Annotated in this window: 91 protein-coding genes and 10 pseudogenes (2 of these 101 cut by a window edge); 44 read left to right on the top strand and 57 right to left on the bottom strand. The window is 69.1% G+C overall.

Annotation, left to right across the window (positions count from 1 at the left end):
* Window positions 1–526, bottom strand: the 5' portion of a protein-coding gene (locus ACN26Y_RS28760) for a hypothetical protein (protein WP_422733915.1). The gene continues 17 nt to the left of window position 1, outside the view; only the first 526 of its 543 coding nucleotides appear in the window; the start codon lies at window positions 524–526; its stop codon lies beyond the left edge, outside the window.
* A gap of 221 nt (window positions 527–747) precedes the next feature.
* On the opposite strand from ACN26Y_RS28760, the gene ACN26Y_RS28755 reads away from it, so the two are divergent.
* The 4 genes from ACN26Y_RS28755 (at window position 748) to ACN26Y_RS28740 (ending at window position 3,083) form a co-directional block, all read left to right on the top strand.
* Entirely contained in the window at window positions 748–957 is a 210-nt protein-coding gene (locus ACN26Y_RS28755) for a hypothetical protein (protein ID WP_422733914.1), read from the top strand.
* 68 nt (window positions 958–1,025) lie between these two features.
* Window positions 1,026–1,982, top strand: a complete 957-nt coding sequence (locus tag ACN26Y_RS28750; protein ID WP_422733913.1) for a hypothetical protein — start codon at window positions 1,026–1,028, stop codon at window positions 1,980–1,982.
* 3 nt (window positions 1,983–1,985) lie between these two features.
* Window positions 1,986–2,726 carry a hypothetical protein gene (locus ACN26Y_RS28745; protein WP_422733912.1) on the top strand — a complete coding sequence of 247 codons (741 nt, stop codon included), beginning with the start codon at window positions 1,986–1,988 and terminating at the stop codon, window positions 2,724–2,726.
* A 51-nt stretch (window positions 2,727–2,777) separates the two neighbouring features.
* On the top strand, window positions 2,778–3,083 hold the full coding sequence (locus ACN26Y_RS28740) for a hypothetical protein (RefSeq protein WP_422734982.1): 306 nt from the start codon (window positions 2,778–2,780) through the stop codon (window positions 3,081–3,083).
* A gap of 82 nt (window positions 3,084–3,165) precedes the next feature.
* Here the strand turns inward: ACN26Y_RS28740 and ACN26Y_RS28735 are convergent, their stop codons facing one another.
* On the bottom strand, window positions 3,166–3,363 hold the full coding sequence (locus ACN26Y_RS28735; protein ID WP_422733911.1) for a hypothetical protein: 198 nt from the start codon (window positions 3,361–3,363) through the stop codon (window positions 3,166–3,168).
* A 403-nt stretch (window positions 3,364–3,766) separates the two neighbouring features.
* On the opposite strand from ACN26Y_RS28735, the gene ACN26Y_RS28730 reads away from it, so the two are divergent.
* The 4 genes and pseudogenes from ACN26Y_RS28730 to ACN26Y_RS28715 all read left to right on the top strand — a co-directional run.
* The gene (locus ACN26Y_RS28730; protein ID WP_422733910.1) at window positions 3,767–3,952 is read left to right on the top strand and encodes a hypothetical protein; all 186 of its coding nucleotides are present in this window, start codon (window positions 3,767–3,769) and stop codon (window positions 3,950–3,952) included.
* Window positions 3,953–4,462: 510 nt separating this feature from the next.
* Window positions 4,463–4,762, top strand: a complete 300-nt coding sequence (locus ACN26Y_RS28725; protein WP_422733909.1) for a hypothetical protein — start codon at window positions 4,463–4,465, stop codon at window positions 4,760–4,762.
* A 187-nt stretch (window positions 4,763–4,949) separates the two neighbouring features.
* Window positions 4,950–7,619, top strand: a complete 2,670-nt coding sequence (locus ACN26Y_RS28720) for a restriction endonuclease (RefSeq protein ID WP_422733908.1) — start codon at window positions 4,950–4,952, stop codon at window positions 7,617–7,619.
* A 127-nt stretch (window positions 7,620–7,746) separates the two neighbouring features.
* A pseudogene (locus ACN26Y_RS28715) lies at window positions 7,747–8,004 on the top strand (DNA topoisomerase IV); the annotation flags it as partial.
* Between the two features lie 124 nt (window positions 8,005–8,128).
* Here the strand turns inward: ACN26Y_RS28715 and ACN26Y_RS28710 are convergent.
* The 3 genes from ACN26Y_RS28710 to ACN26Y_RS28700 all read right to left on the bottom strand — a co-directional run bounded on the left by ACN26Y_RS28710 (window position 8,129) and on the right by ACN26Y_RS28700 (window position 11,283).
* Complete coding sequence (locus tag ACN26Y_RS28710; RefSeq protein WP_422733907.1) at window positions 8,129–9,751, bottom strand: hypothetical protein; 1,623 nt, start codon at window positions 9,749–9,751, stop codon at window positions 8,129–8,131.
* Entirely contained in the window at window positions 9,748–10,632 is an 885-nt protein-coding gene (locus tag ACN26Y_RS28705; RefSeq protein WP_422733906.1) for a hypothetical protein, read from the bottom strand. Before ACN26Y_RS28705 ends, ACN26Y_RS28710 begins: the two co-directional genes overlap by 4 nt.
* Window positions 10,633–11,052: 420 nt before the next feature.
* On the bottom strand, window positions 11,053–11,283 hold the full coding sequence (locus ACN26Y_RS28700; protein WP_422733905.1) for a hypothetical protein: 231 nt from the start codon (window positions 11,281–11,283) through the stop codon (window positions 11,053–11,055).
* A gap of 438 nt (window positions 11,284–11,721) precedes the next feature.
* Here ACN26Y_RS28700 and ACN26Y_RS28695 point away from each other — a divergent pair, with 438 nt between their 5' ends.
* From ACN26Y_RS28695 to ACN26Y_RS28660, 8 genes and pseudogenes are all read left to right on the top strand, one after another.
* Window positions 11,722–12,069: a hypothetical protein gene (locus ACN26Y_RS28695; protein WP_422733904.1), complete on the top strand. Its 348-nt coding sequence runs from the start codon at window positions 11,722–11,724 to the stop codon at window positions 12,067–12,069.
* A 105-nt stretch (window positions 12,070–12,174) separates the two neighbouring features.
* On the top strand, window positions 12,175–14,031 hold the full coding sequence (locus ACN26Y_RS28690) for an Hsp70 family protein (RefSeq protein ID WP_422733903.1): 1,857 nt from the start codon (window positions 12,175–12,177) through the stop codon (window positions 14,029–14,031).
* A gap of 21 nt (window positions 14,032–14,052) precedes the next feature.
* On the top strand, window positions 14,053–16,116 hold the full coding sequence (locus ACN26Y_RS28685) for an AfsR/SARP family transcriptional regulator (RefSeq protein WP_422733902.1): 2,064 nt from the start codon (window positions 14,053–14,055) through the stop codon (window positions 16,114–16,116).
* A 605-nt stretch (window positions 16,117–16,721) separates the two neighbouring features.
* Window positions 16,722–17,210: a hypothetical protein gene (locus ACN26Y_RS28680; protein ID WP_422733901.1), complete on the top strand. Its 489-nt coding sequence runs from the start codon at window positions 16,722–16,724 to the stop codon at window positions 17,208–17,210.
* A 4-nt stretch (window positions 17,211–17,214) separates the two neighbouring features.
* The gene (locus ACN26Y_RS28675; RefSeq protein WP_422733900.1) at window positions 17,215–19,146 is read left to right on the top strand and encodes a hypothetical protein; all 1,932 of its coding nucleotides are present in this window, start codon (window positions 17,215–17,217) and stop codon (window positions 19,144–19,146) included.
* Between the two features lie 437 nt (window positions 19,147–19,583).
* Window positions 19,584–22,562 (top strand): CHAT domain-containing protein, encoded by a 2,979-nt coding sequence (locus tag ACN26Y_RS28670; RefSeq protein ID WP_422733899.1) that lies wholly within the window; start codon window positions 19,584–19,586, stop codon window positions 22,560–22,562.
* 14 nt (window positions 22,563–22,576) lie between these two features.
* A complete protein-coding gene (locus ACN26Y_RS28665; protein ID WP_422733898.1) occupies window positions 22,577–22,906 on the top strand; it encodes a hypothetical protein in 330 nt (109 codons plus the stop codon).
* A 188-nt stretch (window positions 22,907–23,094) separates the two neighbouring features.
* Window positions 23,095–23,329: pseudogene (locus ACN26Y_RS28660) on the top strand (50S ribosomal protein L9); the annotation flags it as partial.
* Window positions 23,330–23,869: 540 nt separating this feature from the next.
* Here the strand turns inward: ACN26Y_RS28660 and ACN26Y_RS28655 are convergent.
* The 5 genes from ACN26Y_RS28655 to ACN26Y_RS28635 form a co-directional block, all read right to left on the bottom strand.
* Window positions 23,870–24,451: a DUF6368 family protein gene (locus tag ACN26Y_RS28655; protein ID WP_422733897.1), complete on the bottom strand. Its 582-nt coding sequence runs from the start codon at window positions 24,449–24,451 to the stop codon at window positions 23,870–23,872.
* 37 nt (window positions 24,452–24,488) lie between these two features.
* Window positions 24,489–24,824, bottom strand: coding sequence for an immunity protein YezG family protein (locus ACN26Y_RS28650; RefSeq protein WP_422733896.1), 336 nt, complete (start codon window positions 24,822–24,824; stop codon window positions 24,489–24,491).
* 11 nt (window positions 24,825–24,835) lie between these two features.
* Complete coding sequence (locus ACN26Y_RS28645) at window positions 24,836–25,303, bottom strand: DNA/RNA non-specific endonuclease (protein WP_422733895.1); 468 nt, start codon at window positions 25,301–25,303, stop codon at window positions 24,836–24,838.
* Window positions 25,304–25,454: 151 nt separating this feature from the next.
* Window positions 25,455–25,949: a hypothetical protein gene (locus tag ACN26Y_RS28640; RefSeq protein ID WP_422733894.1), complete on the bottom strand. Its 495-nt coding sequence runs from the start codon at window positions 25,947–25,949 to the stop codon at window positions 25,455–25,457.
* 5 nt (window positions 25,950–25,954) lie between these two features.
* Entirely contained in the window at window positions 25,955–26,278 is a 324-nt protein-coding gene (locus ACN26Y_RS28635) for a PE domain-containing protein (RefSeq protein ID WP_155331494.1), read from the bottom strand.
* A gap of 193 nt (window positions 26,279–26,471) precedes the next feature.
* Here ACN26Y_RS28635 and ACN26Y_RS28630 point away from each other — a divergent pair, with 193 nt between their 5' ends.
* Both ACN26Y_RS28630 and ACN26Y_RS28625 read left to right on the top strand, forming a co-directional pair.
* On the top strand, window positions 26,472–26,852 hold the full coding sequence (locus tag ACN26Y_RS28630) for a YbaB/EbfC family DNA-binding protein (protein WP_422733893.1): 381 nt from the start codon (window positions 26,472–26,474) through the stop codon (window positions 26,850–26,852).
* Between the two features lie 346 nt (window positions 26,853–27,198).
* Entirely contained in the window at window positions 27,199–27,570 is a 372-nt protein-coding gene (locus ACN26Y_RS28625; protein ID WP_422733892.1) for a hypothetical protein, read from the top strand.
* A gap of 186 nt (window positions 27,571–27,756) precedes the next feature.
* Here the strand turns inward: ACN26Y_RS28625 and ACN26Y_RS28620 are convergent, their stop codons facing one another.
* From ACN26Y_RS28620 to ACN26Y_RS28610, 3 genes are all read right to left on the bottom strand, one after another.
* Window positions 27,757–28,020 (bottom strand): hypothetical protein, encoded by a 264-nt coding sequence (locus ACN26Y_RS28620; RefSeq protein ID WP_422733891.1) that lies wholly within the window; start codon window positions 28,018–28,020, stop codon window positions 27,757–27,759.
* 282 nt (window positions 28,021–28,302) lie between these two features.
* Window positions 28,303–28,731: an NUDIX hydrolase gene (locus ACN26Y_RS28615; RefSeq protein ID WP_422733890.1), complete on the bottom strand. Its 429-nt coding sequence runs from the start codon at window positions 28,729–28,731 to the stop codon at window positions 28,303–28,305.
* Between the two features lie 209 nt (window positions 28,732–28,940).
* On the bottom strand, window positions 28,941–29,168 hold the full coding sequence (locus ACN26Y_RS28610) for a hypothetical protein (protein ID WP_422733889.1): 228 nt from the start codon (window positions 29,166–29,168) through the stop codon (window positions 28,941–28,943).
* Window positions 29,169–29,967: 799 nt separating this feature from the next.
* On the opposite strand from ACN26Y_RS28610, the gene ACN26Y_RS28605 reads away from it, so the two are divergent.
* Together ACN26Y_RS28605 and ACN26Y_RS28600 are read left to right on the top strand one after the other, a co-directional pair.
* Window positions 29,968–32,952 (top strand): BTAD domain-containing putative transcriptional regulator, encoded by a 2,985-nt coding sequence (locus tag ACN26Y_RS28605; RefSeq protein WP_422733888.1) that lies wholly within the window; start codon window positions 29,968–29,970, stop codon window positions 32,950–32,952.
* Complete coding sequence (locus ACN26Y_RS28600; RefSeq protein WP_422733887.1) at window positions 32,949–33,995, top strand: DUF2637 domain-containing protein; 1,047 nt, start codon at window positions 32,949–32,951, stop codon at window positions 33,993–33,995. The genes ACN26Y_RS28605 and ACN26Y_RS28600 overlap by 4 nt, the downstream gene beginning before the upstream one ends.
* A 376-nt stretch (window positions 33,996–34,371) precedes the next feature.
* Here the strand turns inward: ACN26Y_RS28600 and ACN26Y_RS28595 are convergent, their stop codons facing one another.
* Window positions 34,372–34,575 (bottom strand): tyrosine-type recombinase/integrase, encoded by a 204-nt coding sequence (locus ACN26Y_RS28595; protein ID WP_422733885.1) that lies wholly within the window; start codon window positions 34,573–34,575, stop codon window positions 34,372–34,374.
* Window positions 34,576–34,942: 367 nt separating this feature from the next.
* On the opposite strand from ACN26Y_RS28595, the gene ACN26Y_RS28590 reads away from it, so the two are divergent.
* A complete protein-coding gene (locus ACN26Y_RS28590) occupies window positions 34,943–35,515 on the top strand; it encodes an RNA polymerase sigma factor (RefSeq protein WP_422733884.1) in 573 nt (190 codons plus the stop codon).
* A complete protein-coding gene (locus tag ACN26Y_RS28585; protein ID WP_422733883.1) occupies window positions 35,512–36,555 on the top strand; it encodes a hypothetical protein in 1,044 nt (347 codons plus the stop codon). The genes ACN26Y_RS28590 and ACN26Y_RS28585 overlap by 4 nt, the downstream gene beginning before the upstream one ends.
* A gap of 737 nt (window positions 36,556–37,292) precedes the next feature.
* Here ACN26Y_RS28585 and ACN26Y_RS28580 read toward each other — a convergent pair.
* A pseudogene (locus tag ACN26Y_RS28580) lies at window positions 37,293–38,206 on the bottom strand (IS5 family transposase).
* Between the two features lie 439 nt (window positions 38,207–38,645).
* Between ACN26Y_RS28580 and ACN26Y_RS28575 the strand changes: the two are divergent.
* On the top strand, window positions 38,646–39,275 hold the full coding sequence (locus ACN26Y_RS28575) for a hypothetical protein (RefSeq protein ID WP_422733882.1): 630 nt from the start codon (window positions 38,646–38,648) through the stop codon (window positions 39,273–39,275).
* Between the two features lie 81 nt (window positions 39,276–39,356).
* Here the strand turns inward: ACN26Y_RS28575 and ACN26Y_RS28570 are convergent, their stop codons facing one another.
* From ACN26Y_RS28570 to ACN26Y_RS28540, 7 genes are all read right to left on the bottom strand, one after another.
* Window positions 39,357–39,866, bottom strand: coding sequence for an HAD domain-containing protein (locus tag ACN26Y_RS28570; protein ID WP_422733881.1), 510 nt, complete (start codon window positions 39,864–39,866; stop codon window positions 39,357–39,359).
* 166 nt (window positions 39,867–40,032) lie between these two features.
* A complete protein-coding gene (locus tag ACN26Y_RS28565; RefSeq protein ID WP_422733880.1) occupies window positions 40,033–40,407 on the bottom strand; it encodes a hypothetical protein in 375 nt (124 codons plus the stop codon).
* Between the two features lie 376 nt (window positions 40,408–40,783).
* Entirely contained in the window at window positions 40,784–41,302 is a 519-nt protein-coding gene (locus ACN26Y_RS28560) for a hypothetical protein (RefSeq protein WP_422733878.1), read from the bottom strand.
* A 21-nt stretch (window positions 41,303–41,323) separates the two neighbouring features.
* Window positions 41,324–42,307 (bottom strand): DUF4192 domain-containing protein, encoded by a 984-nt coding sequence (locus ACN26Y_RS28555; protein ID WP_422733877.1) that lies wholly within the window; start codon window positions 42,305–42,307, stop codon window positions 41,324–41,326.
* A gap of 437 nt (window positions 42,308–42,744) precedes the next feature.
* Window positions 42,745–44,343, bottom strand: a complete 1,599-nt coding sequence (locus ACN26Y_RS28550; RefSeq protein WP_422733875.1) for a vWA domain-containing protein — start codon at window positions 44,341–44,343, stop codon at window positions 42,745–42,747.
* A 12-nt stretch (window positions 44,344–44,355) separates the two neighbouring features.
* Complete coding sequence (locus ACN26Y_RS28545; RefSeq protein WP_422733874.1) at window positions 44,356–45,474, bottom strand: AAA family ATPase; 1,119 nt, start codon at window positions 45,472–45,474, stop codon at window positions 44,356–44,358.
* 253 nt (window positions 45,475–45,727) lie between these two features.
* Window positions 45,728–46,030 carry a hypothetical protein gene (locus ACN26Y_RS28540; protein WP_422733873.1) on the bottom strand — a complete coding sequence of 101 codons (303 nt, stop codon included), beginning with the start codon at window positions 46,028–46,030 and terminating at the stop codon, window positions 45,728–45,730.
* A gap of 528 nt (window positions 46,031–46,558) precedes the next feature.
* Here ACN26Y_RS28540 and ACN26Y_RS28535 point away from each other — a divergent pair.
* Window positions 46,559–47,209 carry a hypothetical protein gene (locus tag ACN26Y_RS28535; protein WP_422733872.1) on the top strand — a complete coding sequence of 217 codons (651 nt, stop codon included), beginning with the start codon at window positions 46,559–46,561 and terminating at the stop codon, window positions 47,207–47,209.
* A gap of 30 nt (window positions 47,210–47,239) precedes the next feature.
* Here ACN26Y_RS28535 and ACN26Y_RS28530 read toward each other — a convergent pair whose 3' ends face one another.
* Window positions 47,240–48,316, bottom strand: coding sequence for a DUF4314 domain-containing protein (locus ACN26Y_RS28530; RefSeq protein ID WP_422733871.1), 1,077 nt, complete (start codon window positions 48,314–48,316; stop codon window positions 47,240–47,242).
* A gap of 769 nt (window positions 48,317–49,085) precedes the next feature.
* On the opposite strand from ACN26Y_RS28530, the gene ACN26Y_RS28525 reads away from it, so the two are divergent.
* Window positions 49,086–51,677 (top strand): NACHT domain-containing protein, encoded by a 2,592-nt coding sequence (locus ACN26Y_RS28525; protein ID WP_422733870.1) that lies wholly within the window; start codon window positions 49,086–49,088, stop codon window positions 51,675–51,677.
* Window positions 51,678–51,822: 145 nt separating this feature from the next.
* Complete coding sequence (locus ACN26Y_RS28520; RefSeq protein ID WP_422733869.1) at window positions 51,823–52,161, top strand: WD40 repeat domain-containing protein; 339 nt, start codon at window positions 51,823–51,825, stop codon at window positions 52,159–52,161.
* A 141-nt stretch (window positions 52,162–52,302) separates the two neighbouring features.
* Here ACN26Y_RS28520 and ACN26Y_RS28515 read toward each other — a convergent pair whose 3' ends face one another.
* From ACN26Y_RS28515 to ACN26Y_RS28480, 8 genes are all read right to left on the bottom strand, one after another.
* Window positions 52,303–52,920, bottom strand: a complete 618-nt coding sequence (locus ACN26Y_RS28515; RefSeq protein WP_422733868.1) for a hypothetical protein — start codon at window positions 52,918–52,920, stop codon at window positions 52,303–52,305.
* Window positions 52,921–53,021: 101 nt separating this feature from the next.
* Complete coding sequence (locus ACN26Y_RS28510; protein ID WP_422733867.1) at window positions 53,022–54,290, bottom strand: NucA/NucB deoxyribonuclease domain-containing protein; 1,269 nt, start codon at window positions 54,288–54,290, stop codon at window positions 53,022–53,024.
* A gap of 240 nt (window positions 54,291–54,530) precedes the next feature.
* Window positions 54,531–55,598 (bottom strand): C40 family peptidase, encoded by a 1,068-nt coding sequence (locus tag ACN26Y_RS28505; RefSeq protein WP_422734981.1) that lies wholly within the window; start codon window positions 55,596–55,598, stop codon window positions 54,531–54,533.
* A 35-nt stretch (window positions 55,599–55,633) separates the two neighbouring features.
* Entirely contained in the window at window positions 55,634–56,158 is a 525-nt protein-coding gene (locus tag ACN26Y_RS28500; protein WP_422733866.1) for a hypothetical protein, read from the bottom strand.
* 221 nt (window positions 56,159–56,379) lie between these two features.
* Window positions 56,380–56,646: a hypothetical protein gene (locus tag ACN26Y_RS28495; protein ID WP_422733865.1), complete on the bottom strand. Its 267-nt coding sequence runs from the start codon at window positions 56,644–56,646 to the stop codon at window positions 56,380–56,382.
* Window positions 56,643–57,203, bottom strand: coding sequence for a hypothetical protein (locus tag ACN26Y_RS28490; RefSeq protein WP_422733864.1), 561 nt, complete (start codon window positions 57,201–57,203; stop codon window positions 56,643–56,645). The genes ACN26Y_RS28495 and ACN26Y_RS28490 overlap by 4 nt, the downstream gene beginning before the upstream one ends.
* An 83-nt stretch (window positions 57,204–57,286) precedes the next feature.
* Window positions 57,287–57,925, bottom strand: coding sequence for a diguanylate cyclase domain-containing protein (locus ACN26Y_RS28485; protein WP_422733863.1), 639 nt, complete (start codon window positions 57,923–57,925; stop codon window positions 57,287–57,289).
* 88 nt (window positions 57,926–58,013) lie between these two features.
* The gene (locus ACN26Y_RS28480) at window positions 58,014–58,805 is read right to left on the bottom strand and encodes a MarR family transcriptional regulator (protein WP_422733862.1); all 792 of its coding nucleotides are present in this window, start codon (window positions 58,803–58,805) and stop codon (window positions 58,014–58,016) included.
* 336 nt (window positions 58,806–59,141) lie between these two features.
* Between ACN26Y_RS28480 and ACN26Y_RS28475 the strand changes: the two genes are divergently transcribed.
* On the top strand, window positions 59,142–59,399 hold the full coding sequence (locus ACN26Y_RS28475; protein WP_422733861.1) for a DUF7662 domain-containing protein: 258 nt from the start codon (window positions 59,142–59,144) through the stop codon (window positions 59,397–59,399).
* 30 nt (window positions 59,400–59,429) lie between these two features.
* Here ACN26Y_RS28475 and ACN26Y_RS28470 read toward each other — a convergent pair whose 3' ends face one another.
* The 3 genes from ACN26Y_RS28470 to ACN26Y_RS28460 form a co-directional block, all read right to left on the bottom strand.
* Entirely contained in the window at window positions 59,430–60,248 is an 819-nt protein-coding gene (locus ACN26Y_RS28470; RefSeq protein WP_422733859.1) for a hypothetical protein, read from the bottom strand.
* A 408-nt stretch (window positions 60,249–60,656) separates the two neighbouring features.
* The gene (locus tag ACN26Y_RS28465) at window positions 60,657–61,469 is read right to left on the bottom strand and encodes a hypothetical protein (RefSeq protein ID WP_422733858.1); all 813 of its coding nucleotides are present in this window, start codon (window positions 61,467–61,469) and stop codon (window positions 60,657–60,659) included.
* Between the two features lie 439 nt (window positions 61,470–61,908).
* The gene (locus ACN26Y_RS28460; protein WP_422733857.1) at window positions 61,909–62,826 is read right to left on the bottom strand and encodes a replication-relaxation family protein; all 918 of its coding nucleotides are present in this window, start codon (window positions 62,824–62,826) and stop codon (window positions 61,909–61,911) included.
* 634 nt (window positions 62,827–63,460) lie between these two features.
* On the opposite strand from ACN26Y_RS28460, the gene ACN26Y_RS28455 reads away from it, so the two are divergent.
* Entirely contained in the window at window positions 63,461–64,852 is a 1,392-nt protein-coding gene (locus tag ACN26Y_RS28455) for an NF041680 family putative transposase (RefSeq protein ID WP_155333921.1), read from the top strand.
* 306 nt (window positions 64,853–65,158) lie between these two features.
* Entirely contained in the window at window positions 65,159–65,707 is a 549-nt protein-coding gene (locus ACN26Y_RS28450; RefSeq protein ID WP_422734980.1) for a nucleotidyltransferase family protein, read from the top strand.
* 242 nt (window positions 65,708–65,949) lie between these two features.
* Here ACN26Y_RS28450 and ACN26Y_RS28445 read toward each other — a convergent pair whose 3' ends face one another.
* From ACN26Y_RS28445 to ACN26Y_RS28390, 12 genes are all read right to left on the bottom strand, one after another.
* The gene (locus ACN26Y_RS28445; protein ID WP_422733856.1) at window positions 65,950–66,411 is read right to left on the bottom strand and encodes a hypothetical protein; all 462 of its coding nucleotides are present in this window, start codon (window positions 66,409–66,411) and stop codon (window positions 65,950–65,952) included.
* A complete protein-coding gene (locus ACN26Y_RS28440; protein WP_422733855.1) occupies window positions 66,408–66,806 on the bottom strand; it encodes a hypothetical protein in 399 nt (132 codons plus the stop codon). The genes ACN26Y_RS28445 and ACN26Y_RS28440 overlap by 4 nt, the downstream gene beginning before the upstream one ends.
* Window positions 66,807–66,831: 25 nt before the next feature.
* A complete protein-coding gene (locus tag ACN26Y_RS28435) occupies window positions 66,832–67,950 on the bottom strand; it encodes a hypothetical protein (protein WP_422733854.1) in 1,119 nt (372 codons plus the stop codon).
* 117 nt (window positions 67,951–68,067) lie between these two features.
* The gene (locus ACN26Y_RS28430) at window positions 68,068–68,352 is read right to left on the bottom strand and encodes a hypothetical protein (RefSeq protein WP_422733852.1); all 285 of its coding nucleotides are present in this window, start codon (window positions 68,350–68,352) and stop codon (window positions 68,068–68,070) included.
* Window positions 68,349–68,552, bottom strand: coding sequence for a DUF397 domain-containing protein (locus ACN26Y_RS28425; protein WP_422733851.1), 204 nt, complete (start codon window positions 68,550–68,552; stop codon window positions 68,349–68,351). Before ACN26Y_RS28425 ends, ACN26Y_RS28430 begins: the two co-directional genes overlap by 4 nt.
* A gap of 612 nt (window positions 68,553–69,164) precedes the next feature.
* Window positions 69,165–71,633, bottom strand: coding sequence for a helicase HerA domain-containing protein (locus ACN26Y_RS28420; protein WP_422734979.1), 2,469 nt, complete (start codon window positions 71,631–71,633; stop codon window positions 69,165–69,167).
* Window positions 71,634–71,638: 5 nt separating this feature from the next.
* Complete coding sequence (locus tag ACN26Y_RS28415) at window positions 71,639–73,429, bottom strand: VirB4 family type IV secretion system protein (protein WP_422733850.1); 1,791 nt, start codon at window positions 73,427–73,429, stop codon at window positions 71,639–71,641.
* Window positions 73,426–74,379 carry a PrgI family protein gene (locus tag ACN26Y_RS28410; protein ID WP_422733849.1) on the bottom strand — a complete coding sequence of 318 codons (954 nt, stop codon included), beginning with the start codon at window positions 74,377–74,379 and terminating at the stop codon, window positions 73,426–73,428. The genes ACN26Y_RS28415 and ACN26Y_RS28410 overlap by 4 nt, the downstream gene beginning before the upstream one ends.
* Entirely contained in the window at window positions 74,376–75,296 is a 921-nt protein-coding gene (locus tag ACN26Y_RS28405; protein ID WP_422733848.1) for a hypothetical protein, read from the bottom strand. The genes ACN26Y_RS28410 and ACN26Y_RS28405 overlap by 4 nt, the downstream gene beginning before the upstream one ends.
* Window positions 75,297–75,298: 2 nt before the next feature.
* Window positions 75,299–75,676: a pilin gene (locus ACN26Y_RS28400; RefSeq protein ID WP_422733847.1), complete on the bottom strand. Its 378-nt coding sequence runs from the start codon at window positions 75,674–75,676 to the stop codon at window positions 75,299–75,301.
* Window positions 75,677–76,313: 637 nt separating this feature from the next.
* Window positions 76,314–76,805: a DUF1877 family protein gene (locus ACN26Y_RS28395; protein WP_422733846.1), complete on the bottom strand. Its 492-nt coding sequence runs from the start codon at window positions 76,803–76,805 to the stop codon at window positions 76,314–76,316.
* 50 nt (window positions 76,806–76,855) lie between these two features.
* Entirely contained in the window at window positions 76,856–77,722 is an 867-nt protein-coding gene (locus tag ACN26Y_RS28390; protein WP_422733845.1) for a hypothetical protein, read from the bottom strand.
* 476 nt (window positions 77,723–78,198) lie between these two features.
* Between ACN26Y_RS28390 and ACN26Y_RS28385 the strand changes: the two genes are divergently transcribed.
* The 5 genes and pseudogenes from ACN26Y_RS28385 (at window position 78,199) to ACN26Y_RS28365 (ending at window position 82,873) form a co-directional block, all read left to right on the top strand.
* Window positions 78,199–79,077 (top strand): hypothetical protein, encoded by an 879-nt coding sequence (locus ACN26Y_RS28385; protein WP_422733844.1) that lies wholly within the window; start codon window positions 78,199–78,201, stop codon window positions 79,075–79,077.
* Window positions 79,061–80,086 (top strand): TRM11 family SAM-dependent methyltransferase, encoded by a 1,026-nt coding sequence (locus ACN26Y_RS28380; RefSeq protein ID WP_422733843.1) that lies wholly within the window; start codon window positions 79,061–79,063, stop codon window positions 80,084–80,086. The genes ACN26Y_RS28385 and ACN26Y_RS28380 overlap by 17 nt, the downstream gene beginning before the upstream one ends.
* Window positions 80,083–80,624, top strand: a pseudogene (locus ACN26Y_RS28375) (DNA cytosine methyltransferase). The gene ACN26Y_RS28380 and the pseudogene ACN26Y_RS28375 overlap by 4 nt, the downstream one beginning before the upstream one ends.
* Window positions 80,625–81,122: 498 nt before the next feature.
* On the top strand, window positions 81,123–81,734 hold the full coding sequence (locus ACN26Y_RS28370; RefSeq protein ID WP_422733842.1) for a helix-turn-helix domain-containing protein: 612 nt from the start codon (window positions 81,123–81,125) through the stop codon (window positions 81,732–81,734).
* Window positions 81,735–81,736: 2 nt separating this feature from the next.
* Entirely contained in the window at window positions 81,737–82,873 is a 1,137-nt protein-coding gene (locus tag ACN26Y_RS28365; RefSeq protein ID WP_422733841.1) for a tyrosine-type recombinase/integrase, read from the top strand.
* 441 nt (window positions 82,874–83,314) lie between these two features.
* On the opposite strand, the pseudogene ACN26Y_RS28360 reads toward ACN26Y_RS28365, so the two are convergent.
* Window positions 83,315–84,178, bottom strand: a pseudogene (locus tag ACN26Y_RS28360) (IS256 family transposase); the annotation flags it as partial.
* 182 nt (window positions 84,179–84,360) lie between these two features.
* Between ACN26Y_RS28360 and ACN26Y_RS28355 the strand changes: the two are divergent.
* From ACN26Y_RS28355 to ACN26Y_RS28345, 3 genes and pseudogenes are all read left to right on the top strand, one after another.
* Window positions 84,361–84,498: pseudogene (locus ACN26Y_RS28355) on the top strand (IS701 family transposase); the annotation flags it as partial.
* On the top strand, window positions 84,459–84,821 hold the full coding sequence (locus tag ACN26Y_RS28350; protein WP_422735005.1) for a hypothetical protein: 363 nt from the start codon (window positions 84,459–84,461) through the stop codon (window positions 84,819–84,821). The pseudogene ACN26Y_RS28355 and the gene ACN26Y_RS28350, both read left to right, overlap by 40 nt.
* Window positions 84,822–84,854: 33 nt before the next feature.
* Window positions 84,855–86,309, top strand: coding sequence for a polysaccharide deacetylase family protein (locus ACN26Y_RS28345; protein ID WP_422733840.1), 1,455 nt, complete (start codon window positions 84,855–84,857; stop codon window positions 86,307–86,309).
* 60 nt (window positions 86,310–86,369) lie between these two features.
* On the opposite strand, the gene ACN26Y_RS28340 is transcribed toward ACN26Y_RS28345, so the two are convergent.
* From ACN26Y_RS28340 to ACN26Y_RS28330, 3 genes are all read right to left on the bottom strand, one after another.
* Entirely contained in the window at window positions 86,370–87,362 is a 993-nt protein-coding gene (locus ACN26Y_RS28340; protein ID WP_422733839.1) for an IS481 family transposase, read from the bottom strand.
* A 110-nt stretch (window positions 87,363–87,472) separates the two neighbouring features.
* A complete protein-coding gene (locus tag ACN26Y_RS28335; protein WP_422733838.1) occupies window positions 87,473–88,414 on the bottom strand; it encodes an aldo/keto reductase in 942 nt (313 codons plus the stop codon).
* A gap of 92 nt (window positions 88,415–88,506) precedes the next feature.
* Window positions 88,507–89,085 (bottom strand): hypothetical protein, encoded by a 579-nt coding sequence (locus ACN26Y_RS28330; RefSeq protein WP_422733837.1) that lies wholly within the window; start codon window positions 89,083–89,085, stop codon window positions 88,507–88,509.
* A gap of 146 nt (window positions 89,086–89,231) precedes the next feature.
* Here ACN26Y_RS28330 and ACN26Y_RS28325 point away from each other — a divergent pair, with 146 nt between their 5' ends.
* Together ACN26Y_RS28325 and ACN26Y_RS28320 are read left to right on the top strand one after the other, a co-directional pair.
* Window positions 89,232–100,670: a LamG-like jellyroll fold domain-containing protein gene (locus ACN26Y_RS28325; protein WP_422733836.1), complete on the top strand. Its 11,439-nt coding sequence runs from the start codon at window positions 89,232–89,234 to the stop codon at window positions 100,668–100,670.
* A gap of 9 nt (window positions 100,671–100,679) precedes the next feature.
* Window positions 100,680–101,000: a hypothetical protein gene (locus ACN26Y_RS28320; protein WP_422733835.1), complete on the top strand. Its 321-nt coding sequence runs from the start codon at window positions 100,680–100,682 to the stop codon at window positions 100,998–101,000.
* Window positions 101,001–101,265: 265 nt separating this feature from the next.
* Here the strand turns inward: ACN26Y_RS28320 and ACN26Y_RS28315 are convergent, their stop codons facing one another.
* Together ACN26Y_RS28315 and ACN26Y_RS28310 are read right to left on the bottom strand one after the other, a co-directional pair.
* Window positions 101,266–102,198, bottom strand: coding sequence for a CU044_5270 family protein (locus ACN26Y_RS28315; protein WP_422733834.1), 933 nt, complete (start codon window positions 102,196–102,198; stop codon window positions 101,266–101,268).
* A complete protein-coding gene (locus ACN26Y_RS28310) occupies window positions 102,195–102,779 on the bottom strand; it encodes an RNA polymerase sigma factor (RefSeq protein WP_422733833.1) in 585 nt (194 codons plus the stop codon). Before ACN26Y_RS28310 ends, ACN26Y_RS28315 begins: the two co-directional genes overlap by 4 nt.
* A 160-nt stretch (window positions 102,780–102,939) precedes the next feature.
* Here ACN26Y_RS28310 and ACN26Y_RS28305 point away from each other — a divergent pair, with 160 nt between their 5' ends.
* The 3 genes and pseudogenes from ACN26Y_RS28305 to ACN26Y_RS28295 form a co-directional block, all read left to right on the top strand.
* Entirely contained in the window at window positions 102,940–103,227 is a 288-nt protein-coding gene (locus tag ACN26Y_RS28305) for a transposase (protein WP_422733832.1), read from the top strand.
* Window positions 103,228–103,414: 187 nt separating this feature from the next.
* A pseudogene (locus ACN26Y_RS28300) lies at window positions 103,415–104,107 on the top strand (IS3 family transposase); the annotation flags it as partial.
* Window positions 104,108–104,149: 42 nt separating this feature from the next.
* Window positions 104,150–104,926, top strand: a pseudogene (locus ACN26Y_RS28295) (tyrosine-type recombinase/integrase); the annotation flags it as partial.
* On the opposite strand, the gene ACN26Y_RS28290 reads toward ACN26Y_RS28295, so the two are convergent.
* The 3 genes and pseudogenes from ACN26Y_RS28290 to ACN26Y_RS28280 form a co-directional block, all read right to left on the bottom strand.
* Window positions 104,913–105,212, bottom strand: coding sequence for a flavin reductase (locus ACN26Y_RS28290; protein ID WP_422734978.1), 300 nt, complete (start codon window positions 105,210–105,212; stop codon window positions 104,913–104,915). The pseudogene ACN26Y_RS28295 and the gene ACN26Y_RS28290 overlap by 14 nt on opposite strands.
* Window positions 105,213–106,194: 982 nt before the next feature.
* Window positions 106,195–106,687 (bottom strand): annotated as a pseudogene (locus ACN26Y_RS28285) (transposase); the annotation flags it as partial.
* Window positions 106,688–106,809: 122 nt separating this feature from the next.
* Window positions 106,810–107,172 (bottom strand): annotated as a pseudogene (locus ACN26Y_RS28280) (ArsR/SmtB family transcription factor); the annotation flags it as partial.
* 811 nt (window positions 107,173–107,983) lie between these two features.
* Here ACN26Y_RS28280 and ACN26Y_RS28275 point away from each other — a divergent pair.
* Window positions 107,984–109,426, top strand: coding sequence for a polysaccharide deacetylase family protein (locus ACN26Y_RS28275; protein ID WP_422733831.1), 1,443 nt, complete (start codon window positions 107,984–107,986; stop codon window positions 109,424–109,426).
* 928 nt (window positions 109,427–110,354) lie between these two features.
* The gene (locus tag ACN26Y_RS28270) at window positions 110,355–113,771 is read left to right on the top strand and encodes a hypothetical protein (protein WP_422733830.1); all 3,417 of its coding nucleotides are present in this window, start codon (window positions 110,355–110,357) and stop codon (window positions 113,769–113,771) included.
* A gap of 8 nt (window positions 113,772–113,779) precedes the next feature.
* Here ACN26Y_RS28270 and ACN26Y_RS28265 read toward each other — a convergent pair whose 3' ends face one another.
* Both ACN26Y_RS28265 and ACN26Y_RS28260 read right to left on the bottom strand, forming a co-directional pair.
* On the bottom strand, window positions 113,780–114,844 hold the full coding sequence (locus ACN26Y_RS28265) for a DUF1611 domain-containing protein (RefSeq protein WP_422733829.1): 1,065 nt from the start codon (window positions 114,842–114,844) through the stop codon (window positions 113,780–113,782).
* An 11-nt stretch (window positions 114,845–114,855) separates the two neighbouring features.
* A protein-coding gene (locus tag ACN26Y_RS28260; protein WP_422733827.1) for an enolase C-terminal domain-like protein crosses the window boundary here: on the bottom strand, window positions 114,856–115,343 show its end. 580 nt of this gene lie beyond the right edge of the window; the window shows 488 of its 1,068 coding nt (coding positions 581–1,068); the start codon falls outside the window, past its right edge; its stop codon occupies window positions 114,856–114,858.

Here is a 115,343-nt window from a genome sequence, read left to right as displayed (position 1 = left end):
AGAGCGCTAGATCCACCTCCCGAGCTGAGTGACTTTCAGCCCGCAGCTCGAGGAGTTCGGCGCGGCACTGCTCTATACGCTCCATGTAGCGCCCGTATCGGCCGGGGCCGTCGCTCAGGGGAAGACCGACCTTGTTCAGTCCCTTGCGGGCGCGCCTGTCGTATACGGCCATGCGATCGGGCGCGGCCGCCAGGAGCAGCGTCGACGGGAGGGCGTCACCGGTTCTCATCCCAGGCAGCGGGGAGAGGGCGGTCCTTGCGGCTGCCGCCGCCTCGGGCGTTGGCAAGTCCTCGTCACGAGCCGCTCGAACGGCAGCGCTGGTGACGGCTCGCACCTCGACTTCCGACATCCTGAGGAGCTTCAGGCCCCAGTTCCCCCGTGGGATGCGCTTCCATAGGTAGAGCGCTCCGATGTCGAGCTTGCCCAGGTTGCCGTCCCGCTCAACCCGCTCGATGACTTCATATAGCGGTTCGTCGTAGCAGTCAGGGACGGCGGATCGGTATCCCAATAGTGCAGTGAGGATCATCTCGCACCGTTGCGCTGGCGCCATAGGGCATGGCTGGTTCGGGTGGTCCGGCGTGTCTGTGGCAGTCATTGCGGTCACCGTACGGACGGTTTGCCAGCGAGGCCTCCCCCTGTTGGTCGAGTACAACGGGACCGGCGGCCAAGCTTTGCTTCACCTGCGCTCGGGCTGTGGAGGATTGAGTGCGGGTCGGCTACCCTGCCATTACCCGGAGGGGGCCATACGTGGAAGTGAAGCTCAAGCTCGACGACGTTTCCATCACGCTCGGGAACAAGGGCATAGTTTTGAAGATCGCCGACAATCAGGGTAAGCATGTCGGCGATCTACGGATTGGAAAGGCAACCGTCGAGTGGATGAAGGGGCGCACTCGTGATGGTAATGGAGTGAAGATCAGACCCGATGACTTGATCAGCCTTATCGAAGACTGCGAGTGAGCTGCACGGTAGCTCTATAGGCGGACGCGGCCGGCTGAAGTGGCTCAAGATGGCGTGGAGGGAGTGAAATGAGTCTCGAGGGACACCCCGGTTTTCTTGGGCTTACCTCCAGAGGTGTCGTGCTGATCCATGCAGATTGGCCGGCATACCCGCTAGAACACGGCTGGGAGATTGCCGTGATCAGCCTTGGCAGCTTTCCGCCCGGTACCGATTTCAAGCGCGTTGACGACATCGACCAATGTTCACTGCTGCTAGCGGAGGGATATGGAGACTATCGGGACCCTTTCGACGAACGAGCCTTTCATGTAGCGATTTGGCATGAGGACCTGCTCGAGGCGTGCGACCTTGGCTTAGTGGAGGGCGTGGAGCGACTTACACACCGCCAATACGAGACACGAAAGCGCGAGGAGTTGAGAACGAGGATCCTGCGAGACATCGAGCGGAGGGGCGGGGAGGCGCCCCCAGGTGACATCCTCGAATCTCTCTACGCGGAGATCGACGGCCAGAGGGTTTCCCTGGGACTTCCATCGATCGACGACTATGACGACGGCGAGGACGATACTACTCCCTATCGACCTTGGTTGGGTATCGACGGCCTGGGAGTGGTGCGTCTAACCACTCAAGGCTGGAATCGGCTGGACGAATTATGGGCCGATGCCCTAGACATCCCCCAAAGCGCCCGTTCCCGAGTCGACCCCCTAGTTCAAAGCGGATTGTACGATTCCGCGCTACGCGAACTCGGCGTTCTCATCGAATCCCGAGTGCGGGAGTTGGCCTCGTCCCAGCTCCACGGGTCCAAACTCATCGATCTATTCATAAGACGTCTTGCCGACTCGAACCGTTTCCATAACGCAGGTTTGAAGATCCTACGAAGCGAGCTTAGGACGGCCTTCAAATTTGTGCGGAACGAGTTTGCCCACAATGTTGTAGACCTTCCAAGGCCTCGAGCCTATGCGCTGCTGGGCCGCATGAGTCACGTGCTGATGGAGGTTGAGGGGATCGGTGCAGAGCTGCATCCTCGATGAATCGTGAAGACGAATGCATCGATGCGCGCGCATGACACTATCGCCGAACTCATTAAGCACCGCTGGCTGGGGCCGACCTGGAGTACCGGCAATCCGCCTCGCGAGGAGAGCGACCAGGCCCTAGGTGTCGGCAACGCGACAGAATGCCGGGCGGTGGGCGGGCAGCGGGTAGACGGCGGTGGACAGCATGATCTGCGAATGCGTACCCAGTTCAGCCTCATTATCTGCGCCATCGCAGCTGCCCTCGGCTTGACCGCCTGCGCCACCGGCACTGACACCGGTGGCACAACGCCAACGGCTCCTGGCGCTGCGGCCAGCAACACCGCCGTTCAACGTCCGCAGCCAGCGGCCGCCGCGAAGCTTGACGCCAAGGCAGTGCTCGCGAAGCTGACCGCCGCGAAAATCGGACTCACGCACGGCGCCGTTCAGGACGAAGACACCGACCCGAACAACCTGCTCGGACGGCCCAACGGCTACACCTCACGGGCATCAGCCGACCTACCCGGCGGCGACAACACCAGCGACAAGTACAGCATCAACCGCGGCCTCGTGATCGAGGTCTTCCCCTCCGCAGACGACGCAGATCGGCGCGCCACGTACATCCAGGGACTGCTCAAGAACGCCCCAATCCTCGGCACCGAATACCACTACCGGACCGGTGACGGCACTGTGTTGGTCCGAGTCACAGGTCAGGTGAAGCCGACAGCTGCCAAAAAGATTGAGCAAGCGGTCAACCAACTATGATGCCGCCGGCCGGAGACCAACCCCCGGGACGAGTCTCAGAGGATGAGGAACATGGTGCATGTACCGTCGCTGCCCCAATGGCGGCGGATCAAGCTGGCCGAGCTGTCCGGGGTGGCTGGCCGGTACGGCATCGGCGCCAGCAGGGACCGCCCGCAGGAAGAGGCGATCGCGGCCGTCCGCGCGGTGACGACCGACCCGCAGCTGCTCGGCATCCAGGCCGGCGTCGCACTCTCGGACCCGCACGGCATCAGCGGGCCCATCGTTCGATTGCTGGAGGCTTCCGGCGCTGACATGACGGTCGCCGAGCTGCACGCGGCCGAGGTGCGCGCGAGGCTCGAGGGCGGCAGGGTCTATTGACCTTGTTCCGCATCTGCTGGCTGGTACGCGGGGCCACCCACCGCCGTTACCGATGCAAGCACGAGTTCCCGCGCTCGGCGGGTCATTCGCAGCGGTCTTCGGCGCCTCGCCCGCACGGCTCGCAGCAGTCCGGGCGGTGCCGGTAGATCCGCAAGTCACGGCCGTGCCGGTGGCGGTACTCCGGCGTGATCTCGTACAGGCAGGCCTGCCATACGACGGTTTCCCCGCCGCTGGGCACCACCTTCCCGTCACCCGGCCCGCCGCGCAGCAGCACCTCCACGCTCCGACGGTACGTGCACCCTGAGTGCGCGACGCTGGGTACGAGACGCTGCCGCCCAAGCGGGTGGCGCTGCGGGCCGGAGGCCGTCTCCCCGGCCGGATGCATCGCCCAGAGGACCGCCCACCGGTAGCTGCGGCCGAACGCTCTCCACCTGCACGCGGCGCCCGGCCTAGCGTTAACCGTGCTACGACCGTCCGCTGGCGCATTTGTTGTCGCGGATCTTCGCCCGAGGCGGCCCGGGTCTCTCCCACGATGACGTGGGGGTGGGCGGAGGATGAGCGGCACGTGCGGGCGGCATGGTGAGGACTGGACGTGACTCCCGCCCGGGCACGGGCGAGTGCCGCAGCGGAACCGGTGCTGCGTCGGCCGGTCGCGCCGATGCTCGCGGCGCCGGTTTGACGTGGTGCCCGAGGGCCCGGATCTGGTGCACGAGCCCAAGTGGGACGGGTGGCGGGCGATCGCCGTCCGCGAGACCGACGGGGTGTACGTGCAGTCGCGGGCTGGCCGGAACCTGACCACCTACTTCCCGGACATCACGCGGGCGATTGGGCAGCCACCCCGCCCGGGATGGTGGTCGACGGTGAGCTGATCGTCTGGGAGCGAGGCCGCACCAAACTTCGCGTTGCTGCAGCCCCGTATCGCCGCCGGCCGCGCCCTCCTGCGCGTGGCGCGGGAGTGCCCCGCCTATGACGTGCTGTTCGACCTGCTCGCGGACGCCGCCGGCCAGGTGGTCCTGGACCTGCCGCTGGGGGCAGCGGCGCGCCCGACTGGAGCAGTTGCTTGCCGGTGCGCCGTCGCAGCTCACCGTGACACCGCAGACGGCTGACTTGCGGCAGGTGGGGGAATGGTTGATCCACTGGACTGTCGCGGCGGGTATCGAAGGCGTGGTGAGTAGGCGCTTGGCCGGCCGGTACGAGCCTGGGCGGCGCGGCTGGTCGGAGTTCCGAACCCGGATCACCACGTAGGCCATCGTCGGCGGGGTCACCGGCAGCCTCAGCCGACTGGAGACAGTGCTGCTGGGCCCTTTCGATCGAAAGGGGCGCCTGCGGTACACCGGCCGCTCCCACCCCTGACGTCCGACCAAGCGGGGGAACTCGCCGTGCTGCTCGCGCCGCCGCGGCTGCCACGCCACGGCACCGTGGCCCACCCGTGGCCGCAACCACTGCCCGCGTTATGGTCCGGTCAGCTGGACCGACCCGAGCCGCTGCCGTACGTACAGGTGGAGCCGACCGTCGTGGCGGAGATCGACGCCGACGTGGCGTTCGAGCACCAGCGGTGGCGCCACCGGGTGCGACACGTCAGGGTGCGAGCGGAATTGTCGGTCTATGACGTGCCGCTGTTGCTCGTTGAGGAGGAGGGCTACTTCGGCGACCCGGGGCGAGCGTTGATGGACGGCTGATGGGACGCAGGTGCTCGCCGGATCCGCTGCAGGCCCGCCTGGCCCCGCAGCAGGCGCACCCGCTCCCACGTCGCCCACCAGCAGCTCGGCTGACATTGTCAGGAGCCGGGTCATACCCGCGGTTCTGGACGTCACCTTGGCGGGGGATCATGAAAGGCGGCGAGGGCTGACTGCGATACTCCCGCCCATGACGAGCACCCACACCGGCCTGACCGCCGGACCTGCGCAGCCTGGGCCGAACCAGATCCAGACCTGGCAGGACGCCGAGCACAATGCGGCAGAGTGGATGCGTTATTGGGGATACACGGATGCCACCGCAACGCCGGCCGGCTCCGACGGTGGGATCGACGTTCTGGCATCCTGTGCGGTTGCCCAGGTCAAATACCACGCCTCCGCTATCGGAAGACCAGCCTTGCAGCTCCTCTACGGAGCGCGCGGTGGCGCGTCGGACAAGCAACTGATCTTCTTCACGGGTAGCGACTACACCACGACTGCCGTCACATACGCCGATGAGAACGACATCGCGCTGTTCGTCTACTCGCTCGACGGCTCGATGCGGGCCATGAACGCGATCGCCGAGCGGATCAGCACCGCTAAGGTGGCGACTCAGCCGTCGAGCAAGAAGCTGACGAAGGCCTCCGCACCCTCCACCCCAACCGCGCCAGGCACCTGGCGGCAGGTCATCGGCGTTGGGCTGATCATTGTGCCCCTCCTGCCGCTGATCACTGGGAGGAACCCGTTCCAGGGGCCGACGGCCCAGACCATCATGAAGATCACCACGCTGCTGTCCGGCATCTATCTGTTCGCCTGGGGTCGCGGCGCAGGCAAAGCCGCTCGACGGAGCAAGGAATCGGCAGCCGAGGCGAGCAACGCCGCGTCGTCGCTGCCAACCCCGGCAGCCATGGCTCCAGATAAGCCCTCTGCCCCTGGCATCCTGCGGTTCCTGTCCGGGTGGCTGCTGCTCTGCGGGACGATCGTGCCGCCGGACGACGGAGTGTTCGCAGGAAGCACGACCCAAGATGTCGTGAAGATCCTCTGGGTCGTGCTCTCCTGCACACTCATGCTCTGGGGCCTCCTGACGAAGACCACGCCCAGGTCGCGCATCGGTCGCAGCACCTCCCAGGCCGAGGTGGCCGACACCGCGAGTGCCGATGACGCGCGGCCGGCCGAGGCAGAGGCAGAGGCAGAGGCAATCGATGGTGCCGGCGACGGCGGCGTACAGCAGGCCTCGACTGATCCGGCCGATGCTGCTGCCGAGAGAGGGCGTGCACTCGACACGGCCGCTCCACCGGCGATGCTCCTCCACAACCCCGACGTCCTGCCGGAGAACGTTTCGGCCGGGCAGCCGGGCGTGGTGGTTTCGTTGCCGGCCGAGGCGCAGCCCGCGCCCGTGCTGGCGGATACGCCGGCGTCGGTCGGGCCTGCGCCGACCCGCCCGCCGGCATCGTTCGAGCGCACTGCGACGGCTGCCGTGCCGGCCGAACCTACTTCTACGACACCGGCTGCATCTGTCGCGCCAGCCAATGATCCCGCCGAGGCAGGACAGACAGCGGACATCGCCGGGGCACCGGCGGTACTCGACGAACGTGACATCCACGGTCCCGACCCGCTTCGCGAGGATGCCCGCGTGGCGTGGGCGTATCGGAAGTATCTCCAGGCGCGCGGTTCCCGGCCGCTGCACCCAGCCGCCGGGGCGAGGCTGCTCGCCGCGGTCGATCCGGACGACCACGTGGAGATCATCGTCGAGGCCGGAGTCCAGTTCGAGGCCCGCCTGCTCGAGTTGCCCAAGCTGACCCGCGACGGTAATGCGCCGTTCGTCGCCGCCCGGACGATGCGCCGCTGGATCCTCGTCGAACGCGCCACCGGTGCAGTCACGGTCTGCACAGGGCCGTCGTTTCCGGGCATGATGGCGAGCACCAACCGAGCCACGACGTGGCCGAACGCCGGCTGGAGCCTGGCCGTCACCGCTGACGATGGCCGCAAGCTCGGTTTCAAGGTCTTCTCCGACGACGAACGGCTCGACCGACTAGAGCAGCTCATCAAGGACGGCGCCGCCGCCCAGATCATGCTGCTCCCCGAGCAGGCCGAGGTGCCTGCGCTTCCCGATCTGGGCGCCGCCGCCCCCACACGGCAAGCTGCGGTGGTGCCGCCTTTCCTGCCGTCAGACTGGCGCACCAGTGAGGAGATCGCTGCCGCCCACATGCGGGCGCTCGGCTTCGCCGATGCAGAGCTGACCGGTGGCAACCGGGACGGCGGCCTCGACGTTGTCGCCGGGGCCGGTGTGGCACAGGTGAAGATGCAGGCGCAGCCCGTAGGTGCCCCACTGGTGCAGCAGCTGCGAGGTACCCGGCCGCAGTCAGCGCATCACTTGTTCTACTCGACGTCCGGGTACACGGCCGCGGCGCGCGAGGCAGCCGCGGAGATCGGCGTGCACCTGTTCGTTATCGGCCGGGACGGCAGGGTATCGCCGGTCGGTGACGCCGCCGCCGAGCTCGCCGAGGCGGGCGTGCACGACCCGGACGCGGTCCGGCAGGTCACCGCACGCCGGATCGTGCAGGACTACGTCCAGGGCGTCGCCGACCGGATCATGGCCGCCGTTAAAGCCGTTGAACCTTCCGCGCCCGGTCGTACCGGCCGGTACTCGGGGCATCACGAGCGGGCGCTGCGGTACCTGCACCATGCGCTGGAGAACCTGAGCAACCGGCCAGAATCGTTCGAGTCAATGCGGTCCGCAGCTGTGTACTACCACCACACCGAACTGTTGGCCCACGTCTGGTTCCGAGAGATGGGGGTGCCGTACCCGGAAGGCGAACGCCTGCCCCGCGAGGCTGACACCTTGGATGCGTTCTATCGATGAGCAACGGCCGGTTATCCTCCTGTGCGTCGAAGAGGACGAACGCGGATGCGAGTGGCAGGTCGAGCACAGCGTCGAACCCTAAGTCCTCTTCCCGCCTGGAACGCAGCGGAGCCCCAGCAGGCGAGGGAGGCAATATGTTCCAGGCCCGGTACCTGCTTTTCTCGCATCGAGCACCCGCCGACGCAGAGCCACTGCGCACTCGCACGGTGACCTGAAGGAGGTGCTGGGCGGCGTCCCGCGCCGGCCGGCCCGCTGGAGGTCGCCGACGACCCGTGCCAGGTGATCCTCTCGGCGACCGGCCTGGTCGCGCGCACGACGGCGAGTCGGAGGAGCGGCCGAGGGGCGCCGGCGGCACGGCCGGGTCAAGCACGACGCGGTGCGCGCCGATCAATCCGGGGATGATCTTCCGCTGCCGGTACCACTTAGCGGTGGTTGCCGGCGCGAGTTCGGTTCCAGACGGTGCAGATCCAGCTTCGACTGGGTTGCGCCGGTAGCCTGGAGGAGCGGCCTCATCTCGTCAGGCGGTGCCTCGCTCCACTGAGTCGTGCGAACAGAGGCGGGCGTCGGCTGACGCCGTGCTTGTCGTAGACGTCATTAAGGACTCGTTCGGATTGGCCGATCACGAAGATCACAGCCGTGAGCAGGATGAGCAGGGCGCCGATGGTCGATAGCAGCCGCGCCGACGAGACATGCCCGACCAGGTAGGCGATGGCTCCGGACACGACTGCTGTCGCGACGGAGGCCGAAGCCAAGGTGAGAAGGAGCTTGCGGAGGTCGAGATACGCCTGAGGGCTGTCCGGGAACATCCCGGGTTCGAGTCGAGTGACGGTGTTAGCGAAGGCAGCGGCACCCAGCAGGGCGAAGGCGGCTGTGGCGATCCACCATGCCCGCGGGTCGTCCAGCAGGAGTGGCGGGACAATCTCACCGAGGCCCAGTATGACGGGGATGGCAGTGTCGCGGAAGGTGGGAGTCCAGCGCATAACTGTGGAGAACCACAGGTACTCGTACGAAACGATGATTAGGCAGGCCAGGGTCAGCGATGACTGTGCGACTGTGGGCAGTATTGGCAGTGGTTTGTCGTCACGCGTCAGGGCCTTGACGGTTTCCACGACGAGGACGCTGAGGGCTACGCCCTGAATGATGCTGATGTTCATCAGGTAGCCCTGCGGGAAGATCTCGATGGATCGCTTCCTCAAGATTTGCTGCCGGAGTGGCTCCAGAGCTCGCAGCGGCTCTTCGCCGGACGGCTGCGAACGGTGGGCGTTTCGAACGTCCGTGGCGGAGACATCTTCAGTGGGGACGGTGTCGACAGGGGTTGTGGATTTTGTCTCAGCAGGGGTGGCTTGGCCGAAGTAGCGGCTGGCCGAATAGGCGATCAGCACCGAGAAGGCCGCGACGAGTACTAGCGCCGACACAGGTATGACGGTCGGTACGGATGTGTTCGCGTCGGTGAAGGTGATCAGCGCAGCGGAGCCCAACAGCGAGGCGAAAGACAGTTGGGTGGCAAGGTGTGAAACCTTGGTGGCGACTTTGAAGCGAAGGGGAGAGGTGCGACCGAACAGTAGCCGGAGAAGGAGAGACGCCAACAATGTCGAAGTGAGGGCGGCAAGGGCCACCCAGTCGGGCCATCCGTAGAACATGGCTTTGCCCTGCGTCTGGATGAGGTGATCTCGAACGCCGCTCCACATCAGCAGAACGAGTACGGTCGGAAGGAACGACACGATGATGCTGCGCAGGAACTTGATCGCAGGGATGCTGAGGGGCCGCCCCCTGGGCGCGTCGTCTTGAAGATCGCAGAGCAGGATGTAGACCGCATAAATCAGCATCGCACCGGCTATGCTGAAGCCCATTCCGGCAACTGTCTGCAAGCTCGCGACGCGCACCGATCCCACCGGCTCGCCTGCCACCAAGGCGTAGTCGAGGCTGGCTGCGACCAAGCCGATGAAGGCGCTTACCAGTGGCCCGAGGCTGCGAACAACCCCAGCGGCTGCATGGTTGGCCCCCAGTTGGGTGGTCACGAGACCGACCACCCCTGCGAAGCCGAATCCGGCAAGGACACCCGCGAGCTGCGAGTAGAAGCCTGCGACGGCTGGGAGGTCGGGTACGTCGGTCGCATGCCACGTCCCGATCACGCGGCGATCCTGGTGTCGGCCTCGGGGCGGTTAATTCGGTGCTCTGTGTTCGACGGGTGGTGGTGACAGGTCCGAGCAGCGAGCACGGCAAACAGCGCCAGGATGGCAAAAGTGGCGAGTTCGATGACGATTTTCAACGGGTCGGGGAGCAGGTAGTCGGCCGGCATCGTGGCGACGGCAATCGCGCCGACCACCGTTATGGCGGGTACGCCGATGATGAGCCATGCCATGGCCCGAGCGGTCCAAGCTGGCGCTGGAGACTGAGGCGTCCGGAAAGCGATAAGGGCGACAACGCCGATGAGAGCGAGGAGGACGGTCAGCCAAACGCCCAGACCGTAGGGTCGGGTAAGGGTGAGCTGGCTTGTCGCGGCGCAGGGCCCCGCAGGGGCCACGTCCCTGCACTGCTTGATGAAGAGGTCCATGCTCGCCGCAGCGACGAGCAGCATGGCTATCGCTGGACCTACTATTGCTAGCAGCACCCGTGCTGAGGCGAGCATGGGTTCGAGGTGCTTGAACGGGGTAGCTGCTAGCGCGGTGGCGAAGAACATCCCGAGGATCGCCAGGCCGAACGCTGGACCGTTGACCATGATCCCGGACAGGGAATTCCCGGTATCTGGTGGGCCGCCAGCCAGCATGCCGTACAGCACCGCGCACACGACCAGTGCGCCCAGCGTATTGAATAGCACGATCGTCACCTGGCGCCGGACCTCGGACAGAAGTTGGTGCGCTGCGCCTTGCTCGGGAGTTGGTTCTATTGGTTCTTCGGTGTGCCGGTTCAGGTATGACAACAGGGTCGTGAATGCGAAGCCTGACAAAACGCCGGCTATCTGGGAGTAGAGGCTTGCCGTTGCGCTGATGTTGATGAAGGGTGTGTCAGCCACAGTTCCCCCATAGGCCCGGTTTGAGGTCTTCGAAGCTGGTTGCCTTTCGTGCACTGCAGTAGGTCCCGGCAGCGTGACATTTTGTGCACGGTTGGCCCATCGGCTGAAGGTTCAGTCGATGTCGATGAAGCAGCAGTGCGTCTGTCTGAATTGAGCGGGACACTTCCCGGTCATCGAGTCGCCTGCTAAAGTCTGCCGCTTTGTTCACCTCGTCGAGCCGCGCCCCTACCTCGAGGCAAGATCGCCATTTCGATGGGCGGTCTTTGACTGCGGCATGCGTGACCTCGCTTGATGACCTGCCCTGTCCGTGCAGCAGCTTGAGCCGGCTCGTAGACCTACGGCGCGGTGGCCAGGACCGTCGACGTGGCAGCTGCCGTCGTCGGTGTGCCGGTGCACTACAACAGGATGTGGATCCTGCGCTTATCCGTCGTCGGCGGGCCCGGCATACCGGTACACCGGCGGGCTGTCCTGCACGCGGTCGCGGACATACCGGTGCTCGACCGGCGGACGGGGATGGTCCTCCGCGCCGATGTAGAAGCCGGTCTGCAGGAGCAGCACCACCTGGGGCAGCTCTCCTGCCTCGCCGACCTCGACCGGCGCGAGGCGGCCGTCGGCCGGGCCGCCCAGGAACCAGGCCTCCACAGCCGGCATCAGTGACTGCCCACCGCGTCGCCGATCACGGACCTCACCGCCGCGACCGCCCTGATGAGGCTCCCGACCGCAGTGACCGCCCCATCCGGGCGCGGTCATCTCGCGCCGTCACTTTCTCCGCCCGACGTGCCGGCGTTTGTCGCGCCTGTTCATGCTCGTGTCCTCTCGTCGCCTGCGGGCGCCGCGAGTGACGCCCTTGAGTACCTCATCAGCAACCACGGCGGGCGCGCTGCCCTGAAGGGGCCAACTGTGGATAACTCGGCGGCCAATGGAGGACGCAGCCGCTCTGTACCTGTGGTGTGAGCACGGCCAGCTTGGAGGCGAGCAGGCCCGGGCATGACGGTGTCGGAGGCGCACCGATGGGTTCACCGGCTTCCTTGGTCCTGTGGCACCCGGGCATCAGTATCGATCTATCAGCATGCTGTGGGGAGGGATTCCATGGAGCCGTGGACGTTGGCGCAGGTGGACCAGTGGCTGAATTGGATCCACCAGCACCAGGGCGAGTTCGACTACCGGTACATCTACTTCGCGTATCTTGCGGCGCGTTTCCCCGATCCCCTGGGCGGCGAGATCACCACGACGGTCGACCCCGACGGCAGTTGCCTGCTTCAGGCCGGAGGCCATGATCGCGGGCTTCGGCTGGCGGACGAGCGTGAGCGGGCCTTGTTCATCGAGCATCTCGAGCGGCGGTACTGCGGCGACCGGTATCCGAACATGCAGGAGTGGGAGGCAGCTGAGCACGAGGCCTTCCTTGAGGAGCGAGCCCAGTGGCGGCGCCTCGGCTAGCGGATGTCGCCAGTCCACGATCGTCGGGACGCGTCCACATCCTCGCCGACCACGGTCAGTGATGTGTGATGACGATGCGGTGATCGTCGTGTTTGACTGGGATCTATGCGGTCGGGGGAGACGCGGCTGGCGATCGACTGGGGTGCTGCCAGCACGACGGCGGTGCTGGCGTGGCCCGACGGGTCCTGGCAGCCGCTGAGGTTCCGTGCGGAACCGGCGTTGTCCAGCGCGGTGTTCCTGTCCGAGGACGGCAGGATCGTCACGGGGCAGCCTGCCTGGCAGGCCGCCGTGACGCGGCCGGAGCGGTTCATCCCGGCGCCGCGCCGCTCGATCGAGCAGCAGGTGCCAGTGGCCGGCGGCGAGGTGGAGGAGCTGGATCTGGTCGCGGCGACGCTGCGGCAGGTCGCCGAGCACGCCAGGAACGTCGCCGGCGGCGAGGTAGCCGATGTGCGGCTGGTCGTTCCGGCAGGGTGGGGGCCACGACGGCGCACCTGGTTCCGGCACGCGGCGCATCGGGCCGGCTTGCCGCAGCCCCGTCTGGTGGAGGCGCCGATAGCCGTAGCGACCCATCTCCTCGCGACGGGCGTGCAGCTGCCGGTCGGCTCGTATGTCGTCGTGTGCGACGTGGGCGCCGGCGCGGAGGTGAGTGTGCTGCGGCGCGGGCCGGCCGGGTTCGAAGTTCTCTCCACCCTGGCCGACCCGATCGCGGGTGGGTCCGCGGTCGACGACGCGTTGACCAGTGCACTCACCGGCGATGTGAGCGGTTCGGTGTCGGATGGCTCCCCGTGGGCGCTGCTGGCCAGCGTCCGCGCCGCTAAGCACGCCCTCGCCGAGCATCCGGCGGTGACCGTGCCGCTGCCGGACGGGCCGGCAGTGGTGGTGAACGGGACGCTGCTGGAGCAGGCCACGCGGCCGGTCGCGGAGCGCATCGCCCACCTCACTGTGGAGGCGATCGCCGCGGCGGAACTGCAGCCAGCCGATGTCGCCCCCCTCTACGTGGTAGGCGGCATGGCCGCCATGCCCGCAGTGGAGAAGGCCCTCACCGAAGGCGTCGGGGTGGCGCCGACGGTGCTCACCGATCCGGCGCTGGCCGCCGCCCGCGGCGCAGCGGACGCCGGCAGCGCAAGCGCCGAGGGCGAGACGGAGACGGTGGAGTCACCGGTGCCGCCGGTGCGGCGAGCGGTGGCCATCGCCGTGCCGGGCTTCGCCTCGCTGGGCCTGGTGACGCAGTTCCTGCTCACCCCGGAATGGAACGGCGGGTTCCTGCACCGGTGGGCGCTACTGAACTGGGGCGAGCTCGCGATGGCCGCCGTGTTCGCCCTGGTCGCCGCACTCGGCGCGGGCACCGTGATCGCCTCCGCGCTCGCCGCCCACACCAGCGGCGAACCGATGTCCCCGGGTGGGCAGGTCGGCACCGGCATCCTCGCGTCGGCGTCGCTGGGCGTGGCGGTGGCCGGCCTGTACGCGGTGGTCGGCAGCGTCTACATCGGCCAAGAGGTGACACCGTTCCTGCGCTGGACGCTGCTGCCGATCGCGCCAGTGGTCGTGATAGCCGCAGTGATGGCGGTGGTCGCCGCCCGCCAGTGGCGCACCCCCCACGGCGGCTGGTCCCAACTGCTGGCGTTCCCGGCCCTCTCCGTGGTGACCGCCGCTGTCGGCATGGCACTCATCCAGTACTCCCTGACGGCAGCCCGATGGCCGGAAGTGGTGCTGTGGATCGACGCCGCCGGCCGTCTCGGCGGCCTACTCCTCGGCATCGGCGTGGTGACAGCGGTCGTGTCCACCCCGCTGCTGCGGCTGATCCTCGCCGCCCCCCTCGCAGTGATCACCGCAGCGATCGTCAGCCGCCCCGCATCCGGCATCCTCGGCGTCATCTACGCCGCCGCAGTCGCGATGTGGTGGATCCGCCAGGTGTGGACACGCATCCTTCACCCCACCCGACCGCCGGTACGCACACCATGACCACCACCGCACCCGCATGTCATGGCGGTGGGTGAGATGCGCTGGCCCCGCCAGGCGGTATCAACGCTGCTCCTCGCGCTTCTCCTGCTCCTCCCGCCGATAGTGCTGACGAGAGTCGTCGGTCGGCTGGCGGACGACTGGCCGGGCATACGGCAGTGGGTAGAGCAACCACTGACCGAGCACACCCTGACCGTCGCGGTGACCGCAACGGCATGGGTGATCTGGTTGATGCTCGCCGCCACGGTCACCCTCCGGGCCGCCGCCCGCGCCCGGGCAGCAGCAGGGTGGCTCCGCAAACTCCCGCTGCCCACCCCGCTACAGGCCACCGCCACCGGCGTCGCCGGCGCCGCCGCGCTCAGCGCCGGCGCCCACACCGCCGTGACCGGCACCGCAGCCGAGAATCCGCTGCCCGCGACCGCCCCAACCCTCGACCACCCAGCCGACACCGACATCACCCACCCGCCCGACCTCGGCGACGCGAACGGGGTGGAGGTACCGGGCGGCTGGCTGCCGCGAGAGACCGCCGAGCATATCGCCGCAGCAGCCGCACTGGTGTGGCTGCGCCGCCGACGCGCCTACCAACCCCACCCACCAGACGGAGCACGAGACGGCGACGACCTGGCACCGTTGCCCGCCACGGTCACCAACCTCCAAACCGCCCTCGCCTCCACACCGCCCGACGCGGCCACCGGCATCGCACACCACCAGCCCGCGGGATCGATCGCGTCGCTTCCCCCGGGCCGGATAGCCCTGACAGGCCCGGGTGCCCTCGACGCGGCCAGAGGCATGCTGGTCACCACCGTCCTCACCCGGCTGCGCCACCCCGCGCCAGCAGCACCCCTCGTGATCACCCGCACCGCGGCGACCATGCTCCTCGGCGCGGACATCTCCGCACAGGAACTGCCCGGCGTGCGGGTAGTGGACAACGCCGAGGCGATCCTCGCGTCATCGCCCGCAGCCGAGGACCCCACGCGAGAGGAGACCAACCGCTCAGCCGCGTCCGACCGGCCGGTGCTGATCCTTGAGTCCTCACCGCAGTCCGGACCGGTCGCGGCGGCGCTGACGGCCGGCACCGGCACCGCCATCATCCTTAGCGCCACTACCGCCGACGCGATCTGGCATGTCGACGCCGCCGGCCACACGGTCGACCCGCGTCACCCCGACCGCGCAGGGCTGCGGCTGTGCGTGCTCGACCCGGCGGCCGCCACCGACCTGCTCACCGTGATCACCCAAGCGCACCCACCCGACACGCGACCCGGCGCCGTTCCACAGGCCGCCACCGTAGCGGCACCCGAGCGACAGCTCATTCCCCGCCAGACAACCGGGACCCATCGAATCCACCCACCGCCGCATGCCACCACCGGCCCGCTCGACCTGCGAGTTCTCGGCGAACCAACACTGCTCGCCGACGGGACGCCCGTGCCGATCCGACGCAACGCCGCCCTACAGGTTCTGGTCTTCCTCGCCGTGCACCCCGACGGCGCCACCACCGGACAGCTCGTCGAAGTGATCTGGCCCGGCCTGCCCGCCCACCGGCTCACCGGCCGCCTCTACACCACACTCAGCGACCTCCGAGCAACCCTGCGAGCCGCCGGCGGCCTCGCCGTCCTCGACCACACCGACAACCGCTACCGCCTTCACCCCGCGCACCTGGATGTCGACCTCTGGCGACTGCGCACCCTGGCCGCGCACGCCGCCACCGCCCTCACCAACCCGGCCGCCGCGTGGCAAGCAGTCGTCGACGCCTACACCGGCGACCTCGCCGCCGGCCACCCTTGGCCCTGGCTCGACCCCGCCCGGGAGGCCACCCGCCGTCACATCCTGGACGCCTACGCGGCTCTGGCCGCCGCCGAGCCGAACCCGCGACGCGCCCTCGACCTCCTTCAAGCCGGCATCCGCGTCGACCCGTACAACCAAGCCCTGCACCAGCGGGCGATCGGGATCCTGACCGCTCTCGGCGACCACGACAACGCCGCCGAACTGGCCGACACCTACGCCCAGCGTCTCTCCGCCGCAGGACTCGCACCCGCCGACGTCCGCCATCCCGGGCTGCAGAATGGCGCGGAGCCGATGTACCGCCGGTAGCTGTCGCAATAGGTCTCCTCCCTGTACCACCGCACCTATCGGCGTCGGCTCAACCCGCATAGCCATAGGTCAACGTGGTCCGTAGCCAGCGACACGGCATCCGCCGGTCGCTGTATCCGCTGCTGCCGATGACCGGACGTCCAACCGCGAGCGCGAACACGGTCCCTCGCTGTTCGACTACTGACGCATCTCACGGCCGACGTCAGCTACCTGTGCGATGCCCCGCACATTCGCCGCATTTCGGGTGCGCCGAGGTAAGGGCTAGTGTGGCACCATCCAGGGGCCGCCACAGGGGCCGCCTGCGGAACGCGCCCAGGACGCCCGACCGGACCTCGGAGCACGATGTGGGGCCGTCGAGTTGGCCCACCGAGCGTTCCCGAGGGTCGCCAAGGCCGCTGTCGTTGATGCTGTCGGTGGGGCGGCAGGCCAGGGCTTCGCCGACGCCAACAAGGTCATCCGTGCTGAGCGAGATTGGGCTGGTCGTGCAGGCCGAGCTGGCGGGTCCAAGCGGCCAGGTCGGCGATGCAGCCCGCATAATGTTGCTTGCGTTACATACCGTATCTGCCAGCGCGGCGTTATAACCCAGCGGCAGTGAGGACCAGCTCATGTCCACGAAGCGGTGGCGGATAGGCGGTCGGAATATGCGCGTCGTCCCGATGCGCGACATGGATGAGTTACGCCGGTATATACACGAACACCGGACGACTGACCTGATCTTGGACGTAGAACCGTGGCTTGTTCACTGGTCTGAGCCGGCCGAGGTGCTGGCGGCCCGGATGGTCATGTGGCAAGATCCGGCGTTCCCGCAATGCACCGTTCGGCTGTGCACCAACTCCACGCGCTTCAGCCCGCTGGACGTGACCGTGCGCCTGATCAGTGCAGCCCGTAAGCCCCGCACCGCCCGATGTCACCTCGGCCAGCTGGGCGAGCGCCCGTTGGTGGCCGGTGACCTGCTGCTGCTCGACGGCCTGCTGGCCCGCCGGCTGCCGGCCGACTTTGCTTGGTTGAAGTGGCGCGGCGCGAGCCCGCCTTGGCCACGTGCACTGCGGGCTGCGGACCGGGTGGCGGCGCCCCTGTTGCTTGTGGGCAGGTGACCGGATGTCGACCGCCAACCGCACGCTGGACGCCCTGATGCTGGACTACAGCGAAGCCCGCGATGACGAACGGAGTTTCGCTGCCGTACAGGGGTCGGTGGTTGCCCTCGCCCTGACGGGCGTGGCCCTGCTTGGAGCGCTCGCGAATGAGGTCGCCGCCGGCAAGCATGTACCGCCCCCACTGATTGCTGGCGCGCCGCTGATCATTTTGTGCATTCTGGCGTTCGGCCAGTTGACGGGTGCACTGGCTGTGCTGCGCAGTTTCTACCTGCGCTCGCTGGAACGGGAGATTCGCAGCCACCTGGAACTGCGGGACTTGGCTGACTATCCCGCGCTGCAACCGCTGAGTTACGCCGAGCTCACGGTCTCGTACACCACCTTGGCCAGGGGCCGGGGGTTCGGCAGATTCATGGCACTGTTGATCTTCGTGGCCCTGTGGTTGGTGTTCGGTGGCCTAACCCTGTTCCTTGCTCTCTGGCTTACCCCGCCCTGGCAGATCGTCATGGCGGTCGTGTATGGCGGCGGGGCGCTGACGATCTTCACCGACACGGTTCGGACTAACCTGTACGGGCGCTCCTTCTTCCATCGGCACGTCGCGCTGGCCAACCGACGACGAACCGGGTCGATGCTGCCTAGCAATTCGCTTACGCCAGCCCGCAGCACGAATCTCATCAGATACCTGGTCTTGCCCCGGCCGGACGACCTTGTCAAGGGGCTGTTCGTGGTAGCCGGCATCGCCGTCGCGCTGATAGCCGGTCGGGACGGGCGGTCGGCCCCGGCCACCGGCGCATTGGTGCTCTTCGTCATCGCCGTCGAGTGGCTCGTCTACCAATCTCGGTACCAGTGGAACGACATTCGGGGCATCACTGAAGATGCGCAGGCGCCGAGCAGCGCCCAGCGGGGCCGACTGCCAGGCGGTGCGGCGAGCGTCCCGGCATCGCTGCTAGCAATGCTTCTGCGCATGATCGTGGTGGGCTGGGTCGTTGCGCTCGACTGGCCGGGCGAGTCGCGGGTGTCTCGCGCGGATTTCGTATTGTTGATTGCAGTGCTCTTGATCTATGGCGTGGGCATCGGATACGAGACGATTCGGCACGCCGCTCGGCTTGCCAGCCACTCGACGTGGCCGAACCTGCTGTTGACACTCGGAGTGGTCGGTGTCGGATACCCGGTTCGGTTCGTGCTCGGATGGTGGGCCGCGGGTGGGCCGACGTGGAACGTCTCGCTCGGCTGGATGCTGGTCGCCTGCTGGGGCCTCGGCGTGCTCTTCGTGTCGCTCACCTGGATCTTGGAGTTCGCCGACCACATCCACTCCTACGTCGACCGAGACCGGTCTGCTTACCGGGTGAGCCCAACGGTTCTGAGCAAACCACACCTGCTTCGGCTCGCGAAGCTGAGCGGGATCCGGTCCGAAACCTCGAACCTGGTAGGTTCCGACCCAGTCGACGGAGGCAAGTTACGTATCATCCCGCGCACCTGGTTCCGGCCCTGGTGCCCATGGCTGGTCGGCGGAGCGGTCTGGTACGTCGCCGTATCGCTGTCCCTGCGCGACCTTCTCGACGCTCCCGACTTACGGCTATGGCCGTGGGGTCTCGCCGCTGCCGCGATACTCACACTGCCCGTCACCAGTAGGGGCGGCCTATTGCCAAACCTCGCCGCGAGCCTGATCTTCACCACCGGGATGGTCTGGTCTCTGCAGGTCACCACACCGACCGGCGGCCTCGCGGACCGGCCAGCAGCCGTCGTCATCCTGTTCACCGCTGCTCTCCTACCGTCGGTGCTGTATCTCAACTTCTATCTCTCCACGTACCAGAGCACTCGTGCGGTAGCAGAACGAACGATCCGCACGGTCATTGGCGCGCTGAGGTGGCTGGCGCTGTGGTTCATCGGCGCACCACGCCGCACCACAGCTCCTTCGACCGATGTGAGGACAGATTGAAAGCGTCGACTCCCACGACCTCGACGGACAACGGGTGCCTCAAGGGCGACGGTCGTTACGGCGCACCCGCAGGTGATCGACCGCTTGGCGACTCAGTTCACGTGATGCGGCAGGCCGAGGACCAAACGCTGGACTAATGGCGTGACGACCGCGAACGGAGCCGTGGCTGCATCCGCTCATGCCGAATCGAGTGCACGTGATCATGCCGGCCAGGCGTGGCGCTTCACGGCAGGTTGAAGGTGGCCCCGGAAGCGGCGAGGGTGGCTCTTGGGATGTCGAGCAGGAGGGCGTTGCGGACGTGTCGATGGCCGGACCACGCTTGAGGAAAGATCAGATTCCACCCTTCGATAAATCGGTGATCGGCCGATCGTCGCTTCCGATCAACGTGGTCAGCCCTTTAACGTCTGATGTCTCGATGGCGAGGAGCGGGGGGGCGCATGGCGGGGCAGCCCATCGATCCAGGTGAGCGTGCGGTGGCAGCGCGCCGGATCATCGAGCGCGGACGTAAGGAACGTGACCTCCCTAAAATCGAACAGGGTATTGCTGAGCTTCGCGCTCTCCTTAAGAACGACGGTTGGATCGACGGGGCCCGCCGGGCGCTGCTCGCGTATCTTGCCGAGGGCCTGATCGAACGGTCGGAGTTGACCCGTAGTCGAAAGGACGCGGCCGAGGCAGCGGGCCTGATGCGCGAGTCGCTCGACGGCGAGATGGACGACGAGATCCGCGCTCTCGGATTGTGGCAGCTGAATCTCGCGCACCGGCGCTGCTACGAGGTCGGCGGGCCGGTCTCGGAACTGGAGGCGGCCGACCTCGCCCTTCGAAAGCTGCAGGCCCTGGATGCGATGCCGCCGGCGATGGTCGCATCCGCCGTGGGTCTCCTGCGAGGGGAGTGGTACGCCGCAGTCCGGGACGTCAGCCTGCTGGATCCGGCGATCGACCTGCTTGCCGAGTCGCTGCAGGAGGATCCGTCCAACGGCGCCATGCTCGCGCACCTCTTACAGTACCGAGTGGAACACTCAAGACGCCTGGAGGACGCGGACAGCCTGGTGGAGCTGTGCCGGAGCCTGCTGTCGGTCGACCGGCGCACCGCTTCGTTCCTCCTTGGATCAGCGTGCCACCTGCGCTATGGCATCACTCGACAGCCGGAGGACCTGGACGGCTCGGTGTCGGCTCTCCGCACCGCGATCGATCTGTACCCGGAGCCTGAGGACGAGCAGGCCATGGCGATGTCTTTGCTGATCCGGAGCCTGGTGGCGCGGTTCGATCACCGCGGGCAGCAGGACGATCTCACCGAGGCGCTGGGCGTCGCGGAGCGGGCTCGCACTATCCGCGTCGAGGATCCCGCGACCCGTGCCGGCGTGGAGACAAATCTGGCCCTCGCTTACACCGCCGCTCACGAGCGCACCGGCGACGCAAAGCATGCCCGGCAGGCCCAGCGGCTGCACCGCGCCGCGTTGGCCGGCATCGGTGGGGGTGGACCCGAGCGGGCCGCGCTCGCCATGAACATGGCCACCGAGATCGCAGAGTCGGTTGCGGACACCAATGGCGAGGAAACCACCTCCGCGCTGTGGGCCGGGCTACGGCAACGCCGGGCGAAGCGGCGGGATACCCGGCAGATCGATGAGGCAATCCGGCTGGCCCGGGAGGCGGTGGACATGCTGCCCGTGGGGCACCACGAGCGCGATGTCTACCAGTGCAACCTGTCGTCCATGCTGCTGCGCCGCCATGAGCTCACCGGCCGGACCGAGGACGTCACGGAGGCGGTACGACTGGCTCGGGAGGCCGCCGATGCGACCCGCGACCGCGGAGCCGTGGACGCCAGGGCACTCACCGCGCTGGGCTGGGCCCTTCAGCGCGAAGGCCGGGCACCGCTGTCCGAGATCATCGCGTTGTGGCGGGCAGCGAGCGCCGAGACGAGCGCACGGACGGAGGTGCGCCTGCTGGCCTGTCGGATGTGGGCGCAAGCGCTGATGAAGTCGGACGATGTCCCCGCTGCACTCGAGCCGTACACCGCCGCGGTCGACCTGTTCACCGAGCTGACCTGGGCCGGATCGGCGGCGGAGGACAGCGAGCACCGGATGGCGGACTGGCCCCACCTGGCAAACGACGCAGCAGCCTGCGCAGTCGCCGCCGACCGGCCGGAACGCGCGCTGGAGCTGCTGGAACGCGGCAGGGCAGTGCTCTGGTCGCAGACCTTGAACCTCAACAGCGACCTCGCCGACCTGCACGACCAGCGGCCCGCAGCGGCCATCAAGCTGGAACAACTGTTCGGTGAACTGCGCGCGGACGGCGGCGACGTCGCCCGCCGGGCCGCCCTCTCAGACCAGATTACGGCCCTGGTCGACGAGATCCGGACCGATCCGCGGTTCACTGATTTCCTCGGCACACCGTCGGCGAGCACGATCCGGGACGCGACGGCCGACGGCCCGATCGTGGTCATCAACGCGAGCATGTGGCGCTGCGACGCTCTTGTGGTGACCCCGGCCGGCGTCGAGGTCGTCCCGCTGCCCGACGCCGGGCCGGCCGAGCTGGTCCGGCGGGCTCGGCAACACCTGGTGTCGGTGCTGGAGGGAGCTCGAAGCATGGAGCGGGACCTGACCGACCTGCTCGACTGGCTCTGGCACGCGGTTGGGCGGCCAGTCCTCAACGCGCTGGACGACAGCTCACAGGCCCGGCTGTGGTGGTGCCCCACCGGGCTGTTCGCGATCCTGCCGCTGCACGCCGCGCAACCGCGCGACGGCTCGCCCGGCATGTTGGACCGCGTAGTCTCGTCGTACACCCCGACCGTGGCGGCGCTACGGCACAGCCGTGCGCCCCGGCCCCCGAAGCCGGCGTCACTAGTGGTGGTCTCGGTCGGCGACCTGCCCCGCCAGGAACTCAAGGGAGCGAAGGCCGAGGCGGCCGCGGTGGTGAGCGGCGCCGATCGCCCAGCGGAGTGGCTGGACTCCTCCGAGGCGACACCCGCCGCGGTGCTCGCCGCCCTGACCCGCGCCTCTTGGAGCCACTTCTGCTGCCACGGCATTGTCCACCTGGAGAAACCGTCGCGCAGCGGCCTTTTACTGGCAGACGGCAAGCTGCTCTCCGTCGCCCGGCTGCGCGCCGCGCCAACCAGCGGCGAGTTCGCCTTCCTGTCGGCCTGCCACACCGCACTCGCCGGCGTCGCCAACACCGACGAGGCCATCACCCTGACTGCGGCACTCCAGTACGCCGGATGGCGACAGGTCGTCGGCACCCTATGGCCGCTCGACGACGCCGTCGCCGTCGACCTGACCAAGCGCTTCTACGAGCAACTCGGCCAGCGGGCGGACGGCGCGCCGGACGCCGAGACCGCGCTGCACCACTCGATCCGCTGGCTCCGCGAAACCCGTCCCGACGAGCCCAGCCTCTGGGCGAACCTGATCCACTTCGGTGCCTAACCCTAGGGAACACAGTGATCTCTGGACTTTGGCCAACTATCGCCCTCGGCGTCCTCGGCGCGTTCATCGCCGAACTGCTGCGCATCACCCCCGCACTCAAGAAGAGCAGCATCCCAACTGGCGGCGAGGCCGCCGTCTCGGTCATCTACACGCTGCTCGGCGGCGGTGCCGCGCTGCTCGGCTGGGAGGAGCCGCAGCGCGCATTCACCGTAGCCGTGCTGGGTGCTGCCTTCCCGCTGCTGTTCTCTAGCGCGGTCAGGGCGACCGCGCCCACCGGACGCACGCGTCGGGGAAAAACCAGGCCGGTCACCGAACTCGTCGACTACGCCGCCAGCCGGTTCTGAGTCCCAGGCGACGCGTGACTGCTGCTACCCTCCCACCGCCCTGAGCGTCGAGCAGGTCGGCGTAGTTGCCGACACGACCTGCCGGTAGAGGCTGTCGGCCAGTGTGCCCTTGACTGCTATACGCGCCGCGTCCCGCGGCGCTCCTGCCATGTACGGCGACGGCGCGCTGAGGAAAGTCAGCGACATGAATTCCATCCTCCCAGGAGGTGTCAGGTCTTGGCGCCCGGCGACACTCGTCGAGGTCAAGAATGACTACGGCCGCAACTACCTGCTGCCCCAGCGTTTCGCGATCCAGTAGACTACTCGCCGTCATCAAGCGGCCCGCGAGGCCCGTGAGATCTCGACTGGGCCAAGCAACGAGCTCAAGGAGCAGCTGTCCGGCTCAAGGTCACGCTGAGCGAGCATTCTGGCAACCGCGGTCGTGAGCTTGCAGCACCTTCTATCGGGATTGACGCCTGCTCGTCTGTTTCGCAGCTGCTGCCATCGCAGTGATCCGGATACCCGTGCGCACATCTGCCGCAGATAGTGCGCGGTCGGGCCGGCTGGCGCCTCGCGGGCACCAATATCCAGTACGAGTGGCGGTCGTCCCACCACGTCAGGTTGAAGAGGCGAGCGCCTCGTCGCGTTCGGAACCTGTACCTCGCCGCCAGCGGCCCGCTACAGCACCGTCGGGAGAGGTTCGACCGAGCAGCTCCGCACGTGGGGTTCGACCAGCCGCAACGCCTCCTCGGCATGCGATTCGATCAGGAAGACCCCGACGTTGTGCCGGCTCCGTCGTCCGTTCTTTTCGGTGACCGCCGTAGGCACTTACACGGTGGCTCGCGGTTGAAGCAGTTCCGGGCTGTTGCAACCAGGTTCGACAAACTAGCTGCGCACCACCGGGCTTGCGTGGTCATCGCGTCGCTGCTTCTGCGGCTGCGAGACACGGCGACGTGTCCTGTCCCGCTGAGCGGGTGACAGGCGCTACTTGACCAGATGGAAAGCTGGATGCCTGAGCCAGGCGGCCAGGAACTCTGCGTCACCGACGTGCCGCAACCACCACCGCCCTCCGCCCCCGGTGTCGTACGACACCTCCGCGACGCTTCCCGGGAGAGACGCAACCAGTGCTCTCGCATGGTTCAAGCACGCGTCACGGTCCGTGCCATCGCCCGGGGTAGGGTGGCCCAGAATTCCGTCGAAGTCGATCAACGCGTCGAAGCGGTTGGCGAGCGCAAGCGCGAGGTGACCGAGCAGCAGGTGATTCACCGGGCCCGAGCAGCCGGCACCGAGCACCAGCCCCTGTACCGGTGGCTTCGGGAGCGCCGAGTAATCCTCGTCCTCCGCCGGAATCTCCTCGTCCTCCGCCAGAAAGAACACACCGACGCCGGTCTGATCGAACGCAGGAAGTCCCACAGCTGAGCCGTCCCGCACCCAAAAGTCCAGGTCGTTGCCAACCCTCGTCTCGACCGGCTCGCAGAAGCTCTCCAACCATGGGATCACGTCGGCGAGCACGTCCTGGCACTCACGTCGCTCAAAGAGCCATAGCCCAACTGCCGGTCCCGACATGTCACCCCCAGCGGCCATCGACGCCGTCGGACATCCCTTAGTCGGTGGGAGGCTCGTAGGAGAAGTCGACTTCGAAGGCGCCGTCACGCTGGACGGCCATGGTGAACCCGTACCAGGGGTCGCTGCCGTCTTCGATCACCACCTGTCGCAGGTCGATGAGCAGGTCGGTGATCTCGTCGACGGCTTCGTCGGGGTTGTCGTCCCACGCGAAGTAGAACGCTTTGCCGTCGGGCCCCCGAAGTTCCAGGGACGCGTTGGCGTAGTCGACGTCGGTTTCGCCGTTGACGATGATGGTTTCCGCGTTGTCGGGCAGGACCGACAGCAGGATCTGCCCGATGCGGGTGATGATGTCGCTGTCACGACCGTCAGGCACGACGGCACCTCTCATGGATTTCGGAATCGGTGAGTGCGTTTGGGGCCGTTGTCGATCTGTTCGGTGATGGTGAACGCGGTCGGCCGGGTTGATGCTGAGTTCGGATCGTAGTGCACCCGGCCCTCGACCCGGACGGTCTGGGAGCCGGCGCCGGGGGCGGGGTGGTCCGGGTCCAGGGCCCGCGCCCACCTGTTCTCCATCCGTTTCCAGGCGGACAGGTTGAGGTTGGAGTCCATCGCCACGAGGTTGATGCGTTCGCCGGGACCGCGGAAGATGTGGGCGAACAGGTGGCCGCCCTGGTCGGTCGACTTGCGGAACGGCCTGCCGGCGACGCGCTGCTGGTAGGCGTTGCGGTGTCCGTCCACCGCCTGGAGACGTCCGCTGAAGTGGGTGACCCGGCCCTTGGAGTCGGTCTTGTAGGTGTAGCCGGTGGTGCGTTCCACGTAGGTCGTGTTGGGTTGGAGTTTGCGCCGGTTCACCGTGCGGTTCCACGCTCCGGGCTGACCGGCGTTGAAGTCGATCCGGGCGCGGGTGCGTGGGGCGGGGATGACTCGTCCGGCAGCGCCGATCGGTCCGCGGGCGTTCGGTGCGCCGCCCGGGGTCGCACGCCGTCCGCTGCCTCGCCTGCTTCTAACCATTGAGCACCGCGTCGACGGCCATGGCGATGAGCTGGTCGAGGATCAGCGAGGTGATCATTTTGAAGACCGGGATTTCGAGGAGTGAGGCGCCGAACGTCACGGCGGCGGTCGCGATGGCCTGGGCGATCTGCACGGCAAGGATCGCCAACTGCACGATCACCTGGATCTTGAGGGCGAGGACGACGCCGGCGCAGACCATGATCCCGGCCCCGACGAGGGAGGCGCCGGGGATGCCCTGGGCAAGCGCGTTCGCCGGGCTGTCGGCGCCGTTCCACCACGCCTGGAAAGCCTGGGCCGCCTCGCCCTGGTTGTTCGCAAAGTAGGTGGAGGCTGAGGCGAGGGCCGCGGCTCCCGCGGCTTCCATCTTCGGCGCGAACTCCACCCACAACTGCCCGAGCTGGAACAACCGCTCCTCGTCCGAGGTGGGCCAGTCGTAGCCGAGCATGCCCAGGATGGACACCAGTTCACCCGGTAGCTGCAGTCCCATGCCGGTCAGCCGAGGCTCTCGCCGAGCGCGTTCAACGCGGCGAAGGCGTCCGCCTCGACCCGTTCGTAGGCTTCCGCCACGCCGACCAGGTCGTCGCCGGCGGCGGCCAGCTCGTCGGCGACGGTGTGCCAGCAGTCGAGCGCCCACTGCGCGACGGCGACGTAGGCGGTGCCGATGTAGGTGCCGATGGTGTCGTCGCCCCAGGCGCCGTCGTAGGCGGCGGTGGCGGCCTCGAACGCCGCCAACTGCTCCAGGAAATCCTCGCCGCTGGTGGCGAGGTTGTTGCCGGCGGTGAGAATCGCCTCCGGTTGCACGTCGAAGCCTGGCACCCGTTCCCCCGATCGTGTGACGGACTGTGGCGGCACGGATTCTATCGGCCGGCCTCAAAGGCAGAGCAGGCACACTGTCCCTTGTGGCCCTTGGGTGCGGGTCCGCCGGGCGTGTGGCATGTTCGTACGCTCAAGGGCGGCCGACGGGACAAGGGGAGCGGGGATGCGTCCGAGCAGTGAGGGTTTCGCCGAGATGCTGGACCAGGTGATCGCCGCCGCCGGCAAGGTGCAGGAAGCAGCCACCGGCGGCGCGGAGCCGGTGCGCACGAGCGCGGCGAACGGCTGGGTCGAGGCCGAGTTGGGCACGGACGGGAGGCTCGCCGCGCTGATGCTCGATCCGGGGCTGAAAGGACTGCCGATGGAGCGCGTCGCCGCCGCGATCGTCGAGGCGGTCAACGCGGCCCTGGACGAGCAGCAGGCCCAACGCGGCCATGGTGCGCCGGCGGTGGACCTGTCGGAAATGATGGCGCAACTGAAGCAGGTCCAGGAGGCCGCAGTCCCGCAGATGCGCTCGTTCGTGGACGCCATGACCCGCGCCCAGCAGGACGCCACCGCCCGCGCATCGCGACAGTAACCTCAAGGGCGGGGACGTCTCCCAGCTGGTGGCGGGCGGGCCACTCCAGAGACGAGTCGTGGCGAGAGGTTGAGCCGACCGGCGGCGCTTCGGCGAAAGCTGGGGCCAGATTCACAGCCGTTACTCCGGTCGATGACCACGCAAGTCCTCGGCGCCCCGCAGGGCGCGGGTGCGCGTCAGCGCGGTGCCGCTCGCGCCATGATCGTTCGTCCGGTAAGGCGCTCCACCTTGTCCCCGGCCGGGCGGGCTGGGCGGTCTACGACTGCCCGACGAGGAGATCCGTTTTCCACCACTCGCCCGATAGTCGCTGCGCGACATGTCGTTGCTGGCTGGCACACTCCGGCGCATGAGTTACGACTTGGCGGTGTGGGAAGGTGACAGGCCCGCTGACAACGCCGCAGCGCTGACCACCTTCAAGGCGCTCTACGAGAGGTATATCGGTCAAGGTGAGATTCCGCCGACGCCGCGCATACGAGCCTACGTCGAGGCCCTACTTGAGCGGTGGATCGACCTCACTGAGGACGACGACGAGGAGCGGAGCCCGTGGTCGACGGGGCCACTGATCAAGGAGGCATCGGGACCAATCATCTACTTCCCGATGGTGTACAGCCGCTGTGAGGAAGTGTCGGCCGGTGCGGCACGAATTGCCGCTGAGCATGGCCTTGTCTGCTTCGACCCGCAGCTAGGTCTACTTCGGCCCGCTCCTGAGGAGCTGTAGGTCGCCATCACGGGCCGAGGGCGAGGGTTCCGGGCTTGGCTGTACAGCCATCCGTACAGCCAAGCCAGCCGACCCAACCGGTCAGAGGCCGACCGGAGGCGACAGAACGAGCAGCTCAACGGCGATTACCGACGTTGGCCGACAGAAGTCTTGATCTTTGCAAAGCAGGGACGCTGTCGGCTCGCCTCAGACGGGGTAGTCGGTCCGATGGACGTAGGTGAGCTGGCCCGGGTCGACGCCCCAACTGACGAGCAGCTCGTTCAACTCGTCCTCGTCTTGAACCTGCGCGACCCGCAGGTCGATCATGCCGTCACCTGGCCCAGTGCACCAGTCGTTGTCGATGTAGCTGGCTTCGAACTCGCGGTGAAACAGGTTAAATGCCTGCTTCTCGCTGGCGGGGGCGGAGGGCCGGATCGGGTAGATGGCGATCCAGGCACGGCGTTCAGGCACGGAGGCGGGGACCTCAGCGACGAGTTTGCTGCCCCCGCCGAAGCGCGGTGCGGAGCGGGACTGGCCATCCTCCGGTCACGGCGACGATTGAACCACCGCTTAATCCGCGGTAGGCAGCCCGAACTCGTGGTTCGTCGGTCGTCGTGCCATCCACGTGCCAGTAGCCGGCGCCTAGGGTGGTCACCAGGGGGCACAAAAGTCACCTACTACCTCGGTTGGCCTGGCCCACCAGGTCCTTGTCGGCGGTGATCTTCGTCCTTCCGAGCTGACGCTCCGACACGGTCAATCGAAGAGCCTGCCGAGCAAAGCAGATTGGCCGGCGGCTAGGACGTGCCCCTGGGCCAGAGGCAGCCAGTAGAGCTCGAAACGGATCGGTTCGCTGTCGCCGTCCCCATGTTCCTCCGTGATCCAACGGTCCAGAACCTTCGCGCCCTCGACAGCTAGATGGAAGAAGTGGCGCACGTGCACCGCGTCGGCGTAGGGCCGCACGTCCCACTCCGCTGCGCCGAGGTACCGCTCGACGCGTAGTCCGTGCAGGCCGGTTTCCTCGAACGCCTCGCGCAGCACGGCCTGTTCCGGTAGCTCGCCGTCATGGACGGTGCCGGCGGGATCTTGGAGGCCGGATTGATCAAACTGCTTGTCGGCATGGACGAACACCAGCAGCTGTTCCTCGTGGACGATGTAGGCCACAACCTTTTGCGGGCGTTTCACCGCCAGAGCCTACGACGACGGGCACAGCGGCTTCGGCCCCCGAACTGCCGTGCCCGTTGCGTGCCCGGTGTGGCGGCAAAGCAGGGTGAGCGACGGTCAGCAACAGGACAAGGAGAAGCTCCACGCCAGTGAAGGAAGCAGGTCAGCGAGTTGCCGAACGAGTGTGATCGACAATTCTAAACCGTGTGGCTGTACACCCAGGCCTTAGCTCAGTCGAGCAGTCCCGGAATCCGCTCCCGAAGCTTGGCCGTCACCCGCGACAGCCCGGCGTCCAAATCGTCGCCGTCCCACCGCACGAGTTCCCCGCCCAGCGGCTTGCCCGACACCAGCACCGTCCAGCGGCCCCGTTGGCGCTCGCCGTCCATCTTGACGATGGCGACCAGGCCACGATCCCCGAGTTGGGCCAGCAGCTCCGTCAGGCACTCATCCAACCCCATGGCCGACTATTCGATCACGAATGCTCCGGCGACGAGCAGTCCGCATCTAGTCCGCAAGAGGTCGGCGGATGGCAGGGGAGTGGTGTGAGATTTCGAGAGGTGTTTCCGCTGCTAGGACCGCATGCGCACAGGCCGTCAGCGCTGTCAATTTGATCTCGTAATGCTAGTTCGCGGCTTCCAAGGGACGATGCTCATCCCGCTGCCACGCCTGCCGATGCCCCGTTGCGTCGGATCCCTGTCGTGCGGCAGCATGTCGTGGTAACCAGCCAACTGTGCTTCTGCTGCGGACAACCAGCCGATATCCACGACCGGCAGGCGCGGTTCCGGCTGCCTGATCCTGTCCATAACCCGCGCAAGCAGCACAGGCCACGGGGTGCGTGGCTGAGCCATGGGGCGCCGGATGATTCGGTGATGATGCAGGTTCCCGGAGGCGGTTGCTCTCGCCCTTTCGGATGACCTGGAAATGCTGTCCGCGGCTCGGCATTCCTAGGCAGAGGCGTTTTGGCGCTGGTCCAGGTCTCCGGCCCGGTACGACATCCCCTGATCGCAGCCCCTCTTATTGGCCTGGGTGCGGCTGAACCGTGGGGCACTACCCGTTCGCCGAGCGGCACGCCGCCGCGTCACCCTGCGGTATGTGACAGCCGTAGGGGCGCTGACCTGGGGTTGTGAGGTGCCGTGAGGTGATGTGAGGTGCTGTCAGCCCTCTGACCGCCGCCAGCGACGTCGCCCGCCCATACCGTCGATTCGCCACCGGGAGGACCGCAGCGGATGCCCGGGCGGACGAGTCAGGAGGTAGGCGATGAGATCTCGCGCATCATCGGTGGCCGCCATACTCGGCTACGGGATCCTCATCGCCGCGGTGCCGGCCGCCCTGGTTCAACACATCGGACTGTCGGATGTGGGCCTGCCGTCCACCGACGTGGTGCGAGCCATCATCCGGCAACCTGTGACCAGCGGGTTCATCCTTGCCCTCAGTCATGCGGGAGCATGGGCGATCTGGGCGCTGCTGGCCGCCACCGCCGCCGTGCGCGGATACCACCGGCTCGCCCGCGCGTCGCGGTGGCTACCGACGGTGCGACTGCCCGGTCCGCTGCAGCACCTGGCCGCGCTGATGCTCGGCGCCACGGCCATCAGCGCCGCCGCCGGCGCCGCGCCCGCCCAAGCCGCACCCGACGCCACCAGCGGCGACAGCACACACCGCCCGCCGGTGCGGCCCGCCGATCGCGGCACACCGACCCAACCTGCTGCTGCCTCTGCCGAGGCTTCCGCCACCTACACCGTCGCCCGCGGGGACAGCCTGTCCGCAATCGCCCAGCGCTGCCTCGGCGACGACGACCGCTGGCCGGAAATCTTCGCCCTCAACCGCGGCACCCACTTTCCCGACGTGGGCGGGACGCTGCGTGACCCTGACCTGATCTACCCCGGCTGGACTCTTGATCTGCCCGCCGACGCCACAGCACCGGCGAAACAGCCGCCCCGGCCCACCCCGCCTGCCGCCGCGCGGCCGTTACCCGCGTCGACGCCCTCAACCGCCACCCCGCCGGGTGCCGGACCAGCAGCCACCATGACGCCGCACCCTTCCGGCGCTGGCGCGCCCACCGCCAGCCGGACGGGCCCTGGCACCGCAACCCCGCCGGCCACCGCCGACGTATCGGACAGCGACACCGGCAGGCCGTCTCGCCCCGGCGTGTCCCTGCCCAGCGGAAGCTGGGTCGACGTCGGCCTCGCACTGGCCGTCGCCGCGGCCGTGGCGCTGGTCTGGGCGCACCGGCAACGCCGACACTCGCCCCGCCGCCCCTCGACCGCGTCCCGCACGGACGACCCGGACCTGGCCCCGATGCCGCGCGTGGTCGGGCAGATCCGCCGCGGCCTGCGCCGCACCGCCGACAGAGGCGACACGACAGGCCACGACGAGCACGACACCGTGCACATCGGCGACCAGCCCGTCCCCACCGAACCCGGCCTCGATCCCGCCGACCGTGTCTCCGACGATGCTCCCACTCCCGCCGCCGGTGCCGATAGTGCCGCCGGGCGGCCGTTGGCGCCGGCCATCGGACACTCCATGCCCGCGCTGTGCCCGCCGGCCGGGCTGGGCCTTGCCGGGCCCGGCGCGCACGCCGCCGCCCGCGGCTTCCTCACCGCCGCCCTCGCCGCCGGTGGCGAGGACCACCCCGACGCCCGCACCCGGGTGGTCATACCGTCCGCGACCGCGGCGACCCTGCTCGGCGCCGGGGTCACCGTGCCGCGCACCCCGAGGCTGACCGTCACCGCCAGCCTCGACGACGCCGTCCGGGTCCTCGAAGAACAGGCGATGCACCGCACCCGCCTGCTCCACCAGCACGACGCCGACACCATCACCGACCTACGCGCCACCACCTCGCACCCCGAACCCGTCCCGCCAGTGATGCTGCTCGCTGACGCCGACGCCGTCGACCACCACGACCGCACCCGTGTCGCCGCCGTGCTCGCCCAAGGCCACCGCCTGGACATCCACGGCGTGCTCCTCGGCCCGTGGCCGCCCGGCGACACCGTCACCGTCGCCGACGACGGCACCACGACCACCCCCGCCGACAGCGGTACCCGTTCCGGCGCCCACCCCGCCGACATCGGCCGGCTCACCATCCTGCACGCCGCCGAGACCGTCGACCTGCTCACCACACTCGCCGAGTCCCACACCGGCCAGCCGCCAGCCCTGGCCCGCATCGAGTCCGTCGTGTCGGTGCCGAGCGCGCCCGGGCCCTCCGTCGGGCGGCCACCACGGGTGGTGACGCCGCAGCCCGCCGGTCCGTCACCGGCTGAGATGGCCAACCCGCCGGCCACGCCCAACTCGACCACCTCGGGCATGGGCGACAACCCCGACCGCAGCCACCCCGACAAGGACACCGACCCCGGTGATATCGACACCGCGACCGGGCAGCACCACATCCACGGCGCCAAGCCCGATGCCACCGCTGACGCCTCGGACACCGGCGACACACCCGACAGCGATGCGCACCGACTCCCGGGCAGGGTGGAGGTGACCGTGCTCGGCGCGCCCGGCATCGTCGACTCCGCGACACCGCCCCCGCTGCGCAAGAAATCCGTCGAGGTGCTGGTGTACCTCGCCGTGCACGACGGCACCGCCACCGTCGAGGCGATCCTCGACGATCTGCTGCCCGACGCCCCGGCCAGCAAAGCTCCCGGGCGGCTGTACACCTACGTGTCGGACCTGCGGGCCGCCATGCGCCGCACCGGCGGCCCGGGCAGCTACCTCACCCACCCCCACCGCCGCTACGCCCTCAACCCCGAGACGGTAGATGTCGACCTGTGGCGCATGCGGGCCGCGATCCGCGACGCCAACCAGGCCACCGACCCCCAGCACCGCATCGCCGCGCTGCGCCGCGCCGTGAACACCTACCGCGGCCCCCTCGCCGAGGGCGCCGACTACGAGTGGATCGAGCCGTACCGCGAAGCGGTCCGCCAGCAGGCACTCGACGCGTACCTGGCGCTCGCCGATGCCCTCGCCGGCGACCCGGCCGAGCAGCTCACCGTCCTGGACGTGGCGATCCGACACAACCCGTACACCGAGGAGCTGTACCGGCAGGCGATGCGCGCCCGCGCCGCGCTCGGGCAGGCCGACGCGATCCGGGCGCTGCGGCGCGCGTTGACCCGCGCGCTCGGCGAGATCGACGCCGAACTCAGCGACGACACCATCACCCTCGCCGACGACCTCGTGGCCCAGATCCAACGGCCCCGACACCGCCCGCAGTTGCGGCCCTCGCCTAAGGACGGAGCCGCGGCATGACCACCACACCGCTGCCCGTTCCCACCGGCATCGACCACCCGGCCACGCAGAGTGGTACCGAAGCCGCCCGGCTGAGGCGGCTGCGGTGGGCGGTCCGCGCCGGGCTCACCCTCGGCGTCGCCGCCTCGATCGGCGCGAACGTCCTACACGCCCGACCCAACCTGATCAGCCAGATCATCGCCGCCTGGCCACCGCTAGCGCTGCTGCTCACCGTGGAGCTGATCTCACGGGTACCCAGCCACCGCAGGTCCCTGGCCATCCTGCGGCTGCTGGCGACCGCCGTCATCGCCGGCATCGCCGCCTGGGTCAGCTACTGGCACATGGCCGGTGTCGCCGCCCGACACGGCGAGACCGCCGCAGGCGCCGCCTACCTACTGCCGATCTCCGTCGACGGGCTCGTCGTGGTCGCCAGCATCAGCCTGGTCGAGATCACCGGACACATCCGCGCCACCGCCACCGCTCCCGCCGGCCACGACCAGCCGACCAGACGGGCGGTTGCCCCGGTACCGGTTCCAGCGACAACGCCGACGTCCGGCCCCGCCCTCGCCAGCAGACGACAGGCCAGTGTCCTCACCGAACCCCTGACCACGGCAGAACCGCCCGTCGCGCCGCCATCGGCTGCCGCCGCCCCCGCATACGCGGAACCTCCTCACACTTGTGCGGCAAGTGACGGCCGCGTACGCGCCGCTGCGAGGCCCGCCAACGCGCCAGAGCCGCCCAGCGACGATCTTCGCGGAGTGCCCGCGAAGCGCGACCTGCCTGACGACAACCGTCGCGACCAACAGCGCGGAGACGACGACGTCGATGTATCACCAGCGGCGGCGCCAGCCAGCTCCCGCGACGGGCACGCCGCAACGCGCTCCGACACGTCGGCGGCAGTCGCCTACTGGTACCGGCGCGACCCGTCGATGCATCCGGCCGAGATCGCCGCGAGAATCGGCCGGTCCGAACGAACTGTCCGACGGTACTGGCCACCCTCCCCGCGGCGCACGCCCCAAGGGCACGACGCGAGCCGCCGCCCCGACCGGCTGCGCGCCTCGTGAAGCCACTGCTCGCCTGCAAGGCCGGCTCCGGGGCGTCGAGGGGGCCGGAGATAGGCGAATCGTGGGAACACCACCGGTGGCCCCCGACATCGCACGCCCAACTCGCGGGGACGGACCACGCCAACGCTGCCGCGTCGGATACTGCTCCTTGACCACCGTTCCTCCACATCCGTGCTCGTATCCGGAGCACCCGGGTGACGCCGGCGAAAAGCGAGCCAGCACAGTGGAGGTTGTGTAGTTGCAGCAGCGCTGAGAACTGACGGTATGGATCAGCTCTGCCACATCCCAACGACACGCCGAGAGTGCGCGGTAGCTTCTGCGAGTCCTTCACCCAGCGTTCCCGGGCTTTGCCGCTAACCGACCTGCGGCTGCGGGGTCAGTCGAAGATGCGCTCGACGACGGCGGCCTGTTCGGCGGTGCCTGCGCGGAAGTAGCGGGCGGTGGTGTCGAGGGAGGCGTGGCCGAGCAGGGCCTGAACCTGGGCCGGGTCGGCGCCGCCTTGGCGGAGCCGGGTGGCGTAGCAGCGGCGCAGCCGGTGGGGGCGTAGGGCGGGCAGGCCGGCGCCGACGGCGAGGGTCACCCGGTCTGCCTGGACCGGGCTCGCCCGCCCGCAAGCCTCCCGAAGACTCGCGCCTACAAAGATCTTGGCCGCCGCGCTTCACGCCAGGGCTGTCCCCCATCCACTAAACGGTGAGTACACGGGCGGGAAGGGAAACGGCGATGACAGCTCACGACGTGATCAGCATCGGGTGGATGGTCCTTGGGGTCGTCGTGTCTCTGGGGACACTATGGCTACGGCTCCGCTTCCGGCTGCATTGTGAACGGGAACGACGCAACTACCTGCAGGCGGCTACCGCCCTGCCGGCCGGCAGCCGAGTACAAGAACAACGCGACGACGGCACCCTGCTCACCGTTGACGTCGGGAACCCAACCCGAAACGAGCCCCGATGAACGATGTCCTCGAACCGTCCGACGAACCGGGACGTTCACGTCCCACAGCGGCGCCCGGCCTACCAGCTCGCCAACGACCCGACACACCACCGCTCGATGTGGCAGCCTTCAGCGCCTTCTACCGCACAGAGGTCAAGCCCTTGGTCAACTTCCTGCTCTGGATGGGCGCCGGCCTCGCTGACGCCGCTGACATCGCCCAGGAAACCATGATCGAGGCATACCGGAACTGGTCATCAATCCAACATCCCCGTGCCTGGACCCGGCGCGTCGCTTCCCGCCAATACGGTCGCCGACGCTACGGCCACGAGACGACCACCGAGCCGGAGGACCTTCCGCTGCTGCCCGCTAATGCCGACATCACCGCCTGGGAGCAGCGGCATGACGTGTTGCGGCTGCTGGCCACGCTGCCCTGGCGGCAACGACAAGTCATGGCGTGGACGTTCGACGGCTACCAGCCGCACGAGATCGCCGACGAACTGGACATCACACCGCAAGCGGTGCGAGGCAGCCTGAAGCTCGCCCGCCGCGCGCTCGCTGAAAGCTTCCGCCAGGCGGGAGAAACCGAATGAACCATGACGAGCTGCTCATCAGCCTGCACGCCATCACCGCAGACGACCTCGACGGCCTGCTCGACGTCGAAGCGGGCCTGCGCGAGGTCCTCGTCGCTGCGCAACACACCCGGACAGGCCACGACCTGGACCTCGACATCGAGACAGGGCTCCGCGCCATCGCCCCTGCCCCGGACACAGCCGCACCATCCCCGGCCTCACCTGCGCCCAGGCACACAGATCAGCCTAGCCCGACACCCAACCAGTCAGAATTGGAAGGCGCGGTCGCCAACTGGCTGATGTCGCTGGATATCGCTAGCCGACTCGCTTTCCGCGACCACCCAGTCATCGCCGCCTTCGCTCTCGTCCTGGAGATCGCCAACGCGACGGCAACTAACCAGGCCAGCGCCAGCGCCCGCGCCCGCGACCTCGACCTCGCCCGCGACGTCGCCCTCGCCCACGCCCGCGCCCTCGCCCGCGACCTCGCCCTCGCCCACGCCCGCGCCCGCGACCTCGCCCGCGACCTCGCCCGCGACCTCGCCCGCGCCCTCAACCCCGACCTCAACCTCGCCCTCGTCCGCGTCGCCCGCGCCCGCGCCCGCGACCTCGCCCGCGACCTCGCCCTCGCCCGCGACCTCGCCCTCGCCCTCGCCCTCGACCTCGCCCTCGCCCACGACCTCGCCCGCGCCCGCGACCTCGCTCGCGCCCTCGACCGCGGCCTCGACCGTGCCCTCAACCTCGCCCGCGCCCGCGACCTCGCTCGCGCCCTCGACCGCGGCCTCGACCGCGACCTCGCCCGCGACCTCGACCGCGCCCGCGACCTCGCCCTTGTCCGCGGCCTCGCCCGCGGCCTCGACCGCGCTCGGCATGACTTCACGGGAGTCGATCTCAGCGGTGTGGAGCTGAGCAGGGTGTCGCTTACCGGCATCCGCTGGTCGATGGCAACTAGGTGGCCATCAGACGAGTGGCAAGCTCAGGCTCTGCTGGACTCGCGGGACCTCGGCGACGGAACGTACGAGATCCAGGGCGGCACCACGAACACTCCCGTCTACAGCCCCTGAGCAGTGGACCCTTACATGCCGCCGCCGCAGAAAATGCATCCGCTGCCAGGAGGCCGTCACCGCCTGGCGCAACGACCCTGACGGCTTTCGAGGCGCCGGCTAGACCAACGTCGTCGACGCCTGCTCCCGGGCCGGAGAGGCCGTATGGGCAGCGTGGCAGCCGGCCGACCCCGGGAAGCAGCTCGACCTGTTCTCTGCCGGGCATCGAAAGCTGAAGCAATTATGTGGGCACGTCGCCAGCAAGGAAGTCCTGGTCGGCTGACCCGGCCCGGGCCCTGGGGCGCGCGCCGCCCCGGGGCCCACCCCCCTCGCCCTCGAAACCCCGCTCCCGCCAGCACTACAGAGGAGACCAGCGATGTCGACCCGGACCGCCTCCGAGATCCGCGCGGACCGCGCCGCCGCGCCCTGACCGCCCTGCTCACCGTCACGGCGCTGACGGGCGGGATGTCTCAGATGCAGCTCACGCGGGACCATCGCTCAGGCGAATCAGCAGCTCAACAGTTGAATCCGGCAGGGCGATCAGTTACCCGGATCGCCGGGCGCCAGAACAGGGCCACCGAGGTGTTGGGTCGGCAGAAGGGACACGGCCGCGTGACTGACCAGCGCGGGGATCGGGACCTCCATGATCAGCCGGACCGTCGCGGTGGTCATCTTCCAATGGACGGCCGACAGGTAGCGACGGGCCGTCCGGGGCCCTCGGCCGATCGCCTCGGCCACGTCCTCCGGCCGTGGCCGAACTAGGTCGTGTCTCGAAGTGCGTGTAGCCACTCGTTGATGGCGGTGACGTGGATGGTGGCTTCGTAGCGGACGGCCAGCTTGTCGTATCGGGTGGCCAAGCCCCGGTGGCGTTTGAGGCGGTTGATGCCGCACTCGACGGCGTGGCGCTGGCGGTAGACCTCGGGGTCGAAGGCGGGTGGCCGGCCGCCTGCGGAGCCTTTGGCCCGGCGGTGCGCGTCCTGGTCGACCTTGCTGGGGATGCAGGCTTTGATTCCCCGCCGACGCAGGTGGGCGCGGTTGGCGCGGGACGTGTAGGCGCGGTCGGCGATGACTCGGTCTGGTCGGACGCGGGGGCGGCCGGCGCTGAGGCGGGGCACGCGGATACCGGCCAGCACCGCGGCGAACTGCGGGCTGTCACCGCGATGCCCCGCGGTCAGCAGCATCGACAGCGGCTTGCCGCCCTGCTCGCACGCCAAGCGCAGCTTCGTGGTCCACCCACCGCGCGAACGCCCGAGGGCGTGGTCGCCCGGCTCCGTCGCACACCACCGGGCGGCTCGGTCTGCTGCTGAGGGCACCGGCGTGCGCCGGCGGCGTGCTGGTGGGCCCGAGCGATGGTGGAGTCGACGCTGACATCCCAGGTGATCAACCCAGCCGCGTCGGCCCGGACCTGCAACCCGGTCACGATCTGCTGCCAGACCCCGGCCCGCTGCCAGCGCCTGAACAGCGCATACACCGCTTGCCAGGAGCCGTAACACGCCGGCACGTCCCGCCACGGAGCACCGACCCGCACCCGCCACCGGATGCCGTCGATGAGCTGCCGCTTGCCCCACTGCGACGGTCGACCTGGCCGCTTACCGGCAGGCAGCAGCGGCGCCAGCACCGCCCACTGCACGTCGGTCAGGTCGTGCCGCCTCGTCACCGCTATGGTGGCCACGAGGTCTCCGGTATTCAGGTTCTTCTTGGTCGATGAACCCTCTACCGGAGACCTCGCCATCTATCGACTACCGACACGCCGCACCCGACTTCGAGACACTGCCTAGGGTGAACACGTCGAGTCCTCGGGTCGGATCAGCGGTTGACGCTACTGATCTCGCCGGACATCGACCCCTACCCGCCGACCATCACCCGGCGAGCCTAACCCCGCCAAATGTTTTGAAGAGCCGCTAAAGGGCGCCAGCGGCTCGGCCATCGGTGATTCCCTCCGCGGGGCCGGAGCGGTGCCGGGCCTACCCATCTTCAACTGGCTGTAGACGCACAGGTTGCCGCAGCCGCACCGTGAACGGCGCCGGATGGGCTCTCTCCGGCGGCAGAAGATGGCGCGCGGACGGAGTCGCTGGGTGAGGCGGGCGCGGTCCGCCAGTAGGGTCAGGCTCGTGGAAGCGTTCGAGTCTATGGTGGCGTTGGCGCTGGAAGATGAGCAGCTCGTGGTATCGGAAGCGATCAAGTTCCCGGTTACCCGGCAGACAACCAGCGGGCGACAGACCCACGGCTTCGAGGTTGATCTTGTCGCGGCGCGTCGCGACAAGTTGGTCTTGGCCTCTGTGAAGTCTGCGTTTGGATCTCGCGGTGTCGTTGCCGACCATGTCCTCGGAATCACCGAGAACGTCCGCGCTCGGAAGCTCTACGCGCTCCTGAACGACCAGAGTGTGCGAGATGCCGTGCTGCTCGGGGCCGCATCACGATACGGGTACAGTCCGTCGCAGGTTCACCTTCGGTTTTATGTGGGGCGGTTCGCAGGGCCGACGAAAGGTGAGGATGAGAAGCGGATCCGGGCCTGGTGCGCGGAACAAGAGGTCGGCGCAGGGCCAATAGAGGTTTACGGCGTCCGTGACGTACTTGACCGGGTGATGAGGGCTGCGGCGAAGAAGCAGTACCGGGACCACGCGGTGCTCGTAACGCTGAAAGCGTTGGCCGCGGCGGGAAGCCTCACGCTCAAGATCCCTTCTGCTGCTGAGATCGACGTTGTGCTCGACGATTCCACCGACGACCTGGCTCTTCACTAGGTCGGGCAGGCCTTGCCGCTTCCGTCCCGTTGGATGCTGACGTAGCCGCAGCAGCTGAGACGGCTACGTCAGCACCTGTTGTCACCGCGCGAGCCATCGGCGAATCAGCGAGAAGTCTGCTTCGGTGAGGCCGATGTAGGGGTCAATGCGGTGGAGTAGTGCCCTCGCTGGGTAGTGGGCCGCCACCCAGCTCCGGTCGGCATCGGCTATTTCGTCGTCAAGCCATACGAATGGGCGTCTGGCCGCCCACTGGGTAAGGCACACGGTCTTCCAGTGCAGACCGTGTGCCGGAGCGACGTCGTCGTCCGGCCACTCGACGACGGGCAGATCCGGAAGCCCGAGCCCTGGCGCGATGACGTCGTTCGCCTCGGCCATCCACGTTGTCGCCCAGACCAACGGGCATCCCAGCGCCAACAGTCGGCGCCCGTCGTCTGGGTCAAGCCGGTCGAGCAGAGGGTTGCCGGTCCCGTTCGTCGGCTGAACGTCGCCACCGCCCGAGGGCCGATCGCTGAGAACGGGCCGGACTTTGAACGGGATCAGCGTCCCGTCCACATCGAGGAAGATCAAGGGACGGTCGGTATGGCCTGGCATCACTTCCGAACGGTATCGGGTCCGTTCACACTGAGCCGGGCGGTCTCTTGACCTGTTGCAGGTGCATCCGTTGGTCGCGGCAGCGTGCGGCGCCGGAACCGCTTGCTGAGCTCGCCTTCGACGGCGGCAGCGTCGTAGCGGCGATGAGATCGCTGACGCGCGCGAGTCACGGGTGAAGGCCTTGCGGCGGTGTCGTGTGGGGGTGTGGTGGCTGCGGCGGGTCGACCTCGACGAACCCGAAAAGGCGCTCGATGAGTTGCAGTGCCTGGGTGCGGTATCGGTCGGCGAAGCCGCGGCAGATGGCCGGTTTGACCTCGGGGTCCTTGTAGTGCGGGAGTGTGTCATGGCAGATGATGAACGACTCCCGCGATCGGGCTTCGGCGACGAGGTCGCGCAACCGTCCGGGCGCCAGGTGCATCCGGTTGCCGGGGGCGAAGATGCAGGTGTCGCACTGCCGCGACAGCAGCCGCGACTTGCCGAGGTCGGGGTCGCCGACGCTAAGGACGTGATGGGACACCTTGGCGTCGGGCGCGGGATCCATGAATGCTCCTCCTGTTGAAGTTGGGGCGGCGCGGCGGCGGTCACGGTTTGCCTCACGGGCAGTGCAGGTTGGCCCATTGGCCCGTCCGGTCGGGGGTAGGCGGCGGCGACGTTGGTGGCGGAGCAGCCACGGCAGCACGTCGGTGACGCCAGCGGGTATCGGACGGAGGTGCACCATCCGCGGCTGGTCCTTTCCCCCTATATGGGCGGTGGGTGGCCGCCGCCCCGGCCAGCAATGTGGGGATGTCGCTGTCGGGTCCGCCGGAGCGGCGGCCGGGTGCAGTCACGCTCGACTTTCCGGATAGATCAAGTCGCCGCCACTACGGCCCGCCAGGAGCCGGTCGTGACCACCTGCGAGTTATCTCGGCCGCTTGGTGTCATCGCAGGTCCGCGGGTTCGTCACCGGCGGTGTCCAGGTCGCCGGGGGTGGCGTCATCGCGGGTGGCGGCGTCCCAGTCGATGTTGCTGTCGTGGCCGCTGGCGGCCAGGGCGGTGTTGATGAGGTCTTCGGCGGTGTCGAAGGCGTCCTCCCGGCTGGTGGCGGTGACCTCTACCTTCACGGGGAGGGTGAGGCGGACCTGCCAGCGGCGGGGGAGTCCGGGCAGGTCGACGTTGTGCAGGATGCGATCGGCGACGTCCGGATCGATGTCGTGTTCGGCGGTAGCGTCGCGCAGCGCCTGCCACATCTGCCGCCGCAGGCGGGTAACGGAGGTCGTTTCGGTCGAGGGCGGGGCGGGTGGGGTGGGGTGCTGCTCGCGCAGGTAGGCGTGGAGTTGGGTGGTGGTGTGGGTGAGCCATCCCAGTGGGGCGGGTTGGCCGGGGTGGAAGGCGTCCCAGGCCTGCCGCAGGACGGACTCCAGGGTGGGCGGCTGCTGGGCCGCGTCGGGGGTGGTCATGCTGGTGCTCCTCGCTCCGGGCTAGAGGGTGGGGTCGGGCTGGTCGTTGAGGGCGGTGGGTGGGATGCCGTGGCGCAGGGCGTGGTCGATGAGGCGGGCGAGCCGGTAGTCGGGGTCGGCTGTGAGGGCGCGGTCGAGAGCGACGGCGGCGAGGGCGCCTTGGCCCTGCCGCCAGGCGGTGAAGGCGAGCAGGCTGGCGGGGGCGGCGGCGAGGTGGGGGTCGGCGCGGCGGGTGAGGTCGGTCCACAGGGAGAGGTGCCAGGCTTCGGTGCCGGTGGCCTCTGATGCGAGGTCGCGGACGGCGACGTCGATCAACAGGACGGTCAGCCAGGCCGCCTCGTCGTCGGTGAGCACGTTGCCGGCCGCGTAGGTGGCGACCGCCTCGTTCACGGCCTGTTGTCCGGCGCGGATGACACCGGCCCGCCCGGCGGCGGTGAGGACGGTCAGCCGTCGTTGCTGTGCCCGGCGGGTGGCGGCGGTCATGGCGGCCGAGCTGGTGGGGGCGACGCTGGCCACGAGAGCTGCCCGGTCGGGCAGCGCGGTCTGTCCGGCCACGATGGCGTGCAGGGCGGTGGGGCTGTGGTGCGGGTCGAATGGCGTCCCGTCGGGTGGGCAGCAGCGGGGGTCCTGGCACCGGTAGGAGTGGTAGCGGCCGTCGGTGACGCGCAGCGCGTCGAGGATGGTTATGCCGGCCGCTTCGACGTGTGGGGTGAGGGTGTCGATGACCGGGGTGACCGTGGTGGCGGGTCCGTAGCCGATGAGGATCGCGGTGGTGGCGTCGACGTTGCGCAGCAGGGCGAGGTGCTGCCTCGCGGCGATGTGCACCCAGTCGGTGACGGTGGCGGGCTCGGGGAGGTCGGCGCGGCCGGCAACGGTGACTCGTTTGCCGGTGAGGCCGACGGTGACGAGGCTGTCGGCGGGGTGAAAGCCGAGCAGGTAGGGCACGGCGGCGAGCAGGTCGCTGATCGACGTCAGCGGCAGCCGCGACGGGTGGTCGTGGTGCATGGGGCAACTCCTTTGTGGTGACGGGCTCCGCGGCCGTCGTGTGGCTGCGGGAGCGGTTGGCTGATCAGGGCGCAATCCCGCCGTCGGGCGCCGTGCGTCGGCTGGCGTTGGTGGCCCTTCGTCGGGTGGCCAGATGGCCGGGGAGATGTGGTCGGCGCCGAGACCAAGGCAGGTGCCGGTAGCGCGGCCTCGGTAGGCGGCGGCCGGCTGGTGGCGGCATGTAAGCCGTTGCCGGTAGCGGGTGGGAACCCGGGCACGGCCGTGTGGCCGTGCCCGGGCGGCGCGGGGTGACCGGGCACGGCCTGGTTCGGCGGTGCAAGGAAGGGGAAGCCGCCGTCAGCAAAGGCGCTCCACCTGTGGCGGCACCGGGTGACGGCGCGGCAGCTCGCTTGCGGGAGGCAGCCCCGGTGGTGGCGGGCTTGCCGGTGCTGGGTGTGTCAGGCCCGCTGGAGGGCGGTGATGGCCGCGTCGGCGATGGCGTCGATGGCCTGCACCGGGTTGTCGACCAGCAGGGTGGTGGTGTGGGTGAAGGTGTGCCCGGCCAGGTTGGCGGGGCGCAGCCACAGCACGGGGCAGCCGGTGTGGTGCAGGGTGGTGATCAGTCGTTGGGCGGCGTCGGTGTTGGGTAGTTGGCCGTCGGAGACGACGGCCATCATGCGCAGCGCTCCGCGGTGGCGCAGATTGAGGAGGGTGTCGGCGAGTTTCACCGCGTCGATGAACCCGGCGGTGCCGCCGGCGGCTGTCATCTCGAGGACCTGTGCCGGTCGGTGGCGGGGTGGCACGAGCAGGGTGGCGGTACCACTGAAGGCGATGGTGGTGGTGATGGCGTCGCGGTGGCGGGCGGCGTGGGCGAGGATCCACCCGGCGGAGGACATCGCCGTCGCGTAGGGGCGCATGGAGCCGGAGGTGTCGACGAGCACGGCCAGGTGCAGGGTCGGCTTGGGCGGTGGCAGGGTGGTGCGCCGCTGCCACGGGGCGGCGGTGGGGATGGCGCCGGCGTCGGCTTGGGCGCGGGCGGTGATGGCGTGGCGGGTGCGCAGCCGCCCCGGTGGCACCGGGCTGGGCCGGGTGTCGGGTTCGGCCGGGTGGGTGCGGGCGCGTCGTAGTCGGGCGGCGAGGGTGCGGGCGGCGGCGCGTTCCGGGTCGGTGGGGTCGCGTCGGGTCCACGTCGCGGGCGCCCCGTGTCGGGCCGCCAGGTGGTGGGCGGTGTAGTCGGCGGGTGTCATGCCGGCGGTGTGGGCGAGGTAGTCGGTGAGCGCGGCGGCGAGTTGGCCGGGGAACATTCCGAGGTCCGGTGTCGGCGCGGTGGGCTGCTGGTGGGGGTTGATGTCGAGGAGGTGGCACCACCGCCACGCGAGCTCGATCATCTGCTCGGCGTCGCTGTCGTCGACGGTGTGGGCCTGCCGCCACACCTCCCGCAGTTGCCGCAGCCGCTGACGGCCGAGGACGGTGGTGACGGCGGCGCGGATCCCTCGGGTGTCCTTGGCGGTGAGGATCCGGGCGTCGACGCGGGCGAGCAGTAGGGCGGCGAGCTGGCCGGCGTGCCACGGGTCGTCCACGGGGGCGTCGCCGGGGTCGAGGAGGGTGGTGACGGTGTGCCGTAGCCACCGTCGGTCGGCGCGGCGGCGGGTGCGCTGCCGGTGCTCGATGCGGGACTCCTCCAACAGTTCGGCGACGGCGGCCACAATGGGTGGGGTGCCGGGTGGGGTGCGCCAGCGGCTGTGCGCGGCGTGGGCGGCCTCGTGTACGAGCAGCCCGTAGGCGGTCGGCACGATCCGCTTGTGGCCGGCGCGTGCCGGATTGGTGATGTCGGGGGTGCCGATGTAGGTGGCGTCGACTTCGATGCGGCCGGCGTCGGGGTAGCAGCAGGCGGGGGCGCCGCCGCCGGCGCCGGGGGCGACGGTGACGGTCAGGTCGGTGCGGCCGGTCAGGGTGGGGACGTGTCGGGTCCAGGCGTCGCTCCACACCTGCCAGTCCGGATCCCCGGCCGTAGGCGTTGCCGGGCCGGGCTGCAGATGGTGGGAAGGGTGCGGCATCGGTTCTCCTTGTCAGCGTTGCTTGCCGAGGGTCAGCGCGGTGATGTCGGTGCCGAAGTGCTGCCGCAGTGCGGCGAGGACGTGTTCGCGGTCGTCCTCGGGGGCGCGGCCGGCGAGGTTGGCGACTGCCGCGGGCAGGCCGAGGGTTTTGCGGACGCGGGTGAAGCCGAGCAGCTCCCGCAGCTGTGGCGCCCACCCGATGCGCCCGGCGGCGAGGTCGGCGTTGAGCGCGATCGCGGCCTGTACGGCGGGGGTGGGGACGCCGAGGTGGCGGGCGAGGTCCCAGTCGGTGGTGACCTCGATGTGCACGTCGAACCGCGAGGCGAGGGCTTCGGTGAGGATGGCGCCGTGGACGCCGGGGTTGTGGCCGGCGATGACGTAGAACCCGTCGACCGCCTCCACCCGTTCGTTGCGGTACCCAGGGATGGTGATGACCCGCCGGCCGTCCATGGCCGGGTAGAGGACGGCGAGGACCTTCGGGGGGATGAGGGTGGCGTCGTCCACGAGCAGCGCCCGCCCCTCGCGCATCGCGACCACGAGGGGCCCGTACACGTACTCGAACCCGCCATCGGGGAGGGGGATGAAGGTGCCGAGGAAGTCCTCCACGACGGTGTCGCCGGTGCCGGCGACGGTGAGCAGGTCGGGAAACGCGGCCTCGACCAGGGCGGTCTTGCCGGTGCCCGGCGGCCCGTAGAGCAGCACCGGGATACGCTTGTCGCGTAGCCGGCGCAGCACGTCCACATCGGTGGCTCCGGCGAGCTTCCGAGGGAAGTACAGGTCGCCGTTGGGGCGGGTGACCGGCTGCCGTCGACCTGCCCCGCGACGTCCTTGGCGGGGTGTATGCGGGGCAGGCGGTGGCATCGCCCCGGCGGCGTCGATCCCGGCCTTAGTGATTTGGAACCGGTGGGGGCCGGTGTGGTGGGTGGCGTAGCCGGCGGCGGCCATCTTCTTCAGCGCCTCGAACACCGCGCCGGTCGACCGCGCCGACAGCGCCTTGGTGATGTCACCGACCTTGAGAACCTGATCGGGGTGGGCGGCGAGATGAGCGGCGACCTGCCGGTAGAGGTAGCCGGGCCGGCGTGCGTCGCCCGAATCGGGCGGGGCGGCGGTGGGTGGGGTCGCAGGGTCCATGCGGGGCTCTCCTGTCGTAGGGCGCCCGCGCACCCGTCTCCGGGGTGCGCGGGCGGTGCGGGTTCCGCGCGGCGGAGACGGTGGTGGCGGGCGGCCCGTGGCAGGGTCGGCCCGGCGACCTCCGTGACGTGCTTGCAATCAAGGGGCGAACCGCGAGGTGGCTGCCCGGTCGGGGTGTCGCCGGCACCGGTGGTGGGCGACGACAAGGAACGCAGCCGATCCCGGATTGATCAAGTCGACCCGGTGCCGGCGGTTAGCGGCGGCGGAGGGTGACCTCGTCGTGGGGCCGGCGGGTGATGGTCACGGTCAGGCCGAAGACGCTGCCGTCGGACAGCTCGAGCCACACCCCGCGGTCGAGGGTCAGCACCCCGGCGTCCCGGTAGGCGCGGGCGGAGGTGATGGTCACCGGGGTGCCGTCGGCGTGGGTGAGCTGCGGCAGGTCGGCATCGTCGCAGAGCTGGTCCAGGTCGCCGCTGGTGAGCAGGTGCGTCACGAGGGCCTGCAGGATCTCCTCGTGGGCGTAGTCGCCGAACTCGTCGGCGCAGGTGTCGAACATGCGGATGCTCCTTGCGCGGGGATCGGTCGCTGTCATGTCGACCGTTCGGGCGGGGTGCCAGCGGATGCCGCGGGCCTTAGTTCTCTGTTCGCGGCTGGGCTGGCCGCTGGCTGGTGGTGTCCGCCGCGGTGGAACTGGCTGGCGGAGGGGTCGGGTGGGGTGATGAGGTGTCGGGGTGAAGGGCTGGAAGGGCCGCCGGCGCAACGGCAAGCAGACCCGGGCGCTGCCGACGTGGGAGCTCGACGAGGGTGTGCCGCTGGTACGGCCGGAGCGTGGTGATGTGCTGGTGTCGGCGTCGATCGGACCTGCCGGTGAGCTGGTAGCGCTGTGGTCGGCGCGCACGGACGAGGCGGCGTTGCGGTCGGTCACCATGCAACCGGGTTGGGCGACCTTCCCTGATCCGACGGCCGCCCGACCCGTGGCTGCTCGCGTGAGCAGGCAGACGGGCCACGAGGCCGATGTCACGCCGCTGGCCGAGTTGACGCTGGCCCATCCGTCGATCCAGCCCCTGCCGGACCGACGGTGCTGGTGGTCGGCGCCAGGTGCCGGTGGCGGGCCGACGGCCCGGACCGCAACGCCGTGGTCTACGACAGCGACGGACGCATCGAGGCCCGGGCGACGCTCGGTGACGGCATCGAACACGTCCTCACCACCACCTCAGGCGAGGTGTGGGCGGGGTACTTCGATGAGGGCGTCTACGGCAACTACGGCTGGGGCGACACCGACACCGCCGCACCAATCGGCAGCAGCGGATTGGTGCGCTTCTCACCCCAGCTGGAGCCGGAGTGGCGATTCCCGTCCCACGTGGACAACGAGTGGGATGCCATCAGCGACTGCTACGCCCTCAACGTCACCGACGACGCGGTGTGGACCTGCTACTACACCGGCTTCCCCATCGTGCAGATCCGCGATGGCGCGGTCACCGGCTGGCGCAACCAGGTCGACGGGGCGAGGGCGGTGGTGGTCAGCGGCACCCGGGTCGGCTTGCTCGGCGGGTACGGACCGCAGCGTGACCGCCTCGTCGTGGGTGACCTGACGGGCCCGGCGATGCGCGTCGTCGGCGAGTACCGGCTCGTGCTGCCTGGCGGGGCTCCGCTGCCGGCTCGGGTCACGGCTGTCGGCCGCGGAGCCGTCTTGCATGTGATCACCGCCGGCTCCTGGTACCGGCTGTCCCTGTGATCACGTCCGGTTGGGGGCGGAGGATCGGGTTCAGGAAGTCGGCTCTGGTGGCGGGTCGGGGATGTGGCCGGTGATGCGGTCGCAGTCGTACGGGTGCACCGCCGTCCAAGTCCAGGAGCGGCCCATCACCACGTACCGACCCTGTGCGTCGGGGGCGATGCGGTCGATCGCGGCTGGGTCGTCGTGCACTCGGGTTTCGTCCGCGACGATGACGTCGCCGTCGAACCACAGCCGAGCCAACGCTTGGTCCACCATGCGGTCCAACCACTCACCCGTGACCCCTGAGGCGGCCAGCTGGCGGCGGTAGCGGTCGCGGGCCGCCTGCTGGTCGGAGACGATCGCCTCCGCCACCTGCCGGGTGCAGGTGAACACGGCCCACCCGTTCCAGGTGTCCACCAGGGTGCCCGCGAACCCGACCGGGATCCGCAGGTCCCCCTCAGCGTTCGTCGTCCACGCCCAGTCCCCCGCGAACACCCCCGGGCCACCCACCCGCAGCCGGTCCGGGTGCATGTGGCTGAGGTCCCGGTCGTCGCCGTGCGGGTGCAGCACGATCCGGGACTGCCGGGCCACCTCGGCTTCGGCGGCCTCGTCGAACCCATCGCACCACGCCCACCGCGCCTCCTCTGACTGGCGGGCGGTCAGCGTCTCCCACGCCGGAGCGTCCGGCGGGGCGTGCTCTGCGTACCGGTCGCGGTCCTCAACGAGGACATACCGGTCGGCGACGGGAAGCCCGTCGAGCACCGCCGAATCACCGTTGTCCACCCCGGCGAGGATCTCCCGCGCCCGCCGGCGAACATTGCCGGGTGCCCGGCCGCCGAGAGCATTCTGCGCCCACCACTCGGCTGCGGACCGTCCCGCCGCCGCCCCGGCCGCGCGCAGCACCTCGAGAACCCGCTCCCAGCCGTCGAAATCGCCGATGTGGATGCGGCGGACGCGGTCGCCGGCGTCGAGGAGCATCGCCAGGCGGGACCCGCTGTCCCACTCCACGTCCAGGACCCCCTGTTCCGGGTCGAAGCGGCGCACGGTGCCCTCGTCACCGGGGCGCAGCAGGGTGTGCGGGTCGCTGGTGTGCTCGAGCGCCACGCGCTCGCCCGGCTGAAAAGTCACCGCCGCCTCCCCTCAGTCGCGTCAGCCGAGCGGGCGCTGAGGATGGTGTGGTAGCGCGCGGCCCAGACACGCAGGAGCCGGCTGACGTAGGTGCCGCCGGAGGCGGTGACACCGATCAGGGTCAAGCAATTCACGAGGAACCTCCATCAACAGTGCGGCCGCCCGGTCGGGCGGCCGGCGCAGCGGACGTGCTTGTTTCGGCCGCCGGCCCAAGGGCGGCGTGATAGATGCGATCGCTCGGCGGGAGCCGCGCTGGTCGTACACGGCCGTGCTGGCGTCGCGTCGATGTAGTCGGCAGCGCACCGTTCAGCGATTCGCGGACACCGCCCGATGGCACCTGCGCCGGATCTCGGACCGTCGGACCGTGTGTCGGTCTTTCCGGCGGCTGAGGGCGGGCTGCCAGGCGGCGCCAGGGCTTTCGGGATCGCGGAATCACTGTTGGCGGCGTGGCCAGAAGGGGGCCGACGTTGTGCTGAGGGATCTGCTCCGGCTGGTCTATCCACGGCGCGTTGCCCGCGTACGTGCCGGGCGCGGCGCCGGACACGCCCGGGCGTGATCCGGTTGGCCGATCGGGCGCTCGGGATCTACTGTCGGATATCTGTGTCTACCGTGGGTAGCCGACCGGTTACGTTGTCCCGATAATCCTCAGGTGCGATCCCCACTCACGCCAGGGCGCTCCGCCCGGTGGCGGACCGGCCTGCTCGGTGGACTCGCGGTCGGTTCGGCCGGGTTCGTTGGTTGGGCCGCGACCGCTGGTCTGGATGTCTCGGTGGCCGTCGCTACGCTCGGCGGGTTGCTTATCTCGGCCGCCTCGCTGGTGGTAGCGATCCTGCAGATGTTCCCCGTCGTGCGCCGGTCGCGGGTGAACGTGACCGCCGCCGCGGCTGCGCTCGGTGATGACATCCGGGACCAGTGGCTGGGGGAAGCCGGCGCCCGGTCGATCCGGGACAAGGCGATCCTGCCGGTCACGTGGACGGTCGCCGCCTCCGAAGTCGCCGACCGGGAGCAGCCCGCGCACCCGTGGGCCGCCGTTGGGCGGGGCCGGTTGGACGGCGATTTCGACACTGCGGCTGCTGAGATAGCGACCGAGTACCGGCGGGTGGGCAACGGCCGGCTGGTGATTCTGGGGCAGCCGGGGGTGGGCAAGACGGTGATCGCGATGCTGCTCACGGTCGGCCTGCTGCCGAACCGGTCCTCCGAGGCGAACCACCCGCCGCCAAGCCGGGGCAACCCGGTGCCCGTACTGCTGTCGGCGTCCTCCTGGGATCCGATCTGTGAGCCCTTCGACGACTGGATCGTCCGCACCGTCGCGCTATCCCACTTCAACGGCGAGACCACGGTGCCCCGGCAACTGCTCGACGAGCGGCTGTTGCTACCGGTGGTGGACGGGTTGGACGAGATCCCCGAATCGGCGCGACGCACCGCCGTGCACCGGATCAACCGCGCCATCGACACCAACCGGCCGATCGTGGTGACCTGCCGGACGGCCGAGTTCGAGGACGTGATCCGCGGCGGCGCACCAGTGCTGCATCGGTCACCGGTGATCCAGGTGATGCCGGTATCGCCGGCCGACGCGGTCGACTACCTGCGGCGTGTGGTCGACGATCCGAACCGCGAGGGCTGGCAGCGGATCTACGACACGGTGCGCCACGCGCCGGACAGCCCGCTCGCGGAGGCGCTGTCCACCCCGCTGATGCTCTCGATACTCGTCGCCGTGTACGGCGACGCACGGGCCCACCCGGAAGAGCTCCTTGACGCGGCAACCTACCACTCCCGGCACACCATTGAAGATCACCTGCTCGACCACGCGATCACCGCGAGGTTTGCCGGACCGGGCGCCGGGCGGTACCGGTGCGACGCGGAGCAGGCCACCCGATGGCTCACCTTCCTCGCGACCTACCTGCACCGGCACCGCGAACGGGATCTCGCCTGGTGGCGGATGAGCGAACGGCTGCTGCCCCAGCTGGCGGTTCCGGCGATCGGGCTGCTGCTGGGGTTGGTGCTGATGGTGGTGGGTGCGCTGGTCGCGCGACCGCTGATCGTCCTGTCGACCGGCAAGGAGGACATCGAGTCCGCGCTGGGCATCGGCGCGTCCACGGGCGGCGCGTTCGCTGTGCTGTTCCTGCTTATCTGGTACGCGGTGCCGACCCGGCTGCCGGGCCGGCTGTCCTGGTCGCCGTCCGGTTCGTGGCGCCGGGTGCGGCGCAGCCTGCTGGTCGGCTTCGCCGTCCTCATCATGCCCGGCGCCGCTGTGCTCGTGGCGGTGCTGGCGACGCTGCCGCTGGTCGACAACTGGACGTACGTGGCGGTCTATACCGCCACCGCCAGCGGCGTGCTGGTCGCGGCCGCCGGCTGCGTGCTCGGGATCGGCCTGGCCGCCGACGCCTGGCTGAGCGCACCGCCCGAGCGGTCCACCCAACCGAGCCCGGCCGGCTTCCTCCGGCACGACCGCCGATCCGCGCTGGTCGGCGCCGCCGCAGCGGCGCTGGCCGTGGCGGCGACCATCCCGCCGCTCGAGCTGGTCTCGACGCTGCTCGGCGATTGGATCGCGCATGCAGTGGCGGCGAACGCCGGCGTCGGTCCCCGCCCCGACGGCGTGAAAGTGTTAGATCCCTCGTCCCAGTTGGACCCGTCCGACTGGGTGAGCCGAGTGTCCGCGGCCGTCGTCCCAGGCGTCGCGGTCGGGCTACTGGTGCTGCTCACCCGGGCGTGGCCGCGGTTCCTGGTGGCCCGGGCGTACCTAGCGGTGCGCGGCCAACTGCCCTGGCGGCTGCCCGCCTTCTTGGCCGAGGCCAGAGCCCGCGGCCTGCTACGCGAGTCCGGCGGGATGTATCAGTTCCACCATGCCCGGTTGCAGGAGCGACTGGCGAGCCGACCGGCGGCCGAGGCGCCCCAGGTATCTCCGGCCTCGGCGCCTGAGCCGCTGCCCTGGTCACACCGCCGGCGCAAGGCGCTACTAGCCGCCAGCACCGCACTGATCATCCTTGTCGCGGCGACCGCCACGATTCTCGACGCGCCGCCACGGGTCACGCCGATCCGGCTGCAGCCGCCAACAATTGTCAATGCCTCCTCGTACTTCCGGGAAGTCGGGCTGAGCCGTGACGGCTCCGTGCTGGCGGTCGCACGGGACGACGTGCTCGACGTCTGGCACCTCGATCTCGAGGCCGGCTACGGCCGGTATGCCGGTGTTCGCCTACCGGAATCGTTCCCGGACGTGGTGCAGGCGGTCGCGGTGTCGAGCAGCGGCGACCGAATCGCGGTCGCCACCGAAACCGGTCTTTCTCCTCGGCGCGGACGGCACCAGCATCAGGCGGTGGAACATTCCGGAGGTAAAGGCGCTCGCATTCGCACCGAGCGATGAGCTGCTGGCAACCTACGAGGACGACGGCCCCATACGGATCCTGCCCACCAAGGAAAACGGACCGGGGACCACGCTGGATGATCATCTGACAGTCTCGGCGGTCCTGGCGTTCCGGCCCGGTGAACCGGCCGGCACGCTCGCCACCATGGTCGGCCGCCAGGTCGGTCACGCCGCGAACCCTGATACGGAATCGGCCGAGTCGCCCACGATCTCCCTGAGGGCCCCGAACCATATCCCGCAGCATTGGAAGAACGAACACACCAGCACGGTCACGGCGATGATCTTCACCGACGATGCGACAACCCTGGTCACTGGCAGCTCGGACAGCACGATCCGGTTCCCCACCGGCATGGGGCTCGCGGCACGCCCACCGCTGACTTCGTCCCGGCTCGACAGTATCGACGCGCTGGCCCTGCCGGACGGCACCACTAACCGGATCGTGGCAGCTGACATCTACTCAGTCGAGCTCTGGACCACGTCCTAGTTGGACCGTGCGCACCCGCACCACGGCGACGATTCGGGCCCGAGACTGGCCCGGACAACCACACCGCCCGTTACAGAGCGCTGTCGATCGTGCTACCGCGGGCTGCTTCCCGTCAGAGTCGCGACGTCGATGCGGAAGGCGTCAGCCGCCGAGCAGGTTGCGCCGTTGCATCGCCTGCCGGTCAGCTTCGGCCTGGTCCTCGACCATGACCGGCGGGAACTCGGCGGGTACGGGCGCTTCGAGCGCGTTCAGTCTCAGGCCGTAGCCGCAGCGGGAGCCGGCCTTGATGACCAGCGGGGCTGTCGGCGCCGCGGGCCAGGCCAGGAAGTGGAACCGCTCACCTGACTCATCGACCACCCGGTCGTAGTGGCGGTCCCGACCGCTGGCGTGCAGCCGCAGCCGGTAATGGCCCGGACCGTGCCCGCTGAGCACTGGCAGTTGCGCTCGAGGATCGAGAGCCTGCTCGAGCTGCTCGACCGTCAGGCGGCCGTGGGGAACGTAGAGGCTGACCTCGGCGACGTCTTCCCAGGAAGCGAGATCGTCCCACTGCTCGGCGGTGTCCAGCCCGGGCCGCTCGTCGACCGCGGCTGCGGTGACGGCGACATACCCGCGGTCGATACCGGCGTGCACCAGCACGGCGGACTCCATCACCCCGGCCAGTCCCGTGCCGTAGTCCATCGTCTCGAACGGGGTGTCCACGTCGCGGTCCGTCACGAAGAACCCGTGGTCCTGGACGTAGACGCGTACCGGTTGCGTCATGCGCACCATCCTGCCCTACCGTTTCGCGGCCAGCGGCCCAACGGGGCGGGGCGCCAGGCCTCCCTGACGCCCCGCACACGCCGGCGGCCGTGGTTTTGGCCTCAGCTGCCGATTCCGACGCGGAACGGGTCGCTGTGCAGGACCCGATAGTCGTAGTAGAAGGCGGCCATGATGCCACCCTGGGCGTTGTTCTCACCGGCCGTGATCATGCATGCGCTCGCCCCGGACGGGCCCGTGACGTTCGTCGGCGCGTTGATGTTGCATCCGGAGAACGTGCGCCGCGTGCCGCCGAACGCCAGTCCCTGAAAGGTCGACGCGAGCGGGTACTCGTCGCAGCTCTTGCCCGAGATGTTCGGCGCGTCCCCGCAGGCCCTGCTGCGGTTGAGGTTGATCGACGCCTGGTCGACGTTGCGGTGCAGCGGGTCAGTGATCGTGGCGCCCGGCAGCCCGGAACCCTGTGCCCTGGACACGTGCGAGGCCAGGCTGGGGTAGCGGCTCTGGCTGTAGAGCACCCTGGCGGGATACCACGCCACGACGCAACCCACCCGAGCCGGCCGAGACCCGTTGGCGCCGACCGCGTTGTCGCACATGATCTCCGCCATTTCCGACGACGCGGTCGCCTGCGGATAGCCGACCGGCTGGAAGCGCAGGTTCCACTTGGTCGTGCAGTCACCGACCGCGCCGACCGCCGTGGCGGTGGTCCTGGCGCCGGCCTCGCCGACGCGGCTGGTGTTGTTCGCCGGCGCCAGCGACTGCACCGGGAACGAGGAGGCGCCGTTGACGACGCAGTCACCGCTGACCGACAGCGTCCCGGTCACCGTGGAGTTGCGGGCGTCGCCCCACCCGGAGTACGGCGACAGGCCGATCTGGTGGATCCAGTTGGGCCGGTCGACCGCGCCGTAGGTGAAGTCGTAGACATCCATCAGCAGCTCACCGGTGATCCGCACCGTGCCGTTCACCGTCTGCTGCGTCGTCAAGATCAAGCCAGTGATCTTGCACGCCTCCGTGCGGGTGCCCGCCACCGGCGTGCCGTCGCTGCTGGCACACCACGATGGGAACGCGACCGGAGCCAGCGCCATCCTGGCCGCCTGGCGGCTCGGCGGCGCGGGTGCGATACACACCGATCGCGTCTCCGACGTCTCCACACAGGTCTGCGCTCCGGCCACCCGTGGCTGCGCGGCGGTGGCTCCGGGACGGGCGATCGGCATGCTGGTGGGCTTGGCGAGGACGTCCGGCGACGTGACGGCGCCAACCGCGCCGACGCCGCCCGGGTCCGCCGCAGCAGCCGACGCCGCAGGTGTCGCGACGACGGATGACCCGGCGACGAGAACGGCGACCGCCAGACCTTTCAGGATTTTGGGCAGGCGCATGCAGTGCTCCCCTCGTGATCGCAGGTAACAGCGATGAGCGCGGCCATCGAAACACGCGCTCGCGCTGCGTATCAACACCTGTCACTGTCCGTTGCAATTGTGTTCATTGGCTTGGCCGGCCGGCAGTCTCGCGACCAGGGCAGAAGCCGTTGCCGCCCTCGGTGTGCCGCACGTCACGGGGCGAGGGGTGGCGACCGCATAGTGGAACGACGGTGAGGGTCGTCGACGCGAAACGAGGGATCAGCTGACGATCCGCCGGACGGCCGCCAGGTGCGGCAACCACGCGGACAGGCGGCTGATCTTGACGACGTCGCCGGTGTGGGGGGCCTGCACGATCAGGCGGTGACCGAGGTAGAGGCCGACGTGCCCGGGTCGGGCGGTGGTGCCGCGGCTGCCAGGGATGAGCAACAGGTCCCCCGGGAGGAGACTGGTGTGGTCGCCGACGGGCTGACCAGCGTGGACCTGATCGCGGGTGGTGCGCGGCAGGGTGATGCCGGCGGCCCGGTAGGCCTGCTGCACCAGTGAGGAGCAGTCGCACTGGCGGGCCGGGATCCCCGAGTGGGGCGCGGTGCAGTCCCCGCCGAAGGTGTAGGGGCTGCCGAGCTGCGCCAGCGCCCAGCCGATCGCCGTCACGACCGGGCCCGGGGTGCCCGGCGGCAGGGCGAACCCGGCCGGCAGGGGAACCTGCTCGCCGCCGAGCTGCCCGTCACCGCCGACGGACAGGCACAGCGGGTTGCTCATCGCCTGCTCCAGCGCGGCGGCGACCGGGCCGGCCGGGGTGCCGCCGGTCAGCACCCGGACCAGGGCGATCGCGTCGTCCTCCCACTTCGCGTACGCGCCCGGGTAGGCGGAGCGCTGCACCGCCTGCGCGGCATCGGTCAACGCCATGGCCTGCCACCCATCGACTGCCAGCAGCGCCTGATAGAACTTCCCGGCCGCATGGCGGGGGTCCCGCAGTTGGACGGGCGTGCCCCAGCCCTGCGACGGGCGTTGCTGGAACAACCCGACCGAGTCGCGATCCCCGCCCGGCAGGTTCCGCAGCGTGGACTCCTGCATGGCGGTGGCCAGGGCGATCACCCACCCGCGCGGCGGGACCTTCAACTCCGTGCCGACGGCGACGATCACGGCGGCGTTGGCCGTTTGGTCGCGGTCCCACCCGCCCGCCCCGCCCGGAGGTGGGGATGCGGTGATGGCAGGAAGCTGGGGCTGCCCGTCCGGACCGGCTGCGGGGTAGCAGGCGGCCGAGGCGGTGCCGCCGCCGGTGAACAGCGCCCCGATGCCGCCCGTGCAGAGCACCAGCACGGCCATCACGCCGGCGGCGACAGCGGCCAAGGCGCGGGCGCTCACCGCGCTGCCCCGGGCACCAAGGCCAGTGCCCAGGACGCGGGGTCAGCGGCGGGGGTGTGGAGGTCGCGGCCGGCGCGGGTGCTGCCGGCGGACGGGCTGACGCACTGGTCGAGCCGGTAGCGGGCCACGGGTTGCCCGTCGTCGCTGTGTACGGCGACCGTGCCGGTGACCGGCTCGATCAGGTAGATCCAGTCCGCGTCGAGGTGCCCGGCCTGGCACAGCGGGAACACGGTGACCGGCTCCGCCGCGCCGGTGCCGGGCAGGGGCACGCCTACGCCGGGGACCGGGTGCTGCTGGGCAAGGCCGGATCCGGTGGTGGTGACGGTAGGGTCGAGGTATTCCCAGTCGCAGGCAAGGATCGCCTCGGCCAGCGCCCGGGTGTCACAGCCGGCGTGGCGGGCCCAGATGTCGGCGAGGGCGGGCACGACCAGACTCGGGTGGCCGTCAACGACGACGAACCGGGCGTGCACCAGGTGTGGGTTCTCCGGGTCGGTGATACCGACAAGGCAGTGGGTGTTCACGAGGTCTCCTTATGGGCGCAGTGGGCTGAGGGGACTGGTGTGCGTGCTGGCCGGACGCCGGGCGGTCACGGCGCGCGGTAGCGCAGCGCCCGGGGCCTTGGGGGCCCGGGCTCAGGTGGCGTGGCCGGGGGTGCGGTGGCTGGAGATGCCGCAGGGACCTGCGGCGGTAGCCGATCCGGCACCCGGGCGAGAAGGGGTGGGCCGCGGCGTCAGCCGGGTCGTCACGGCTGGTTCTGCGGCGGTGTCGGCGGCCAGGGGGCAGGCTTGGCGCGCCAGCCGAAGATCGGGTCGCTGGTTTCTACGGATCCGCAGCGAGTGCACCGGGCGTAGGTGTCAGTGCCGTAGCCGGCCATGGACGGCATCTCGTCGCAGTCCACCTGGTCGACCGCCTCGCACACCCGGCACCGGACGGGCGCCCCGTCCGCCCCGCAGGTGGTGAAAATCGGCTCGTCGTGGTCCGCGCCGTTGCGGGACTCGTGGCCGGTCACGCCGCGCCTCCATCGGCGACGCGGGCGGTGGCCGCGAGGAGGGCGGACAGTCCCGGGTAGGTGGCCGGGGCGCCGTCCGGGTCGGGAGTGTCGTCGACGGCCAGCAGCGGGTGGTCCTCGCCGCGCAGCCGGGTGAGCTGGTAGAGGCGGCCGTCGGTGTCGACCGCGTCGATACGGCGGACCTGCCGCGGCTGCCCGCCGATGGTGAGACTGTCGGTGTAGCAGATGGCCCAGGCCCGCAACTCGGCGTCAGGCGCGGACCACCGAACCACGCCGAGGATCGTGTCGAGAGCGCTCAGGTAGGGCCGTTGGTGGAGGTGAGCGGCGACGCGATCCAGCAGGGCGGGGATCCCGGCCGGGTCGGCGAGCACGTCGCCGCGGCGCAGCGGGAACTCGACACTGCGCATCTCTCGCAGCGGCATCGGCCCGCCGGTCAGGTGGGGTCGGTCGTGGATGAGCAGCAGCGTCACCGGAGTGCCCCAGCCGAGGGCGTCGGCCTCGGCGTCGGCGACCAGGAGGCAACCGGTGAGGGTGTGGACAGCGGTGAAGGACAACACGGGGTTCTCCCTTGTCAGGGGGTGGAAAGGGAAGGACCCCGCAGCCGGTGGCTGCGGGGTCCTTACGGGCATCTGGGGTCGGGTCAGTGGTAGTGGCGGTCGCGGCTGCGCCTACTCGGTGGCGGCGCTAGGGGGTGGTGGCCGTGCACGCCGGTGCGAGCGCGTTTGGCGTGGTACATCGCGGCGTCGGCCTCCGCGAGGAGTTGCCGGGGGCTGGCGTGCGGGTCGTGGGTGTGGGTGTAGCCGACCGACGCGGCCACGGTGACCTCGCCGTTGACCACCCGGATCGGGGCGGCGGTGAGGACCAGCGACGCCGCGTGCGCCGCGGCGGCGACCTCGTCGGGGTCACCGCGCACGAGCAGGGCGAACTCGTCCCCGGACAGCCGCGCGGCGATCTCCACCGGCGTCCGCAGCGAGGTGAGGAGCCGACCGACGCGGTCGAGCAGGTCGTTGCCGGCGTCGTGGCCGAGGGTGTCGTTGACCGTCTTGAATCGGTCGAGGTCGAGCAGCACCACCCCCACAGGCGCGTTGTCGACGAGGGCGGCGCGTAGGCGGTTGAGGAACAGCCGCCGGTTGGGCAGGCCGGTGACGTCGTCGTGGGTGGCCTGGTAGCGGGCCACGCGGAGGGCCTGTTGCTGGTGCCAGAGGAGGGCGCCGGCGAGGGCGAGACCGGCGAGGATCCCGCCGCCGGCGATAGCGATCGTGTGCACGGTGGGAGACACTCGGAACGCTCCTTGCGTTGGAAGGAGCACCGGGGGCGGGCGTGAAGCCGCCAAACTGAACGCCCGCCCCTGGGCTGCCGGACAGCGGCTACTGGTTGCCGCGACGGGTGGGGGAGACCTGGAAGGTCGCGGGCCGCTCGACGGTCTGCACCGCCAGGCCGTCGGCGACCAGCTTGGTGGCCGCGTTGGCGACCGCCCCGGCGCTGGCCTTCGCCACACCGGCGCCGCGGTTGGCGTCGATGAGCTTGCACAGCTCACCGGTTTTGTAGGCCCGGTCGGGATGGGCCTCGAGGATGTCCAGGATCGCCCCACGCAGCGACCCCTTGCCGCGGCGTGCCCTGTCCTGCCGGTCCTCGGGGGTGCTGTCTTCCTCCTGCGTACCGGGCTGCTGGTTTGGCGTCAGCTCTGCCGACGTCTCTTGTGGATCGCCCAGGGTCGGGGGCGCGGCGGTGCGGGCGGTGGATGCGGCGGTGTCGACGGCGGGTTGGTCTGCGGCTTGATCGGTGGCCGACATGATCAGCGGCTCGGTGGGCGTGGCCGGGATGTCGCCGTTCTGGGGCCGCTCGTCGGTGACGTCCCGGTCACCGGCCTCGTTGGCACTCTCCTGGGCGGCCGACGGTTGCTGCCCGTCGCCGGTGGGTGCAGTGGCGGTCGCGGTGCGGCCGGTGTCCGTCAGCCGCCACAGGGTCCGGCCGTCGTCGGTGCGGAACCGCTCGGCCTGACCGGTCTGCTCCCAGGCGCGCAGCTTCGCCGTGGTGGTGGAGTAGCCGAGCCCGGCGTGCTCGGCCACCTCCCCGGCGGTCGCCTCACCGAGCGCGCCAAGCGCGGCGAGGACCGTGAACATGCTGTGCGCCGGCACAGCCTCGGTTGCGTTCGTCATGGGCATACGTCCGTTCCTTGAGTGAGGGCAGCACTGATCCACGCTCCACAGGCGCTGGTGATCAAGTGCGGTGACCGGATCTCGGGACAGGAAACTGCGTGCCCGGCAGCCGCATGGCGTCACTCGGGTGGCGGTCGAGCACGCGCGATGGCCAGCGCCTGGCGCGGCATCCTTCCGCGACCACGACTGGCGGTCGAGGAAGCGGAGGCGAAACAGTCGAGCTGACGGGGCGCTGAGGCGGCGAAACGGGCCCTACAGTTACCGGCGACGCGTGCCGTGAACACCTACCGCATCGGACATGCGAACCACGGCTGCGAGGCCAGGGACGATCCTGCTGTGGCGAAGTACGACCCGCTCACCGGGTTTCTTCAGCGTCAACCGGCGGACAAGGACACCGTTCGGATGTCCTTCCAGCGGCTTGAGGAGATCCTCGGCCGATCGCTGCCGCCGAGCGCGCGCTACGACCGCACCTGGTGGGGCAATACCGTCAACCGGACCCGGGTGCAGGCGCACGCCTGGTTGACCGCGGGCTGGACGGTGGCGGTGGTCGACCTCGGTGAAGAGCTAGTGATCTTCGCCAGACGCCGGCCATAGGCTCTCGTGTCGGCTTCGTCGGTGTGCGGGTCAGATGGCGGCCAGCTGCCAGGGCCAGGTGTAGGCGCCCAGCGGGTAGCGGCCCTCGGCGTCGGGGTGCACCCGGTCGGTCTCCCGGTAGGTGACGTGCTCGCCGTCGTCGTGCTCGTCGAACACGACCAGGACGTCGCCGGTCATCCGCAGGTGCGGGTACTCGCCGGGCATCGGATCACTGTTCCGGTCCGGGTTCGCGTGCACCGCGTCGAGGTCGGCGATCATCTGCTCGACCGTGACGCGGTCGAAGCGGGGCAGCGCGTGGCCGGCGTCGCTGGTGTAGCCGTCGGCGACCAGCGCCGGGTAGGCGACACCGGCCACGGCACTGGACGTGACCATGGCCGGCGCCCACCTGCCGTCGGGCGGGATGAGCTGGTCGCGGTGCTGGACGACCCGCACCCGGTCGGGGCCGATGAGGTGCCCGTCGGCCGGGTCGATGTCGACCGTGACCCAGTGCCGGCCGGTGTAGTGGGCACCGCGCAGCATGCTGATCACCGGGCCCGAAGCTTGTCCGGCCCGCAGCGGCAGGAATGCCTGAAAGTAGTCGGGTCGGCCGGCGACCCCGTACCGATCGGTGCTGATGTGCCGCCAGGTGCGCGCGTCGGCGGTGTGCACGTCACCGGACTCGCTGTACCAACCGGGTAGGCCGTTGGAGGAGAGGACGTCGCGCCTGCTGGTGCCCGTCCAGATCAAACCAGGCGTCAGGGGCGCGAGCCCGCGCGCCTGCGCATCGGTGATGCGGTGCGCCGGGCACGCCATGGCGTGCTCCGCGAGGGGCAGCACGTCGTCGAGCCGGAACCACAGTCGATAGGACATGGAGAGACCTCCAAGGGTCGATGGTGGGAAGAGGGAAAGAGCGGCCGTTTCGCTGGCCGAGCAATTCAGTGGCGCCCCCGCCCGGGCGCCGGCCCCACGCTGACTGCCGCAGCCAGCGGGATGGGCTCACCGCGTATGGCGGCCTCGCTTTCGTAGACCGACGGGATGCCGCCGGCAGGTGGTTGGGGAGTCGCCACTGCGAGCGGTTCGCGTCGGACCGGAGCCGTGCTTACATGGCTCGTGGCGGGTCGGCTTGACGCCTCGCCGGGGCCGGGTTGCAGGCCCGCACCCGCCGGGGTGAGAACGCGGGCTGGGCGGCTCTGATCGGTGAGACGGTGGTGGAGTTGGTCAGGCTGTTGCTGATGCGAGGGGTAACGGTGTGCCCGGCCGCCCCGGCTTCTGGTCGTCTCAGAGGGCGACGGTCAGTAGCCGCTGGTGGGGCTCGACGGTGTCGAGGTAGCGGATGGCCTGCTCGAGGTAGGTCACCCGGTGGCAGAGAGCGTCGCTGGCCGGGGCGAGCTTGTGCCCGTCAGGCAGCAGCAGCGCGTCACCGCACACCGCGGTGGCGGCGATGTAGTGCTGGTAGGCCACCGGTCCTGCCTGGAACATCTCCAACTCCTCCATTGGCAGCCGGTGGGCGCCGTAGCTGGCGACGTTGTGCATCCGCATCGCATTGACGCGCGGCTGCTGGTGGAAATCCGCCTCCGCCCGCTCGCGCGGATACCGAGCGGGGTCGGCCAGGTGACGGGCGTGGAACACCACCCAGGGATGGGCCGGGCGGGTGCCCTGCACGACCCGCCGCCACACCTCAGCCCGGATGCTGGCACCGACGCCGGCAGCGTGGCGCATACCGGCCAGGTCGAGCAGCTTGACCGGCCCGCCGGCGCAGTAGGCCGGGCGGCCGGCCCGCAGTCCGAACAGTTGGCCGCGCTGCCACCGCCATAGGGCCGGGCTGGCCCAGAACCTGGGCTGCAGGGTGCCGGACACCCCGAAGTGCCGGTCCAGCCGGGCGTCGGTAAGAGCCTGCGAGGGCAGCCCGTCAGGCAGGCAGACGATCATGATGCGGATCGTCGCGGCCGGCGTCACCACCGTGCCGGTAGCTACCGTGCTGGCGGTGGCCCCGCCCGGCGCGGCGGGCTTGCTGCCCCTGCCGGGCGTTACAGCCCTGACGCGGTTGCCGTAGCGGGTCAGCGGCGTGCTTGCCCCAGGTGTAGCAGTCATACAGATTGCCTCCTTGTGTGAGCGCGTCGTAGGCGCGCGGACGTGACCGGCCCACCGGGTGCATGGGGCGGTTGCGGGTGAACAGGGGGAGAGGTCCGTGCGAGGTGGTGCGGTGCGACCATCGGGGTCGCCGCGCGGCGCGGAAGCCGACCGGCCTGACGGGCGGGTGGGCGAAGCGCACCGCAGGGGGTGCGGCGGTGGTTCCCGAGGTGGGACCGGACCAGGTGAAGCGAAAGAGAAGGTAGTGCCGAAGACGGTAGCGGCCCGATCTGTCAGTCCCCACCACGGTCATGATCGTCAGAAGTGCCGGTGAGCTGCGTCTCAGACCTCGGACCGTCTACTGTGAGTCGTTGGTCGAGAGTCTGTGAGATCCGGTCGGTCCCACAAATGATCGTCCGCCGTGACAGACGGCGCTCGGACCTGCCCGCGAAGCGACGTGCTACGGGCCGAGGTTGGTAGGGCCGTCGTCGGGAAAGCGGTGCGGGTTGGTCGCCGGATTGTCCGGGCCATGGTCCGAGGGCAGCTCGTGCAACCACCGCCGCAAGTCAGGGTCGGAGGTAATGGTCCAGGCGGGCCCGGCGGGATGCTCGCCGTGAACCCCGGTAGCCACCGGCATGGCAGTGGGCACACCGGCCAGAGCAGAGAGCAGGTGGCGCTCGCGGCGGCGGCCGGGCACGCGTAGCAGCACCGGATACCTGGGCCCGTAGGCGGCGAGGGCCTCGTAGCCGCGGAGCTTACGCAGCACCGTACCCAGGGGTTCGGTGCCGTTGTCGTGTTCCAGAAAGAACCCGACCTGCCGACCGCCCGCTGCCCAGACGCCGTGCCCGTCAGGGCGGATGCCGGAGCGGGCGAACACGGCGGTCGCGTGCTGCTCGGACCACCACCGCGCCAGCTTCGCGTTGTCGTCGCCGCGGGCGTAGGCGATCAGGTCGATGAACAGTTGGTTCGTGCCGAGCAGGTGCGCGAGTTTGCGGCTGCCGATGATGCGTTCGGTGCGCTCGACGCTGGAGCGGGGTGCGCGGATGTCGGGCCGGTTCGGGTCGTTGAAAGCGGTCGGATGCACGACCATGCCGAGAGGGCCGAGGGTGTAGAGGTACTGGCCGCTGCCGGTCGTGACGTCGACGAACCGGCTGACCGCCTCCAACCGGTGCAGGACGGCCAGTCGCAGCCGGGCGGATCGGCGGGACGGGAACAGGGCACCAGCGATCTGATCGGCTGACAGCACGTAGTGCTCGGCCAACCAGGACAGCAGGTCGTGGTCGCGACCGGTCAGACGACGCAGGCGGTCGAGTCGATCGAGCCGAGCCGACGACGAACGGCGAGCAGGCGAGGGTGAGGGGTGTCGAGCGGTGGGCATAGCGAAGCTCCCATGACGAGTAAGTGAGGAACCCCTCCCACCAGGAGGGGTTTCTGAAATCGGCGCGACGATGACCGACCGCGATCAGCGGCGATGTGCAGCACTGACAGACCCGGACGGCGGATCTGTCAGCGCGCCAGGGTGATCAGTGGTGAAGGGCTAGTGAAGCCTCTAGGGAAGGGGCGACGGAAGGCCGTGGACGAGCCGGTGCAGACATGTTGTCGACGCGCAAATCAACATGCCAACCGGTAGACCGGACGTGCCTGAGGTTTGAGGCTGCATCGCCTCGGGTTCGGTGGAGAACTCAGCTGTTGACTCCAACCGCCTCACGGGGCTGGGGTTGAGCCGTAGGAACGTTGATTCGTGTTCGGTCGGCGGAATGTGCCCGTTGGCTGAGCTTGTTCTTTAACCTCGGCGCCCGTGTGGGGCGCTGATCCTGTGTGGACTCGGCGTGTCATGGAGACGTAAACCGGCCACCACCTGATGATCCTTCACGTTCCCTGCAAGGACACGAAGAACAGAACAGGTGGTGGCCGTGGCCACGATTCTGGACTACCTGGGTGGCCTCGTGTTGCCCGACACGCCCACGCCCGACACGTCGGCGGTCGGGTCGGCCGAGGATCCAGCAGCGAGGTTGGCCGGGTTTCGTCGGGACTTCTACCGGTGTCTGCCACGTCGGGCGGACGCGTTGTTCGAGCTCACCGACGCGCTGCTGTGCTCGGGAGGGCCGGTGACCAGCCTGGTCGACCTGTCGTTGGCCGCCGAGCACCGCCGTGGTCACGGCGCCCTGTACGACGCTTTGGGCGCCGGCGGGATCGATGTCGCCCGGCTGCGGGTGACCCTCGCAGGGTTGGCGCTGCCCCGCGCCACGGACGGGCGGATCATGCTCGCCGTTGACGTCAGCAACTGGCTGCGCCCGGACGCGGCCACCAGCCCGGATCGGTTGTTCTGCCACACCTACGGCCGCGGCAAAGGCTCCGCCCAGATGATCCCCGGCTGGCCGTACTCGTTCGTCGCCGCCTTGGAACCAGGCCGCACGTCGTGGACACAGGTACTCGACGCGGTGCGGCTGGGCCCGGCCGACGACGCCACCGCGGTCACCGCCGACCAGCTCCGGCAGCTGATCGACCGGCTGATCCGTGCCGGGCACTGGCGCCCCGGCGACCCCGACATCCTGATCGTCTGTGACACCGGCTACGACACCGCCCGGCTGGCCTGGGTGCTGTCCGACCTGCCCGTGCTCCTGGTCGGCCGGATCCGCTCGGACCGGGTCCTCCGGTTTCCCAAGCCGAGCAGGCAGCCGGGTGCCATCGGCCGTCCCCGCAAACACGGCGCCGAGTTCGCCTGCAACGACCCGGCCACCTGGCCCGCGCCGCAACACACCACCCTCACCCCGACCAGCCGCTACGGCACCGCGCAAGCCGACAGCTGGGACCAGCTGCACCCCAGGCTGACCCGCCGCACCTGCTGGATCGACCACGACGGTGACCTGCCGATCATCACCGGCACCCTGATCCGGCTACAGGTCGAGCACCTGCCCGGCGAGCGTGACCCCAAACCGGTGTGGCTGTGGTGCTCCGCCACCAACGCCACCACCGCCGATGTCGACCACTGGTGGCAGGCCTTCCTCCGCAGATTCGACCTCGAGCACACGTTTCGACTGTTCAAACAGACCCTGGGATGGACTCGGCCGAAGATCCGCACCACCGAAGCCGCTGACCGGTGGACCTGGCTGATCATCGCCGCCTACACTCAGCTACGCCTCGCGCGACCCCTCGTCGCGGACCTGCGTCGACCGTGGGAGCGGCCAACGGCACCTGACCGGCTCACTCCCGCCCGGGTCCGTCGGGGGTTTCGGAACTTGCGCCCGAAGACCACCCTGCCCGCAAGTGCGCCGAAACCCAGCAGACCAGGTCCTGGACGCCCGTACGGATCACGAAACCGTAGACCAGCACCCCGCCACGACGTCGGTAAAACCGTCAAGCGTGACCTGAGCATCACCGCACGTAAACAGCGCACAGGTTAAAGATCAAGCTGAGTGCAGGCGCTGGTTGTTGTACCAGTCGATTCACTCCGCGGTGGCCAGTTCGACTCGGGAGAGGCTGGGCCACTGTGGTGCCGATCTTTCTGCCCACGACGCCGGCCAGGCCGGCGTTCGACCACACGGGGCCGCTCTGGGCGTTCTGCACGCAGGGCCGGCATAGCCACTGCGCGTCGATGCGCCGGTGCAGGGCGACAGTCCGGAGCACGTCGGTGACAGACACGCTCTGCCCTCAGCCTCCGTCTCGCAAGCGGTGCGTCCGCCCGCTGGTCTAGGGTCCCTCGGGTGGTCATGAGCGCGCAGGACGTTGTGGGCGTCATCGAGTCAGACCCGGGAGCAATGAGAGTCCTCCGGGCTACGGCCGACCTTGGATTACCGGACTGGTGGATCGGTGCCGGCTTCGTACGCAACCGCGTCTGGGACGCGATCAGCAACCTCCCGGTCTCACCGGAACGCGACGTGGATGTCGCCTACTTCGACCCGGAAAAGCTGGACCCACGCGAGGACGCACGCGCCGAAGCCCAAGCCATAGTGGCCCTGCCTGGGGCGCCGTGGGAGATTCGTAATCAAGCACGGATGCATCTGCGCAATGGCGATGAGCCCTACACGTCAGCCCTGGACGCGATATCGCGCTGGCCCGAAACGGCAACGTGCGTCGCGGTTACTCTGCGGGGTGACTCTGTTCGCCTGGTGGCCTGCCATGGGCTGGCTGACCTTGTGGGATTGGTTGTCCGCCCCTCTCCAGCCTTCAACAACGCAGCGGGCCGCGCGAAGGTACAGCGCCGCGTCAAGGTCAAGGGATGGCCCGACCGATGGGCCGGACTGCGGCTGGAGATCTAGCGCTCACGCCACGCGAAGGAAGATCACCCCGACAGGACGTCCTCTTCTCGGTGGAATGATAGTGCCGCAGCGGCCGAACGCTTTGGTTGATCGAGAACCGCGAACCTTCGCGATGGTTACGCCATGATCAGCATTACCCCACGGTGGCTCGATCATTGCCGTGTAGGCAAGACCTGGCCGGCTGAGACCCGGTCGGCGGTGCGCGAAGCTGGCGCGTGCCGTGGCACACGGACTGATCGGCGTCACGGGTAGCGGGAGGTGTGCCGGAACAGGCCGAGCCGGTTCAACCCGACCAGCGCCAGCACGAGCCCTGCCAGGAGCACCAGCCACTGCTCTACCAGCGGATAGAGCCGCACCATCCATCCCTGCGTCAGATACACCGGATCGGTGCAAGACACCTGCGCGTTGCCCGCGAACCACGGATCCACCTGCCGACCGTTGACGTGCGGTCCGCGGTTCGGCCAGGACGGCACGTTCAACGTCCGGGCCTCGCCGTCGTCCGGGGTGATGGTGCACTGGTGCTCGCCACCGCGTACGGCGCTGGTCAGGTAAGCGGGGGCGTCTCCATTCCAGGTGTGTCCGGCGTCGACGGCGCCGGACCGGGCGTAGCCCATGAGACCGAGACACAGCGCGGCGATCACGCACCCGAGCGACACCAGCACCCGGCCGAGCCACCTGTCCGCTTGCTTCGACAGCGTCCTCACCGCCACCAATCCTCCTGCCGCTCACCCTCATCCTCCGCTCGTGGCCGGTAACCGACGCCCGTGACGGTGTCCCGGTCGAGGTCACCTGTCGGCAGCTCGTCGTGGTCGAGGGCCGAGGCGGACGCGGCGAGGGCGTCGAGGTCGAGCCGTTCGGCGTCGGCCCGGGCGCGGCTGAAGAACTCCCGGTAGTCGGCCACGGCGAGCAGATCCCGTGGGGTGACGCTGCCCGACCGCAGCTGCTGGGCGATTTCGCGGCCGATCGGGTCGGGGCCGGACATCATCGCCTCGTAGACCAGCTGCCGCCGGCGGGACTGGTCACGCAGGACCTCCCCGTACGGGGTGCGGTCCACTGCGGCGAGGATGTCCTCCGGACGGGCGGGCGGAACCTGGTTCACATTGAACATCCTTCCCGACGCCCGGTCACTCGGGCAGCCCTACCGGCGCCGGGGCGAGCACGGGCAGCTCACCTGGCCCCGCAGCCATCCCGAAGTCGCCGACGGCCGAGGTGAAGGCACTGGTGAGTGAATCAGCTCGGCCCACCAGGTCCAGCGCCTCCTTCAGGATGTCCCACATCTTGTAGCCCTCATAGAGCGCCGCTGCGCCGAAAACCACGCCGCCGATGACGGTCTCCGAGGTGGCCGCAGCCGTGCTGGCGGCCGCGACGAAGATCATGGCCGCGTCGACCAGGTCGGACAGCAGGGAGCCGAGCACCTTACCCATCTCGAACATCGCCTCGGCCGTCTTGCGGTACTCGGCCGCCAGCGCGATCAGCGGCCCGGCCGCGACGTCGAGTTTGCGCGCGGAGCCCACGACGTGGGCCTGGAACGCGGTGCCCGCCTTGCCCTGCCAGTACTGGTCGGCACCGAGGGCGGCCCAGCGCAGGTTGTCGGCCATGCCGCCCAGAGCCGCCGCGAGGCTGTCGAACACGTCGGCGCACCCGCGCACCCCGGTCCAGTCACCCGCAAGCGGCTTGATCAAAGACTCGTACGGGTCGTAGGCGCGGTCACAGATACCCAGTTTCGCGCCAAGCCAGGTGGCGCCCCAGATCGCATCCCGGGTCAGCGACGTGGGACTGGCCATGTCCCACAACTGCGGCTCGAACTGGAACGCATCATCCTTGTTGTAATCCGGCACCGCCCGCAGACTGACCTGCGGCTCGACCGGATCCGCGAACACCGCTGAGGGACCGGCCGCCCGATAGAGGCTCGCGTACTGCGAGCGGTCGAGGTGACCGCCTCCCCGAAAGGTGCGGTCCAACTGCTCCGCCGCCGCCTCGTCCGTGCGCTCGTAGTAGTCAAGGGCCTGGCGCAGCGACGACCCGGTGTCCGCGGCGGTGTACTTGGCGATGTCCTCGACAAAGTCACGGACAGCCAACATGGCCTGCTCGTGCTTGCCGGTGAGCTTGTTGATGAACCCTGGTCCGTACTCCAGCGCGGTGTTCGTGTCGAGGTAGGTCAATCCGGCCCGCGCGTCGTCGCCGAGCCGGTCAAACACCGCCGGTAGGCCGCGCAGCGCGGCCACATCGACGTCGAAACTCATGGCACTGCCCCCGTTTACGCCGACCGGCGCCGTCCGGCCGGTCATCGCACCGCACATCCTCCTACAGTGGACGCCGCTCGTGGGGGCAGCTGCGGCCCGACGATCGAAGGGACCCGGTCAGACCGTTTGCTCGGCGACGAGATGCCCATCGACGTACGCCCGGCACCGCTGCGGCCGGAAGCCGGCGAAGAGCAGCTTGCGCTCCTTCTCGATGAGCACGTTGTGCCGCTCGTCGACGCCCACGGTGAACTGATACCGCTTGACCAAGTCCACCGACATGACCCGCAGCTCCCGATGCACCGGTTCACCGTCGACCAGGATCGACAATCCGCCCCAGAACTTGTCGAAAGAAAACGTCACCTGGTGCCGCTCGTGGACACCGACGTCGAAGCTGAACCTCACCGGACGAGACCCCCGCACCTTGCCGCCGTGAAAAAGCCAACCCACCCCGACGGGGTCGAGATGAACGCCACACGCGCGGTGTCCGCGGAGTCGCGGCCGGCCACCATGTTGGGAAGATCGATCGCGACTTCGACCCAGTTGCCACCGTTACCGCTGCCGCGAGTGCTCCTGCGCCAGACGGCGCCGGTCAGGTCAGTCATGTCGAATCTCCGCGACGACGCTCTAGATCACGTCCACCGATTGTGCCTCACGAGAGCCAGCCACTCCAGGCGCGAACAGGTCCTCCCAGCTGCCGTCGCCGAGGCAGGGCGTCTTGGGTCACGGCACGAGCAGGCGTAGGGTGTCCAGTCCGCTGCCTGCGATGCGTGCCTCGCGCTGCACCTGCTCGGCTGCCAGGCGCGGTGTGGCCACCGGCGGATCCCAGGGACGGGCGTCGGGTAGGAAGGCCGGCCTGCGTCGCCGGCAGCATGCCCAGACTGCCACCGCCGGGCAGGCGGCGGCTGCCTAAGCAGGGCTGAACACTGAAACAGCTCCGGTGGCATCCGGCACGGCGGGCCAGATCTGGACGAGCCACTCCTCGGTGCCGCGGTGGTCGACAGACTTTGCTGGCGAGGGCGGCGGCCAGCTCGCCGTCAGCGCGCCCGCTGGCGAGTTGGGTACCTCCCCCGCGTGGAGTGGCAGCTGGTTGTCGGCGATACCTGCAAGCACAGCGCCTAGCTCGGCAATTGCGGATGATCTTGTGGTGGAGTGTGCCAGGAACCCACAGGCTTCGCTGTCCCAGGAGATCCTTCGTATCAAGACATCGCTGGTGGTTAGCCAGGCCCGCGACGCCGGTCGTTGGGTCGGGACGAGAATGTCTCGACGAGTGAGTCGATGGCGCTGGTGTCCTGAGAGGGCACGGTTCGGGCCGCGGCCTGTCGGATCGCGGTCGCCTCCCCGACGATGGGTTTGGGTGGGCGGGTGCGCAGAGTGAATGCCGGTGTCTGTCGGCCGTGCACCACGAGGCGGGCGGCGGCGGTGTAGGCGTCGAGGTGGGCGAGGTCGTGCTCGTCGAGCTCGGGCAGCGTGTGCCGAGCAAGGACACGGGCGTCCTCCGGCGCCACACTGAAGTAGATCTTGTTGCGGGCGTTCGCGGAGGCGGCGGCGAGCAGGTCCTTGGGGAACTGGGCGAGGTCCTGGTGCGCGAGGACCATGGACAGCCGGTACTTGCGGGCTTCGGCGAGCATCGTGTCCAGCGAATTGGCGAGGGTCAGGAAGTTCTGCGCCTCATCGATGATCAGCGTGGCGTCACGGCGTCTGTCCGGGGCGAGGGCGGCGCGGGCGGTGGCGCCCTGCCACACCTGCGCCAGGATCAGGGAGCCGAGCAGCTTGCTGGTGTCCTCACCCAACTGCCCTTTCGGAATACGCACCAGGAGAGCCCCACCGTCGAGGACCTTGCGCATGTCGAAGCTCGACTGAGGGTGGCGCATGGTGCGCTTGACGAAGTCCCGCAGTAGGAACGCCCGCAGCCGGGCGAGGACGGGCCCGATGACCTGCGAGCGTAGGGCGGGGTTGAGCTCGTCGTACCACTGCCAGAACCCGGACAGGCCCGCCGGGTCGTCGAGGCCGACGGTCATCGCCGAGCGGAACTGCGCGCTGTTGAGCAGGGGTGGGATGTGCTGCAGGGTGACGTTGGCGTGCCGCAACAAGGTGAGGCAGGCGACGCGCATGACGTCGTCCATGCGGGGCCCCCACGCTTTGGCGAAGATGTTGCCGAAGATCGATACGAGGTTGTCCACGACGAGGTCGGGGTCGTCGCCGGCGAGGGGGTTGATGGTCGGCGGGTTCGGCTGGTCCGGGTCGAAGATGACGAGGCGGTCGGCGACGGTGGCGGGTAGCCGGTCGAGGATGTCGAGGACCATGTCGCCGTGCGGGTCGATGACCACGGTGCCCCGACCGGCGGTGATGTCGTCGACGGCCATGTTGACCAGCAGGGTCGTCTTGCCGGAGCCGGTGGATCCGACCACGTGCAGGTGATAGCGGGCGTCGGGCACCGTGAGGGCCACCGCGTGCCCGCCGACGGTGGCGTCGCCGAGGACCTTCACACCGCGCCCGCCTGACGGAACCGCGACGGGCGCCGGCATGGACTTGGCCCGTGCCCGGTCGAGGCCGGGCACGGCCAGGTCGCGCGGCAGCGCGGCCAACATGGCCAGTTCGGGGGTGGAGGCGAGGAATCCTGGCCCGAGCCGCCGTGCGGCGACCACGGCCGCCGGGGCGGCCATCCGGGCCCGGTGGGCGAGGCGGTTACGGCCGGCGTAAACGGCGAACGAGGAGGCGACCGCGTCCGCGAGCCCACGCAGCCGGGGATACGGGTCGCTGTGGTGGCGGCGGGTGTTCTTGGCGATCGCGTAGCGGATCCCGATCGTCCACAGCGGGTGCGCGGTCTTGTCGAGAATCGCCCGCACGTCGCGCTCCACCCCCGGATCCCGCCGACCGGCGATCTGACCGCTGCTGCGGCTGGTCGTCGACGGGCCGGGTAGGAACACGTCGATCAGCCACCGCAGCGGCGCGGCGGGGTTGAGCGTCGGCACGGCGGTCGTGCCCCCACGTAGCCGGCCGGCCGCCCGACGGGCGGAGGCGGCGTGCCGTGCCGTGGCGGGGCGGGCGAGAACCTGCACGCACGCGTACTCGTCGGCGCGCAGCCCGGAGCCGGCGGACATCAGCGCCCGCAGCGGGTCGGCGTCATGGTCCGTGCGGATCGGTAGCCACTGCGCCGCTGCCGGCAGCAGCTGTCCGCCGACCGCGGCCGCGACGTCGCGCGGGATCGGCGGGTGGGCTTCGGTGGTGGTGCAGGCGGCGCCGGGCCAGGCGGCTCGAACGGCGGCCTCGACCGCACCTGGCGGCACGGTGCCGGGCACCCAGATGCCAATGAGCAGCTGCCGGCCGGTCCAGGTGTACTGCCACCCGACGTGCGGGCTGCCGAACAGCAGCCGGCGGCGGCGGGACGGGGTGAGCGTGCCGTGCAGGTTGGCCCACAGCGCCGCAGCGCTGTGCGCGTCGACCTCAGGCGGCGGCGCGATGGTGACGAGCCGGGCGCCGTCGGCGTGGCGGCGGTGCCGCCACCCGTCGAGCAGGTTCCGCCCGGCGACCCAGGCCACCAGCAGCGCGGCGGCGACGGCGAGCAGCCACGGCCGTTCGGCGGCCCAGTCGGCGGCCTGCAGGACCCACCGCGCTGGCGCGCTGGGCGGAGTTATGACATCGGGCGGACTGGGCGCCGGTGATGCGAACAGCGGGATCGACAGGGACGTCACAGCTCGTCCTCTCCGTTATCGAGGTCAGCTAGCTCGGACGGCGTCGTGGTGCACAGCTGGTGCTCGGCGGGGGAGGCGACGGCCTCGAAGCTGGTCCGGTTGGTGCCGCAGATCAGCAGCCCGGTGCCGACCCGGGCCGCGAGGAGCAGGCGGCGTTCGCCGGCGGTGAGGCCGAACGCGTCGCCGACCGTGTCGATGGCCTGGGGGGCCTGCTTGAGCAGCACCTGGGTGGCGGCGTTGGCGACCACCGCGTGACCGAGGTCGGTGCCGAGGACGTCGGCGACGTCCTGGGTGACGACGGTCAGGCCGGCATGGCGTTTACGGGCGGCCTTGGCCATCCGGGCGAGGAACCGGGCGCCCTCGCCGTCGCGCATCAGCAGCCACGCCTCGTCGACCACGACGAGCCGCCGCGCCACCGCCCGGCCGGGGGTGTCGACCTGCCGCCAGATCGCGTCCAAGGCGAGCAGAGTGCCGACGGTGCGCAGCTCGTCGGGCAGGTGCCGCAGCGACCACACCACCAGGTGGCTGTCGGAGCGGGTGGTGGTAGGCCTGTCGAACAGGTCCGAAAAGGAGCCCTCAACCCACGGGGCGAGGCGGGCGGCCAGCTCTGCCGCGGCCGGGTCGGTGTCGGCGTGCAGGCAATCGGCGAGGTCACGTAGGAGCGGGGCGGGCCGGTGGTGGGTGGCCGGATCCGGGGTGATGCCCGCGGCCCGGTAGGTGGCCAGGATCGCCCGGTCCAGGGCGGCCCGCTGCGCCGGCGGCGGCTGCTGGCCCAGAAGCACGGCGATGAGGGTGTGCAGGAACAGTCCGCGGCGGGTGAGCACGTCGGGGCGGGAGTCCCCGGTCGGCAGGTCGAACGGGTTGACCTTCACCCCGGAGGCGCCGAGGCGGACCACCGCCCCGCCAACCGCGTCGGCCAGCCGCCCGTACTCGTCTTCCGGGTCGACGACCGCCACCTGCACGCCTTGGTAGAGGGTGCGCAGGATCTCCACCTTCACGAAGTACGACTTGCCCGCGCCGGAACGCGCGAGCACGACGGAGTTGTGGTTCTCCTGCGCCCACCGGTCCCACCACACGATGCCCTGCGAGTCCGGGTTCACCCCGTAGAGCACCCCGCCCTCGGTGGGCGGGTCGCCGGGCAGCGGCGCGGGCAGATCAGCGGAGGCGAGGGGAAACGCCGCGGCGAGGGCGGCGGTGTCCATGGTGCGGAGCATCCGCAGCGAGTTCGACGCGAGGGGCAGCGTGGTGGTCCACCCGGCGAGGTGCCGCCAGGTGGCGGGCTGCACCTGCAGCAGCGTCGAGGCGGCGGCGGCTCTCACCTGCGCGCACGCTTCGAGGAGCTCGGTTTCGGTGCGGGCGTGCACGGTCAGGTAGAGGCCGACGCGGAACAGCTTCGCCGCGCCGCGGGCGAGCCGGGCGGCGAGGTCCGCAGCGTCGTCGGCCGCCGCGTCCACCTGCGGGTCGGGCAGCTTGCCGCGCTCAGCGTCGGCCCGGCGCGACGATTCGAAGCGGGCCCGCTGGTTGCGCAGCCGGGCAGCGGCGACCGGCGCGGGTAGCGGGTCGATGTGCAGGGCGAGGTCGAGGCGACCGGGCCAGGACAGCAACGGTTCGAGCCAGGCCGGGCCGACCTCGGCCGGGTAGCCGGTCACCACGAGGGTGGCGGCGTAGCCGTCGCCCACGCGCAGGAACCGGGGGGTGACCTCCACGGAGGCCGGGGCGACGGTGGCCGCCACCCGTTGGCGCCGGCGGTCGTGGTCGGCAGGCCCGCCACGGTGGCGCAGCTTCATGTCGGTCGGCTCCTTCGGGGCGATCGGGTTGCGGTGATGACGGTGTCGGGGGCGGCGAGCCCCCCGAGGCGGGGCGGCCGGTAGGGGTCGGCAGCGGCGGCGAGCGCGGCGGTGACGGCCGCCGCGTCCAGGGCGCGGGCGGTGACGCCGAGACCGGACAAGGCGCGGACGCTGTCGTCGGCACGCCGCCGGGCGGCGTGCTCGCGCTCGCCTGGATTGGTGCGGGTGACGATGAGGACCTGCCGGCGCAACGGGTCCCGACGCTGGGCGAGGTCGTCGAGGAACCGGGCGTGGTCGCCGGCGGCGTCCGCCAGGGCGGGGTGCGGCAACCGCTCCGCGGTGCGGGCGAGGGTGCGGGCGGCGGAGTGCAGGTCCACCGGCTGCGCCGACACCACGATCTGCGTCGGCGTCGACAGGGAGTTCAGCCACCGGCCGAACGTGTCGACCAAGGCGGCCTGCTCGTCCGCGGTGCGCAGCGCGAGGTTGACGGTCGTCGCGGCGACCATCGCCGCCCGCGTCCCGCCCAAGCGGATCTCCCCGCCGTCGTCGATGGCGTCGGCGGGCAGCGCCAACGGCGCCGGCAGCGGCATCGTCGCCGTCGGAGCCTGCACCCAGGTCGGCGTCCTTGCCGTGGTGTCGGTCGTCGACAGCACCTTCGGGGACGTGCTGTGCCGGACCGCGGCGAGCAGCCACACGTCCAGGGGCAGTCCGTCGCGTCGGCCCACGGCGACGCCGAACACGAGACCGCCGGCCACGACGGCGGCGCCGGCGAGCACCGGCACCGGAACGACACCGCGCGCCGCCCGCCAGGCGCCGTAGAAGGCGAGGGCGGCGACGGCGAGAATGGCCAACTGCCGGAACGTCAGCCCGTAGGCGACCTTGTCCGGGGCATCGACGTCGGCGGGCATCCGCACTCGCCCCGCCTCGCTCTGATCGGTATGGGCGGTCATCGGGCCACCGCCCGCAGCCCGCGGCCAAGGCCGGGAACCGACCGGGTGACTTGCTGCACCAGGATGACCCGCACGGCCGCGCCGAGCATGGTCCCTCCGCGACCGCCGGTGCCGGTCGTGACGTAGCGGCGCATCAGGGACGGCACCCGCAGCGTCGTCCAGAGCATGACCATGACGACGAACAGGTTGATCAGCCCGCCGGGTTCGACCGGCAGGCCGAGCACCGGCAGCAGGTGCTGCGGGTCGGTGAGCATCCACTGCCCGGCGTAGAGGGTGAAGCCCTGCACCACCGGCACCGCCAGCACCCCGAGGTAGGAGCGCCACCACAAGCGGGCGACCGGGTCGGTCTGCGGCAGCGCGTGACACGCCAGGGCAAGCGGGGCGGCGGCGGTCAGGACGAGAACGACCGCGAAGCGGACGATCACGCTGAACGCCGTGGCAGCGAGCAGGACGGCGATGATCGCCACGCAGACGACGAACAGCAGCAGCGAGGTCTTGTCCTGCCCGCCGGTGACCTGGGTCCTGATCGCGCTGAGAGCGCCGTCGCTGTCCCCTTCGGGTGTGGTGAGCGCGGCGGTCAGCGCGTTGGCCAGGTCGATGAGCGTGCCGCACCACAGCTGCGAGAAGTGCGCGGCGACGAACCCGACGATCAGCCGGGGGAGGAGGTCCTTGACGGTGTAGCGGGAGGCCTCGCTGCCGCCGGCGGTCATGGTGAGCACCCCGGCGGCGACGAACGCCAGGACGAAGACGGTATCCACGACGAGCACCGAACGGCCGGTCAGCGCCTGCACCTGCGGCAGGCCGGTGACGTTCGGAGTGACCAACAGCGCGCGGCTAATCACCCCGAACAGCGCCTCCAGGCACTCGAGGATCGCCGCCGCCAGCCAGTCCAGAATCTGGTCCAGCAGCCAATCCATGATCAGCCCCCGACGATTCCCCGCACGACCTGCAACAGCACCGGGGCGAGAACCGCCAGGCCGTAGCCGACCAGAGCGTTGCGCAGCGCAGCCTTGGCCCGCTCGACCTGAGTCGGGTCACCCCCGGCGGTCGCCCAGTAGACACCGGCCAGGACGAGGAACAGGGTGGCCAGGGCGGCGAGGATGCCCATCAGCCAGGTCTGCAGATTGTTGATGACGACCGGCAGCGAGTTCGCCGCCAGCACCGGCACGCCGGAATCGGCGTGCGCGGCGGCCGGCGCGGACAGGACCAGGGCCACCGTCACGGTGACTGTGGCGGCGCGGCCGGCGCGGCGGGAGCGGATGAGGGCACGCACGGGTGCCATGTGGTTGCGGAACATGAGACTGTTCACCTCCCGCCCCGACCTCGATGAGGATCAGGGCGCCGAACGGGCGGTCGGACAAAGGGGGGCCGCCGCCGGGCACACCATGGGTGCCGAGTCGCGGGAAAGTCCTCGGGAGGAGCGCATCCTCCCGTTCGGGTCGGCGGTTCGATGAGGTGTCAGCGCATCGATGTGGCGCGGCACCCGAGGCTCCCGGCTCGCACCGCTCGAGCCCGGCGGCGGGCGGAAGATCACCCATCAAGGGCGGCTCGTGGCCGCCTCAGGAGACTTCCGCACCCTCAAACCGGTCCCTGTGAGCGCTAGCGAACACCCCGGCCGTCTCACACCGACCTGACAGGCCACCGGCCCGACCACCGCCGGATCTGACAGGTGGCCCACAGGCCCTGCAATCCGGCCCACAGACGACCCCTGCCGCATCCGTCCATGTGCCCTGGCAGGCGGGACCGTTCAGGCTGTGGGCGCCCAGAAGCCCCCGGAACGGACCACATGTCCGCAGCCACCGGGCACGCGATCAGGGGAGTCACAGTGGCCGGTTGAGGCCATCACGGCGCAGCGAAGTGGCGGGTCTCAGGACGTGCGCGACCCATCTGCCTCGGGAGGGGGTGACACGTCCGGCTAGACAATCTTGTGATCGTTAGTCCCACCAGAGAGCAACCGCGAGCCGGTGCCGGGCGGCGTGCAGGTAGAAGTCGCGGACCGCAGCGAGGTGGTGTCGCAGGTATGCCAGCGGATGTCCGTCGAACGCGGGCATACCGAGGGCCGCCAATGCGGCCGCGGCATCCAGCGGGACGGCGGCCAGTGCCGCCTCCGGGTCCACCGTGCGCAGCACCCTCGCGACGTCAGCGACGGCGTCAGGTTCGAGCGCCCTGACCGAGTGCTCCACCCGGTAAGCCGGATTGATTTCCGCATCGCCGGCGAACGCACGTCGCAGAGCGGTAAGGCCTGCAGAGGCGACCTGGCCGAGTTCGCAGGCTCGCAGTATGGGGCCGGGGGACCAGTCGAGGTCCAAGTGGTCGGACGACGGGAGCAGCTCAAACGAGCGGAGCTTGTCCAACTCCTCAACCGACCTGCGGCACGCGGCAAGCCGGTCTGCAGACAGTCGTGCCAGTTGCTGCGTTACGGCCATCGGAGGAGTGTCTCAGGCCGGATCCCCCGGGTACGGCATGGCATTTTGGATCAGGCGGCCGCACCCGTCGACGTCGCGTTCCCGCAGCAGGTGCCGGCGCGGCCGAGGCGGGTCCTGTCCCGGTGCTTGGCGCTGGCGGCCAAATCGGCGGCGGCCCGCGGGGACGCGACGCCGGTGAGCAACCCGCTGGCCAGCGCGCGAGCGAGGCGCTCGTCGATGCGTCGGACCCGCATCCGCAGGGCGTCGACACTGACACCCATGGCGGCCGCGATCGGCTCGATCGCCCGCCGCCCCAGCCGCAGGTCGATGTAGGGCTGCTCGTCGCAGGCGTCCAGCAGCCCCAAGCTGACCGCCCTCCGCACCAGCAGGTCGGGGTGCCCGTAGGGAACAGTGGGGGTCCGGGGCCCGATGACGTGCTCGACATCCTCGACGGGCACGCTGTCGCCGGCACGCCGGCGCAGCTCGTATCCGGCCCGCCACGCCGCCATACACAGCGACGCGTACGGCGCCGGCTTCGACAGGTCCACCCGGTCACGCAACGCCGCCAGGAAGCCGGTGAGGATCTCCGCGTCGACGTCGTAGGCCTCACCGGACCAACCGACCCGTAACTGTCCGGCGCAGCGGCGCAGCGCCGGCAACGCCATCCCGGCCGCGACGACAACCCACGCCGGACCATCCAGCCGCGCCCGCAGGACCAACTCCCGCCACACCCTGTCACGCCCGGCGTAGGCGCGCGGGTGCGCCAGCAGCCACCCCCGCAGCGCCGGCAGCGCCATGACACCCCCGGACAGACCGCAGTCACCGCCGAGTTCGTCCAGGTCGAGTGTCATCGGGTCGGGATCGCATGTCAGTGCCGCGAAGGCAACCTCGACGGCATCCAGCGGCGAATCGGGCCAACAGGTGTCGGACACGGCCATGTCCGCGCTCCATTTCAGTCGAGAATGTCGATGCCGCATCGGTACGTGTCACGCCCGACGTGGCGTCACCGATTGCGCCACGCCCATCTCACAGACCTCTGGCGGAGCAGTCCGGTCCTCAGCGCCCGTGACGGCATGGACTCTGACAGCACCGAGTGTCAGACCAGGCCGCTCCCACGGCGCGCCACCGCCGGAGGGCATCGAGATGTGACAGCGACATCACCAACACCCGACACCGTCTCCGCACTGGCGAAGACGCGACGCACCCATGTCAGCGACCGGGGCCGGATGACCGAGACGGCGGCGACAGGCGGCATGTCACCACCGCTGCCCTGACATGACGGCGCCTGACAGCACGGGCGACCGAGCCGCCGGATCTGTCAGAGGTCTGTCAGATCCGGAGGTGTTCGCCAGAGCTCACAGAGTCCGGTTTGAGGGTGTCAGCGCATCACGGCGCGGCGCGGAGCCGACACCACATGAGCGAGCACCCTCCGCACCACCACGACCCTGCCCGCCCCGTCGACCCGGCACCGTCCGAGGTCGACCCGACACTGACCGACCTCGTCCCGGGCGAGCCGCCGGTGCCGATCACCGTGTGGCGCACCGCCCGCACCGACACCGACACCGGCCAGGCGATCGGCGCCCGCCTGGCCTACCGCCTCATCGCCGCCTACAGCCGCCCGGACGACATCGTTGTCGACTGCACCGAGGGCCACGTCCTCGCCGCCGCCTGCGCCGCCGGCCGGCGGTGGCACCACCCCGGCTGGTTCACCGACCCCCCGAGCCTCATCATCGGCCCCGCCACCCGCCCGCCCACCGACCCCCTGGACAGTCAGGCCACTGATGGTGACGGCGACGTGCCCGACGTGGCCGCGTGGTTCGGCGACGACCTCACCGACCCGCCGCACCCCGAACACCACGACACGCCACCGGACGCCCGGCTCGTCGTCGCCTCGTGGCCCCTCGACGAGCAGGAGGCCACCAACCGGGTGCGGCTGGCCGGCCTGCTGACCGCCTGCACCCGGCTGCTACGCCCCGGCGGCTGCCTCGTGCTCGTCGTCGCCGTCCCCACCGGGACGACCCCCAGGCCGCAGGACTTCAGCCCCCTGGCCGCCGCCGCGGCCAACGCCGGACTGGGCTACCTACAGCACATCGTCGCGGTCACCGCCGACACCGACGCCGACACCTTCGTCTACCACGTCACCGACGAGGAACTCCTCGCCCTCACCGAGCAGACCGCCGGGCAGCGGTGGACGCTCACGCACCACCGGATCCACGCCGACCTGCTCGTGTTCAGCCCGCCACCCGCCGCACGGTCACGACGCCGCCCCGACGGGGGTGAGCGCCGTGGCTGACCACCACGCCGACCCACGGGACCAGCCGGCCGGATCGGCGACCCGCAGCCGCCACCGCGACGCCGACGAACACCCTCCCGTACCGGAGGCGCCGGAGCGCCTGTCGGTGTGGGCGACCGCCCAGCGAACCGGACCGGTGCAGCGCCGCGGCCGCTACCTGCCCGAGTCGGTCAAACACCCCGCCCGCATGCTCCCGGCGATCGCCGCGCACGCCGTGGACGCCTACACCCAACCGGGCGACCTCGTCCTCGATCCGATGTGCGGCATCGGCACCACCCTCGTCGAGGCGATCCACGCCGGCCGCGACGCCATCGGCGTGGAGTACGAACCACGCTGGTCGAACATCGCCGACGCCAACATCACCCACGCCCACCATCACGGCGCCACCGGACGCGCCTCTGTCGTGCGCGGCGACGCCACCCGACTGCAGTCGCTGCTACCCGCCGCCCTCACCGGGCAGGTCACCCTCGTCGTCACCTCACCCCCATACGGGCCGACGGTGCACGGCCTGGTCCGCCCCGGAGCCGACGGCGTCGCCAAGTTCGACAACACCTACGGCGCCGACCGCGGCAACCTCGCCTACCGCGACCTCACCGGACTCACCGACGGCTTCGCGCACATCCTGCGCGGCTGCGCGACCCTGCTACGCCCCGGCGGCACCGTCGTGGTCACCGCCCGGCCGTGGCGCAAGAACGGCCAGTTGGTCGACCTACCGTCAGCGGTCATCGCCGCCGGCACACGCGCCGGCCTCGTCCCGACCGAGCGGTGCGTCGCCCTCCTCGCCGCAGTCCGCCACGGGCGCCTGATCGCCCGGCCGTCGTTCTTCCAACTCCAAGCCGTGCGCAAGGCCCGCACCGGCGGCACACCGCTGCACCTGATCACGCACGAGGACGTGCTGATCTTCCGCGCCCCGGACACGCCCGGCCATCCCGCGGGTTCCGTCGAGGGCCGGAAGCGCGACGCCAACGTCCGTCGGCGGGCTGGCCGCGACGCGGGGGAGGGGGTGTGAATGCCGCCGCCCTGGCCGGCCCCCGGACCGGGTCGCTGTGCACCGGATACGGCGGCCTCGACCTGGCCGTCGAGCTGGTGCTCGGCGGCGATCTCGCCTGGTACGCCGAGAACGACCGACACGCCCGCACCGTGCTCGCCCACCGCTGGCCCGGCGTGCCCAACCTCGGGGACATCCGCACCGTCGACTGGACCACAGTCGAACCAGTCGAGGTGCTCACCGCCGGCTTCCCCTGCCAGGACATCTCCAACGCCGGCACACGCGCCGGCATCACCGGACCCACTCCAGCCTCTGGCGCCACATCACCCAAGCCCTTCGCATTCTTCGACCCCCACTCGTGTTCGTGGAGAACGTGGCCGCCCTCCGCCGCCGCGGACTCGACGTCGTCCACGCCGACCTGGCCGCGCTCGGGTACGACACGAGCTGGCTATGCCTCCGCGCATCCGACATCGGCGCCCCGCACCGGCGCGACCGACTGTTCCTGCTCGCCACCCACAGGGGAGCCGGTGCCAACACTGCCCACGCCCTGCGCCCGTGACGGCAAGGGCCCCGGCCACCAGCACGGCCTGCCAGACCTCATCGAACCCGCCGGCACCCGCCACCACCTTCTGCCGACACCCCGCGCCACCGACACCGGCACCCCAGGTCGCCGACCCGGCAACGGTTTCCGGCCGCCGCTGTCCCATGTCCTCCTGCCGACACCGCGGGCCAGCGACGGGCAGAAAGGCTGCCCAGGACAGCGCGGCTCCCACGGAGACCTCACCCTGCCGTCGGCCGCCGTCCGGCTGCCGCAACGTCGCCTGCCCACACCTCGGGCATCCGACGCCCGCGGCCCCGGCCGCCACGGCGACGGCGGCACCGACCTGCGCACCACCATCACCGACCTGACCACCCGCCTCGGCCGCGTCGACGAGACCCGGTGGGGCATCTACGCCGCCGCCGTCGCCCGCTGGGAACTGCTGACCGGCCGGCCCGTCCCCGCGGCCACCCAACCCGGCCAGCACGGCAAACCGGTGCTCGCGCCGCCGTTCGTGGAATGGCTCATGGGCCTACCCGAGTACTGGGTCACCGAGCCGGCGCTCGGCCTGCCCCGCACCGCCGCGCTGCGGGTCCTCGGCAACGGCGTCGTGCCCGCCCAAGCGGCGACCGCCCTGCGCCTCCTGCTCCGCCACCACCACTAACCGCACCGCCCCACGGCGGCTCGTCGCGGGCGGCCGTCACCCGCCGCCCGCGACGAGCCACCACGCCCGCGCCCAAAGCGCGGGAACCGACAACACCCGGGAGCCCACCTATGCCTGCCAACCCGCCCCGAGGCCGACGTCGACCGCCGCCGACCGCCCCGACGCCAACCCACCACGAAGACCAGGACCCGCACCTCTACACCCCCGCCGAGGCCGCCGCGCGACTGCGCGTCTCGGAGTCCTGGCTGCGCCGCCGCGCCGGCCGCCGGCAGATCCCCTGCACCTTCCTCGGAAAACACCTGCGCTTCTCCGACGCCGACCTCGCCGCCATCATCGCCGCCGCCGCACAACCGCCCACCGGCCGGCGCACCACCCGACGCCACCGGCGCCCGCCCTCCGGCGACTTGCCCCACCCCGAAAGTCGAGCGTCAATCACCGCCGCACCCGACAACCGAACGGAGACATAGCCATGGCCTGGGTGGAAAAACGCGGCACCCGCTACCGCGTGCGCCTACGCATGCCCGACGGCACCGTCACCACCGACTCCATCCACGACATCCGCGCAGACGCCGTCATCCGCGCCAAGGAAATCGACGTGGAGGTCGCCCGCGACACCTTCATCGACCCCCGCGGCGGACGCATCCCCCTCACCGACTGGGTACCGATCTGGGCCGCCACCCACCAAGCGGCACCGGCCACCTGGTCGGCCTACCGCAGCCACCTGCGGCTGCACATCCTGCCCGCCCTCGGCCCGCTACCCCTGGTCGACATCCGCCGCCAACACGTCAAAGCCCTCGCCGTCACCCTCGGCAAACGCCTGGCACCCCGCTCCGTCGCCGACGTGATCATGGTGCTGTCGATGATCCTGCAAGAAGCCGTCGAAGACCGCCGTATCCCCTTCAACCCCTGCCGAGGAATCCGCATCCCCAAAGGCATCCGCCCGGAACGCCCCCACGCCACCGCCGGGCAGGTCGCCACCATCGCCGCCCGCCAACCCCGCTCAAGCGACGGGCTGATGATCCTCACCGCCGCCTACACCGGCATGCGATGGGGCGAGCTCGCCGGCCTGCACCGCGACAACGTCGACCTCACCGTCGGCAGCATCTACGTCCACCCCGAGGTCGGCGCGCTGCACGAAGTCGACGGGAAACTGTTCCTCGGCCCACCCAAGACCAACGACTCCGTCCGCCACATCCGGCTACCCCGCTTCCTGACCAACCTCCTCGCCACCCACCTCGCCGGCCACCCCCACGGCACCGTCTTCCCCGGCGCCCGCGGCTACCACCAACGCCGCTCCAACTTCAGCCGCCGCGCCTGGTCACCCGCCGTCGCTGGTGACCCGGAACGAGCGATTCCACCCGTGCTGCCCGGGATGCACTTCCACGACCTGCGCCACACCCACAAAACCTGGCTCATCGAAGACGGCATCCCCGAGATCGCCCAAGCCCGCCGCCTCGGCCACCGCCTCGCCGGCGTCCGAGGCATCTACAGCCACGTCACCGATCCGATGATCACCAACCTCGTCGACGCCCTGCAACGCCGCTGGGAAACCACCCAGCCCGACCGCCCCGACGGCACCGTCCGGCGCCTGCGCCCCGCCGCCTGACACCTGCCGTGAGGGATGATGAGGACATGCTGCAGGCGTTCGTAGCCGACCCGCGCTGCGCGGTGTGTGGGCGACCCGCATCGCACGTGGAGCTCGTCGCGCCCGGCGCGAAACCCGCCGACTGGCAGCAGTGGTCACCGCAGCAACGCGATGCCTTCGACGCCGCCCGTCAGCGCCACGGCGACCAGCGGTGGTGGCTGCTGTTCTCCGGTATCGAGGCCGGCAACGGCCACGGCCGCCCCGTCGACCTGACGGAAGCCATGCGGATCGCCGCCGCCTTCACCGAGCCATACCGATACGCCCGGGTGAGAACAGCCGGCTTCTACGACGACGCCGGATTCTGCGGCCCCTGCGACGCACCGTACTGCCACCACCACTGGAACGTCTCCAGCACCGGATCCGGCACCTGCCCCCACGGCCACGGCAAGAGCCTCGACCCATTCTGGTGGCCCGACAACCTCTGTTGCGGATCAGGTGGATCACGCAGGTCTGCACCACCGTCTGGGGCCACACGTTGGTGACCACCTCGGGCAGGCCTTTCAACCCGTCGCAGACGAGGAAGAACACGTCCTTGACGCCGCGGTTACGCAGGTCGGTCAGGACGCTCATCCAGAACTTCGCGCCCTCACCACCCGTGCCGGCCCATAGCCCGAGGATGTCCTTGTCCCCGTCGAGGGTGACTCCGATCGCGGCGTAGAACGGTCGGTTGGCGACCTGCCCGTCCCTGACCTTGACCACGATGGCGTCGATGAACACGGCGGCGTAGATGGCGTCGAGAGGTCGGTGGGACCAGTCGGTCATCTCCTCGATCACATTGTCGGTGATCCGGGAGATCGTCTCCTTCGACACCGAAGCCCCGTAGATCTCGGCGAAGTGCGACGAGATCTCCCCGGTCGTGAGGCCTTTGGCATACAGCGACAACACGACCTCGTCGACCCCGGACAGGCGCCGCTGCCGCTTACGCACGATCTGCGGCTCAAAGGTGCCGGCCCGGTCCCGCGGCACGTCGATCTGCACCGGACCCGACGTGTCGGTCAGCACCGTCTTCGGACGGGTGCCGTTGCGGATATTGCCCGACCCGGCACCGGTCTGGTCGTGCTTTTCGTAGCCGAGGTGTTCGGTCATCTCCTCGTTCAACGCGGTCTCCAGGACCGTCTTCGTCAGCTGCCTGAGCAGCCCGTCCGGGCCGGTCAGGGACAGCCCTTGTTCCTTGGCTGCCCGGACCAACTCGGCGGCGGCCTTCGCCTCCGCCGACGGCTCGGGCCGCTTCCTGCGTCCGGTCTGGTCGTTCAGTGTCGCGGTCATCACGGCACCCTCCTCACCAGGCACAACGCCCGGCAGGTCAGGCCGGAAACACCGTTAAATCCACACTCCCCACGTAGGGGAGGAATACGGCAGCCGCTGTTTGAGATCTTGCTGCTGGGGCGGGGTGGGGTGCGGGCCACAGCACAACCGTTGCTCGGTGGGAGCGGGTGCTGGCCGCGGTGCTGGGTTGCGTCGCGGACCGGTTTGGGCGGGTGAAGCCGCCGCGTCGTGCGGCGGCAGGGTTCGTGACGGCGCTGCTGTCCGATCTTGAGATCAAGACGTGTTGGCAGCTGGCCGAGCAGGTTGGACACGCCCGGCCCAGGCCGAGCAGACCTTCGACCGGCTGGCCGGGCCGCGGGCGGTACACGACTGGCAGCCCACGCTGCGCGTGACTGCCTGGACGCCGCAGACCGAAGGCCACATGATCCTGGTCGAGGTAATCGGCAAGGCGTCCGCGTGGTCGGTTTACGACGCACAGGACCTGCTCGAACCGTTGGGCAGGCTGTTCGAGGAACCGGTGACCGAGATTTGGAAGCGGTACCGGTTAAAGCGCGATCACTTCGCAAAGCACCTCGGCGCGAGCATCCGTACCATCGCCAACGCCGACACGTCCGCAAAGACGGGCGGGCACGCCCGTCCGTGACTTCACCAACCTGCAATGGCCTGAAGCGCCAACATGATCAACCAGGCTACCTGGGCGCCGAACCCGGTCGATCTTTGCCAGGCGGGACCGTATCGGATTGCAAGATCGTCAGGTAACGTGGCGCCGATTGCCGACCTGCTCGTCGCGGATTTCGCCCGCTACCGACATCCCGCTGAATGTGGAGGACCGTTGTCAAATCCGATCATCGCGCCTAGATCGGTCCCCGCGTGGGCCCCGGCCAAGTGGACGCAGAACTTTCAGGCGGGCCACGGGTGGAGCATCGCCGGCGGCAACGTGGGGTCGTCGAACCTCGACGACACCAGCGAGTTCGTGCGCGGCACCCAGTCGGTCTCGATCACCACGGCGGGACATGCCACCGCGAACGGCGCGGGCGTCGACCAGGCCAACGTTCAGCGGCTCGCGGCGCCGGCGCTCGACCTGACCGGCAAGGCGATCCGCCTGTTGTTCAAGGTCTCCGACGTCTCCAAGCTGCGCTGGATCAGCTTCTACGTGGGCACGGCCAGCCTCGCCAACAGCTTCAAGTGGCGGGTGCATACGCACACGGGCACCCAGAACTGGGTGCAGACCGGCGAGTGGGTCATGGTCACCCTGCAGTGGGGCGACGTCCAGTCGGCCAGCGGCGCCTTCAGCCTGTCGTCCTCGCGGGTGCCGTCGACCACCACGGGGTTCACCGACCTGAGGTTCCAGGTGATCGATGCCGGCACCGGCCCGGTGAACGTCCGGCTCCAGTCCGTCGAGCTCGTCGACGACACGAGTGTGAGCTACTCCGAGGGCCTGGTGTCGATCACGTTCGACGACTCGTGGGCGGACGTCTTCGACAACGGGCGACCGGCGATGGACACGTATGGCTACCGCGGCACCACGTACACGATCGCCGACCAGATCGGCACCACCGCGAAGTACACCACGGCCCAATTGCGGGCGGCGCAGGACCTCTCGGGCTGGGAGGTCGCCGGACACAGCCACCGGGGCCTCATCCACGAGAAGCGATACGACGGCGTGACCGCGGACGAGGTGGACACCGACGCCGCCAATCTGCGGGCCTGGCTGGTCGAAAACGGCTTCCACGGCGACTCGTTCGCCTACCCTGGCGGCCGGTTCGGCAAGACGACGGACGGGATCAGCGTCGAGTCGATCGTGGCCCGCTACTTCGGCACCGGCCGCTCGATCATCGCCGAGGACAACCGCGAGATCACTCCGCCGCCGATGCCCTACCGGCTCCGGTCGCTGACCGGCATCAGCTCGTTCGCCAACGGCCTGTCGAACCCGGCCAACCTGGCCGGCCCGGGTGGTCTGCTCGACCGCGCCCAGCAGTCCGGCGGCTGGCTGATCCTCTGTTTCCACCGCGTCATCGACACCGCGCCGACGAACAGCGCCGAGTGCCACCGGGACGACTTCGCGGCCATCATGCGGGCCATCAACGCCCGCGGTATGACCGTCCTGCCGGTCGGCGAGGTCATCAAATAGGCCACTGCGCCGCACCTCCCGACCGGGACCCGGTCAACCGCCGTTAATAACACCAGCTACCTAGATGTTCTGCCCGGTGAGGTTGGGGACGCGGCTGGCGGGTGGGTGTCCGCCGAGTGCGGTGTGGGCGCGGTGATGGTTGTAGGCGTGGAGCCAGTCGGGCAAGGCCGCGCGTCGGGCGGTTTCTGAGGAGTACGGCTTGGCGTAGGCCCATTCCTCGGTGAGGGTGCGGTGGAAGCGTTCGACCTTGCCGTTGGTCTGTGGCCGGTAGGGGCGGGTCTTCTTGATCGTGATGCCGGCGGTGGCCAGGGGGTCGCGCCAGAGGTGGGACTTGTAGGCGGCGCCGTTGTCGGTGAGCACCCGTCGCACGGTGATGCCGCAGCTGGTGAACCAGGCGTGGGCGCGGTGCCAGAACGCGACCGCGGTCTCGCGGGTTTCGTCGGTGAGGATCTCGGTGTAGGCCAGCCGGGAGTGGTCGTCGATGGCGGTGTGCAGGTAGCTGTAGCCGATGACGGGTGCCCGCCGGTGGTTGCGGGTGACGCCGGCGGTGGCGGCGCGGTTGCGTTTGCCCTGCTGGCGTCCTCGGGTGCGCCAGCCACCACCGTCGGGGATGTTGCCCAGCTTCTTCACGTCGACGTGGACCAGATCGCCGGGGGCGGCGTGTTCGTAGCGGCGCACCGGTCGTCCGGTGGCCCGGTTCAGGTGCGCCAGCCGCGCCACCCCGGCTCGGGCCAGCACCGCATGACACGTCGACGCGGCCAAGCCGAGCCGGCCGGCGATCCGTGCGGGTCCCCACCGCCGCTTCGCCCGCAGGTGCAGCACCTTGCGCTCCACCGGCGCCGGCGTGCGTCGTGGTGAGCGCAGTGGGCGGCTGGACCGGTCGACCATCCCCGCCGGCCCCTGGGCGCGGTAACGGTCCGCCCACCGCTTCGCCGTGGTCGGGCTGACCTGGAACCGCTCCGCAGCCCGCCGCAGCGGCCAGCCATCGTCCACCACACAGCGGGCCAGACGCAGCCTGCCGGTCTCCGACAACGGGGCATTACGGTGGGGCACGAGGACCTCCCTTGGGTCAGGTGCGGCTGTCTGGTAGCTTCGCACCTACTCGGGAGGTCCTCATCCCTTCAAGATCCCGGACACGTCACCAACGTCCATGGACAGAACACCTAGACCGTCGCAGCCAGGTAGTCGATCATGCGGGCCTTCTGCCCCTCGTCGGGCAGGGGGCCTTGCAGCGCCCGCATGTTCTCGGTGACCTGCTCCGGGCTGCCCGCGGGCGGCAGGGCGACCGTGACGGCCGGATGGGCCAGCACGTACTTCAGGAAGAACTGCGTCCACGTAGTCGCACCGAAATCGGCCGCCCAGCCGGGCACCGGACTACCCGCGACCATCTGGTGCAGCCGGCTTTCCTCGGTCGGCATGGTGACGATGACGCCGATGCCTCGCTCTGCGGCGAGCGGCAGGATGTGCTCCTCGGCCGTCCGGGTGAGGATCGAGTAGCGAACCTGGACGACGTCGACGCCCGCGTTGCGCATCAAGATCTCGACGGCCGGATAGTACCGCGTGTCCTGGTGACCGACGCCGACGTACCGGATCGTCCCGGCCGTCTTCCACCGCCGCAGCAGGGGTACGGCGGCCTCGGTGTCGGCCAAGTCGCCTACGTGCAGCAGGTCGATCTGCTCGCGCCGCAGTCGCGCTGTTGCCGCCCGGAGCTGACGATCGTCACCGCGAAGTGGCTGGGTCAGGAACATCTTGCCGGCGATGCCGAGGCCGGTGGCGACCTCGTAGAAGGCGAGCTCAGAGTCACCGGACAGGCCAGAGGTGTCGATCACCCGGCCGCCGGCTTCCCAGTACGCCTTCACGAGATTGCGCAGGTAGGAGCGCTGCGCGGGTCGCCCACCGAGGCTGGTGAGGGCGAGCCCGATCGCCGGGAGTCGCTCGCCGGTACGCCCGAGGGTGCGCAGCCCGGGCGGGGCGGCGTGCGCGGCCCGCGCATGGCCCGTGATCCCCGCGGCCAGCATGCCTACCCCCGCCAGACCGGCGGTCAGCACGCCGCGCCGGGTCGGCCGGGTGAGCAGGAATGCCGGTGTCGGAAGCTTGGATGTCACGGGGTTCCTCCCACCTGTACCGCTGACCCAAACGAGCGGTAGCCGACCGCACTCTAGCGAAGATCGGCGACGCGGGGGCAACCCCGCGCGCATCAAGCCGCGTTGTTGGCGAGGGTCTTGAGAAGCGCGTTCAGCTGTGCTCGCAAGGTGTCCGGTGACGCGGGGTCGAGGGCCCGTACGCCTGGGGTGTTCGTGTTCGTCCCTACGACCATGAATCGCACCTCGGGGTGCTTGCCGGCGACGTCGGCGGTGGCGTCGACCTGAGCTTGTCCGACCGCAATGACGGCGCCGCAGCGGCGGCCCACCAACGTGTTGAGGTAGACGGTGGCGTTCACGGTGGTCTGCGGTCCGTTGACCGGGAGGTACTGAGCCCGTACCCGGCTGACGGCTGAGGTGTCCTGCAGGGCGGTCCAGATCGTGGCCGCCGGCTCGGCCGTCACGCCGGACTCATCGGTGAGCAGGCAGGCGGTCGCATCGAGATATTCGCGCTGGCGCGGGGGGTCCGGCCAGAGGGCCCAGGTGGTCAGCCCCGCGACGACGGTGACAGCCGAGCCCAAAGCGATCCAGCGGCGCCGGCCCGCCGCGAAGAACGTGACGATTTGCCCCTGTGGAATCACGGAGCGGTGTGGCTTGCTCCGCTGCAAACGTTGTGGCCTCGGCTTTTTCGACACCGAGAGAGGGTACGCACGTCTTCGCCCGTAATCAAGATCTTGCTAACAGTGATGATCTTAGGGCATGCTGCCGCGGCACCTTTGCATCAGCCGTGAGGACGGGGCTCACTATGAGGCGGCGTATCGCTGTCGTGACCGCGCTAACCGTGGGTTTGTCGCTGGGCGTGCCGCCGGAGGTGATCCCGGCGGACGGCGGGTGGCCGTTGTCGGGTCTGCTCTCCACGTTGCGACAGGCGCCCGCACTGGCTGCCGTCACGGGGTTGCCGGTCCAGAGGTGGGCTGGTGGTGCCGCCGACGTCAACCATTACGTGTCGAGCGCAGTGACGACCGTTGATGGCGGCGCAGGAAAGGCGCCGGACCGAGGCAAGGGCGTCGTCGATCCGGCGTTGCCGACGAACCCGGCGTCGAAGGCGTTCAAAACGCCCAAGAAGCCCGGTGACGAGACGAGCTTCAACGAGAAGACCAGCAAACGCCTGCCGGAGCGTTCGACGGCTACCTACGACGAGTTCCTTAACGAGGACGGTTCGATCACCCGGCAGATCCATGAGGAGCGGATCAACTACCGGGCGGCCGACGGCACGTACCATCCGATCGAAACGACGCTGACCAAACGAGGCGATCGGATCGAGGCAGGTGCCAACTCGGTCGGCGTGACCCTCGCGGCGACGGGTTCGAACGAGCCGGGGACGGTGTCACCGGCGCGGGTCGCGTCAGCTGAAGAGGCGTTGGCGTCGGTGACGACCCCGGCCGGTCAGAAGTTCGCCTACGACCTTGCGGGCGCGGCGGAGGTCCCCGCGGTCGTGGAGCAGTCGAAGGCGACCTACCGCGACATCCTGCCGGGCACCGACCTCGAGGTGCAGATCACCAAGAACGGCCTAAAAGAGACGATTATCATTGACTCCCCGGCGGCCGGCAACGAGTGGCTGTTTCCGTTGAAGCTGGAAGGGCTGACCGCGAAGGAAAAGGCCGACGGTTCGGTCGACCTGCTTGGCGCCGACGGCAAGGTCGCGCTCCGGGTGCCGGCCGGCCACATGCAGGACTCGAGGGTCGACGCGAAGTCGGGTGCGCCGGCGCAGTCGGCAAGTGTGGACTACCAGCTGGTGACCGTCGATGGTGCGCCGGCGCTGAAGGTGACCGCCGACGCGACGTGGCTCAACGATCCGGCTCGGCAGTATCCGGTGCGGATCGACCCGTCGGTGAGCTATCCCGAATCGACCAGTATCAGCAGGGACGCGTACGTCGACAACGACCCCTCGACGGCCGACCACTACGACGGCGACAACCTGCCCGTGGGTACGTTCAACGGTGGCACGACCAAGGCCCGGTCGTTCCTGCACTTCGACAACCTCAACGGCGATGGCCTCATGGGGGCGCAGATCCGCTCGGCGAGGCTGGTCGCTTACCACACTTGGTCGTACGACTGCACCAGTCACCTCCCCATCTCTGTGCACCGTGTCCTTGAGCCCTGGGACCGGGACAAGATCGGGAACGGCGCATTGTCGAACGCTCCTGATTACACGACACCAATCGGCTCGTGGACAATCTCGGACAACTCACCGGCGTGCGGGAACACCGCCGGTGACCGGTCGGTGGGCGCGTGGCGGGCGGTGTCGCTGCCGGTAAAGACGTTCAACGGCTGGACCAGCGGCACCGTGGCGAACTTCGGTCTGGCGTTGACCGCCTCGGAGACCGATTCGGCCGGCTGGAAGCGGTTCACCTCCAAGGACGCCGCTGGCGGCACGTACGCCCCGTACCTGTCGCTGACCTACGACTACAACGTAGACCCCCAGGTCAACGAGCAGTACCCGGCGTACGGGGCGTCGGTGGCGACGCTGCGGCCGGAACTGGTGGCCGACGCAGTCGACCCGGACAACTGGCCCAAGTCGATGCGGTACCGGTTCGTCGTCTATGCCAAGGACGCGAAGACGCAGATCGCGACCTCGTCCTTGATCACAAAGAAGTCGTGGACGGTTCCGGCCGGGACCCTGGTGTGGGGGGAGAACTACTACTGGACCGTCGAGGTCGAGGACGGCCTAACCTCCAACGCCAAATATCTGGTGAAGCAGCTACTCACCACACCGGTGCCGCAGCCGCCGGTCACGTCCGGGTTGTCGCAGAACACCGGGCAGGGTTTCGATCCAGTCATCGGCAACTACACATCCACTGCCCGGGACGCGACGGTCACCACGGTCGGGCCGCCCCTGGAGATCGCCCGCTCATACAACAGCATCGACCCGCGCACCGATCAGGCTTTCGGCGTGGGCTGGTCGAGCGTGCTCGATGCCCAGGCCATGGAGAAGACGGCGACCGTCGGGAGCAGCACTGCGGTCAACACCGTGACCGTAACCCACCCGGACGGCCGCGAGACAACGTTCGGCCGTAACGCCGACAACACGTTCTCCTCGCCCGCGGGTCGATCCGCCACCTTGAGCAAGCTCGACGCCGGCGGGTATCGGCTCATCGAGAAGAGCGGTACGACCTACGAGTTCGGGCGCACGCTCGCCGACGGCAAGTTCGGGATCTCCACGATCAAGGACAGCGCCGGTCTCGCCCACACCTTCACCTACACCAGCGCCAACCTCGTCTCGCGTATCCTCGCCGCGTCCGGCCGCACGCTGAACTTCCAATGGACGGCCACGTCGCCACCGCGGGTGGCCTCGGTAACCACGAACGCGGCGGTGGCCGGTGACGCGAGTACCGCGAATACGTGGACGTACACCTACACCGCTGGCGCGCTGACCGCGGTGTGCCCGCCGACAAGTGCGACAGCCTGCCACACCTACGACTACGCCACCTCGCGGTCGGTGTATCCGACCGCGGTCGCCAACGTACGGCCGTACTCATATTGGCGGTTGAACGAGCCGGTCGGCCGGAACACGGCTCAGAGTTCGGTGCTGGAGAACGGGGGCACCGACGGCGGCACGTACACCGACGTGACGCTGGGCCAGCCCGGCCCGCTCGCCGGATCGACCGCCACGGCGGCCGGCTTCAACGGTACGACGTCACAGGTTCAGCTGCCGTTGAAGCTGGCTGGCGACGCCACGAACCAGGCTATCAGTATGTGGTTCAAGACCACCCTCAGCGACGGCGCCGGTGTCCTTTACGGCCAGTCGATGGAGGACGTCACCTCGACCGCGACCAGCACCTACCGGGCCTACAACCCGACGCTGTACATCGACTCGAACGGCAAACTGAGGGGCGGCTTCCCGAAGGCGCCACAGAAGGGCACCTTGATCGGCCCGCTGCAGTCCTCGGGCAACGGTCAGTGCCTGACCGTGTCCAGCACCAACGGCGCGGCCGTCACGCTGACCAATTGCACGGGTGGGGCCAACCAGAACTTCACCTGGACGCTGGACGGGATGCTGAAGGTCACCACCGGCGGGGTCAGCAGGTGCCTGGACACCGAAGACCACGGCTTCACCAACGGCAGCGATCTGGTCGCGGGCGCCTGCGACATCACACAGGGCAACCAGACGTGGGACGTTCAGGTAGACGGCCAGATCGTCAACGTCAACTCCGGTCTGTGCCTGGAGTCCGAGGGCATGGCGAGCGGCGCCCCGATGCACATCTGGACGTGCAGCAACAACCGGCCGCTGTATCAGCTGTTCCCCTATGGCAAGCACGACCCGATGGTGTCCGAAAACAAGGTGGTGGCCGACGGTCAATGGCACCACGTGGTGTTGTCGGCCTCTGGCAACCGGCAGGAGCTGTTCGTCGACGGGGAGCGGGTCGACTCCGAGAACGACGTGACCGTGCAGGACATGAGCCCGAAGAGTTCCTACCTCGGCAAGGGTTTCCTCGGCGGCGGCTGGCCCAACCAGCCGCACTACGACGACGTGTCGAATCAGGGCCGGATCGAGCGGTTCACCGGGTCGATCGCCGAAGTGGCGTACTTCGACTCGGCCCTGGAACGGCCAGTGGTCGAAACACTGAAGAATGCCAACGCGGCCGTCAAGCCGATGACCAAGGCATCGCGTCCCTCGGGCGGCACCGCCGCCGCCATCGTCTATGACGGCGACACCGGCCGGGTGACTCAGCTGACCGACGGCAACGGCGGTGTGTGGAAGCCGCGAGCCCCCGTACTCATGGGCTCCACCAAGGTGTACGAGAGCGCGGTGCTCGGTGGCGCACCGTCGAATTACTGGCGCTTGGCCGATCCCGCGGGACACCAGCAAGCGGCCAACGAGGTCAACGGTGGTGACGCCACCTTCAACAGTGTCGACCTGAACGTGGTGGACGGCCCGTTCGGCAAGGAGCACGGCTCGGCGGCGTTGTTCGACGGCGCCAGCTCGTTCGTGGCTCTGCCCTCCGAGATGACGCCGGCCACGACCAGCTCGGTGTCGATGTGGTTCAACACCAGCGCCTCCCGCAGCGTGCTGCTCGGACCGAGCCCCAACACACCCAGCCCTGTCGGTCAGTACGACGTGCCAACGATGTGGATCACTTCGGACGGCAAACTGCGCGCGCTGTCGCCGTCAACGACACCGACCGGCCCGATCAACGCGGTCAGCGCGGCCGGCAAGTGCGTCGATCTCACCAGCAGCACCACCACCAACGGCACCGACATCCAGTCCTACACGTGTAACGGCACCGCCGCCCAAAACTGGTCACTGGTCCCCACCGACACCACCAACAGCACCTTCACGATTCAAGCGTTCGGCAAGTGCATGGTCCCGCAGAGCGACGGCACGGCCAACGGCACGCCGGTCGAGATCTGGGACTGTGTCCCGAGCAAAGCCGCCCACAAATGGCGGGCCGACGGCGGGATGCTGCGCAACGTGGGTTCGTCCCGGTGTCTCTACCTACCGGGCTCGTCCACGGTCGACGGCACGAATCTTCAGCTGTACGACTGCAACCAACTCACCGGACTGGGGTGGCGTCCCTCGCTGGCCAGCAAGACGGCGGTCAACGACGGTAAATGGCACCACGCGGTGCTGACCACCGACGGCACCACGCAGACGCTCTACGTCGACGGGGCCGTAGCACAGTCGTCGACCGGCCCCACGAAGCTCACGCCGGGAACATCGCGTTACTCGCTGGGCTCCGCCAAAATCGGCTCTGTCGTCGGCGGCAACTTCTGGGGCGTCGACGGCGGAACGAACTACTTCAGCGGTAGCCTCGCCGAGGTCGCGTTCTACCAGTCCGTGATCGACCAATCGCAGGCGTCGTACCAGTTCAAGGCACGTAACGCCGTGAAGTCGGCACCCACGGGCGAGGTCGAGTACCGGGTGCAGGGCCCGGACGACTCCATCACGGCGACGACCAACGACCTGATGTACGGGCGCAAGGTCGCCGACGTCAACGCGTTGGGCAACACCACCCGGTACGGCTACAGCGGCAAAGGCCAGCTACGGACGGTCACCGATCCCAACGGCAACATGACGATCAACGAGCACGACGCGCGTGGCAACGTCGTAGCGGTCACGACCTGCCAGGACCGGTCGGCGAATCTGTGCTCGACGGCGTACTCGAGCTACTACCCGAACGCCACCGACGCCAACCCGCCGCCGAACAGCCTCAACGACCGGCTGATGGAGGTCCGCGGGCAAGGTTCCACCTCGGCGACCGACAGCACGTACCTGACCACGTACACCTACGACGCGAACGGCAACCGGACCAGCGAAACCGACGCGCTCGGCCGCCGCACGACAATCACCTACACCGACGGCACCACGGCCGGTCCCGCCGGCGGCGGCTACGGCACCGCAACAGCACCGGCTGGCCTGCCGTGGAAGGTGACCAAGCCCGACGGCAGCCTCCAGCGGATCCTCTACTACGCCAACGGTGACATCGCCGAGCAGACCGACCCGGCCGGTGCGATCACCCGGTACGAATACGACGGACTCGGCCGCACCACCAAGGAGATCGAGGTCGTCAACGGCAACGTCGGACCGACCACCACCTACACCTACGACCGCCTGGACCGGGTCGTGACGGTGGCCGACCCCGCGGTCACCAACGCGGTCACCAGCGCGAAGCACAGCCCGGTGACGACGCTGGTCTACAACGTCGACGGGTCGCTGACCTCCGAAACAGCTGCGGACACCACCGGCGGCGACGCTTCCCGAACGCTCAGCTACGGCTACGACACCTTCGGCCGACGGATTTCCCAGACCGACGCGACGAACAAGACCACCGAGTTCCGCTACGACGCGTACGGGCGCCTGACCAAGGAGATCAACGCCGACGGCAGCACCGTCGAGACCACCTTCGACGCGGTCGGTAACGAACTCAAGACCGTGGTGAAGAACTGGACTCCACCCGAAGGTGGTACGGCGAGAGACTTGACGATGCGGTCGCTGGCCTACGACCCGGCCGGCCGGCTGGCGTCGGAGACGGACGCCATGGGCTGGGTCACCGAGTACACCTACACCGACAACAACCTGCCGCGCACGGTGGTCCGCAAGGACCCGAGCACAGGCGCGTCGTACGTGATGGAAGACAACACGTACAACGCCGCAGGTCAGAAGGTCGCGCAGGTCACCAACAACGGCCGGTCCAAGTCCACCGGCACCTACGACGCCGCGGGCCGAACCCTGACCGCGACCGCGGAGGTGACCGACACCAACGGTACGACCAAACGCATCACCAGCTACGAGTACTCGGTCGAGGACGACGTCGTCAGCACCACGCTGTCCAATGGCACCACCACGCTCGGCCGCTCCGACACCGCGTACGACAGGCTCGGCCGGGCCCGTCAGCAGACCACCTTCCTCGCCGACGGGTTGACACCGACGACGCGCTGGAAGCTCGACCAGACCGGCGGCGCCACGACCGCGGACGCTGCCGGCAACAACACCGGCACGGTCGACGGCACCGTTGCCTGGTCGACCGACCGTGGTGGCTCGGCGTCGTTCACCGGCAGCACCGCCGGATCGATCGTCGGTCAGGCGCCGGTGGACACCACCCGGGCGTTCACCGTGGCGGCCTGGGCCAAGCTGACGGACACCAGCGCCGACCGGCATGTCCTGGTCATGGGAGGCGATCTCAACAACTCGGCGCTGAAACTCTATTACGACAAGGCCGCCAACTCCTGGCGGCTGACCATGGCAGTCCGCCGAGCGGACGGCACGGTCGGGTTCCAGTCCAGCAACTCCACCATCGGGTCCGCCACCTCAGCCTGGCAGCACCTGGCGGTCGTGGTCACGCCGGCCACCACGCCCGGCGGCGCCAGCACCGCTTCGCTGTATGTCGACGGCGTGGTCAAGGGGTCACTCTCGACCACGGAACACTTCAACAACCAGGCCACCGACCTGCGTGTCGGCGCCCAGACGGCCGGATCCGGACTGTTCGCCGGTCTCATCGACGACGTCCAGTCCTACCAGCAGGCTTTGACGTCGGCCGAGGTCGGCCAGCTGCTGGCCGGAACGGCGCCCGCGGCGACCGCGCAGGTCAGCCGCACCACCTACGGTCTGGACACCAGCGGCTCGGTCACCTCGGTGACCGGTCCCAATGGGCAGACCAGCTACATCCTCAACGACGAAGCCGGCAGGGGCGTGGTGACCACGAGCCCGCCGGTGAGCACGGTGCTCGGCGAAGGTGCCCCAGTCACCGCGGTGGCGGAGAGCCGGGTCGGTTTCAACACCTTCGGTGAGGTCACCGAGCAGCAGGACTCGTACGGCAACGTCACGATCAACCGTTACGACGCGCTCGGCCGGATGGTCGAACAGGAATCGCCTGCCTACACCACGCCTGAGCCGTCACAGACGACGCTGACGGCGAAGACGACGGTCGAGTACGACGAGGTTGGCCAGATCCGGTTCAGTACCGACCCGCTCGGGGCGAGGACCGAATACAAGTACGACCTGCTGGGACGAAACACCGAGATCGTTGCCCCGGACCAGGGTGTCACCACGTACGAGTACGACCTGCTGGGCAACCTGCTGTCGCACACCGACCCGAACGGTGCGAAGGCGTCATCGACGTTCGACTACCTCGGCCGTACGCTGACCAGCACCTCCGCCGTACGCCAGACCGGCGCCGCGTACACCACCGAGTACCGGTACGACAGCGGCAGCCCGTGGCCGACCTCGGTGACCTCGCCGACGAAGGTCGTGACCAGATCCGAGTACAACAGTGTCGGCCAGCCCACCCGGATCACCGACGGGGCGGGCCAGGTCACGACGATGACCTATGACGGTGCCGGCCGGGTGATCCGCACGACCGCACCGGACGGCACCTACTCCACGGCCGCCTACGACTTCGCCGGCCGGCAGTTCAGCGCGTCGGACTACTCGGCAGCCGGGGTGTTGCTGCGCAACGAGTCGCAGCGTTTCGATGTCTCCGGCAACCCGGTCGCGCTCACCGATGCCCGTAAGGCCACGAAGACGTTCGCGTACGACACGCTCGGGCAGTTGGTGACGCAACGTGAGTCGATCGGCCCGTCGCAGACGATCACGACAGAGTTCGGTTACGACCTGAACGGCCGGCAGACCCGGTTCACCGACGGCCGGGGCAACAAGTTCGTGACCACGTACAACGCGTGGGGTCTGCCCGAGTCGCAGATCGAGCCAGCTACGACGTCGACGCCGAACACGGCCGACCGCACCTTCACCATGACATACGACAAGGGCGGCCGCCTGACACGGCTGGACTCGCCGGGTGGGGTGACGGTCACCTCCGAGTACGACGCGATGGGGCGCCTGCTCAAGAGTTCCGGTACCGGCGCGCAGGCCACGACCACGGACAAGACCTTCACCTATGACAAGGCCGGCCGGATGGCGTCGTTCGCCGGTTCCGCCGGGACGAACCAGATCGCCTACGACGATCGGGGTCTGGTCACCTCGATCAGTGGTGTCTCCGGGAACTCCTCGTACACCTACAACGGTGACGGTGCGCTGACCTCACGGGCCGACGCCGCCGGCACGACGTCCTACAGTTACGACACGGCAGGCCGGCCGCTGAAGGTCGAGAACGCGACCGCGGGCGTGAACATGACGTACGGCTACGACGTCATGTCGCGGGTGGAGAAGATCAACTATCCCGGTACGGTCCGGACGTTCGGCTACAACGATCTGCAGCAGCTGACCTCGGACACGCTGAAGAATACGTCCGGCACCACGATCGCCAAGATCAATTATGAGTGGAACCTGAACGACAGCCTGACGAAGAAGACGACCACCGGGTTTACCGGGGCGTCAACCAACACATACGAGTATGACCTGGCCAACCGGCTGACCCTGTGGGACAACGGCACCACCCCGGTGGTGTACGCCTACGACAAGTCCGGCAACCGCGTCCAGGCCGGAACCACGACGTTCACCTACGACCAGCGCAACCAGCTGGTCTCCGACTCCTCGGGTACGACCTACCAGTACACGCCACGCGGAACCCTGCAGTCGACCACCAGCGGTGGACAGACGGTCGTCACGCAGACCGATGCGTTCAACCAGGTGACGGTGCAGGGCACCAAGACCGGGGGATCGACGAGTTACAGCTACGACGGCCTGGGCCGGATGCTGCAGGCCGGGATGAGCTACACCGGTCTCGGCAACGACGTCGCCGCCGACGGCAGCACCGTCTACGTCCGCGACGTCGCAGACAGCCTGGTGGCGGTAACTTCCGGGAGCGCGAGACGCTACGCGTGGACCGACGCCCACACCGACGTGGTCGGCGAGTTCACCGACACCGGTACCGCGTTGACCGGTTCGGTGTCCTATGACCCGTGGGGCAAGGTGCTCTCCGCTACCGGCATGGTCGGCAAGTTGGGCTTCCAGCAGGAATGGACGGATCAGACCACCGGCAAGGTCAACATGTGGTCGCGGTGGTACGACCCGCAGACCGGCGCGTTCGACACCCGCGACACCGCTGACAACAGTCCGACCCCGACGTCGGGTTCGGCTAACCGCTTTGCATATGCCGAAGGCGATCCGCTGTCGAATACCGACACCACCGGTAACGCGGTGGATGGCAAGTGCGGCGAATACGACTACGCCTGCGCACTGCGCCGCTACCAGGCCGCGATGGATGTCTACAACGATGCGATGGAACAACGCGACCGCGACATGCAGGCCGCTGGGGCGCAGATCGCGCAGCAGGAGGCCGAGTTCCAGCGGGCGCAGCGGGAAGGCCAGGTCTCACTGCTGGACATTCTGCTCCAGGTCGGCGTCGGCATGCTGCTCGACATGATCGGCTACAACGCGTTGCAGGGCTGTCTGGGTGGCAGCCTCTGGGACTGCGTCGATCTGGCATCCAACGCGTTGGGTCCGATCAAGGCGCTCAAGGTGGGCCGGTCGTTGTACAAGGCCGCGGAACGGGCGTTTGAGGGTTACCGGTTGTGGAAGCGGATCATCGACGGTGCCCAGACGACGATGCGGCGCGCATACGATGCGATCAACGCCGGCCGAAAGCTGCTCAACGATGTAATGAAAAAGGTGCCCAAGAAACCGAAACCACCGAAGAAGAAAAAGAAACCCGCCGCGAAGAAGAAGCCCAAACCGAAACCGAAACCCAAGCCAAAGCCGAAGCCGTCGAAACAGGCAAAGCCGGAGAAGCCGCAGACCGCACCGAAGAAGGAAAAGGCGCCGACCAAGCAAGTCAAACCGAAAAAGCCGGAGCCAACGAACAAGGAACCCAGAAAGGAGAACCGGCGCGCCGAGGAGCAACACGACGTCACCGCCTCGGACAATGCAAAGCAAGACCCGGCGGACCTCGCCTCCTGCGCGCCTCGGCACAGCTTCGACCCGGACACCCGAATCCTGATGGCTGACGGCACCACGCGGGCGATCTCCGAAGTCACCATCGGTGACGAGGTCCGGGCCACCGACCCGGCCACCGGGCAAGACGGTGCCCGTCAGGTCACCGTGCTGCATGCCAACCGTGATCTGGAACTGACGGATGTCACCGTCTCCGACCAGCCCGCCGACACCACGGCGGACAGAAAGCCCGTGAACGAGGGCAACGGCGACCGCAGCACACGCGGACCGACCACGACGGTCCTCAAGACCACAGCCCACCACCCATTCTGGGACGCCACCACCGGCACCTGGATCGACGCGGCCGACCTGGTCCCCGGCGAATCCACCCTGATCGGCCCCGACGGACAGATCCAATACGTCACCGCGGTCCGCAACTTCACCGGCTCCAAGGTGATGCGTGACCTCACCGTCGACGACATCCACACGTACTATGTGATGGCCGGTGACCAGCCGGTCCTCGTACACAACTGCGGAGGCTCAGATCCAGATCACGCGACATCTTGCCGCTGTGCGAATGGGGCACCTCCGCGCATGGCAGTCGAGGAAGGCGAAGTAGGCCGTTTCGGCGACCTGGAAGATAGGGCCCGATCTGGTGATGGACTTACACCCAATCACATTCCACAAACTGCTTTGGCTCACCTTCCCCACCGTGATCATGCGGCCGTAATGATGTCGCATGCAGACCACCTCCTGACTAGAACGTATGGTTCCAAGGGCAGGAAGACCAAGCGGCTCGACGCAGGCCTGAGCTTCCGAGAGGTTCTCGCGAAAGATCTCTGGGACCTTCGGAAGATCGGACAAGATGTCTACGGGGATGCCAGCCACTTCAACCCGCAGATCAAGGGCATCATGCAATATTATAGAACGAATTACCCGCATCTTCTGTGAGAGGTAGTCGTGACAGTCAGGGATGAGGTTCGCGTCTTCTGTGAGTTTGGTCCATTGCCGTCGGAGGAAGACGACTCGGAAGAGGGCGACGAGGCGTTTGAGCAGCTAGAGCTAGCTCTACACGCGATTGAGAAGCCCGTTACGGACGAGGAGGCGCGGCTGCTCGTAGGTAGCTTTGGGGTTGACGAATGCTTTGGCCTGGCCTGGACGCTGCTTCATTTGGTGGAGTCGGCACCGTCACCCGTGGTCACTATTGAGCCGCCGCCGGAATCTAATGAATGGATCCTTCGGCTATGGAAGCGTTACCAAAATACGTTGACTGATCAGTGATATCTTTGTTGGTATCGGACGGTGTTACATTGAGCCTTTTCCAAGTTGATCCGGCAGCTCAGGGCGGGTGCGGCGAGCCCGGAGGTCGATGAGGGTGAGGCTCCAGGTAAGAGGGCAGTCGACCAAATCCGATGCCCAGACCGGGAGCCTCGCCTGTGCTGTCTTACCCCTCCACGATCTCGCTGCTCAGCCGCACCCTGAACCACCTCGACAACCTCGTCCGCCAGCACCGCAACCAGCATTGATCCCGCCGGTTGCTTGGCAGCTACCTCTCTGGGCGCTGTCCGAGGTTCGACACCACGGCTCGCTGCAGCACCGCAGTCGTGCCCAGCACCGTCCCCGCCGGCCCGTCGGCGGTGTCCGCCACGAGGTAACTGCGCTCACCGAGGTATTCGTACGTTTGTTCATCGAAGATCCACTCTTTGCGCTGGCTCCGCTCGGTGTACGCGACAGCCACCCCCCGCCGCCCGGCCGCGTCCGTGACCCCGCGGACCACCTCGACTCCCGGAATCTTCGCCGCGGCCTGGTAGAGCGCGGCAGTCGTCCGTGGCGGTACCAGCGACTCGCGCAGGATGTCGCCGATCGCGGTAAACGCCGCGCCGTCGCGGCTGTTGCCTCTGCCACCCTCGTCGCGCTCCCGGTAGAGCTTTTCCAGCAGGGCGTCCGGATTGCTGGGCAGATCGACCAGTTCCGCGTTCGGCGTCACGTCCGTGAGCTTTTCCCGCTGCGGGATGACACCGATGATCGGCATGTCGAAGAACGGCTGCCGGAGCAGGCCGTCACCGCGCTCGTCGCGCGGGATCCAGATCTCCCGATCGTGCACCGGTTGCAGCCGCGCCGGGCCGTCACCCAGCACGGCGAACGCGCCTCGGCTCCTGATGTAGACGTACGCACCCTCGCTGGACGATGCTCCCGGCCGGTCGGCGGCAGCCGCCGCCATCCGGTTCAGCAGCAACGTCGCGCCGCTGCGGTCGCCCTGCTCGACCGTCACGACCAGCGGCGCGCCCTCCGGTGCCCAGGGCTGGGCGATCGCCCCGGCCGAAACAGCGACCGCCAGCACGCCGGCCGCAGGCGCGAGCACCAGCATCCGCCGTGGCCGACGGGCCGGCCGCTCGATTTCGTTCACCAGATGATGCCGCAGTGCCTGCCGGCGCAGCGCCGGCATGGCCGGCACCTGGGGGGCGGTGGGCTCGCTCATCGGTACTCTCCCTGCTCGACGGGGATCATTCGGGTACGCGCCATCTCCTGCTGTGCCAGCACCCGCAGCCGGGTCCGGGCCCGCGACAGCCGCGAACGCACAGTCCCGACGGGTACACCGAGCGCCTCGGCCGCCGCCGCGTAGTCCAGTTGCGACCACACGCAGAGCAGGAACACCTCCCGGTCCGCCCGGCGCAGCGCCTGCAGTCCCGCCATGACCGCAGCCACCTGGTCGGCATCGTGCATCCGGGCGACCACCTCGTCAGCGAAGTCCGGGACGGTGTCGCGTACGGGCAATCGCCGCAATGCCTCCCGGTGCCGGCGCGCCGCCCGCCTGCGGTTGCGCAGCACATTGGTGGCGATCCCGAGCAGCCACGGCCGCAGGCTGTCTCCATCCGGATGCAAGGATTCGCGGATTCGCCACGCCTCAAGGAAGGTCAGCGACACCACATCCTCGGCCTGAACCGGATCGCCCCCACTCCACACCGCATGCCGATGAACCGCATCTGCATGCTCATCGAAGAGCTCACCGAACGCATCGGTGTCTCCGGCCCGGATCCGGACCCGCATCTCAGCTGTCACACCTGTACCTGTCCGCAGCCGCCCCCGAGTTCCACCATCGGGGAAATTCTCATCATGCGTAGCGGTTCGCTTCGACGTGGTGCAGGACGAGGATTGAGCTTCCCCCGGTTTCCCGGACACCTGAGCTGAGGCGACACTGGTCGCCGAGGGAGGAGTTCGGATGCCCGCACCACACCCGCCGGAGTTTCGTCAGCGCGCGGTCGAGTTGGCTCGGCTGCGGGACAAGCCGATCCGGGAGATCGCCAAGGATCTCGGGATCTCGGAGTCGTGTCTGCGCAACTGGCTGGCCCAGGCCGACACCGACGACGGCACGCGCGAGGGCCTGACCAGCGACGAGCGCAAAGAGTTGGCGGCGCTGCGCAAGGAGAAGCGGCGCCTGGAGGTGGAAAACGAGATCCTGCGCCGGGCCGCGGCCTACTTCGCGCGGGAGAACGTCCTCCCAAAATGATCTACCCGGTCGTCGCCGATCTCGCCGCCGGTGGGATCGCGGTGGCGGTGGCGTGCCGGGTCCTCGGGGTGTCGACCTCGGGCTACTACGACTGGCGCGGTCGGCCGGCGTCGCCCCGAGCGGTGGCAGATCAGGCGCTCGGTGAGCTGATCCGCGAGGTCCATCAGATGTCGCGGGCACCTACGGATCGCCGCGGGTACACGCCGAGCTGCGGCTCGCCGCAGGCGTGCGGTGCGGCCGCAAACGCGTCGAGCGGCTCATGCGGCACGCCGGCCTGCAGGGCATCTACCGGCGCCGCCGCAAAGGCTGCGCTGTGCGTGATCCTGCCGCCCAGCCCAGTTCGGACCTGGTCAACCGGCGGTTCGTCGCCGAACGGCCGGACGCGTTGTGGGTCACCGACATCACCCAGCACCGCACCCAGGGCGGCTGGGTGTACTGCGCCGTCGTGCTGGACGTGTTCGCCCGCCGGATCGTGGGCTGGTCGATCGCCGACCACCTGCGCTCGGAACTGGTCATCGACGCCCTGGACATGGCCCGCTGGCGACGCCGCCCCATCGAGGGGCAGACCGTGGTGCACTCCGATCACGGCAGTCAATACACCAGTTGGGCCTTCGGACAACGGCTGCGCACTGCCGGGCTGCTCGGCTCGATGGGCTCCATCGGCGACTGCTACGACAATTCGCTGGTCGAGTCGTTCTTCGGCTCGATGCAGCTCGAGCTGCTCGACCGTCAGCCCTGGGCTACCCGCCAGGAACTGGCCAACGCCATCTTCGAATGGATCGAGGCCTGGTACAACCCACGCCGACGCCACTCAAGCCTTGGCAACCTGTCCCCGATCGACTACGAACGACAGCACACCCCGGCCGCAGCCGCGGCCTGACCCATCACAGAAGAGCAGTCCGGCAAACCGGGGGAAGCTCAGCGCTACATCCGCGCCATCCTGTCCGCCGCCCTGGCGCACGGGGTCCGGGAGGACCTGATCGGCCGCAACGTCACCTCGGCCGTCCGCCTGCCCACCCCACGCAGCGACTTCCAGCCGTTCACCGCCGGTGAAGCCCGCAAGTACCTCCTGGCCGCCGCCTACCACCGGCACGGCACCCTCTACGAACTGGCGCTACGCACCGGCCTGCGGCGCGGGGAACTGCTCGGTCTGCACTGGGCAGACATCGACCTGGACTCCGGGCACCTCTACGTGCGGCGCACCCTGGCCCGCACCAAGGGCGGCCCGACCTTCCTGCCCACCAAAACCTACCGGTCCGCGCGGCGGATCATCCTGCCCCGTGAATGCGTCGCCTCCCTCAAGCGCTACCAGGCACGCCAGGACATCGACCGGCGCGAGGCAGGCGAGAAGTGGCGGGATCTCGGCCTGGTGTTCGCCAACCCGACCGGCGGCCCCCTGGAAGCCGCGACCGTGCACCGCAACCACCAGGTGCTCTGCGAGGTCGCCGACGTCCGCTACATCAAGTTCCACGGACTCCGGCACACCTGCGCCACACTGCTCCTGGAACAGGGCGTGGAACTGATCACGATCAAGGAACTCCTCGGCCACGCCCACATTCACACAACGGCGGACATCTATTCTCACGTCCGCGTACGGATGCAACGCAGCGCCATCGAGGCCATGGACGACGCGCTGCAGCCCGCCACCGACGAAGATCCCGACGATCCCGAGCCGGACGGCCTGGTCACCGCCCGATAGCCGGAACCGGCCTCAGCGCCCCCGCCACCTGTCCACCGGCGGGGGCGCTGTCATGCCAGTCACCCGCCGCCGTCGCCGCCGGCCAGGCCAGGAACCGCTGGTGGAGCATCCCAGCGGGCACGCCCGGCAGGTCCTGGCAGGCTTCGACAAAGAACCCGATCAGATACACCATCAACGACACCGGCGTCTGGTGGTAGTGCGCGGTCAGCTGCCGTCTGCGGGTCGGGCAGGGCCACAGGTCACCGCACGCCGCGCAGGTCCAGTCCGGGCGGATCGGCAGGTGCATCGACACGTTGGCGTCCCTTTCGGCGGGTGGTCTACGGTGGGAAGGCCGGGATACGGACGGAGGACGAGGGTGCGATCTCGTTTCTGCTCCCGGCCTTCCCCTGGCGCCAACAGGTCCGGACTTGACGCGCGTTCCCGCTGGGCCTACCACCAGCATCAGCGGAAAGAGATGATCGTGGAAGTATGCCGCCGTCCAACGTCTACACGCCCATGAGTGACCTCGCACAGCAGTGGCAAGGATCTTCGGACGCGACCCGATGGCCTGCATCTGGGAAGTGCCCTCCGTGGTAGCCGCACTCCCACGGCACTTGATCATGTACGTTAAGTACGAAAGCGTCTGCTGCGACCTCTGCCGCGTAGTGGACGTCGCGGAAAGCGGTGGCGATCGTGAGCCAGGCCAGAAACTCGCCGGATCCGCCGCAGACCGCGCTCCCGCCGTCACCACCGCAGACGACGCCTCGCTCGGTGGTGCGCTCTTCCTGGTAGGGGCCTTGGCCGATGTGGAGACCGAACAGGTTGGGCACGCGGTGGGGTCCGGTTCTCGCTGACCATGGGCCGCTTGGCGGGTTGGCGTCGCCCCATCGGAACAGGGTCGTCGCGCCCGCACCGCACGCATATTCCCATTCGTCGGGCGTCAGGAGCCGCTGCCCGAGTGCGGCCAATCGGTCGATCTCCCCGTCGTAAGACGGGGAATCGAGCAGCCAGGCCGCCTCGACCGTCCAGTCCGGCCGCAGGATCGCACGACCCGCGCCCGACCACTCAATCTGTCGCGGCGCGGACCGCTCCCACGATCCCGGCCGCCGTCGGGTCTGGTCGACCCGGCGCACGATGTCCGGATGATCAGGCGAAACCGGTACGGCACCTGCCTCGACCGCCTCCACCGCGACCAGCAGCGGCGATAGGACGACGGTCCGCGCCGGTGAGGTCATCGAGTCGGTGAACTGCCGGATGTCGCCTTCAATGCCGTACTCGTCCGCGCTCTCGCGAAGCTCGTCTCCTGCTGCGGTGTCGGCGCAAACCCGTTCGTAGGCGGCGAGGTGTCCGGGGGTGGCGAAGGCGCTGCCGTCGCCGACTTCGAACAGGATCCGGGCGGCGGTCCTGACGCCGATGCCGGGCATCGCGGTCAGGACCGAGGCAAGAGGGTGTACATCGAGCATCCTCTCCAACTCGGCGGCGACCTGGTCGCGCTGCTGAAGCACGTCACGTAGGCCGTCGGCCAGCCTCGGCAGGATCGTCTCGGCCGCGGCGGTGCCGGGAACCCTGACGGTCTGCTCGTCCAGGGCAGTCATGGTCTGCTCGACCAAGCGCTCGCCCATCCGAGGCGCGTACTTGCCCGCGATCGCGACCGGTTTGCGCCCAGCTGGCCTTGCGCAACCCGGCCGGGCCGCCGCAGCGCGACAGCAGCTACAGCACGGCCTTGTGTTGCACCTTCGGACCGAGCACACATTCCCACCGTGTCGCCATCGATACGATCAGTTCGAAGCGATGATGAGGCAAGACTTGCCGGCGTGCTCAAGCCAGCCGTGACCAGAGCGGGTGCCATTGTCTCTGTGCCGGCAAGACCGGTGCGCCGGCCTTCGATAGCGCCGCTCAGCGGGCCTTTTCGTCGCCCGCTTGCGGGGCGGAGTCAAGAGGTCGGCGATCGCCGCGATCGCGGACGGCACGAGCCGGTAGTACGCCCAGACGCCCCGCTTTTCGCGCTCGAGCAGGCCGGCCTCGGTGAGGATCCGAAGGTGATGACTCACGGTCGGCTGGGAGAGGCCGAGCGGCTCGGTGAGGTCACCGACGGACGCCTCGCCGTCCGGGGCGGACTGGATCAGACTGAGCAGTCGCAGCCGGGCCGGGTCGGCGAATGCCTTCAGCACTCCCGCGAGCCGCTCGGCGTCGGCACGCTTGATCGGCTCACCAGCGAGCGGCGAGATGGCAGGCGTAGTTGTTTTTGCAGTTCCCACGTCTTCCATCGTTCCACAACGGCGTTAATAGACCGGTGGAACCAGGACTCGCGGACCCCCGCTGCCTCTTCGACTACGGCCAAATGATGGACCTCAACCCGCCGCGCAACTCGCAGAGGTGGTGAGAGGGCGGAATCAAGGTCAACTACGGTAGCGGGAAAAGCGTCCAGCCGTCGCTGCCGTCCCAGCGAACTCGGAGCTCATGCACGTCCAGCATTGCGGTTCAGAAGGTGACCGACTCGCCGGGCCCACGACCTCGTCGCCGTCAACGTGGATGGCCCCCGTCCAAATCGTCGATCTGGACCTCTCGGACCGGCTGGCTTCCCATGTTGCGCAGGACGTAGCTGTTCCGCCCCCGCAGTGTGACCTCCCACCCCACCGGCTTTTGACCCCCGGTATCCCCGACCGGCCGGGGCGTTCGCCGAAAGGTGTCACCTGCCGAGGCGCATTCCGTCACCGCCGGTGGGGACGATGCGGCGTCGCCGGCATGCTCGCGCCAGCTGCCTCCCGCTGTGACGGCGATGAGCCAGCTGACCGTGACGAGGGCATCAGGCATGCGGTGGCGCATGCCTGAACAGGACGCGGCCGAGGTTGACGTCGTAGCCGGCATGCCGCAACTACTGTAAGTGCCCATCGACGATGCCGACCCGCTGCGCGTCGGCGAAAAGGGGCGCGGGGCCTGGAAACGACTATTTCGCCAAGGCGATCGATAGGGTCTTCGTTGCTATCGGTGAGAATTGCACTAAAGGCCCAGATCTTGAAGGGGAGGCTATAGCACCGGGATCCCTGCCCGGTCGACCCGGGGACTAATGTGGCGGCCATGAGTGATCCACTACGGCCCAAGTCCCACCGAGCCCCCTCGCGGCGATCTCTGCTCAAGGCGAGTGCGGTCGGAGCTGGTGTGATGGTGGCTGGGGCCGGTGCGACCATCCTGGGTACCAGGATCTTCAACAGCGGACCGGCCCGCCCTGTGCTGCTCGGCGCTCCCTCCGTCGTTGCGACATTGACTCCGGCATCCTGGTCGCAGAACTTCCAGAAGGATCATGGATGGACCGCCACCGGTGGCAACGTCGAGAAGGTCATCTTCGACAACACCACCGAATTCGTACGCGGCACGCAGTCCGTTTCGCTGATCACCGCCGGGAAGGCCGGCGTGGACGGGACCAATGCCGACCAAGCCAACCTGGAGCGGTTGGGCGGCCCAGCGGTGAGTCTGAAAGGTAAGGCAATTCGCCTGATCTTCAAGGTGTCCGACGTGAACAAGCTACGCTGGATCAACTTCTACGTCGGTACGTCCGGCCTGGCCAACGCCTATCGGTGGCGGGTACACACGCACTCGAACAAGCAGAACTGGGTGCAGTCTGGCGAGTGGGTGGCGGTCACCCTGCAGTGGGGTGACCTCAGCGGTTCCGAGGGGGCGTTCAAGCTTGATGCGGCCCGGGTGCCCTCCGTCCGGGCCGGCTTCACCGACATGCGGTTCTCGGTGATCGACACCGGCACGGGCCCCTGCACCGTCTGGCTCCAGGCGGTCGAGATCGTCCCAGACACCAACTCCACCTATCCCAACGGGCTGGTATCAATCACCTTCGACGACTCGTGGCAGGACGTTTTCACCAACGGCCGTCCGGTGATGGACAAGTACGACTTCCGCGGAACCACGTACACGATCGCCGACCAGATCAACACGGACGGCAGATTCACGACGAACCAGCTGCGGGCGGCGCAGAACCTGTCCGGGTGGGAGGTGGCCGGGCACTCCTATGAAGGCGCCGTGCATGCCGCCCGCTACAGCGGGGTTAGTGCTGAGGTGGTCGACAAGGACGCCGGCGCGCTGCGCAGCTGGATGAGGGAGAACAACTTCAACAGCGACTCGTTCGCCTATCCCGGGGGCCAGTTCGGGCAGACGACCGACGGCCACAGCGTCGAGGCGATCGTGCAGCGTTACTTCTCCACCGGCCGGTCGATCCTCGCCGAGGACAATCGGGAGTGCAGCCCACCGCCGATGCCGATGCGGCTACGCTCCCTTACCGGCATCAGCTCCTCCCAGAAGGGGATGTCGAACCCGGACACCCTGATCGGCCGCGGTGGCATGCTCGACCGGGCCCAGTACGCTGGCGGCTGGCTCATCCTCTGCTTCCACCGGATCGTCACGACGACACCGGCGAACAGCTCAGAGTGCCATCGGGACGACTTCGCGAAGATCATGCGAGCGATCAAGGTTCGCGGCATGGAAGTCCGTACGGTCGGCGAGGTCATGAGCTGACCGAAGACATCGTCGCGACCGGGAGTTAGCTGCATTGTCTGCGGTCCGCGGCCGGCGGCGCGGACCAGAACTGCGACACGTCGTGGTGGACTGGGTCGCCGTGGTCGCTGGTACTGGTCGCGACCCAGTGGCTCCTCCTGCGCATACCGCCGCGGCTCACACTGGTGGAGCTGCCATCATCCAGGCGGAGGATAAGTGGAACCATCGCCTGCGAGCCCCCAGACCTCCGCGACGCCATCACCCGTCTCAACCTCACACCAACCCCACAACTCGTCACCCCGACGTAGGGGCCCGGCGTGCGTCGTGAAGTCGGGGAGCGGCGCGGGAGCGGGTGGGAGCACCAGACGGCCATGAGCTCAGCCGTCCGCCATTTTTAGCGGTTCTCTTTGGGCAGGTCATTGCCCGTGCTGCGTTTTCGGTCGGCTGGGTGAACTCTTCGGGAAGACCGAGGAGGTCAAGGCGATGGGTCGTCCGGGCGTTGGCGCGCGGCACGCTCGTTCTTGGTGGTCATCTGGCGTGGGCGAGCCGCGGCGAGCATCGGCAGCGGTGGCGGACAGCCTTCAGAGCTGGTGTCGGCGGCGCGTGAAATCTGACCCTCAGGTGGCAGTTCACCGTGACCTGGCCCGGAGAGGCTGCGGTACTGGCACCAGAGGAAAGAAGCGGCGAGCATGTCCGGCGAAGCCACGCTCAGCTTTCAACCGTCGCGAGGAGTCGCCGCCTCGCGGTACGATATCGACTCGGGACATCGACGGACCTACCTCTGCGGAGCGCCTGTGCTCAAGGGAAGGTTGCACCGGGGTCGGCTTCGGCCCGCGTTCCCGCTCTATCTGAACGTGGCTCTCATCGTGGCGACGAGCCTGCTCGGCGTCGTGGGAAATTACCTCACGAGCATCGACGATCCGCCGCCGCTGCTGAACGTGCTAAATCGGTGGCTATCCCGGCCTTCTTTGTGATCGTCGTCTTACTGATCGCTGGCCAGATCGTTCTTCATAACATGGCCAACCCGAAGATCAATCGACGCGAATGGGACCCGGGCCGGCCGCCGTACCCCGGTCTTGAGCCGTACCGCGAGGGTGATGCTGCGGTGTTCTACGGCCGGGACCAGCAGATCTCCGACATCGTCAGACGCCTGCTGAGCGCTCCGGAGTCGCGGCTGCTGGTCATTGTCGGCGCCTCGGGCAGCGGGAAATCATCCCTGGTGCAAGCCGGAGTCGTGCCAGTGCTCAAGGCTCGCCGCTGGGTGATACTGCCGGTGATCACTCCAGGCAGCGACCCGATCGGAAATCTGGCGCGGGCCGTGTCGAAGGCCCTGCCGACTAGTACCGCGATCCCGTCGATCGTGCGCAGTGTGAGACAGAACCGGGAGATCCCCGAGCGTTACGTGTCGGAGATCCGACGTGCGAAGGGACACCGGTTCAGTCAGGTCGTGCTGGTCGTCGACCAACTGGAAGAACTTTTCACCATCACCGGCGAGGGCGATAGGGCGCTCTTTCTCGACGTCATCGAGAGGCTGCTGGCAGGTGACCCGCGCGTCTCGATTCTCGCCAGCATGCGAATCGAGTTCCTCACCCAATTCCTGGCCACCGACCACTCGACGCTCTTTCAGAGTCCCATCGCGATCGGAGCCATCCGTAGCGAATACCTCACCACGGTTATCGAGGAGCCGGGCCGCACCGCCGACATGACGTTCGCCCCGAACGTCGTCGATCGCATCGTGGCCGATGTCGGCACCACCGACGCACTTCCGCTGCTGGCGTACCTCCTGCAAGAGCTGTTCTTCGAGGTCGGCGCCCAGGGCACGGTGACCCTAGCCGACTACCTGGCGGCCGGCGGTGTGGGGGGAGCCCTGACCAGGCAGGCGGACCAAGCCGTGACCGAGCTGCGTGACGAAGGTGGGATTCAACAGACGCTCTCCACGCTCCTGCGGTTCGTCTCGCTCGACGCGAACGATGTCACCAAGCGACCGGTCGCCCTCCGGGACATCGGACCGGACCAGCGGCGCATCGTGGACGCCTTCGTCGATGCCCGCCTGCTCATCACCAATGTCCGCGACGGTGAGCCAGTGGTGGAGGTCGCGCACGAGGCGCTCTTCCGGCTCTGGGCGCCACTTCGTCAGGAGGTCGAGACCCGGGCCGAGCAGTTGCGGCAGCGGTCGGAACTGGAACGGTGGGCGGCCGACTGGGAGAATTCGAGTCGCAGTCACGACTACCTGCTCACCGGTCAGCGCCTCGCGCTCGCCGAGCAGTGGCTGGCCGGGCTCGACGCGTTGGGCCAGGCCGGGGAATCCGTCCGCTCGCTGATCGAGCATTCGAAGCGACGCGACCTCGCCTTCCTGCGGCGCGTATCGGAGAACATCGGCAAGTACGTCCTGGCCAACGCCGAGCGCTTCCCCGAGCTGTCGATCCTGCTGTCGATGACGGCGCTCGCCGAGGCGCCGCGGACCCCGGTCGTCGAGCGCGCGCTGATGTCGGCGCTTGCGTTCAGCCATCTGCGATGCGTGCTCTCCGGACACAGCGACACGGTGCGCGTCGTCACCTGGTCCCCAGACGGGCGGTACCTCGCGACCGCCTCACGCGACATGACCGCCCGAATCTTCGAAGCCGCGTCCGGGCGGTCGGTGGCCGTCTTCAGTGGCCACCAGGCCATGGTGGAGGCCGTCGCTTGGGCCCCGGACTCACGCCGGATAACGACCGGCGGACGCGATCGGACCGTGAAGGTATGGCGGCTGGGCGAGAACGCGCCGCTGCTCACCCTCTACGGTGCCGACGACATGGTGCGAGGGGTGGCGTGGTCGCCCGACGGCAGGCACGTCGCCGCCGGAAGCCAGGACCACCAGGTCCATGTCTGGCGTGCCGCCGACGGTGAGCACCTGACGGCGCTGCGCGGGCACAGCGGCGACGTTTACGGCCTCGGCTGGTCACCGGACGGCACCCTGCTCGCCTCGGCGTCCCACGATCGCACCGTGATCGTCTGGGACTTCGCCTCTGGTGACCGGCGGCTCTCCCTACGAGGACACGGCGACTTCGTCGAAGGGCTGGACTGGTCACCGGACGGGTCGCGGCTGGCGACCGCCTCCGGCGACCATACGGTGCGCATCTGGGACGTCGCCGACGGCCGCCAACTACTGCTCATCCGCGGGCACCTCGACTTCGTGTGGAGTGTGGCGTGGTCTCCGGACGGGCGGTCCGTCGCATCCTCGTCCAGCGACCGGACCATCCGGGTCTGGGACGTCAACGACGCGCGCGAGATCGCCACGCTGCGGGGGCACGACGATGCGGTCTGGAGCACGCAGTGGTCGCCCGACGGCACCGAACTGGCGTCCGCCTCCAGCGACGGCAGCGCTCGACTGTGGTCGTTGCTCCCCGACGGTGCCGAGCAGCGGGCCCTCGTGGGACAGGCGGGTGGTATCCGGTCGGCTGCGTGGGCCGCGGGCGACCTTCAGGTGGCCACCGCCTCCGAGGATGGCACCGTCCGCGTCTGGAACCTCGCCGCCGACAGCTTCACCGAACTCGACGCCCACACTGACATCGTGTGGGGTGTCGGCTGGGCGCCCGACGGGAAGCGCCTGGCGTCCTGCGCCAACGACGGGCTGGTGCATGTCTGGCGACTCGGCGGGAGCCGACCCGAGCGGACCCTCGACACCGGTGTCGTCTCGGAAGGGATCATGTGGGCGCCCGACAACGCACGGTTGGCCACGGCTGGGCGCGACGCGACCGTGTCGATCTGGGACGCGGCCACCGGGCGCAGGCTCCTGCAGCTGCACGGACACACCGACTGGGTGGTGCGCGTCTGCTGGTCGCCGAGCGGCCGGATGATCGCCTCCACGTCTGACGATCGGACGGCGCGCATCTGGGACACCGCCACCGGAGAGGAGCTGGCGGTCCTGCGCGGGCACCACAACTGGGTCGACGGGGTCACCTGGTCGGCGGACGAGGAGACGGTGGCCACCTGCTCGGCGGACTGGACCGCCCGGCTCTGGGACGCGCGCTCCGCGCGGCACACGCACACTCTGGAAGGTCACGAAGGGCGCGTACGCGCCATCGCCTGGTCCCCAACGGGCGACCTGATCGCGACCGGCTCGTACGACCGCACGATTCGGCTGTGGAACTCCACCGACGGAGCCGAGGTGCGGGTCGCCGGGGTGCACCGGGACCGGGTGACCTCCATCGCCTGGTCGTCGGACGGCACTCGTCTCCTGTCGGCCTCCATGGACAAGTCAGCCAGGATCTGGACCGCTGCCCCCGACTTCGACGCCCTGCGGCGACGTGCCGCCCAACGGGTGTTCCGCGAGTTGACCGCCGAGGAGCGTGAGTCGCACATGCTCGCTCCACCGGTCGACGGGTGACGGGCGCGTCATCGCCCGCTCGCCGTCACGTCCAGCACCGAGCGCAGGAGAATGTCGCTGCTGCCCTGGTCGCGGACGTTGACCACCGGTACGCCGTACCGGGCGGCCTCGTCGCAGGGCCTGCTGCCGAAGATCGAGAAGCCCGCCAGCCTGGCCGAAATGCCGACCCTGCGGCTGAGATCCTCGATGACGGCCAACTCGTCGGCGACTGAGGACACCTTGAGACCGGGGAACATGGCCCGATCCACGCGATCCGTGTGGTGACACATGATGATCGCGTCCGGCGCCGCGCCGAAGAGAATATTGATGATCCCGCCGCCGTAGGCGCGATGGAGGATGGCACCCTGTCCCTCCACGACGATGATTTGGCGTCCCTGCACCGCCAGCCGGTGCACGGCTCGCTGCACGGCTCCGATGATGAAGTCGCCGAAAGTGTGGTCGGCATGCACCACCTCATCGGCGCCGCACATGTTCCCGATCTGCCCGGTGGCGACGAAGCCACTCGACAGGCCGGCGGCCAGTGCCGCGCGGTGCAGCAGCAGTGCGGTGGTCATCTTCCCGACCGCGCTGTCCGTGCCCACGGTCAGGACCACCGTGGCGTCGACCCGAAGGCCGGGGGACCAGGTGTGGCGCGGCCCTTCCGTCCTGACGTCCACCAGCCGCACCCCGGCCGACGCTGCTCGCGCTTTCAGCTCGGGGTCGTCGTTCAGATGGGCGTGCGTCGCGCACACCACGTCGAGGCCCTCGGCGATGGCCTCGACGACGAACGCCCGGAGCCGCGGCGGCACGTGGCTGTCCGCGTCCATCGCGTTGACCCCGACCACCACGCTTCGCGCGCCTGCCCGCGCGGCGGAGGCCAGGTCGGGTACCACCGGCACGTCGAGCGCACCGACGCCGAGGATGACGCCGGCGTCGGCGCCTGCCGCGACCGCGTCGACCACGCAGGCAACCTTCCAGCGTGTGCCCAGTAGGAGAAGGTTGTTCGCCGTCTTCGTCCCGGAGCGCCCTAGGCGGCCGTCCGTCCAGATCGCGACCGGATCCCTCACGGTCGACACATCAGTGTCGGTGGTCATCACAACTCCCTTCAGGACGTTTGTGAACCGGCCCGGTCGGCAGGAAGAAAGAGCGCGGAGGCGTCGATTCCCGTCCCCAGGGCGTCGTGCGGGATCACTATCCGTCCCCGCGAGTAGCCGATGCCGCCGGTCATCGGGAGGTGCGGCATGAAGCACGGGGTATCCAGGTCCACGTACCCGACCGCGTGCCGGCGGGCCGCGGCGAGGGCCGCCGAGAACGAGGTGGACACCGCCGTCTCGCTCATCCCCCCGATCATGCACCGCACTCCCGCTGCGGCGGCCGCCTCGATGAGGCTCATCGACTCCAGCACCCCAAACTTCATCACCTTGACGTTCAGCGCGTGGATCCCGCCGCGTTCCACCAGCCACCAGAGGTCGCCCTCCCCGCGGATCGACTCGTCCGCGCATATCGGGGCGCCGGTCTCGCGTTGGAGCCTGACCAGGTCACCCGGGCGGGACGGCGGCGTCGGCTGTTCGAACAGCGCGAGTTCGACACCGG

It is taken from the genome of Micromonospora sp. WMMD558, assembly GCF_049315255.1.
Taxonomy (GTDB): Bacteria; Actinomycetota; Actinomycetes; order Mycobacteriales; family Micromonosporaceae; genus Micromonospora.
The sequence above is the reverse complement of the archived record's forward strand: the minus strand, read 5'-3'. Positions and strand labels throughout refer to the sequence as shown.

What these genes read in the sequence shown, in the direction of transcription:
- ACN26Y_RS28750 (WP_422733913.1), top strand. Translation starts at nt 1,026, where the DNA reads ATGAGTCTCGAGGGACACCCCGGTTTTCTTGGGCTTACCTCCAGAGGT.
- ACN26Y_RS28740 (WP_422734982.1), top strand. Translation starts at nt 2,778, where the DNA reads ATGGTGCATGTACCGTCGCTGCCCCAATGGCGGCGGATCAAGCTGGCC.
- ACN26Y_RS28720 (WP_422733908.1), top strand. Translation starts at nt 4,950, where the DNA reads ATGACGAGCACCCACACCGGCCTGACCGCCGGACCTGCGCAGCCTGGG.
- ACN26Y_RS28700 (WP_422733905.1), bottom strand. Translation starts at nt 11,283, where the DNA reads ATGCCGGCTGTGGAGGCCTGGTTCCTGGGCGGCCCGGCCGACGGCCGC.
- ACN26Y_RS28695 (WP_422733904.1), top strand. Translation starts at nt 11,722, where the DNA reads ATGGAGCCGTGGACGTTGGCGCAGGTGGACCAGTGGCTGAATTGGATC.
- ACN26Y_RS28690 (WP_422733903.1), top strand. Translation starts at nt 12,175, where the DNA reads ATGCGGTCGGGGGAGACGCGGCTGGCGATCGACTGGGGTGCTGCCAGC.
- ACN26Y_RS28685 (WP_422733902.1), top strand. Translation starts at nt 14,053, where the DNA reads ATGGCGGTGGGTGAGATGCGCTGGCCCCGCCAGGCGGTATCAACGCTG.
- ACN26Y_RS28680 (WP_422733901.1), top strand. Translation starts at nt 16,722, where the DNA reads ATGTCCACGAAGCGGTGGCGGATAGGCGGTCGGAATATGCGCGTCGTC.
- ACN26Y_RS28675 (WP_422733900.1), top strand. Translation starts at nt 17,215, where the DNA reads ATGTCGACCGCCAACCGCACGCTGGACGCCCTGATGCTGGACTACAGC.
- ACN26Y_RS28670 (WP_422733899.1), top strand. Translation starts at nt 19,584, where the DNA reads ATGGCGGGGCAGCCCATCGATCCAGGTGAGCGTGCGGTGGCAGCGCGC.
- ACN26Y_RS28655 (WP_422733897.1), bottom strand. Translation starts at nt 24,451, where the DNA reads ATGTCGGGACCGGCAGTTGGGCTATGGCTCTTTGAGCGACGTGAGTGC.
- ACN26Y_RS28640 (WP_422733894.1), bottom strand. Translation starts at nt 25,949, where the DNA reads ATGGGACTGCAGCTACCGGGTGAACTGGTGTCCATCCTGGGCATGCTC.
- ACN26Y_RS28630 (WP_422733893.1), top strand. Translation starts at nt 26,472, where the DNA reads ATGCTGGACCAGGTGATCGCCGCCGCCGGCAAGGTGCAGGAAGCAGCC.
- ACN26Y_RS28625 (WP_422733892.1), top strand. Translation starts at nt 27,199, where the DNA reads ATGAGTTACGACTTGGCGGTGTGGGAAGGTGACAGGCCCGCTGACAAC.
- ACN26Y_RS28610 (WP_422733889.1), bottom strand. Translation starts at nt 29,168, where the DNA reads ATGGGGTTGGATGAGTGCCTGACGGAGCTGCTGGCCCAACTCGGGGAT.
- ACN26Y_RS28605 (WP_422733888.1), top strand. Translation starts at nt 29,968, where the DNA reads ATGAGATCTCGCGCATCATCGGTGGCCGCCATACTCGGCTACGGGATC.
- ACN26Y_RS28600 (WP_422733887.1), top strand. Translation starts at nt 32,949, where the DNA reads ATGACCACCACACCGCTGCCCGTTCCCACCGGCATCGACCACCCGGCC.
- ACN26Y_RS28590 (WP_422733884.1), top strand. Translation starts at nt 34,943, where the DNA reads ATGAACGATGTCCTCGAACCGTCCGACGAACCGGGACGTTCACGTCCC.
- ACN26Y_RS28585 (WP_422733883.1), top strand. Translation starts at nt 35,512, where the DNA reads ATGAACCATGACGAGCTGCTCATCAGCCTGCACGCCATCACCGCAGAC.
- ACN26Y_RS28570 (WP_422733881.1), bottom strand. Translation starts at nt 39,866, where the DNA reads ATGCCAGGCCATACCGACCGTCCCTTGATCTTCCTCGATGTGGACGGG.
- ACN26Y_RS28565 (WP_422733880.1), bottom strand. Translation starts at nt 40,407, where the DNA reads ATGGATCCCGCGCCCGACGCCAAGGTGTCCCATCACGTCCTTAGCGTC.
- ACN26Y_RS28560 (WP_422733878.1), bottom strand. Translation starts at nt 41,302, where the DNA reads ATGACCACCCCCGACGCGGCCCAGCAGCCGCCCACCCTGGAGTCCGTC.
- ACN26Y_RS28555 (WP_422733877.1), bottom strand. Translation starts at nt 42,307, where the DNA reads ATGCACCACGACCACCCGTCGCGGCTGCCGCTGACGTCGATCAGCGAC.
- ACN26Y_RS28550 (WP_422733875.1), bottom strand. Translation starts at nt 44,343, where the DNA reads ATGCCGCACCCTTCCCACCATCTGCAGCCCGGCCCGGCAACGCCTACG.
- ACN26Y_RS28545 (WP_422733874.1), bottom strand. Translation starts at nt 45,474, where the DNA reads ATGGACCCTGCGACCCCACCCACCGCCGCCCCGCCCGATTCGGGCGAC.
- ACN26Y_RS28540 (WP_422733873.1), bottom strand. Translation starts at nt 46,030, where the DNA reads ATGTTCGACACCTGCGCCGACGAGTTCGGCGACTACGCCCACGAGGAG.
- ACN26Y_RS28520 (WP_422733869.1), top strand. Translation starts at nt 51,823, where the DNA reads ATGGTCGGCCGCCAGGTCGGTCACGCCGCGAACCCTGATACGGAATCG.
- ACN26Y_RS28515 (WP_422733868.1), bottom strand. Translation starts at nt 52,920, where the DNA reads ATGACGCAACCGGTACGCGTCTACGTCCAGGACCACGGGTTCTTCGTG.
- ACN26Y_RS28510 (WP_422733867.1), bottom strand. Translation starts at nt 54,290, where the DNA reads ATGCGCCTGCCCAAAATCCTGAAAGGTCTGGCGGTCGCCGTTCTCGTC.
- ACN26Y_RS28505 (WP_422734981.1), bottom strand. Translation starts at nt 55,598, where the DNA reads ATGGCCGTGCTGGTGCTCTGCACGGGCGGCATCGGGGCGCTGTTCACC.
- ACN26Y_RS28480 (WP_422733862.1), bottom strand. Translation starts at nt 58,805, where the DNA reads ATGACGAACGCAACCGAGGCTGTGCCGGCGCACAGCATGTTCACGGTC.
- ACN26Y_RS28470 (WP_422733859.1), bottom strand. Translation starts at nt 60,248, where the DNA reads ATGTCCTATCGACTGTGGTTCCGGCTCGACGACGTGCTGCCCCTCGCG.
- ACN26Y_RS28465 (WP_422733858.1), bottom strand. Translation starts at nt 61,469, where the DNA reads ATGACTGCTACACCTGGGGCAAGCACGCCGCTGACCCGCTACGGCAAC.
- ACN26Y_RS28460 (WP_422733857.1), bottom strand. Translation starts at nt 62,826, where the DNA reads ATGCCCACCGCTCGACACCCCTCACCCTCGCCTGCTCGCCGTTCGTCG.
- ACN26Y_RS28450 (WP_422734980.1), top strand. Translation starts at nt 65,159, where the DNA reads ATGAGCGCGCAGGACGTTGTGGGCGTCATCGAGTCAGACCCGGGAGCA.
- ACN26Y_RS28435 (WP_422733854.1), bottom strand. Translation starts at nt 67,950, where the DNA reads ATGAGTTTCGACGTCGATGTGGCCGCGCTGCGCGGCCTACCGGCGGTG.
- ACN26Y_RS28425 (WP_422733851.1), bottom strand. Translation starts at nt 68,552, where the DNA reads ATGACTGACCTGACCGGCGCCGTCTGGCGCAGGAGCACTCGCGGCAGC.
- ACN26Y_RS28415 (WP_422733850.1), bottom strand. Translation starts at nt 73,429, where the DNA reads ATGAAGCTGCGCCACCGTGGCGGGCCTGCCGACCACGACCGCCGGCGC.
- ACN26Y_RS28410 (WP_422733849.1), bottom strand. Translation starts at nt 74,379, where the DNA reads ATGACCGCCCATACCGATCAGAGCGAGGCGGGGCGAGTGCGGATGCCC.
- ACN26Y_RS28405 (WP_422733848.1), bottom strand. Translation starts at nt 75,296, where the DNA reads ATGGATTGGCTGCTGGACCAGATTCTGGACTGGCTGGCGGCGGCGATC.
- ACN26Y_RS28400 (WP_422733847.1), bottom strand. Translation starts at nt 75,676, where the DNA reads ATGTTCCGCAACCACATGGCACCCGTGCGTGCCCTCATCCGCTCCCGC.
- ACN26Y_RS28395 (WP_422733846.1), bottom strand. Translation starts at nt 76,805, where the DNA reads ATGGCCGTAACGCAGCAACTGGCACGACTGTCTGCAGACCGGCTTGCC.
- ACN26Y_RS28390 (WP_422733845.1), bottom strand. Translation starts at nt 77,722, where the DNA reads ATGGCCGTGTCCGACACCTGTTGGCCCGATTCGCCGCTGGATGCCGTC.
- ACN26Y_RS28385 (WP_422733844.1), top strand. Translation starts at nt 78,199, where the DNA reads ATGAGCGAGCACCCTCCGCACCACCACGACCCTGCCCGCCCCGTCGAC.
- ACN26Y_RS28370 (WP_422733842.1), top strand. Translation starts at nt 81,123, where the DNA reads ATGGCTCATGGGCCTACCCGAGTACTGGGTCACCGAGCCGGCGCTCGG.
- ACN26Y_RS28365 (WP_422733841.1), top strand. Translation starts at nt 81,737, where the DNA reads ATGGCCTGGGTGGAAAAACGCGGCACCCGCTACCGCGTGCGCCTACGC.
- ACN26Y_RS28345 (WP_422733840.1), top strand. Translation starts at nt 84,855, where the DNA reads ATGATCAACCAGGCTACCTGGGCGCCGAACCCGGTCGATCTTTGCCAG.
- ACN26Y_RS28315 (WP_422733834.1), bottom strand. Translation starts at nt 102,198, where the DNA reads ATGAGCGAGCCCACCGCCCCCCAGGTGCCGGCCATGCCGGCGCTGCGC.
- ACN26Y_RS28305 (WP_422733832.1), top strand. Translation starts at nt 102,940, where the DNA reads ATGCCCGCACCACACCCGCCGGAGTTTCGTCAGCGCGCGGTCGAGTTG.
- ACN26Y_RS28290 (WP_422734978.1), bottom strand. Translation starts at nt 105,212, where the DNA reads ATGCACCTGCCGATCCGCCCGGACTGGACCTGCGCGGCGTGCGGTGAC.
- ACN26Y_RS28275 (WP_422733831.1), top strand. Translation starts at nt 107,984, where the DNA reads ATGAGTGATCCACTACGGCCCAAGTCCCACCGAGCCCCCTCGCGGCGA.
- ACN26Y_RS28265 (WP_422733829.1), bottom strand. Translation starts at nt 114,844, where the DNA reads ATGACCACCGACACTGATGTGTCGACCGTGAGGGATCCGGTCGCGATC.